Raw genomic sequence first — 115,343 nt, forward strand, 5'->3', positions numbered from 1 at the left:
GCATTTGCCGGTGCTGAATATATAGACCGGGCCAGAGTGCTGTCAGTCGCGCCACAAGTGCAGCAGGTCAACCAGCCACGTCAGGAATGCCAGACTGCCTATGTACAGGAGCGAGTGTATGAGTCCAACCGTTCCAATACGGGGGCGATTGTCGGTGGCGTTGCCGGTGGTTTGCTAGGGAGTACCATCGGTCGTGGCAGTGGCAAAGTTGTCGCTGCAGCGGTCGGGGCGGGTTTAGGAGCGATCGTCGGCGACCGCGTGGGTAACCAGAATACTTATGGCAACGAACGCATCGTCAATCGTCCAGTTCAACAATGTGCCATGGTAGACCAATGGCAAACGGTGATCACCGGTTATATGGTGAATTATGAGTATCAGGGCCGCCAATATTCGACGCTGATGGACAGAAATCCTGGCCCGGTGATAGATGTGGCAGTGCAGGTCAGACCAAATATGATGCAGGTTCAGCCGATGCCCGCACCAGCTGTGTATCGCCCGGTAGTGATGAGAGGCAAAGGTCCGCGCCACCATCGCGATTACTGGTAATGAATCTCTGTGAGTAGCGCGAAGCCAGTCTCGGCGTCGCGCTTTTCTTTACAGGTTTAAGTAATCAGGCTTTTAACAAGACGATGACGGCACCGCTGCCACCGTCGTTGGCGCGGGCCTGGGCATAGGCAATGACTTCATCTTTTTGCATGAGCCAGTTACGCAGTTTGTGCTTGAGCACAGGTTCTTTGTTACGTGAGCCCAGGCCTTTGCCGTGCACAATGCGCACACAACGCAAGCCACGTTTTTTGCAATCCGCAATAAACTCAGAAACATACAAGCGCGCTTCATCGCTAATCAGGCCGTGGAGGTCTATATGTGCCTGTACGACCCAATGACCCCGACGCAACTTGCTCAAGACCATGGGAGATTGGCCTTCACGCAAATATAGCAATTCCTCGCCACTTTCGAGTTCGTGGGCAGGTATGTAGTGATCACTGAGTGAGTCGACCAGCGCCTGCTGTTCGTCACGGATGAGTTGGCGTGGAATTGGTTTCGGCTTTTTGGGCGTATGCAAAATGCGGTTTGTTTTCACCGGGCGCGCGCCTTTCACTGCTTCATAAAACAGTGAAAGATCATTTTCGTCTTTGTCCGGCAGCTCTTGTGACATAACACAATTCTAAAATAAAAAAGCGCACCGGGGTGCGCTTCTTCGTTGCAAACCTGAGAGTTTACTCGAGGCTGGTCAAATAGCGCTCGGCATCCAGCGCCGCCATACAACCGGTGCCCGCACTGGTCACCGCCTGGCGGTAAATATGATCCTGCACATCGCCTGCGGCAAATACGCCAGGGATATTGGTCGCCGTGAAATTGCCCTGACGGCCTGCCTGCGTGACAATGTAGCCGCCCTCCATTTCCAGCTGGCCTTCAAAGATTTGTGTATTGGGCTGGTGACCAATCGCAATAAATACACCTTTGAGCGGAATTTCTTTGGTATTGCCGGAGTTAACGTCTTTGAGACGCATGCCGGTCACACCAGTGTTATCGCCCAATACTTCATCCAGCGTATGGAAAGTTTCCAGTACGATCTTGCCTTCTTTAACGCGGTCCATCAGCTTGTCGACCAGGATGGCCTCAGCCTTGAATTTGTCGCGGCGGTGCACCAGGGTAACCTTGCTGGCGATATTGGCCAGATACAGTGCCTCTTCCACCGCCGTATTACCGCCGCCGATCACCGCAACTTCCTGGTTACGGTAGAAAAAACCATCACAAGTGGCACACGCAGACACACCTTTACCTGCAAAGGCTTCTTCACTAGGTAATCCTAAATATTTGGCAGAAGCGCCTGTGGCGATAATCAGGGCGTCACAAGTATATTCACCGTTATCACCCACCAGGCGAATCGGTTTTTCTTTGAGATGGGTAGTGTGGATATGGTCAAAAATCATCTCGGTGTTGAAACGCTCGGCATGCTGCTGGAAGCGCGCCATGAGCTCTGGTCCCATCACGCCATTGGCATCCGCTGGCCAGTTATCGACCTCCGTGGTGGTCATGAGTTGGCCGCCCTGGGCAAGGCCAGTAATCAAGACCGGGTTGAGGTTTGCTCGGGCCGCATAGACCGCTGCGGTATAGCCAGCCGGGCCTGAGCCAAGAATCATTAAACGGGCATGTTTTGTTGCCATGATGAGATTTCCAGTAGGGTGAATTATTTTTATATAGATGGGGATGGGCGTGTTTTTTTAAATGCCCATCCTGAAGATAAAGTGTTACAACATTATTCCAGCAGGCTACGCAACATCCAGGCTGTTTTCTCGTGCAACTGCAGGCGTTGTGTCAACAAGTCAGATGTAGCTTCATCTGATGCTTTTTCTGCTGCTGGGAATACACTGCGTGCCGTGCGGCAAACCGCTTCATGACCAGCCACTAGCTCGCGAATCATGTCATTTGCCTTGGGCACATCTACCGTTTCATCAATCGAAGTCAGTTTGGAGAACTGGGCATAAGTACCAGGCGCATAGACGCCCAGCGAACGGATACGCTCTGCGACCAGGTCTACGGCCAACGCAAGTTCGGTGTACTGGGTTTCAAACATCAGGTGCAGGGTATTGAACATTGGCCCGGTAACGTTCCAGTGAAAGTAGTGCGTTTTGAGATACAAAGTATAAGTATCTGCCAGCAATTTTGATAAGCCGTCTGCAATCTGGTGGCGGTCTTCGTTATTGATACCAATGTCCATGGATGTCTCCTTATTGTCGTTGAATGTATTTTAAAAGCTAGAATGCCTGCCTGCAATTTGATTTTGTTATAATCATTTAAGTTCACTCTTGCAAAGAAAGAGACAACATATTGTTTTTTAATAAGAAAAAAGTTGCTAACGTCCGTCTTGAAAAAGTTTCGACGGAAAAGCAATTGCGTGATGCCAGGCTCGTGCGGGAAGTCGCATGGATAGCCCTGGCTGCGCTCGGCGTATTTCTAGCCGTCATTTTAGCGACTTATTCGCATGAGGACCCAGGCTGGACCCATGCTGTGGGCGAGAATGACACCATACACAATGCCGGCGGGGCCGTCGGTGCGTGGGTCACGGATATTTTGCTCTCCCTGTTTGGTTTTTCATCCTGGTGGTTTGTGGTGCTGGCTTTTTTCTTTGTCTGGTTGATGTACCAGCGCCTGCATCTGGAGGCTACCGAGAAAACCGAGTGGTGGTTAAACGGTGTTGGGTTTGCGCTCATGTTGCTCGCTTCTGCTGCCTTGGAGTCCGGTCATTTAGTCAGCCTGCCAGCTGATTTCCCGCTCAAGCAGGGCGGGGTGATTGGCAGTGGCATTGATCACCTGTTACGTAATATGTTTGGCTTCGCCGGGTCCACTATGCTGCTGCTGGTATTGTTTGCCACGTCCTTTAGCCTCTTTACCGGTTTGTCATTGATCACCATGAGTGAAAAACTGGGGGAGTGGGTGATCCAGTTTTACCAGTGGGGCCTGCTCAAATACCAGGACTGGCAAGACCGTAAGATGGGGCGCCAGGCACTGCAGGCGCGTGAAGAGTTTGTGGAAGCTGAACGTAAACGCATCGAAGACCGTAAACCGGTCGAAATCACTGTGCCAGAGGTAACGATTGAGCCCAGTGAGCGTGTGGTCAAGGAAAAACAGGCGGTGCTGTTTGAAGCGATTGAGCAAGAAGGCTTGCCACCGCTGCATTTGCTGGATGCGCCTAACCAGTCAGTAGAGTTGCAATCTGCCGAAACGCTGGATTTCACCTCACGCCTGATTGAGCGCAAGCTCATGGATTTTGGCATTGAGGTGAAAGTCGTCACGGCACAGCCTGGCCCGGTGATTACGCGCTACGAGCTTGACCCCGCACCAGGCGTTAAGGGCAGCCAGATCACCAACCTGTCCAAAGACTTGGCGCGCGCGCTGTCTGTCATAAGCGTGCGTGTGGTAGAGACGATTCCGGGCAAGAGCTATATGGGCCTTGAGATCCCCAATCCCAAGCGACAGATCGTATCCTTGACTGAAATCATGGGCAGCCAGGCCTATGCCGATTTGAACTCTCCCATCGCCATTGCCATGGGTAAAGATATTGCCGGTAAGCCGATTGTGGCTGACCTGGCAAAAATGCCGCACGTACTGGTTGCAGGTACAACGGGTTCTGGTAAATCGGTCGCGATTAACGCCCTGATTCTGAGCCTGCTGTATAAGTCTGAAGCCAGCCGTGTGCGCATGATCCTCATTGACCCAAAAATGCTGGAATTGTCTGTCTATGAAGGCATTCCACATCTGTTAGCACCAGTGGTGACTGACATGCGCCAGGCGGCCAATGCGCTGAACTGGTGTGTGGCTGAGATGGAGCGTCGTTATAAATTAATGTCCACGCTGGGTGTGCGTAACCTGGCCGGCTATAACCAGAAAATCCAGGAAGCGAAAAAACAAGGGCAGTCGATTCCGCATCCATTCAGCCTGACGCCGGATGAGCCGGAGCCGCTGGATGAAATGCCTTTGATCGTCGTCGTCATCGACGAATTGGCCGACCTCATGATGGTCGTAGGCAAAAAGGTCGAAGAACTCATCGCACGTCTGGCACAAAAAGCCCGTGCGTCTGGCATCCACCTAGTGCTAGCGACACAGCGGCCTTCTGTGGATGTGATTACCGGCCTGATCAAAGCCAACGTGCCGACACGTGTGGCCTTCCAGGTATCAAGCAAAATTGACTCACGTACCATCCTCGACCAGATGGGCGCAGAAACATTGCTGGGACAGGGGGATATGCTTTACCTGCCGCCAGGTAGTGGTTACCCGCAGCGTATCCATGGCGCCTTTGTCAGTGATGGTGAAGTGCACAATGTGGTGAATTTCCTCAAGGCGCAAGGCGAACCAAACTATATTGAAGGTATTCTCACCAATGAGACCGAAAGCGCCGACATGGATGGCCTGGGCGGTGGGGATGTCAGCGCAGGCGGTGAAAAAGATCCACTTTATGATGAAGCGGTGGCGATCGTGCTTAAAACACGCCGCGCCTCGATTTCATCAGTACAGCGTCAACTGCGTATTGGTTATAACCGTGCAGCCAGGTTGATAGAGGATATGGAACGTGCCGGATTGGTCTCTGCCATGCAAAGCAATGGCAACCGTGAGGTATTAGTGAAAGCCGGAGGAGACCATGAATAAAGTAATTACCAACGTGCTGCTGGCGATATGCAGCGTCTGTGTCATTTCAACGGCATTGGCCGATGGTGTGGAAGATTTAAAGCAGTTTTACCAAAGCACCCAGGCCATGCGTGCCAATTTCAAGCAAACCGTGTTTGACCAGAAAGGCCGCAAGGTCCAAGAGGTCAATGGCACGATGCTCTTGCAGCGGCCTAACAAGTTTCGCTGGGATTACCAAAAACCCTATGAACAGCAAATCATCAGTGATGGCAAACAGGTGTTCCTGTTTGATGTCGACTTACAGCAAGTCACCGTGCGCACCGTGGATAAAGTGTTGGGTACCAGCCCGGCCGCCTTGCTGGCTGGCGGACCAAACGTGGAAGAAACCTTCCGCCTGAGCCGATTGCTGGATTTTGATGGCATGCAGCGTGTGCAGGCCAAACCCAAGCAAAAGGATAGCGGTTTTCAGGTCGTCATTATCTCGTTTGATCATAGTAAACTGGCTGAAATGCGCCTGGTAGATGCATTTGGGCAAAGCACACACATTGTTTTCTCAAACGTAGAAGTGAATCCCAGCCTCAACACCAACCAGTTCCTGTTTTCGATTCCCAAAGGGGTGGATGTCGTAGGCGAATAAACGCTTGCGCATCAATCATCATGTCCTCCCTGTTTGAACCACAAACACCTTCTTCTGTGCCACTGGCAGAGCAGCTGCGCCCCAAAACACTGGATGAGGTGGTTGGGCAGACTCATTTGCTGGGTGAAGGTAAACCATTACGCCGCGCGTTCGAATCCGGCAAACTGCCTTCCATGATATTGTGGGGGCCACCTGGCGTGGGCAAAACCACCTTAGCACGGCTGATTGCACAAACAGCCGATGCCGAATTTGTACCATTATCCGCGGTATTGTCTGGCATCAAAGATATCCGTGAGGCTGTCGAGCGTGCCGAGCTTACTTTGCAACAAACGGGCCGCAATACCATCCTGTTTGTCGATGAAGTCCACCGTTTTAACAAAGGACAGCAGGATGCCTTTTTGCCGTTTGTTGAAAGCGGACTGATTACTTTTATTGGCGCGACAACGGAGAACCCGTCTTTTGAGGTTAATAGTGCGTTGTTGAGCCGGGCACAAGTCTTTGTGTTAAATGCGCTCACTGAAGATGAGCTGGCAGAATTGCTTGAGCGCGGGCGGCTCAAGGTTGCACCAAATGTGACACTGGCTGACGAAGTCAAGGAACAGGTATTAGCCTACGCCGATGGCGATGCCAGACGCTTGCTCAACTTTGCCGAAGGGCTTTTTAATGGCGCGTTGGCGGCAAATGTTACCACTATCGATGAATCGTTTTTGCAATCAACGATGGCCAGCAAACTGCGCCGCTTTGATAAAGGCGGCGAAGCCTTTTACGACCAGATTTCCGCCTTGCACAAATCAGTACGCGGTTCCAACCCCGATGCCGCGCTGTACTGGTTTATGCGCATGATTGATGGTGGGGCAGACCCGCTATACCTGGCCAGACGCATTATCCGTATGGCCTGGGAAGACATTGGCCTGGCGGACCCACGTGCCATGCAGATTGCCAATGATGCTGCGGTGACATTTGAACGCCTGGGCAGCCCTGAAGGCGAGCTGGCGCTGGCACAAGCCGTGATTTACCTGGCCGTGGCGGCCAAGAGCAATGCCGGTTACATGGCTTACAACCAGGCCAAGGCATTTGTGGCACAAGATAAATCACGCAACGTACCCTTGCATTTAAGAAATGCGCCAACCAAACTCATGAAGGCGCTCGACTATGGCAAAGAATACCGTTATGCGCATAATGAGCCTGGCGCTTACGCCGCAGGCGAGCAATACTTCCCTGATGACATGGATCCGCCACAGTTTTACCAGCCCACACCGCGTGGATTGGAAGGTAAAATAGGGGAGAAACTTAATCAACTTAAAGACCTTGATCAGCAATACTTAAAAAGCAAAGCGAAAAAATAATGTTAGATATTCAACAGCTTAGAAATGATTTGGACAATGTGGTTGCCCGCTTGGCAGCACGTAAATTTGCTTTTCCGGCAGAAGAGTTCAAAGCGCTTGAAGCCCAGCGCAAAACCATCCAGACCAATACCGAGAATCTGCAAGCCAAACGCAATTCGGCTTCCAAGCAAATCGGTATCGCAAAATCCAAAGGGGAGGATGCAAGTGCGATTTTGGCCGAAGTCGCGGGTTTAGGCGATGAGCTGAAAGCCGCAGAAGCGCAGTTAAATGATATTCAGGCCAATATGCAGGCACTGATGCTCAATGTGCCTAACTTGCCACATGAAAGCGTGCCAGTGGGGCAGGATGAAACGCAAAACGTTGAAGTGCGCCGTTGGGGAACGCCGCGTAGCTTTGAGTTTGAGGTTAAAGATCATGCTGATGTAGGTGCGCCGCTGGGCCTGGATTTTGATACCGGTGCTAAATTGTCTGGTGCACGCTTTACCTTAATGAAAGGTCAGATCGCCAAACTGCACCGCGCAATTGCACAGTTTATGCTTGATACGCAAACCGAAAAACACGGCTATACCGAGTGCTACACGCCATATATGGTTAACCGCGAAACCTTGGTGGGTACCGGCCAGTTGCCCAAATTTGAAGAAGACCTGTTTGCGACACCGCATAATGACAGCAAGTTATACCTGATTCCAACTTCTGAAGTGACTTTGACTAACACAGTCCGCGACGAGATTGTGCCGTTGGATATACTGCCCATTAAACTGACTGCCCATACCCCTTGCTTCCGTTCTGAAGCGGGTTCTTATGGTCGCGATACCAAAGGCATGATACGCCAGCATCAGTTTGATAAAGTCGAAATGGTGCAGATCGTCCATCCTGAAACCAGCTATCAGGCATTGGAGGAAATGGTTGGCCATGCCGAAGCCATTCTGCAGGCGCTGGAGTTGCCATATCGCGTGGTTTCGCTATGTACTGGGGATATGGGCTTTGGCGCAGCCAAAACCTATGACTTGGAAGTCTGGCTGCCAGCACAGAATACGTACCGTGAAATCTCTTCAGTCTCTAATTGCGAAGCCTTCCAGGCGCGCCGTTTGCAGGCCCGTTTCCGTAATGCTGCGGGCAAACCTGATTTATTGCATACCTTGAATGGTTCTGGACTGGCTGTGGGCCGTACGCTGGTGGCTGTACTTGAGAATAACCAGAATGCCGATGGATCGGTGACGATTCCTAAAGCTTTGCAACCTTATATGGGCGGCAAGACCGTCATTACCGCCTGATTCATCCCTACGCAGTGTTCAAGATGCCCTGGCCAACAACCAGGGCATTTATTTTTATGTTTCACATGGTATCAATTTCTTCGATAAATATTTATAAGGTAATTTATGTAATTATTTGATTTTTAAAGTTAAAAAATAATGTTTTTATTTAACATTTTTTTCGTTTATGATGCCTGAAACAAACAAAATAAATTCAGGGTGGATAGATGAGGCTAAGCAGCCAGCATTTTGTCTGGGCGATAGGTGGCTTGTGCGCGCTGCACAAGATTCCATTTGATGCTCAATTGCTGATTCGCAGCTTTGTCCCACCTTATGATTTAACTTCTCTGCAAACTGCCTTGCAGTCTTACGGGTTCAAAGTCGGTGTTGAAACACTAGACTTGCATGATATCCATCCAGCCGTATTCCCCGTTCTAACGTTTCTAAAAGAACCTGCCAACACTGAGCCTTCGCTCGAACAAGATATAGAGGATACAGAGAAAGAGGAGTTATTAAGCTTAGCTATCGTTCTTAAATGCGACAAAGAACGAGTGCTGTGGATTAAGACTGGTACTGAACAACCAGAAACCATTGAGTATTCAGCGTTTGCTGCACAAATCACAGGTCAGGTGTTATTGACCTCTAAAAGGCATGATTCCAATCAAACTGCTGCAGAACTTGAAGCGCAAGCTAGTCCGCAATCATCAGCAGCAAAATCAGAAACTTCCCAACGTCCTTTTGGCTTTAAGTGGTTTATTCCAGAGCTACTCAAACACAAGACTGTATGGCGTGAAATCCTCTTAGCGTCCCTTGCCATTCAAATAGTGGCGTTGGCTACTCCACTGGGAACACAAGTCATTATTGATAAAGTGGTGGTTCACCATACGACCAGTACCTTAATCGTCGTTGCCATCGCACTTGGTATCTTCATGGTCTTTAACGCCATCATGAGTTGGGTGAGGCAATACTTGGTATTGCACACTGGCAATCGTATTGATGCAGTTCTAGCTCATAAAGTGTTTGGCCATCTGCTACATCTGCCCATGCGCTATTTTGAGCATAGGCCTACTGGGACATTGGTTGCCAGGTTACATGGGGTAGAAACCATTCGGGAATTTCTGGCTGGCTCGTTGATTACTTTGCTGCTCGACTTCCCATTCTTAATCGTCTTCCTGGCGATTATGTTTTGGTATAGCTGGCAGCTCACTTTAATCAGTCTGGCAAGTTTGACATTGATTACCCTTGTCAGCTTGGCTGTGACACCTTTACTCCGTAAACGACTTAACGAGCAATTCCTGCTCGGCGCAAGAAATCAGGCATTTCTCACTGAATATATCTCAGGGATGGAAACGGTTAAAGCCCTGCAACTAGAACCCCAGCTAGAACAGAAATACGGTGATTATCTTGCCACCTACCTCAACAGCACATTCACTGCCAAACAACTCTCCAACAGCTACAACATCACCGCCAATACTTTAGATCAACTACAAACCCTAGCTATTCTTTGCGTGGGAGCATGGATCGTCATGCATAACCCAGAGTTCACCATCGGGATGCTGGTCGCTTTCCAGATGTTTAGCGGAAGACTTTCGGGTCCGGTATTAAGGCTCGTTGGTATGTATCAGGAATTCCAGCAGGCAGATATTGCAGTGAAGCGTCTAGGTGATTTAATGGATGCCCCAACAGAGCCTTATTCACTCATCCCAGCCAGAGCAAACAGTATTAAGGGGCAACTCGACTTTGAGAGCATCAGCTTTAGATATTCAGAAAATCACCCTTGGTTGTATCAACAACTGAATATCAATATCAAACCACAAAAGTGCACAGTGATCATGGGGCCTAGTGGTTGCGGAAAAAGCACACTGGCTAAGCTGATGCTTGGGTTTCTGCAACCACAAGAAGGCAGTATCAAGCTTGATGGCAAAGACATCCGCTACATGAGTGCTAATGAGTTGCGCAATGTGTTTGGTGTAGTCCCACAAGAGACCACACTGTTCTCGGGCACGCTTTATGAGAACCTAACGCTAGCAAACCCACATGCAAGCTTTGAGCAAATCATCATGGCTTGCCAATTGGCGGGCATACACGAAACGATTGAGCAACTGCCCCAAGGTTACCAAACTCCATTAGGTGAGCATGGCATTGGGTTAAGTGGTGGACAGAAGCAACGAATTGCAATTGCTAGAGCGCTACTCAGACAGCCGAACATCCTGATATTCGATGAAGCAGTCAGCAATCTTGATCCTCAAACTGCTGAACAGTTTGCGCAAACGATTAATAGGCTTAAAGGCAAGATCACCATTATCTTCATTACTCATCAATTGCCCAAAAACTTGCTGGTGGACGATGTGATACGGCTTAATTGTCTTAATCAAAACACAACGCTTTCTTCTACAAGAAGCGAATAAAAAGACTTTCGTGAATATGCTAGATGCAATTAATTTTGATTTCTTAAAAAACTCAAATCATAACTATGAAAAATAACCTAACCCCTTTCTTTCTTATTCTATTTTTTACTAGCATAACTTGCCTTACTTCAAGTGCAGATGTGGCGAATAGAAATAGTCAGTCAGTCCGGTATATAGACAATCAAAGTTTTGATGGGCAGTCTTTTTTTAAAGATAACAATATTTGGGTATATAACGAAAAGTTTGCCGATAGTTTTGGAATGCCTTCTGTAGGGGTCGATCAGAAACTTAAAGGAGTCGAAGCAGCAGCTTTTCGTATCGAAGATGCCAATTACAAGTTATGTGGTATAGCCGGGAAAGCTGAGAATTGTAAGAAAACTTTTCGCTGTATGCTGGATGTTTACATTGATGAGCAGAAATTTCATTTACCTTGGTTAAATGAGCAGCTATCTGATTATGAAGCAAGATATACCTCATTAAGATGGTTGAAAACTCAATCTGAATTTCCTTTAAAAGGAAATCCTCCACAAGGAATGCAGAGGTCAATTGCGAATGTTAGCGCTCTCGGCATATGGGGAGATAGGGATTCGAAGTGGGAGGCTTTTTTTGTTAGTGATGAAGGGCTTCCTTCAAAAGGATCGGTATCTGGAGCGAAGGTTGTCGCTGGTTTTAAGAGGAATGCGATTAATGGGCTGACGTTAATAAGTTTTGACCAAGGCTGCTCACGGAGTAAAGAGAAGAGTACCGTAAATTATTATTTGGATAGTCGTAGAGACTTAACAAATCAAGGCCTGATCAAGCGCTATTTTGAATTTGAATTGCCATGGTCATTTATCACTCAAGTAGATGGCTTGCTAAATTATAAGAGCAGTGAAGAAAGTGCTTTTTACAAAAGGATATTTGAAAGCCAAGTAAAAAACTAAACAAAGAAATATAAAAGGAGAAGCTAAATGGCAACACTGCAAAATAACTCTCAAATAGCTGAGTTAGCTGTTTTTGTTTATGATAAAGACAAACTATCTAATCAAGCTGCACCTGAAGGTTGGGCATTTATACAGGGCATGCAGGATGGGGGATTTGCTGCTGCTGCCTATAAAAATATTATTACCGGCGAAGTAGTTATCTCTTATCGAGGCACAGATGGTGTTACAGATATCATTCCTGATTATGCAGTTAAGCTAGGTCAGTGGAATGACCAATTCACTTTGGCAGCTCAATTCGCTAATCAAATTAGGAATATTCCGGCGCTTGAAGGCTCCCCAATTTATGTAACTGGGCATTCTCTTGGGGGAGCAATGGCTCAAATCATAAGCCAAATGTTTGGTTGGGATGGGCTGGCAATAGATCCTGGTGCAGGTGGTCGTATCGTACAAACTTCACAATTCCATGATTTGTCGCTCCAATTAACAGGAACTTATAACGGTCTTGGAATCCCTAGCACTTTCACCAACTATATTGTTACAGATAGTCTTGTTTCAAATCAAACTGGCTTTCATATCGGGCAAACTCAATATGTTCCTGCTATGTCTTTTGGATGGTCGAATTTGGGTGTAGGATTGGTCGGCGCACTCTTAAATCCCTTATTGGGGGTTTTGGCAGTCGCTGGGTCCGATCAGTTTGGAAATAGACATGCTAGTTCTCAAATCGCTCAAGTATTACGCATGTTAGGAGCGCTTGAGGATAGTCCTGACGGTAGCAGTATCTTCACGCCTGGATATAGCTTAGTACCTCAGCAAGGAAGCTACACTGATAATTTAGGTCAAACGCAGATTCGAAATATTTCCGACCAATTAGTTGTGAAAGATTCGTTAGGATTTACTCGAGCCATTCTAAAGTTTAGTGGTGATATCGATTCGCGTGTTTTAGAAGTTCTGACACCTGATGGACAAACTCGAACTATTCAAGTTATGGATAGAGGTGTGTCATCTGTACTGACACCAGTTAGCTATGTGACTGATGGGTCTACTAACTCAAGCGTGACTATAACCACCTCTACAAGCACAACTAATACAACCCCTTCAGGATCAGATGGAACACCGGTTAGTGCAGATAACAGCACCCTTTATAATAACGGTGTAGGACATGTTACAGGCCTTGGGAATGTAAATACCGCAACAGGTACATATGCATTTATCAATGAGTTTATCTCAGATGGTTTTAGACCCGGTAACTTTAATTTAAGCAACAATGGATATTTGTTCGATTTTAGCTCAATAGATTTTATTGGATACAACACTGGTGGTTTATCTATTGGAGCTAATGCTTTCAATAATGCATCTATTTGGTCTCTAAACTATCAGAGATGCGTTGCAATACCATGCGCTCACATTACGCCGTATTGATGCTGAGTTGAGTGGACTTTCATTCCGTCGCAACCAGGGCGATGATGTACAGCTATTCGATAAGGTGAATGCAGCTTACCTGGCGAATATCCGTGCCTATCAAGATGATCTTTCTGCTGAGGTTGCGAGCAAGCGGAAAGCCCAAAGTGATTTAGCAGGCTCTCAAGAAATTCAACGCAAACTAGAGCAGACCCTCCCATCATATAAAGCGCAAGAAGCTTCCTATGAGGAGTTGGGTAGAGATGGGTTTGCCGGGCAACTCATGGTGGATGAGAAAAAACGTTTCCGCATTGAAACGGAGCAAGACCTGGAAGCGCAAAAGCATAATGCACAATCCATCCGTGCGACGATTGCCCAAGCAGATCAAAGGCTGGCACAAATTCGTTCAGACTATCGTCAAAAGCTCGAAGCCGAAAAAGTCGCTACGTTTACCGAAGAGCAAAAACTCAAACAGGACTGGGCCAAGCAGTCTCATAAAAATGGGTTGTTACGGCTCAAAGCACCGCAAGCGGGTATTATCAAGGACTTGGCTACACACACGCCAGGCACTGTCGTATCGCCTGGTACTGTGCTCATGACGCTTGTCCCAGTGCACGAGACGCTCAATGCCGAGGTCTGGATCAAGAACGAAGATGCAGGCTTTGTGCATGAAGGCCAATCCGTCAAGTTAAAACTGACCGCTTACCCATTCCAAAAGTACGGCATGATTGATGGTGTTGTGCAACAGGTTGGCGCGGATGCGACCGAGCAGAATCAGCAACGTAACAATGCTTCTGAGGAAACAAGAACACTCCTGCCTGCCAGTTACAAAACTTTGACCAAACTCTCAATGCAGGAATTGAAAGTGGACGATAAGGTGCTTGAACTCAACCCGGGTATGCAGGTATCTGCTGAAATCAAACTCGCGGACCAGACCGTGATGGAGTATTTGCTCTCCCCAGTGAGAAAAGCCTTTCACGAAGCAGCAAGAGAGCGCTGATGTAGTTTGCACCTCACATTCAACTGCCACAATTATTACAAGAAGCTCCAAAATGCTGAATCGTACCCAAACATTCTGTTGCCTGTTAATATCAGCCATCTCTGTTGTATATGCTGATACATACACATACTCACCTGAGCAAGCCCAATCAGACCAACAAGCGGTCAACAGATCGCAATCATCACTGAGCCTCAAAGACATCTATCTGTTGGCGTTAGCGAATGATCCGACATGGGCAGCTGCCAGATATGAAAATGTGGGAGCGCAAGAAAAGCTAGTGCAAGGCAAAGCTTTGTTGTTACCTACGATTAACCTGAATGGCAATCTCAACCGTTCTAATACCAATATTCAATATACCGGGCAAACGGTCTTTAATAACAATAACCGCTCAGAGCGCTTTAATACCTTAAGCTACGGTATCAATATCAACCAACCGCTGTACCGTAAACAGAACTACGTCCAGTACGAAGCCTCCCAGCTAGAGGTGAATGAAGCAGACCTGCAATTACAGCAAGATCGGCAAGATGTGCTGATGAAAGCGGCACAAGCCTATTTTGACGTGCTTTTAGCACAAGATAAGCTGGTCTTGAATCATGCGCAAAAAGATGCGATTGCCATTCAACTGGCACAAGCCAAAGCTAATTTCAAAAATGGGGTGTCGACCATCACTGATGTGGATGAAGCGCAAGCCAAATATGATGTGGTGCAATCGCAAGAAATTGCTGTGACCATTGAGATCGAAAACAAGAAACAAGCTGTAAAGCTACTGACCTCTCGCTACCCCAGTAGCCTATATGGTATCCAAGCGAATATCCCACTTCAAAACCCGGAGGCCATCAAAGGTGCACAGAGTACATCTACGCAGTCTGCTTTGAATCAATGGCTGGATTTGGCTTTGCAAAACAATCTTACGGTACAGCTTAAAAAAATTAGCTATGATCTGGCGAACAAAGCGGTCGAGCTCAATACCGCCGGTCACTTGCCTACCTTGGATGCGGTAGCTAATTACACCAGGACAGATGCAAATGGCGGTATCAATGGCTTTGGTAGTGATTTAAATAACACTACAGTCGGTTTGCAATTACAAATTCCGCTCTACCAAGGTGGCGCTGTGAGTTCTAAAGTTAGAGAAGCCGTTGCCAAACAACAAAAGGCACAAGAGGAAATTGAAGCTGCACGGCGTAAAGTCGAGCTCGATACCAAACAGGCCTATCTGGAAATCACCAGCAGCATCGCCCAAGCGCATGCCAACGAACAAACCTTACGTTCGGCACAAAGCCAGCTGACCTCGACGACCAAGAGTTTCAAGCTCGGCATCCGCACCAACGTTGATGTGCTGAATGCACAGCAGCAGGTATTTAATGCCAGACGCGAATTGCTGCAAACGCACTATACCTATCTGCTAGGCTTACTCAAACTCAAATATAGCAGCGGTTTACTGAGTGAAGATGATCTGGATGAGGTGAATCAGTGGCTGGAATCTTAACTCAATCACTTTGAAATATTTTTTAAGATGCCTTGGCTAACAACCAGGGCATTTTTATATCTGCGATCTTGTATGGGTCTACACCGGGGTCGTAAGGCGGGAAGTATTTTTGCATGATCTGGTAGTAGCTCCTGACCAGCTCGGTATAAATCACGGGCGCGCCACAGCTGCAATAACCGTGTCTGGCATTCACATAATAAGCCGGGTCGTTAAGTAACTGGTAACCACGTTTTACATCGGCCCAGCTGTCAGGGTTGAGCCCCAGTCGTTGCGCGATGATGCGTGCATCTTCAAGATGGCCGACACCATTGTTGTAGGCAGCAAGGGTCATAAACGTGCGGTCCGGCTCGGGAATGCGCGTTGGGATACGGTCTTTCATCCATAGGAAAAATTTGGCCCCGGCAACGACACTTTGTTTGGGATCCAGGCGGTCAGAGACATTCATCATGTTGGCGGTTTGCTCTGTCAGCATCATGAGACCGCGTACATTGGTCGGGGAGGTGCTGTAGTTGTCCCAGTGTGATTCCTGGTAACTGAGGGCGGCCAATAAGCGCCAGTCGATGTCAGTGATTTCCTGTGCGTTCTTGAAAAGGCGTATATATTTGGGCAGCAGTGTTTGCGATTTGCTCAAAAATGCGGTGATATCTACTGGTTTCAGTCGCTTGGTATAACCGTGGTAGCGGTCAAGTAAGTTACGCAAAGTACCGTCTTTTTCAATTTTCTTGAAAAAGGCTTCCACCTGTTTGAGCCGCTCCTCATCGTTTAATTTATTGAGCGCCCACGCGATTTTGTCCGCTTGTCCCAGCATCATGCCGGCATCCAGTTGAGGATAGTTGTATTGCATGATGGCAAGCAGGTGATTATCTGCCACAGTAAAATCGATTTCGTTACGCGCTACGGCTTCAATCAGTTGTTCTGAACTGAGCTTGCCAGATTCTCTCCAGGTCAGTGCAGGAAATTTGGACTGTAATTCACGCATACGCTCTACAAAGCTGGTGCCTTTGGGTAGCACGATGCGTTTTTGTAATAGTGACTCAGCCTTACCGGGCTCTCTGTTGTTCTCCCGGTTAAACACGACCATGGATTGCACTTGGTTGAATGCCGGGCCGAACAACACCTGGCGTTTACGCGCAGCGGTAATGCTGATATCAGCTGCAGCAATATCGGCGTCTCCTCTGAGCAAGGTAGGAAATACCTTGTCAAAACTATCGACGACGATAAACTTGAGGGAATAGGGGGGACCTAAAAACTCGACAAAACGTTTGGCAAGGTCGTATTCCAGCCCGGCGTAATTGTTTTGACTATCAATAAAGTAAGTGCTGGGGCTGTTAATGGTCACAAACCGGATGGTATATGGATCTGGTTTGGGTTTTGTAGGCGCGAGCTGCTTAGGCGTATTGCTGTCACTACAGCCGAGAAGCCCAGCAAACAATACAGCCAGCATGGTTTTAAGCCATCTCACGTGCCCTGACTTGCCTGGAGAATACTGCATCAATACGAACGCTTAAACGCGCGTTTCAATCTTGCCTTGATCAGCAATCAGGATAGTGTCTGCAAGGTGAGTGAAAATGCCATGTTCCACCACGCCGGGGACATTATTGAGCAATGCATTCAATGCATGAGCATCCAGGCTGGCATCAAAACGCATGTCCAGTACCAGGCTGCCATGGCTGGTTATGCACAAGCCATCTTTAGCGGCATTCGGCCGTAAATCACCCACACCACCAATCGCCTCAATGCTGCGCTTGGCCGCCTGCCAGGCAAAGGGCATGACTTCAATTGGAATCGGATAGTGGGTGCCTATGCGATCCACGAGCTTGCTTTTGTCGGCCACCACAATAAACTGTTTGGCTGCCTTGGCTAGCAGTTTTTCCATGACCAGATCATAGCCACGGCCTTTGAGCAGGGTATTGTCGGGCGTGATTTCGTCAGCGCCATCCACATAAAGGTCTATTTGACTCAGTTGGGCAAGGCTGAGCACGGTCAGGCCAACGCTTTGTGCTTTGATCATGCTGATATTTGAGCTAGCAACGGTGGTCACCCGCAGATTTTCTGTTTTCTGGCGCTCAGCCAGTGCTTCAATGAAGTAGTTGGCTGTAGATCCTGTTCCCAGGCCTACAATCATCTCGTTTTTGACGTAGCTGGCAGCTTCCAGCGCGACGGCTTGTTTGTCGTTCATGTTTATTCTCCGTGCTGCATTTTATTCGCTCGGGCGTCCATGGTGTCATTGCATGACAGCCAATCGACGCTTGCAGTTATAATAACAAACTCGGCAGATTCGCCAACAAATACTCATCTAACCTGAGCAATAAGAGTCTAATTTTTTATGGCAGTTTCATTCCCCGTCATCGGGCATCCGCAGCGCTTTTCTTTTCAAAGTCAGGGCCTGGATAGTCAGGCATTAGCCGAGCTGGCTTGTGGTTTAAAAGCAACAAACACGCCCTTGGTGGTCTTAACAGCGAGTGCGTTTGAAGCACAGCGGCTCATGGATGAAATCCCGTTTTTTGGCAAAGAGATTGCTGTACATCTGTTGCCAGACTGGGAAACGCTGCCGTATGACGTGTTTTCCCCGCATCCTGACTTGACCTCCGAGCGCCTGGCAACCTTGTATCAACTGAGCCAGAACCAGAGCAATGTCGTGATTGTGCCGATGGCAACTGCGCTCCTACGGTTACCGCCAGTGGCATATCTGGCAGCGCATTCGTTTATGCTCAAAAAAGGCCAAAAGCTGGATGTGGAGGCCTTGCGTAATCAGTGTGCGCAGGCCGGTTACCACCATGTGAGCCAGGTGATGGCGCCGGGTGAGTTCAGCGTGCGCGGCGGGCTGGTGGATTTGTTTCCCATGGGCAGCGCCTTTCCCTACCGCATTGACCTGTTCGATGACGAAATCGAAACCATACGCACGTTTGATATCGACACCCAGCGTAGCGTGTATCCAGTGCCCGAAATCCGCATGTTACCTGCGCGCGAATTCCCCATGGATGAAGCGGCGATTACGCGCTTCCGCAGTCAGTTTCGTGAATATTTTGAGGGCGATCCGCAACGCGCCAAAATTTACAAGGATGTGAGTAAAGGCACGCCTAGCGGCGGGGTCGAATGGTATTTACCGCTGTTTTTTGAACAGACGGCTACGTTATTTGATTATTTACCTGCACGAACAGTCCTTTGCCTGCATGGGGACCTGGACAAGGCCGCGCAAACATTTTGGGCCGATGCCAGTACACGTTACCGCCTGATGGCACATGATGCGGAAAAACCCATCTTGCGCCCGGAAACACTGCTGCAAAAAGCCGATGAATTTTTTAAGCGCACGCATGACTTCGCCTTGGTCATTCAGCAGATTGCCCAACAAACCGTGCTGCCAGCCGTGGATGTAGACCGCCGCGCTGAGCAGCCCTTGCACAAGCTGCAAGCCTTTATTCAGCAATTTGACGGACGGGTGCTGATTGCTGCCGAAAGCCTGGGCCGCCGCGAAACGATTGCCCAATTGTTCACTGAGCATGGCGTCACGTTCTCCCTGGCCGAAGACTGGGCGGGTTTTGCAAACTCAAGCTTCAACGTCATGCTGGGCGTGGCACCGTTGCATCAAGGCCTGGTCGATGGTGATAAAGCTGTCATTACTGAAGCCGAACTGTATGCCAGCACCGTGCGCCAGCAGCGCCGCCGCAACCAGGAAAAAGCGCGCAATGCCGAAGGCATGCTCAAAGACTTGTCCGAGTTACGTATTGACGACCCCGTGGTACACGAGCAGCATGGGGTAGGGCGCTACAAGGGCCTGGTCAATATCGACTTTGGCGAAGGCGAAACCGAGCTATTACTGATTGAATATTTTGGTGATGACAAGCTGTACGTGCCTGTCTCGCAATTATTCCTGATTTCACGCTACTCCGGCGGGCCGCCTGAAAGTGCGCCTTTGCATCGGCTAGGCAGTGGGCAATGGGATAAAGCCAAGAAAAAAGCCCTCAAGCAAATCCGTGATACTGCCGCCGAGTTGCTTAATTTATATGCACAACGCGCTGCGCGCAAAGGCCACGCGTTTACCTTGGGGCTGCATGATTACGAAGCGTTTTGTGAGGGCTTCCCGTTTGAAGAGACGCCAGACCAACTGGATGCCATCGAAGCGGTCATCAAAGACATGCAATCTGGCCGCCCTATGGACAGGCTGGTGTGCGGCGATGTTGGCTTTGGCAAAACCGAAGTGGCGTTGCGCGCTGCATTTGTTGCGGTAATGGGCGGCCGCCAGGTAGCGGTGCTGGTGCCAACCACCTTGCTGGCCGAGCAGCATTACCAGAACTTTGTGGACCGCTTTGCCGAGTGGCCGATCAAGATTGCTGAAATCTCGCGCTTCCGTACTGCCAAAGAGCAAACTGAAGCGCTCAAGGGGCTGGCCGATGGCAGCATAGATATCATCATTGGTACCCACCGGCTAATTCAGAAAGATGTCAAATTCAAGAATCTGGGCCTGGCGATTCTCGATGAAGAACACCGTTTTGGCGTGCGGCAAAAAGAACAGATGAAAGCCCTACGTGCCGAGGTGGATGTGCTGACGCTGACCGCCACACCGATTCCACGTACGCTCAGCATGGCCATGGAAGGCCTGCGCGAGTTCTCAGTGATTTCCACGCCGCCACAAAAACGGCTGGCCATTAAAACCTTCCATACGCCGTATTCGGACGGCATTATCCGCGAGGCGGTGATGCGTGAATTCAAGCGCGGCGGCCAAGTGTATTTCCTGCATAACGAGGTGGATACCATCTATGTGATGAAGGAAAAACTGGAAAAAATCGTCCCCGAAGCCCGCATTGCCATCGGCCACGGCCAGTTGCGCGAGCGCGAGCTGGAGCATGTGATGCGCGATTTTTACCAGCAACGCGCCAACCTTTTACTGTGTACCACCATTGTCGAAACCGGCATCGACGTGCCGACAGCCAACACCATGATCATCAACAAGGCTGATATGTTTGGCCTGGCCCAATTGCATCAGTTGCGTGGCCGCGTCGGTCGTAGTCACCACCAGGCTTACACGTATTTATTGACCGATCCGCACCGTAATATCACGCCACAAGCGCAAAAACGGCTGGACGCGATTCAACTACTCGAAGACTTGGGCGCAGGCTTTCACCTGGCCATGCATGACCTTGAAATCCGTGGGGCCGGTGAGTTGCTGGGCGACAGCCAGAGTGGCGAAATGCAGGAAATCGGCTTTAACCTGTATTCAGAGATGCTCAATCACGCCGTCAAACAGCTCAAGGCCGGTAAAGAACCCGATCTCGATGCGCCACTGGGGGTCACCACCGAAATCAACCTGCATACGCCTGCTTTGCTGCCCAACAATTACTGCCCGGATGTGCATGAACGGCTGGTGATTTATAAGCGCCTGGCAAACTGCGAAGACGACGACGCACTGGACGCCATGCAAGAAGAGCTGATAGACCGTTTTGGCCTGCTGCCCGAGCCTGGCGAGGCACTGATTGCTTGCCACCGTTTACGTATCGCAGCTAAACCATTGGGGATTGTCAAAATTGATGCTTCGGATGCGGCCATCCAATTGCAGTTCAACGTCAAGGCAGATCTTGATCCGCTGAAACTGATCAACCTGTTGCAACGCGATAAACGCTGCCGCATGAATGGACCGGATAAATTACGTGTCACTGTGCAACTTGGTAATCTCAATCACCGTGTAGAATTAGTGAAAACCCTTTTGAAGGAATTTATGTAATGTTAGAAAAGTTTGTTGCGGCTGTGGCGGGCTGGATTATTGCCGTGATTGCCAGCATGGGTTATGGCGGTATTGTCTTGCTGATGGCGATTGAATCCGCCTGCATTCCCTTACCTTCAGAAATCATCATGCCGTTTGCCGGATTCCTGGTCAGCAAAGGCGATTTAACCTTATGGGGCATTGCCTTGGCAGGGGCTGTTGGCTGTGTGGTGGGGTCCATCCCCGCTTATTACTTGGGGATGTATGGTGGCCGCCCACTGGTGGAAAAATATGGTAAGTATGTGCTCATCAGCAAAAAGGATCTCGACATGGCGGACCGCTGGTTTGCCAATCATGGAGAGATCATTATTTTTATTGCCCGCCTGTTACCAGCCGTGCGCACGTTTATTGCCTTCCCGGCAGGGGTGGCGCGCATGAATATGACACGCTTTATCGCTTACACTTTTGTTGGCTCACTCATCTGGTGCTGGGTGCTGGGTTATGTCGGTATGAAAGCTGGCGAGCACTGGGAAGATTTAAAGGTTTACTTCCACGAGTCACATTATGTGATTGCTGCATTGGGATTGATTTTTGTTGCATGGTATGTGCGCAGACATTTCAAAAATGAGGCGGCGTAATCAGTCAGCTGGAGTAAATGCCACAGCAGTTTTGCGGGAGAGTAAACATAAAAGGGCCTTTACCGGCCTTTTTATTTTTACTGCATCACTGATCAGGCAAGCATGGTGTCTGCATCCGAACTGTCAGCCTGATCATCCTCCGCAGAAGCCATCCCGTCTAGTGTAACAGTCAGGTCTGCATGTGCAACCACACGCTCAAAAGCCAAATGAACTGTCGTCGCATAGGTAGTCACACTTGCCAGCATGAGGACACTGCAAGCGAACACATTTTTTAATAGAGATTTCATCCATCACCCCTTTGAATTTATTTTGAAATCAGACTGTATCAAAGGGTGCCAAGACATTTAAATAGCTCTTTAAGGCCAATGCCTGAACCGTGATATGCGCCGAAGGATTCCTGCAGGCCTTATCCGAATGGTGCAGGGTGCATTTACTTCCAGCTGACCACTTGATCTATCGCACGGCGTGTTTTTGTTTTTGGCTCAAGCTTACGGTAACCAAAGGCCACCATATACGCCAGACCGTATTCTTGCAGATTGACCCCAAACTGTTCGGCCAGCAAGGCATCGGTTTCTTTCTGTTTAAAACCTTCAATCGGGCAGGAGTCTATGCCACGCATGGCGGCAACGGTCATCATGTTTGCAAGAGGGATATAACATTGCTTGCTGGCCCAATCGAACAGTTTGCGCTCATCGGTCAGGTCGAAGTCTGATTGCTGAAACTGGGTATAAAAGCCCAGGCGCATATCTGCCACTTCTTGCGGGTGATGTTGTACTTCACGCATAAACTTCGGCAGGTAAGGCCCTTTGGGGTCTAAAAACGGTGACTTCATGGCCAGGCACAAAACAAAATGGCTGGCGGTATCCAGCTTGAGCGGCGCGCCCCAGGCATGCTGCTTCAGGCTTTCGCGCAGGGTTTTATCTTGCACCACAATAAAATGCCAGGGCTCAAAACCAAACGAGCTGGGTGAGAGGCGGGCGGCTTCGAGGATAAGTTCAAACTCTTCGTCGGGAATCTGTTTGCTGGCATCAAATTCCTTACAGGAGTGGCGGAAGTTGAATGCTTCTAAAATGGCTTGTTTGTCTATTACTGTGTTTTTTTCTGGCATCATGTGTCCTTAAAGTATCTCTACAGGTGCTATCTGGCCTGTGCTTAAAAACAGAATAGCGGTTTTGATCGGTAAGCCTTCATCTTGGAATAATTGTGCATAGGCTGCAAGTTGCGGCTTGAATGCAGCTGCCAATGTGGGCAGGTCATCCTTGGCAGAAACTGGCATGGATTTATAGTCGACTATCCAGCGTACGCCGTCTGCGATAAAGGTTCGGTCTATGACCTTTTTGCGCTCGCTGAGTTGCTCAATCGCCAACTCCGAGGCGGCTTGTTTATGCGGCTGCAATACCCAGCGGCCATCTGTAGATTGCAGGGTGGTCGTCAATAAGTTGGCGACCTGGCTAGCACCCTGATTAGCCTCGCTGTCTATATACCCTTGCTGTTTAAACCATCGTTGCATTGCTGGGAATAGCGATAAAAATGCGTTTTGTTCATGCGCCTGCCAGGCTGCCAGACCTTGTTCGGCAATCAGTTGCAAGTACAGATGGGTGAGGGTGCCGATATCGGCTTCCAGCCGGTGGATGCTCTCGTCTTCTGCTGCGACTGGGTAAGTTATCTGTATTTCTTGTTGGGTTACCTGCAACATGGCTGGTGTGCGGGCTTCTCGTAAACGAATCAGTTTGGGCACAAACTGGCGGATATCGACTTCTTGTCGTGGGCTCGGGTAGCGGCTGACGATATCGTGTTCGCTGGTAAACCATGGCTGGATGGCGGGCCATAGCAGGTGCAGGAAACTGCTCTTACGCGCTTGCGGTTCACCGTTTCTGTCTGATTTGGCGGCACCGAGTAAATGCAGTTGCCGTTCGGCGCGGGTGGCCGCCACATACAACACGCGGGCATCTTCATACGCCGCTCGTGTTTTATCGAGGTCATTTAAATAATCGTAGGCGGTGATAGTGGCTTGCTGACGTTTGAGTGGTGTGGGTACAAAAGGGGCCGCGACAAGCTCGGTATTGCCGTCTTCCATAGAGACTTCCTCCCAAATGACCAGCTTGGCGTCATCAGGCGGGTTGCTGCTATCCAGGCCGGGCAGGATGACGGTATCAAATTCCAGACCTTTGGATTTGTGTATGGTCATAAACTGCAAGCTCGCATCGGCTTTCGCATCAGGGGCGGCATACAACTTTTGCACATCCTCAGCCAGTGCCTGCGGGCTGAACTGGCCGTGCTGTTCCAGCGCGGCGATGCGGCCAAAAAAGGCCTGTACATCTTGCACATCATTTTCATTCCACAGGCAAGCCGCGCCACCCAGGCGTAGCCAGGTGTTATGCACCCAGCGGCTGATGGATGTGCGGCCCCGCCAGTGCAGAGCACTCTGCATGACATCATAGACATGACGCGCTCGGGCCTGGCCGTCTTGGCTCAAACGCGCAAGGACGGCTTCGTCAGCCAGCAGGCTGAGGACACTACGCTGGCTGTCCTGGCCGATGAGCGCATGCATGTCGGCCAGTGTCAGTCCACACCATGGGGCTCGCAGCAGTGCCAGCCAGTGCACACGGTCGGCGCGTTGATGCAGCGCATGCGTGAGCGTCAGCAGGTCCTGCACAATCTGGCGGTTGGCCAGTTCTTCAATTTCAACGGCCTGGAAGCTCAGCTCGCGATGATTCCTGCGCATTTCTGTCACCAGTGCATGCAAATGCTTGCGCGCACGTACCAGCACGGCAATGCTGGCGTCCGGTTTTTCAGCACGCGTCTGCTGGATGATGCGGATAATCTGCTCGGCTTCGAGGTGGCGGAGATCGGCCGGTTCTTCATCCTCGTTATTCAGAGGCGCGATCAGCGGATGCACAAAAACACCTGCACCGTCAGACTCGGCACGCGTGGCCACAAAGGGCCTGTAGGCAATGGCACCTTGCTGCGGCGCATCGTATGCAGGCAACATGCCAGCAAACGTCTGGTTGATCCAGTCGACTACAGCCGGGCAGGAGCGGTTATTACGCCATAGTTTCAGTGGTGCCAGTGCAATATCACCAATGCCATGCGATGCCGCATTGAGGAACAGGCCAACATTGGCCTTGCGGAAACGGTAGATGGACTGCATGGGGTCGCCGACCGCAAACAATGTGCGGCCATCGCCCGGTTGCCAGCCACGTGTCAATGCTTTAAGCAACTCAATCTGCATCGGGCTGGTATCCTGGAATTCGTCGACCAGCAAATGCTGGATGCGATAATCCAGCCGCATGGCCAGCTCGGTCGCTTCATCGCCTTCTTGCAGTGCTTTCAGGGCGCGTTGGGCGATTTCAACAAAATCGACTTCGTTTTGCGCCTGGAAGCACAGCCACAATTGGGCCGCAGCAATGTTCAATAACTGACTTAAGGCATCGATGATGCCATCGTCTTCGCTGTCAGCATTAGGTAACAAGCGGATGCGTGCGAGAACGCGTTCGCTGTCACTCTGTTGCGCCAAGTCGTTGAGGATATCGGTTAATGCTTCTTTGTAGGGCTTGGCGTCATCGGTGGCTGGTAAGCCCATGTTTTTATCCAGGCGCTTGCGCAAGCCCCCGCTACTCGTAAGTAGCAATTCGGTCAGTGCACGCCAATTCGGCAAATCTCCTATGCTGGCGGTAAGCGGTGTTTCCCAGGCTATCAAGGCTGATAGCGCATGCTCAGGTAGCAACTGGCTGGCGGCATAGCGTGCAATTGGCATCAGCGATTGTTGAGTGCGAGATGGCAGCGCTATCAATGCCGCCTGCAATTCGCTTTCTATGAGGTAAACCAGCGCAGCTTGTGCCTGTTCCTGCCCCTTAGCCTGGCTTAAATGCAGCCACTGTTCACGCTTGGCGAGCATGGACATCAGCAGGCCTTCCAGCCTGGCCTGGTCATTATCCATATAGCGCAATACGCGCCTGACAGGCTCACCCAGCGTGTCTTCATCCATGGCCTGTATGGCCAGACTGGCGGCCTCGCGGTAATACGACCAGGCATCTTCGGTCACTGCTGGTTGCGTACCAAAACGGCTGAGCAATGGCATCTGCCTGGCCAGGTTGGCGCACAACGAGTCTATGGTGTAAATACGCAGGCGCGCCGGGCTTTCCAGTAAATGCCACTGCAATTCAGCTGAGCGTTGCAAGGCCTGCTGACCCAAGTCAAAAGTAATTTTTTTGTGTGGCGCTTCTGGCGGTATGCCTTCAGCTGCAAGCTTCAGGCTATCCAGAATGCGTGCCCGCATTTCCGAGGCGGCCTTGTTGGTAAAGGTGATGGCAATGATTTCTTCCGGTGCCTGCACCGTTTGCAGCAGCTTAAGAAAACGCTGCGTCAGTAGTTCTGTTTTACCGGCACCGGCCGGGGCTTCGACAATGAACGATGCGACGTCCAGGGCGCGTTGACGGTTGGCTGCATCCAGGGCTAATGCCTGCTGGAAATCGGTGTCTGGCATATTCATGCCTCTCCTCCAGCCTGCTGGTGCTCAAACTGTAACTGCCGTTCGGGTAGCCTTAGTAAAGGAAGCACATCGCAATAGCCCAGATCTTGTTCGGACTCAAAAATGACCGCGGCATCGCCAGCTTTGAGAGACTGTGCCGTACGTGTGATCTGGGTACGCCAATGTGACAGTACGGAAGGCCAGTCGGGAAATTGCTCGGGGTCAAACAATTTGTTTTTTTCGTGATTGAAGGCTTTGATACCCGGCACAATGTCGTCCTCAGCAGCGACCCCGGTAAAGCCGCCATCGGTCAGGCGCAGCTTGCCAAAGCAAACGGCGGCAATTTCGGCATCCTGTAACAGGAAGGCGGCATAAATCGGTAATTGTGGCTCGCTGATTTTGTCCGAAGCCCAGTTTTTAAAGTCTGGCATGCTGCCCGTCTTGTAATCCACCACAACGAGGCGGCCATCAGCCAGCGTGTCCACGCGGTCTATCACCAGTTTGACCTGTATGCCTTCTATGAGCGGTTTGAAGGTTTGTTCAACCAGGGTGACGGTAAATGCCTGTGGTCGCTCACGTTCGACTTCCCATAGCCAGGTCAGTGCCAGTTTACTCAGGCGCTCGGCCTCCAGTTGGCAAAACACGGCTGAGAAGGGTTGCGCGAATGCCTGGTTAAATTCGGCAATCACCTCTGCAGCAATGTGGTCGAGTTTGGATTTCAAGTTTTCTGCATCAACAGTTTGCCAGTCCAACGTGGCCTGTTGCGTCCAGAAGGCCGCCAGCACGCGATGGATAAGATCACCGCGTTGCATGGCGTCCAGGCCATTGTGCGGCGTTTCCAGTTTACGTGCCTTAAGACGGTACTGGTAAAACGCCCAGGCCGGGCAGAGTGCCTGGGCACGCAGCAAACCTGTCCCGCCGCTGATATGTTCGCCTTCCTGTACTGGTGGCGCCAGGTGGTCTTCCAGCCATTGCCAGTCTGGTGTCTGATTACCCGCCAATGTTTCAGCAAGCGTGGCGGAGAGCGGCGTGGCGGATGTTTCTGGAATAGCCTGTAGCAACGGGCTCATGCGTAACAGCCTGTCGCCTTCCTGGCGGGCATAAGAAAAAATCACTTGTTTGGCGGATTGCAACAGTCTCTGGTGGATCTGGCTGGCAAAAGCCATTTGCACTTCGCTACTGGCATTAGGCGTGCCTGCCTGGCGCTGCAGTTCGGCGGGTATCAGGGCGTTGGTGCGAGATAGTGGCGGCCATAGGTGGTCGTTCATGCCCATGATCCATGCGCCATCCAGCGGTTGCGCGCTGGCTTCCAGCATACCCATGACGGTGATATTGGGCTGCCTGACGGTTTGGGGCTGGAAAATATGCGCCTGGCACAATTGCGTCAACCTATGCAGGGCGCTCATGGCATCGACTGCCCCCAGCCAGGTATCCAGGGCGGAGAATTGCGTCAGTACATCTTTAAACTTGGTGTGGCATTGATGCTCATGGCTGGACAAGCTGCGTTCGCCCGGCCAATGTGTGGCTTGCAGCAGTGCGTTGAAACTGGTGGCCCAGGCAGAAGGTAATTGCTTGCGTGGTGCCTGTTTTGCGTGATTCAGCAACGCTGTTAAATCGGCATGCAGGGCAGGGCACAAAATCGGGTATTCATCCTGCTGCTTACGTGCGACAAAGCGGGCGAAGGTATAGGCATGCACCTGTAATGGCAACTGGCGACGCATCTCGGCATCCAGCGCAGCACGAGCGTCGGCTTCGTGAAGTGCTTGCGACCAGTAAATATCTGCCAGCAGCGATGAAAGCGCCGATTGTGGCATGGGAGCTGATTGAAACGCTAACCGCAATAAACTCAATGCGCTATTCACCAGCGGCCAGCGGCTAAGCGGTAAGCCTAGTGAGAATTCATAGCAGCGCGGCGTTTCCGTGTGTGCAGGATGTAGTGCTTCTGGATGAAAAGTATCGTCCAGCAAGTTGGCCATGGTGTCGCGCAATGCATCGAGCTCCGGCACAATGATGGCCAGCTTGGCTTGCGGATTGGCGACTAATTGTTGCTGCGCCCAGTGGACCGCGGCCCGTATTTCGTCCATGGGTTCTGCAAATGCCATACGCTGGATGCTGAGTGCCGGCGAGCCATTATTGAATGCGGTTACCTCTACACCGTTGGTTTGCAGCAGATTGATAAAAGCCTGTACATGTGGGTTAATGCGATCAAAACCGGCCAGTTGTATGCGAGCAGGCATGGGTAGCTTGTGTTGCCGCAATTGCGCCAGCTGCCAGCTCTGGTAACGCACACTTTCCAGGTAACCGCTTTGTTTGCATAGGGCCTGGAACTGCTGGCGCCACTGCATAAACAGGCGCGTTTCTTCACTCGCTGCTGCCATGTCCAGGCTGATATTCCATTCAATCACGTAACGGTTAGCTTCCATGGCGGCACTGGCCAGGCCATTGGTATTGAACAGGTCCAGGGCTTCATGCTGGCGTAAGGTATGCTGGATGGCTTGTTCCCACAACAAGGCCTCCTGTGTTCCGGAAAGCATGCCCTGTGGTGCCTCGGCGACGTCAATCTGGCCACCCAATATCGCTTGCTCTATACGCTGGTTAAGCCAGTCCTGTAATGGAAATACCTGTGGCGCTTGCCATTGTGAAAGGCCTTGCTGCTGATAGCTTGAGGATAACCATTGCCGGATGCCTTGAGCCAGGCGCGCCGATGCGCATAAAATCACCGTGCTAGGCTCAGGGTAATCAACAGGTATGGTCATGAGGTAAAGTAGTCAGAAGCAATTATTATCTTGAGCACAACATTTTATAAGATAATGCGACCAACAAACGATAAAAACTTACGGAGTAGTGACATGTCGGCTTTTGCCAAATTTTTAAAATGGACCTTCTTGATCCTCGTGCTGCCCGTTGCTCTGCTCAGCCTGTATACCTGGGGCAGCCTGACCTGGATCTATTCTGACGGCGAGCGTGTGGGTTATGTGCAAAAACTATCGCATAAGGGCTGGCTATGTAAAACTTGGGAGGGGGAGCTTGTTCTTGTGACCGTGCCAGGCACGCAGGCTGAAAAATTTTATTTCACGGTACGCGATCCCGCTGTCATCCCCAAGATCAACGCCTTATCCGGAGAGCGTGTTCGCCTGCAGTATGAAGAACATAAAGGCGTGCCCTCCAGCTGTTTTGGTGAGACCAGTCATTTTGTGAATGATGTCGAAGAAGTCAAGGAAGACTAATGTTGCGCCCAAAATAAAAAATGCTCCTTAAAGGAGCATTTTTTATTGGTAGAAGTGTTATGCAATCAGGCGCAAATGATCACGCGCATGCGTCTCATGTGCCTCAGTCTTGAACTGGTTCACTGACTCAACCAAGGTGTGCACTTGTTCCAGCATGCTCTCGGCCGCTGCAGCTGCTTCTTCCACCAATGCAGCATTTTGCTGTGTGGTTTCATCAATCGAGGTCATGGATTCATAGATTTGCTCCAGGCCGCTACTTTGCTGGCTTGAGGCCTCGGAAATAGCCTGTATGCTATGGGAAACCTGCTGGACGGCATGCACGATTTCATGCATGGTGTGGCCAGCCTGGCTGACTTGCTTGGCGCTGGCATTCGTCTGGCTCACGGATGCCGCGATGAGCTCCTTGATTTCTTTGGCCGAAGCGGCAGAGCGTTGTGCCAGGTTGCGTACTTCACCAGCCACCACGGCAAAGCCACGGCCTTCTTCGCCGGCACGGGCCGCTTCTACCGCAGCATTGAGCGCCAGGATATTGGTCTGGAAAGCAATGCTGTCAATCACGCTGGTGATCTGGGCAATTTGGGCCGAGGTTTCATTAATGCCTTGCATGGTGGTAGTTAAGGCATTGAATGCTTCGCCACCTTGTAGCGCCATCTGGTTCGCCTGGTTGGCTTGCAGGCTGGCCTGCTGGGCATGCTCAGCCGTTTGGCGGATATTGTTGGTCAAAGTCTCCAGGTTGGCTGAGGTTTCTTGCAGCGCGTTGGCCTGGGTCTCGGTGCGACGTGAAAGATCATTGTTGCCCTTTTCAATTTCCGCCGCTGCCACATGAATTGTTTCTGCAGCCTGCTTGACGGTTTGGATCGGTGCGACCATGCGCTGCAAAATATCTTGTGAGCCTTGCAAGGCTTGCCTGAAGTCGCCGTCGTGAGCCGTCACATCGACGCAGCTATACAATTGCCCTTGTTGTGCTTCATCTGCGATCTGGCGCGTGTCTTCTACCAGGCGGTTCACGGCCAGGATGCAGGTGTTCAGGTTGCTGATCAACACCTTGAAATCGCCGTGGTACTGGTTATGGATAGGGGCAGGGATATCGCCTACCGCAATCCGTTTGACGCAGTCTGCGGCCACATGCAACGGGGAGACAACCGCATCCAGCGTCTGGTTGATGCCATGAATAATCTTGCGGAAGTCACCTGCGTGGGCTTCAATATTCACACGCGTATTCAATTGACCTTGCTGGGCGGCTGAGGCCAGGTGATGCACATCGGCAATCAGTTGATGGATAGCACCAGTGCAATGTTGCAGGCTGGTTTGCACCAGGTTGAAGTCACCAACAAAATATTCTTCGATATGGGTAGGAATATTGCCTGCGGCCATCTGGTCCAGATAACGGGCCGTAGTTTGCAGGGGGGAAACGACGGCATCCAGCGTCTGGTTAAAGCCAGCCACAATCTGTTTGAATTCACCCTGATGGCGCGAGACATCCACGCGGATATTGAGTTGACCCTGTTCCGCAGCTTGCGACAAGGTATGCACATCTTCCATGAGTAGCTGGAAGTTCTGGCGTACTTGCTCAATGCTCTGGTTAATATAGCTACGCTGGCCAGGGAAAGTCTCCAGTGGCTGGTTAAAGTTCCCCTGGCCAAAGGCCGTGACGACTTGCAGCGACTTGGTTTGTGCCAGGATATGCTCTTCTACCATCTGGTTAATACCCGTAGTGAGCTGCTGGTAGGCACCATGAAACGGCTGGCTGTCGATGCGGTAATCGATCATCCCGGTGCGATGCTGGGCCGACATTTCGTTGAGTGATTCCACAATACGCTGGATGGTGGATTGCATGCGGTGCATTTCGCGCAGCAGTTTGCCGGTTTCATCGTTGCCAATCGGCAACTCCTGCGTCAAGAATTCCCCATTGGCGATATGTTGTGACAATTTCAGCGCCTGGTTGAGCGGGGTGGTAATCGAACGTGTCATTTTCCAGGCAATGCCAATGGCCATGATGACCGCGACCAGTAAAGCCGTTTCAATTTGCTTGTTGGCGCTGGCAATGGTTGAAGCGAACTGGCCGGAGGCCTCGGTCACCCCTGCAATATTCATGTCCATCAGTAAGCGCAGCGAATGGTTCAACGGCTTGTCTGCGCCTTTCACCGTGGCGTCAATCTCGGTCACGCTCATGCCATCATTTTTCAGCACTTCACAACGCTTCATGGCATCGCGATAGGTGCCCAAGGCCAAAGCAATATTGCCTAAAATTTCCTGCTCTTGGTTGTTTAGCTCTCCCGTGGCTTTGTAGGCTGACATCGCTTGCTCAATATCATCCATACTGCGTTCAAATTTACTGGCTTCACGGCCACCACGTAGCACATAGTTTTTAAAATGATGAATGGCATCGCCCAAGCCTTTGCTGGCATTTTCGATTTGTGTTCTTTTAACCAGTTGTACGTTTTCAAAATGCTGCCAGGTCTGGTGAATGTGGTTGAAGCCGCGCCAGGCGATGACAAAAATAAAGGCAGTAAACAGGATAAGCAGCGCGTAACCCAAAAATAAACGGGTGCCTACATTCAAACGAGCGATGGATTTCTTCATGCAATTCCTCAGGATCATACTTGATTAACCAGCAACATTGCGTTGCCCGCACGCCGCGCTTTGCGACGTACAAATCCATTTACGTAAAGGAAATTCATAAATGAAGCGTTTTAATAAAAGCTTCACAAAAGATTCATATAGCGGCAGAAGCGTTCAAAAAAGCGGCCGCTGCCGAGGGGAAATACATTGTATGATATGCACAAAATACATGATGGATGCCCAAAGGCGTACGTACAAAATGGATGTTGTATTCAATGGCTGAGCAAAAAAACTATATTACGCCCGAGGGCTACGCGGCGCTGGAAAAAGAGTTTCAATACCTGATCAAGGTGGACCGGCCAGAGGTGGTGCGTGTGGTGAGTTGGGCCGCAGGCAATGGTGACCGCAGTGAAAATGGCGATTACATTTATGGAAAAAAACGCCTGCGGCAGATTGATTCGCGCATCCGGTTTCTCACCAAGCGCATGGATGCTGCCGAGATTGTCTACAGCAACACACAGACCAATACCGAAAAAGTCTATTTTGGCGCTTGGGTGACGCTATTTAATTTAGAGGATGAGAGTGAGATGACCATCCGTATTGTGGGGCAAGATGAGCTGGATCCGGCGCAAGGCCATATTTCGTGGGTTTCGCCAATGGCAAAAGCGCTATTAGGTAAAAATCTTGGCGATACCATCCGTGTCGTCACACCCGCCGCAGAAACAGACTATGAAATTATCGATATCCGTTACTAGGGCCTGTTAACGCTATTTCAGTTGCCGCTGCTGGAGAGCATTTATTCGTTCCGCAAGGCGGAAAGAGTCGCAGGAATAGATTTGGCGTAGCTGGCTACATAAGCGATAGACAACGTAGCGAAGCGTCAATGACTCCAGCCCGCAGGGTTAGCTCTGTCATCAGCGCTCTCCGCGTTGTTCGGCGCTTGTTGGGAATCACCAAACTGCGCTTCTCACGCCTTGATAGCACAGATGACAGAGGCAACATCGACAATTGTAATAGCGTTAACAGGCCCTAATAAAACCCTGTAAAGATTCAGCCAGCGACTTGAACTAATTTAGTTTGGCCCTTATCCTAACCTTATATGCGTAAACGTCTCTGTTTGTTCCTGATATGCTGGTTCCCATGCTTTGTCATGGCAGCCAATGTCATGTCCATGCAAATGGCACTCGCAGAGCAGCTATTGCCTAATGTTGTCCAAACGCAATCGACTGAGATGCCTTGCCATCATATGGCAGATGAGCCGCACGAAATGCAACATTCTACAGAGCAACACGCGCCCGGCAATCATCACTGCACGGTGTGTGGCTTTTGCATGGTCAGTACCGGCGTTGCCCATTTAGACCTGTTTCCAAGCGTTTCAATCATTGTACAGACTGCGGCTGCGCCATTATATCTCGCTGATCCTGTACATACACAAACATACCCTCCTGCCATCAAACCACCCATATTTAGCTAACACCCAGGATAACTCCGTCTACGGATTTTAGAGACGGGGTTGTGACACCGTTTGTTAGATTGAATATGGAGGTCTTATGTTTAAGCAACATCATGTTGCACCCTTTGCCATTTCAATGGGCACCTTACTTTTAAGCCAAATTGCATTGACTGCGCATGCAGCAGCGCTGATGGGTTTTGAAGATAGCGCCATGCTCATGACCGAAATTGGTCGCTATAACCAGGAATGGATGTTGAATTACTCGCCTACGTTTGGGCATGCGATTGGCGTCGAGCAGATGCGTATGTCAGGCAAGGGCGAGCGCGCAACCACTATTTCCGGCATCAATTACACCGGCATTATCAAACGCTGGAACCTGCCTGCCGCTCAAGCCAATATCTGGTTCAATGGCAGCATAGGCGAAGCGCGCGGCCAGTATGACGGCTTCGCCTACACACCCAGCTTGCAGTTTGATATCGAATCCACCCGGCTGTATTTCCTGGCCAAAGCCCGCATGATCCGGGCACCTCACATGAACTATGACACTGCAGCCGTTCAGGCCGGGTTTTCGTTTTATGAAACCGGCTTTAACGAAACGCAGCCATGGTTTGTGATTGAGGCCAAAACCATGCGCAACAATGACCCTGGCTTGCAGGTGACACCGGCATTGCGGTTGATTAACAAAAACTATTTTCTTGAATTTGGTGTGACCAATCCATGGCAGGGCGAGGGCTTTGCGCCGCGCTTGAATGCCATGTTTGTGTTTTAACCCGTTTATTTTTAAAGGATATTGAAATGAAAAAATTATTAGTGACTTTAATGTTATCTGTCATCACGCCTGCGGCGTTTGCCGTAACCACGATCAAAGCCGAAGTAAATGGCATGGTCTGTGCCTTTTGTGCCAAAGGCATAGAGAAAAAACTCAATGCCTTGCCACAAAAACAGTCTGCGTTTGTGGACCTCAAGAGCCGCGTGGTTGCGCTGCAATTGAAAGAGGGACAAGATGTGTCGAATGATGCATTTAGCAAGGTGATTGAGGATGCAGGTTATTCGATCAGCAAACTGGAACGTGTGAACCAGACGGTCGATGCAATACAGGCGGAAATTGCCAAAGCCGAGAAGGCAGGCAAGTAATGGCAACAGAAATCAACCAGCTGCAAGCCACTAAGCGGCTGAACCTGTTGTCGCTGTTTACCAGTGGCTCTACGCTGATTTGCTGCGCCTTGCCAGCGACGCTAGTCGCGATTGGCTCTGTGGCGACCTTGACCAGCCTGATCAGTCATTTTCCACAGCTGATCTGGATCAGCGAACATAAACCAGAGGTGTTCGGCCTGGCGGGCGCCATGTTGCTGCTGGCGGGTTGGATGCAATGGCGTGCTCGCTTGTTGCCTTGCCCGGCAGATGCCCAATTGGCTGCATTATGCATGCAAACTCGCCGACAAAGCCTCTCGATTTACTGGGTTTCTGTAGTGATCTTTTTGATTGGCAGTTTCTTTGCGTTTTTAGCGCCGTTGTTTATTACGTAATTTCCTGCAACCTCCCGATTTTTGGAGGATTGGGAGATACAAATAAAAAAGCCGACTGCAGAGTCGGCTTTTTTGTCTTTAGCTGAAGATTATTTGGGTGCCGCCTGAGGGGCTTGTGCCTGAGCCTCTGGTTCTGCCACAAAAATCTCTACGCGGCGGTTTTTCGCCCGGTTCGCTTCAGTATCATTGGCGGCGATAGGCTCATGTGAGCCACGGCCATCAATGGTGATGCGACTGATTGCAATACCGCGTTCGACCAGGTAACTACGGGCGCTGGCAGCACGATTCACGGACAATGGATCATTGATCGCATCTGAACCACTGCTGTCGGTATGGCCGATAATCGTGACGCGGGCTGCTGCATTATTTTGCAAACCGGTTGCAAACTTGTCCAGGATAGGGCGGAAATTCGACTTGATATTGGCTTTGCCTTTGTCAAACGAGATATCACTCGGAATTTCTAGTTTCAGCTGGTTGTTTTCAGTTTTGGTGACCGCAACCCCTGTGCCAGCAGTCGCTTGTTCCATTTCCTGTTTTTGCGCCTCCATCTTTTTGGACCAGATGTTGCCGGCAATTGCACCAGCGCCAGCGCCTACCGCTGCGCCGATGGCGGCACCTTTGCCACCACCTGCAACGGCGCCAATGACACCGCCTGCTGCCGCGCCGATACCAGCCCCTTTGGCTGTCCCTTTTTGGGTTTCAGTCATGCTTGCACAACCGGATGTGCCCAGTGCAGCGATTAACAGAGAGATCGTCATTATTTTATGCATTGTTTTCCCTTACGTAGTGTTGAATGGCTTTAGGGCACTTCTATAAATTCAACTTCCGTTGCCATGCTGTGTTGCTCATAAAAAACTCTACTTACATATTACCGATATGCTGCGTCAGTTTTTTAATCGCGCCTTGTCTGGCTTAGCAATTTGAATTTATAGAAGCACCCTCAATTTGTCCAATTAGGTCTGGGGAAGTTCAGTCCCCAGGTTCTATTAAGTGCGTATAATTCTACTTTAACCCAGATTTTCCATTAGGACTTGAAATGACAACGCTGGACAGTGTGATGGGTTTTTTTGAGAAATTTGAGGGCAATAGTCATTCTATTGACCGATAATTTGCGCAGAAAAGACACAAAATGGACAAGTTGACGTTCAAGTAGATGGAAAATCGCCTAATGGAAAATCTGGGTTTAATTAGGGCCTGTTAACGCTATTTCAATTGTCGATGTTGCCTCTGTCATCAGTGCTATCAAGGCGAGAGAAGCGCAGTTTGGTATTCCCAACAAGCGCCGAAAAACGCGGAGAGCGCTGATGACAGAGGTAACCCTGCGGGCTGGAGTCATTTATTCGCTTCGCTATGTTGTCTATCGCTTATGTAGCCAGCTACACTGCACTCTTTCCGCCTTGCGTAACGAATAAATGCTATCCAGCAGCGGCAACTGAAATAGCGTTAACAGGCCCTAAAGCACGCTGCTTTTCTGCCGTTGAATAGCCAGATACTAAATACTAGCAGCAAGTGCAGACAAAATTATAGAGAAGATACACTCAGGTAAGTTGATGGTTCCTCCAGTCATATTAGATATTGAAGCCTCCGGTTTTGGCGCGGGTAGCTACCCGGTCGAAATCGGCTATGTCGATACGGCAGGCCATGTCTGGAGTGCGCAAGTCCGGCCACATGCGGACTGGTTGCATTGGGATAAAGAGGCAGAAAAGCTACACCATCAATCCCGCCAGTCTCTGGAGGATGATGGCGCGACACCACGCGAGATTGCCTTGCATTTGAATCATATGCTGAATGGCAAAACGGTATATACCGATGGCTGGTATCAGGATTTTGTCTGGTTACACCGATTGTATGAGGCCGCCGGTCTGAGTCCTCACTTCAAGCTGGAAGATTTAAGCCTGACGCTGACGCCGGAGCAGAAAGCTGCCTGGCACGATACCAAACAACATATCCTTGAGAGCCTGGCATTACAACAACACCGGGCTTCTACCGATGCCAAGGTATTACAACTGACTTGGCTGAAAACGGCTCAAGCTGACACCGCGCTTGCCGATTAAGCGGCTGGCATCGAAGTTTTGCTGCTGTTCGGTTAGACTATCCGCACATGATTGCCTGCCTGATTTAACTATCATCCCCATGTCTACTGATTTGCCACGCTCCCATTGGGATATTTTTTGCAAGGTCGTTGATAACTTTGGCGATATTGGCGTGTGCTGGCGCCTGGCGCAGCAACTGGCAGAAGAGCACGGGCGACATATCCGTTTATGGGTGGATGACCTGGCGCTGGCAAAGCGTTTTATCGGGGCGGGGCATGCGCGCATTACCCTAAAGCACTGGACAGATCACGCTGACTTTAGTCGGGTGGCGGAGGTTGTGGTAGAAACCTTTGGCTGTGGACTACCTGAGACCTATCAACAGCAGATGCGGCCACAGCAGTCTCTCTGGGTCAATGTCGATTATTTGTCGGCTGAAAGCTGGGTAGAGGGCTTCCATGCGCAACCATCACCGCAAGCTAATGGCCTGATACGCTATTTCTTTTACCCGGGTTTCACGGCGTCCACTGGTGGGTTGTTACGTGAGTCTGACTTGCCTGAGCGGCAGGCGCAATATCGCTGGCAAGACTTGTGGCTGGAACCCGCGCCAGATAAGCTGACACTTTCTTTATTCTGTTACACACATGCGCCCTTGGCCGGGCTGGTCGACAGCCTGCAACACTCCACCCAGGCAGTGCGCGTCATGGTGCCGGAACCTGTGGCCCCCATGCTGGCAAACGTACTTGATGAGGCTGGGCTAGAAGTGGGAGAACATATTCAGCGCCAGCAAGCCGAGTTTGTCATCATCCCGTTTTTGTCTCAGGCTGATTACGACTGTTTGCTTTACTTGTGCGATTTCAACTTCGTGCGGGGGGAAGATAGCTGGATCCGTGCGATATGGGCGGGCAAACCCATGATCTGGTTGCCTTACCAGCAAAGCGAAGAGACCCACCTGGTGAAATTAAAAGCGTTTATGCAACATTACCTGGCACAGGCAGAAGCACCGCTTTCTGCATTCATCCAGCATGCCATGCAGGCTTGGGCGCAAGGTAGCTGGCAAGCGATTGATTGGGAGTCTCTACTATCCGTATTGCCGCAATTCAGGCAGCATGCGCAGGCGTTCAAGCTGCACCAATCACAACAAGTCGATTTGGCCACTAACTTGGTGATTTTTATTGAGAAATACTGTACACATCGGGTATAATTCCGCGCTTTCAAATCCCGCATACAAATTAAGGCTTATTATGAAAATTGCTCAAGAGCTCCGCGTTGGCAACGTCGTGATGATTGGCAACGACCCAATGGTGGTTGTAAAAACTGAATACAACAAATCCGGCCGTAACGCGGCTGTGGTGAAAATGAAAATGAAAAACTTGTTGACTGAAGCGCCTAGCGAAAACGTCTACAATGCACAGGACAAGTTTGATGTGATCGTGCTGGAAAAGAAAGAAGTGACTTATTCCTACTTCGCTGATCCAACCTACGTATTTATGGACGCTGAATACAACCAGTACGATGTCGACGCAGAGTTTATGGAAGATGCACTGCCATACCTGGAAGATGGTATGCCATGTGAAGTGCGTTTCTACGAAGGCAAAGCGATTTCTATCGAACTGCCAACCACTGTGGTGCGTGAAATCACTTACACCGAGCCAGCTGTCAAAGGCGATACCTCTGGTAAAGTCATGAAACCAGCCAAGATTGCTTCCGGCTTTGAAATTCCAGTGCCTTTGTTTGTCAACCAGGGCGACAAAATCGAGATCGATACACGTACCGGTGAATACCGTAACCGTGTGATGAAATAATTATCGACTGGTTGATATAGAGGCCTCGATATAAGAACCCCGGTCTGATCCGGGGTTTTTTATTGCCTGTATGTGGTGGTGATGGTTTGAATAGAAGAACCGAGGAAATATTTCTGTAAATATAGGGAATTATTCACTATTTGCCTTGAAAATTTTTACATGACAATCGCTGACAGCTTTACATCATTTCAACCTTGGGAGGTGCAATGCGTCGTCGGCCATTCAATCAAACAATCGTACTTCTCAAGTCATTGCTTGCTGTGAGCACTTTGCTCCTTAGTGCGCATGTGAGTGCAGAAGCAGACCCGAGATCGCTCAAACATCCCCTGATTGGTTATTGGGAATCCCATTTACCTGAAAATGGTTGTCTGGAAAGTTATTGGTTTAAGGAAGACGGCACCGCTGTCTTTACCAGTGGCGATGAGCAACTGGAAGCCCGCTATGAAGTCACGCCGCAACCTGATGCACAAGGCTTCTTTAAATTGAGCCACCGGGTGACACAGAGTAACAAGGCACAGGACTGTACCCGGCAAACCTCTGAGCTCAATACCGAGCAAACCAGCTTTATTTTGTTTAAACCTGATGGCAGCAGTTTTATCTCCTGCGACAATGATGATCCTTCCCTTGAAAACTGTTTTGGCCCGATTGAGCTAAAAAATAACGCCAGCAGAAGTTTGCGCTAGCAGGTTAGCAGCAAGATGTGGCAGAGGAGCATCGTTTTGCTCAGGTGGCTGATGCCTGTGCTGGTGGTTTGCGTGGGGCTCACGGTAGGACATTCCAGTCAGGCCGTGATTCACGGCCTGACCTTTCCGGGAGCGGCCATTTCCACCGTCAAGTTAAGTATCCAGCATGCACATTTCTTGCAGTCGACAGAAAAGTGGGAGTATTACGATTCGATTTGCAGTGCGGCCATTGTCGGCCTGAAGCCGCTGACACTGCTCACGGCGGCGCACTGCCTGAAAGAAGTCCGCTTGACTGGCCCCAAGGACTTACCCATCCTCTCCATCGCCCAGCCGGAGCTGCTGGGCATTGAAGAAATCAAGCTCAGCCAGGCTTTTTACCGGTCTTTTGAAGCGGTTTCCGAAGACCTGACGCAAGATGTTGCGGTGCTGGTGTTTGATGCGAAAGTACAGAGCGCGATACAGCCCTTGCCTATCAGGCTGGATGACCAATTGCCGGAAGTGCTCATGATTTGTGGTTACGGGCGAGGATATGGAGAGGCTGATACTCGCCACCCTCGCTGTGGGGAACGGAAACCGGTGCGGGATTTGTCTGATTTTTATCAGGTATTACCCAAAACTTACCGCGATATGGACGAGATGCTGCACCTGCAGGCGCAAACCCAGTTCTTATATACACAAGAGCTGGTGCATGCCGAAAAGGCACTCCTGGCAGTCAATCGTTTAAACGAAGCAGATCAATATGACCACACTGTCCCCATGCCGACGGTGGGGGATTCCGGTGGGCCGTGGCTGGTGATCAATGCCAAGGGCCAATACGAATTACTGGCGATTACCAGCCTGGTGGAACGTTTTTACAACCCAAGTGCCCACTGGCCGTTTTTCCAGAAACAAGTGCCGCTCTCCGAGTATCCTTATGTCGCTTATGGATTGCGGCTGAGTCATCCGGAAGTATTGGGGTTTTTGCAATATGCACAACACAGCGGTGCCGATATACGCTTTACCTCGGCACCTTTATTTCCATATGCTGGCCGACCTTAAAGGCAGGCCGGGATGGTCAGGCATTTAATTTGGCATCAATTTCTTGTTCAGCCTGCAGCCAGTAATTGAGATGGTCATAACCGAAACCATTTTTCTCGGCAATATAATAGGCCGCAACCTCAATCATCTTGTAGCGATCTTCGCTGGTGATGATGGCTGGCTTGAGGGTCTTTTTGCGTGTCGCTGCCGGTTTTGCAGCTTTGCTGGTAGTGGTTTTAGGCGCTGCCTTTTTTGTAGCAGTGGATTTTTTTGCGGATGTATCAGAGGTCTTGCTAGTTGCCATACAGTTCTCCTTGGTCTAGAGGTGGGTAAAGTAGCGTAGGCTTGTGGCCTTTGAGTGATTATATTAGGCAGTCAGGCAATGAGCGTCAATAGTGCAAGACCATGATAAGCGCTTGTTTTATCAGTTAATTTAATCTAAATCAAAGAGAAGGTGGTTCAGGGATGTGTTTTTGGAGGTTGGTGTCTGTATTCGTGGTTTTTTTGGGGATATGCAGTACCGTATTTGCAGCGGGCGTGACTCAAAAACCTGATCAAGCATCAGCCAGCCATACTGCCAAAAGAAATCATTTCAAAAAAACGGATAGGCTGGCTGCCCGAGCCATCAAAGTCAACTCTCCCAAGCAAATCATGTCGGCACATAGCGAAGATTTGCGTGCATTGATGCTGGCTTTGTATGAATCTCACCCAGAGGAGCTAAGCAAGAGTGCACAGGTCGGCCCACGAGAAATGACAGAGTGGGTGTTTGATGGCAAATTTGGCTGGCGTTTTGATGGTTTGCAAAGGTTGCAAGACCAGCAGGCACTGGCGTTGTTGTTTGATGAGCAGTTTCAGGGCGACCACGTGCTGGCGCTGGTGGTTGGCCTGGAGACCAGTCTGTTTCATGGTTATGGCGCAGAAAACGAGTTTGCCATTCCAGCCGAACAGGATACATCACGGTTGCAGACATTAGTCTGTACCTTACGCGACTTTCAAAAACGGTATCATGAGTTGAGTGGTTCTAAGGTCTTGCCGATGCTGCAGGAAGCGGCATCACAAAAGCTGGTTTCTTCTGCGCTGGATTCGATACTGCAACGCATACCCGTTGTCACCGCGCAGACTTGCCCGTGATGTTTTTAGCAGCAACAGGGCTGCAGCTCACTATGCAAGTTTGCCGTTCAGGCTTCCCAATTGAATCGTTTTATGTTGTAGTGCATGCGTTTTGTATTGCATTGAGAGCCCCATGTATAAAAAAGCCCTGACTTCGCTCACCATCCTGTTTTTTATGATGGGGTTTATCACCTGTTTAAACGACATTCTGGTTCCCTACTTAAAGTCCATTTTCTCACTCACGTATGCGCAGGCCGCCCTGATTCAGTTCTGTTTTTTTGCCGCCTATGGTTTGACCTCGATCCCCTTTAGCAAGTTAATTGAAAAAATGGGCTATCAAAAAGGCATGGTGATTGGCTTTGCCCTAGCTGCATTAGGTTGCCTGCTGTTTTACCCCGCCGTGTTGCTACATACTTATGCCCTGTTTTTAGCGGCCTTGTTTGTACTGGCTTCCGGCATTGTCCTACTGCAAGTCGCGGCAAACCCATGTGTTGCGATTATTGGCCCTAAAGAAACGGCTTCTTCGCGATTAACCATGGCGCAAGCATTCAACTCCCTGGGAACCTTTGTGGCGCCATTTTTCGGCGCCTATTTCATCCTGTCTGGACTCACTAATTCCATCTATGCCGAAGGTGTGGTGTATCCGTATTTCTTGATTGCTGGCGTCCTGATCGTCATTGCGCTGGTGCTTTCCAAAATCAATTTATCCGGAATGGAAAGTGCGCAGGCAGACGAAAGCCGTTGGCAAGACGTTTTGAAAGAAAAAGGCTTGCTGCTGGGCGTGATTGGTATTTTTGCCTATGTAGGTGCTGAAGTAGCGATTGGCAGCTTCCTGGTCAATTACGTCATGGAAATCAGCCATGTAAGTGAAACCCAAGCCGCACCATTGGTTGCCTTATATTGGGGTGGTGCCATGGTGGGGCGCTTTATTGGCATTTTCACACTAAAAGCATTTGCCCCAGCTAAAGTTTTGATGACGCATGCATTGCTTGCCGTGTTGCTGATTCTGGTTTCCATGCAAACCACCGGCACCTTGGCAATTGCCACCATGGCATTAGTCGGCCTGTGTAATTCCATCATGTTCCCCACCATTTTCACGCTGGGGATTAAAGACCTCAAAGATGGGCAGGAGAAAAAAGGGTCAGGCTTGTTGGCTACTGCGATTTTGGGAGGGGCGATTGTGCCGTTATTGACTGGCTTGCTGGCCGATCGTTTGGGCTTGCATCACGCGTTTATATTGCCGGTGATTTGTTATGTTTATATTGCTTGGTTAGGACTCAGAAATTTTACAAAAGCTTAGCCTGTAGGGTGGGCAACTTGTTGCCCACGCGCGGTAAAGCCAAAAACTAATGGAATTGTCGCGCTATGTAAATTGCACCTTAAAACATGGATAGCTAGAAAAACATAAAGATAATGGACGCGTGGGCAAGTAATTGCCCACCATACAAAGGCTTAGAAGTTTTACAAATGCGTAGAAAAAGGATTTGGCGTCCCCACGGGGATGCGAACCCCGCAGGAACTGATACACAGCGGTCAAGCCGACGTACCACCAACAGTGAGCCCATCAATCTTCAACGTAGGCTGCCCAACCCCCACCGGCACACTTTGTCCTTCCTTGCCGCAGGTGCCTACGCCGCTATCTAATGCCATATCGTTACCAACCATGCTGACTTTGGTCAGTACGTCCGGACCGTTACCAATCAGGGTGGCACCTTTCACTGGATAGGTGATTTTGCCGTCCTCAATCATGTAGGCTTCCGCTGCACTGAAGACGAACTTCCCGCTGGTAATATCGACCTGACCTCCGCCAAAGTTAGCGGCATACAAACCTTTTTTCACGGACTTGATGATCTCTTGCGGGTCTTTGTCGCCGTTGAGCATGTAAGTGTTGGTCATGCGAGGCATGGGAATATGCGCGTAGCTTTCCCGGCGCGCATTACCAGTAAGGCCCATGCCCATGAGGCGGGCATTGAGTGTGTCTTGAATATAGCCGCGCAGAATGCCGTCTTCGATGAGCACGGTGTTTTGTGGCGCGTTGCCTTCATCATCCATGCTCAATGAACCACGACGGTCGGCGATGGTGCCGTCATCGACGATAGTAATGCCTTTGGCTGCGACTTGCTTGCCTATCATGTTGCTGAAAGCGCTGCTGCCTTTACGGTTAAAGTCGCCTTCCAGGCCATGGCCTATTGCTTCATGTAGCAAAATGCCTGGCCAGCCGTTGCCAAGCACTACAGTCATGCTGCCAGCGGGGGCAGGGCGCGCATCGAGATTAACCAGTGCCTGGTGTGCAGCTTTTTGCGCGTAGTCTTGCAGTACTTCGTCGGTGAAGTAGCTGTAATCAAAACGGCCACCGCCACCGCTGGAGCCTTGCTCGCGGCGTCCATTATGTTCAGCGATCACTTGCAGGGATAAGCGCACTAAGGGACGTACATCACCGGCCATCACACCATCACTGCGCGCGACCAGTACCACTTCGTATTCCGCCGCAATCGAGGCCATCACCTGCGTGATGCGAGGGTCCTGAGCCTTGGCGTAGCTTTCCAGTTTTTCCAGTAGCTTGACCTTGGCATCCGCACTCAGGCTGGCAATCGGGTCTTGCGGCAAGTAGAGTGGGGTATGACTGCGCGTGATGATGCTATGACCAGTTTTTTCCTGACCGAGATTAGCAATCGCACGTGTGGCTTGTGCCGCCTGTTGTAAGGCGTCCAGATGAATATCGTCAGAATAGGCGAAGGCGGTTTTCTCGCCGCTCACCGCACGTACGCCCACGCCCTGGTCAATATTAAAGCTGCCAGATTTGACCTGGCCTTCTTCCAGGCCCCATGACTCGCTACGGCTGTATTGAAAATACAGGTCCGCATAGTCGATGTTGTGCGTCATCATGCCAGACAGAACGTTGGTTAACGCGGTCTGGTCTAGCCCGGCCGGGCGGAGCAACAGGTCATTGGCGGTGGTCAGTAGGGTTTGCATAGTCAATTTAAAGTCGTTTCAATTGTTAAGGTTGGAGCCAATTCCTGCTTAAGAGTGCCAATAGGGCGCTCAGTGTTTTCATGAAATTGCCTTAATGGTTTTGTGTTTCAATGCTGGCAGGCTCTGGCGCAGGTTTTTAATATAATTGCGGTTAACATTGGCAATCACAATCCCTGAGCCACGCGGCAGCCGGTCCAGTACTACGCCCCAAGGGTCAACAATCATGCTGTTGCCATGTGTTTCTCGGCCGGATAAGTGGTAACCACCTTGTGCCGAAGCGATGACATAGGTCAGGTTTTCTATCGCACGGGCGCGTATCAGCGTTTCCCAGTGAGCCTTACCCGTGGTTTCAGTAAAGGCGGATGGCACGACGATCATGTCGACGTCGCCCATGGCGCGATACAGTTCAGGGAAACGTAAGTCATAGCAAATAGACAAGCCAATACGACCAAAAGGCGTATCCAGGGTCACTACGGTGTCCCCAGGCTCGATGGTGTTTTCTTCATGATAGTGTTCCGTGCCCATGTCCAAACCGAACAGGTGGATTTTGTCATAACGCGCCACTTGCTCGCCCTTGTCGTTGTAAACCAGGCAGCTATTACGGACCTTGTTTGCGTGCTGGCTTTCCAGTGGGACAGAGCCAGCCACGATCCAGATTTTGTAGGCCTTGGCTGTCTTGCTCAAAAACTGTTGGATTGGGCCATCGTTCTGCTTTTCACGGATAGCCACCTTGTCCACATCCTTCAGCCCCATAATGCAGAAGTATTCCGGGAGCACCACCAGCTTTGCACCAGCCTTGGCAGCCATTTCGATCAACCGCTTGGCTTCTACCAGGTTGGCTGATACGTTGGGGCTGGAGGCCATTTGAACGGCGGCGACTTTAACGATGTCATCACTGGCTGTAGATTTCAGTTTTTTGGTTTTCTTTTCTGCCATGGCTATTTTCCGGTGAAATAATAGAGATGTTGACATTAACGCTGATTGTTTAAAGGTTGAACAGAAGGGGCAGTAGGTGCCTTTTTATCTATATCAGCCTCCTGAGGGTTATCCCAGGTCCCTGTAATCATATACTCACTCGCACTGATTTTGTTAAGTGGGTCTTTTAACAGCTTTTGAGCGACAAATGCGGCCACGCCGACAATGGGTCCACCTGCCAGTGCTGCCAGGGAGACTGAGTCAGTGATATGAGGCACGACTTTAACACGCAGGCGTTGTGTTTCTGCTTTTAAATTGGTTTCACCTTTGATGGTGGCTTCTGCGGCAGGCCCGGTCATAAACAGGTCGTCACTGCGTAAAATGCCATCCCTGATATTTGCGGTTGAAGTGATTTTATCGAAAGCAAAACCTTCACTAAACAGGTCGCGGAAATCTAGCGTCAATCGGCGAGGCAGGCTTTGCAAACTCAATAGTCCAAGCAGGCGGCCAACGCCCGGTTGCACTTTCAGGATCTGGCCTTTTTCCAGCTGCATGGTAAAGTTGCCATCCAGCCTTTCTACGGCAAATTCATGTGGGCTACCTGGCCAGCCCAGCTGTCCACTCATATTGCCTGTCCCGCCCTTGACCATTTCACCGCTGGACTGGAATCGTTGCAGGGTTTTGCCAAGGTTGCTTGAGGCCAGCTTGAATTTGAGCTGCGTTTGCGGGTTGCGGATTGAGTTGCGCCAGATCCCATCGGCCGTGAGTTGGCTATCAGGGTTGGTGAGGTTCATGCGCTGGATCACCCAGCTTTCGCCACTGTTGTATGCTTTGAGGTCCAGGCTGCCTAGCTGTTTGTCGCCAAACTGGAAGTCTTGAGCAGTAATTTCCAGCTCAGGGTAACCTGTGTCCTGATGACGAATTTCTGCCGTGTTAGGCGTATTGTCGGTGTCCATGCTGCGTGGAATGCGCAGGTAATTCAGTTTTGCGACCAATTTGCTGGGTTTGCCAGGCAGCCAATCTGCATCGCCTGCCAACTCCTGACTTTGGATGGAAAGCTTCAAACGTTCATTGTCAGGTGACATATTGAGCTTGATTTGATGCAGGTTACGGTCGAACACATGCAAAGTACCAGCAGTCAGTTCGATTTGGTTTAAGGACAATGACGAAGCGCCACTTGCCTGGTTGTTGCTACCTTGATTGAGGTATGCCAGCCATTCATCCACATTCAGTTTCTGGAAATCCGCACGCAAATTGATGCCGTTCCCAGAAGGTTGGCGGGGAGGGGTGTTGATGGCAATTTCGCCTGCAGTGACCGGTGTCGCCTGGTTATTGGGGTTGCGCAGAAAGTTGGCATGTATCCAGTCGTTGTAGAGAATGGCAATCTTGTCCGGCTGACCGGTTTCCTGGCGTAACCGGACGGTTAAGTTTGCAGGGGTATCGACACTTTTTTTAGCAGGCTCAGGCAAATCAATCGCCATGCCAATCAGCTGTGAGCGAATATCCAGGCGGATGTTAGGCGCCTGGATCAGCAAGTTGCTTTTCCAGTCTGTGCTGCCATGCAAGGCCCTGGTAATCGCATTGTTATCCAGTTTTCTGAGTGCAGCATCAGTGATGCGGCCATTACCCTGGATCATGACAGATTTATCAGGACGGGTATTCAGGCTGACACTGGCAGGATTGTCAAAGATTGATAACTGTATGCCTTGTGCTTGTAGCCCTTTTTCATTGAACTTCAAATGACCGTTGATGTTGCTCATTTCCGGCATGGCAATTTGCGGGTTGGCGGCAATGTGCCCGTTTTTGATGTTGTAATCGCCCTGGAACAGACTGGCATCGACATCGTTGAGGGGCACCTGTAATGCCAGCTTTAACTCGCCGTTGCCGTTTGCTTTCAGGTAGTCAGTAAACCCCATGGTGACCTGGCGCACGGGACTGGTGTTCACGAACCTGATGCCTTGCTCAAGAGTGCCGGTCGCCGCTGCTTTGATGTTGAGCATAGGCCAGTCGGCATCCAGCCTGGGGATTTCCACCTGTGCTTGTGTAATATGCTGCCCAACCGTCGAACCGTTTTTCACACTAATATCCATGCGCTTGCCTTCAAATTTAAGCAGCGCTTCAATATTTTGGATCACTGGCCAATCGGTGCCATATTCCAGGCTGGCATTATCGACTTGTGCCGTGACACGGAATAAACCGATGGATGGATCGGAGTGATGTGCTTCATTCACATAGGGGAAGTCCTGCAACCGCCCCTTGACGATCACTTCACCGTGCTTGATCTGCCCGCTGAGAATAGAAGTGTCCAGCCAGTGTAAGGTCGTTTCCCCTAGTATGAGCGGGTAATAAAACGGTGCAAACTTGGCGTCGCCCCGTTCAATCTGGCTTTGCAGTTGTATGGTGTCGCCACCTGTTGCGCCGAGCTGATACTCCAGGTTGGTACGCAAGGCCAAGTGCGGGTTGCTAAAGTGCAGGTTACGTGTGCTAATCAGTGTTTTCTGGCCGTTATTGCGCCATTCGACTTCACCTTGCAGGCGGTCTATCGGTAATGGCCAGCGTAACAGCCCAGCCAATTCAATACTCGCTTTGCTTGTATCAAACTCAACGCTGCCTGCATTCGGACGTAAGGACAGTTGCCCGGACAAGTTATCCAACCCTGGGATGTTTTCGTAGGCTTTGCTGTGTAGGCCGTTGAAATCGGCTGCGACTGAATAGTCACGCCATTGATTCTGCTGGTACAACCAGCGTGCCTTGATTTGCGAAGCATTCCCAGCGGGTGCCATATTTTCAAGATACCTGGCAACGGCAGAGTCGGCCGGTAGCCATTCCGCAAACAGATCGCCTTGGGCCAGTGCAAATTTTTTTGCGGTCAGCACCCCTTCATGGCCCTGGCTATCCCATTGCAGTTCACCATTGGTATCTTCCAGCACCACTCCTGGCTGGATATCCGCAGAGAAATGTTTGAGTGCCAGCATAAAACGTTGGTCAACGCGCTGCCAGCGTAGCTCGCCAGACATGCTTTTAGCCACGAATGTCCGGGATTTATTGGCCGGTGTGACGGCGACATTCTTGAGTTGCACTTGCGCCGCTAATCGCTGCAGTTGCAAGGCATCAAATGCCAGTGTGGTGGTCAGGTTGCCTTTGCCCGCATTCACGTTGACTGGCAGGTCCAGCCATGGGCCCCAGGCTGCCATATTTGTGTCTGGCAGGCGTAGGGATATCTCGCCGTGCCATGCCTCAGGTTTGGCGACATCGCTCCCTACTAAAACGGCCTCGACGGTGATCCTCTGCCGCGTCCCGGTTGAAACCAGACTATCAATATGAATGCTATGGCGGTTCAGCAGGCGTTGCCAGACCGGGGTCAAGATCTGAATATTCAGATCTTTGAGTAATAGAGGCGGCGCTTGCCTTTTTTCATCCACCCAGGTCACCGTGGCTTTTGAGATTTTGATACGCCTTTGTGCCAGCAACCAGTTGGCAAAGGCTGGGTTGCCTTGGCCAGACATGGAAATGCCAGCCAGAAACAATTCACCATCAGCGGTGCGTCTCACCACTAAATTGGGTGAGTCTATGCTGAGGCTAATCAGTGCCGGGGAGAGTGTGGCCAGGCTGCTCCAGGATAGGCGCGTGGTGACCTTGGACAGCTCAAGGGCTGGCCGATGCTCGGCATCAAACACAACCACCTTCCCCAGCGTCACTTGGGGTGCCAAGCCGCGCCAGCGGATGGCAATATGAGCAATGGTCACCTGCTGCTTGAGTGACTCGCTGAGCGCTTGTTCAATTTTTCCGCGGTAATCGTCTATGTGCGGAAATACGTAGAATTGAATAGTGCCAATAATGCCCGCCAATATGACAAAGATGACAATCAGGAAAGACACCAGCCAGCGTTTGATTTTTTGCAAGGGCATAAGGGCGTTAAGCAAGGGTGAGGGGTTGATGGTTTAACAGACTATTTTACTCGAAAACAGTTGCGTAGCCGCAGTGTAAGCACGCGGTTGCGGTTGAATTATTCAGCCTGAGCATGAATGATTCGTTTAAAATGCCACTCTTTTGCGATTCTGTTTCAGATGAAAGTGACTGTCAGTGATTCAGTTTAAACAACTGACTTTTTCCCGAGCAGGTAAAACCCTGGTTGAAAATGCCAGCTTCCAATTGCATCCGGGTCACCGTGTGGGCCTGACCGGGGCAAATGGTGCGGGTAAATCTACTCTGTTTGCCTTGCTGCGTAGTGAGCTGGTTGCCGATGTAGGGGAATTGCTGATGCCACCATCCTGGGTGATTGCGCATGTCGCTCAGGAAACCCCTGCACTGGCGCAATCTGCGTTAGATTACACCCTGGATGGCGATGAAGAGTTGCGCACCTTGCAGGCACATCTGGCAAGTGATCAACAGGATCCCTTGCAGGTGGCTGAGTGGCATCAACGCCTGGCAGATATTGACGGCTATAGTGCAGAAGCCAGGGCCAGCGCCTTACTCGCGGGCTTGGGTTTCTCACAGCCACAATTAAGCCAGCCGGTCAGCGACTTTTCCGGTGGCTGGCGGATGCGCTTGAACCTGGCGCGCGCGTTGATGTGCCGGTCTGATTTGCTATTGCTCGATGAGCCAACCAACCATCTGGATATTGAAGCGGTGATCTGGTTAGAAGGCTGGCTCAATGCCTACCGTGGCACGCTGTTGCTCATTTCGCATGACCGCGAGTTTCTGGATAATACGGTTAACCATATTCTGCATATCGAACAGCGACAACTGACCTTGTATCGTGGCGGCTATAGTGATTTCGAGCGCCAGCGTGCTGAGAAACTGACCTTACAGCAAGCCAGTTACCAGAAGCAACAGCAGCAAATGGCACATCTGCAGAAATACATTGACCGTTTCCGTGCTCAGGCAACCAAGGCGCGCCAGGCGCAAAGCCGCATTAAGGCGCTGGAACGGATGGAGCTGATCAGTGCCGCGCATGTGGACTCACCCTTCAGTTTTGGTTTCCGCGAGGCTGGCCCCGCACCGGATCCGTTACTGGTCATGAACCAGGTTGTACTTGGTTATGCGGACAAGCCTCTGGTCAAGTTGGCGCACCTGGCGATCCGTCCTGGTGAACGTATCGGCCTGCTAGGCAAGAATGGGGCGGGTAAATCCACCCTGATTAAAGCGCTGGCACAATCGGAAACCTTGCTGGCAGGTGAGCGCGTGGAAGGCAAGGACCTGCGCATCGGTTATTTTGCCCAGCATCAACTAGAACAGCTGGTTGCCAGCGACTCGCCATTGCAGCACTTGCAGCGGCTGGACCCATTAGCCAGGGAGCAGGAGCTGCTGGATTTCCTTGGGAGTTTTGATTTCAGGGGTGACATGGCCAGAATGCCTTGCGGACCATTCTCTGGGGGTGAAAAATCCCGCTTGGCATTGGCAATGTTGATTTGGCAGCGGCCTAACCTGATTTTACTAGATGAGCCGACCAACCATCTGGATATTGAGATGCGTCATGCTTTGTCGATGGCGTTGCAGGCATATGAGGGAGGCATGGTGATGGTGTCGCATGACCGTACCCTGTTAGCCACCTGTTGCGAGAAATTTGTGCTGGTGGCCGCAGGTCAAGCCGCAGTGTTTGATGGTGATCTTGAGGATTACAAGCAGTTCTTGCTTAACGCAACACAGACAGCGACGGTGTCCAGCCAGACGGCACCTGTCAAACAAAACAGTTATCATCAGCAAAAAGCCGACAGGCAGGCACGCCTGGCTGAGCGCAGGCCTTTGCTCAAATCATTGGCTTCACTGGAAAGTCAGTTGGCGCAGTTGGAGCAAGAAAAGCAGTCGTTGCAAAGCAAATTGGCGGATGGTGATATTTACAATGTTGAACACCGCGAAACGCTGCAGGCATTACTGATTGCGCAAGCGCAAAATCAAAAACAACTGGATTCAATCGAGGCACAATGGCTGGATGTACAGGAAAAGCTGGAAGCCCTGCCCGAGATTGACTAGGGCCTGTTAACGCTATTTCAATTGTCGATGTTGCCTCTGTCATCAGTGCTATCAAGGCGTGAGAAGCGCAGTTTTGTTATTCCAACAAGCGCCGAACAACGCGGAGAGCGCTGATGACAGAGGTAACCCTGCGGGCTGAAGTCATTGATTCGTTTCGCTACGTTGTCTATCGCTTATGTAACCAGCTAAACTGCACTCTTTGCGCCTTGCGTAACGAATAAATGCTCTCCGGCAGCGGCAACTTAAATAGCGTTAACAGGCCCTAACACTACAATAGGATGAGGATTCAATATGGAAATGACTTATGAACAGCGTTTAAGGTTGATGCATCAATTATGTCAGGCGCAGACGCGTGCAGATCACTTGTCTGAAGCGGAGGCTGTCTCCGCATTGGCCAATACCGATATTGAAGATTCGGCACACTACCTGGCAAGTTTCCTGACATTCAGGTCTATCCAGGCGGCTGGGCGCCATCCAGCAGATGAACTTGAAAGTGATTTTGAAATGCTGGGCGTGTATCAATGCTTTGGGTTGATGATTTATGCCTTCCTGTTCATGCCATTGACACAGGATGGATTGCAGCCAGACTATGGCAGGGCGCAAATAACCATTGCCAAAACCTTGTTTGACGGGCTGGCGCCAGAGCTGCTCGCCGAAATCATTGAGTCCGGTTTTCACAAGTTTAAATTGATTGCAGAAGCAAACTCTGAACACTGGCTGGAGTACCGGGAGAATCTGGATAAAGTCACCATCAGTTTTTTAGTCGCGACCACGGATGATGATAGCCCGCATAGTGCTGAAGATGTGTTGCCGCTATTTGGCCAGTTACTGAGCCAGTTGTGTGAGGCATTCACGGCAGATTAAGAATGTTATAGTCCGAACTTTTTCTGTATACTTTAATCAAGATTTACATTTAAACAACGCTTTGAAAACTTGGGTAAAGTTGTTCTGTTTACGCTTGTTAATCAATTTGATTGTTCGATAAGATTCCAAGGCTTAACATGTGAAAAGCATTCTGCCGATCTGCAAGAGGACCTAAATGAGCAAGCTGCTGTTGATTGATGATGATGTTGAATTAGCTAACATGCTGAAGGAGTTCCTGACGCAAGAAGGCTTCACCGTGACCACCGCGCACGACGGACTGACCGGTGAGCAATATGTGTTGGCTGGTAAATTTGACCTGGTCATTCTGGATGTCATGATGCCTGGCCAGGATGGCATGCAGACCTTGCGCAATATCAGGCAGCACTCTGATATCCCTGTGTTGATGTTAACGGCAAAAGATGACAACGAAGGCCGTATTGAAGGTCTCGAAGATGGTGCCGATGATTATGTGCAAAAACCCTGTTTACCCAGAGAATTGGTGGCAAGGATTCGTGCCATTTTGCGTCGTCAGACCGCAGATATGCCCAAAGGCAATGATATTGTCGTGGGACAACTGGTTGTTTCCAGCGAGCGCAGGAAAGTATTTTGGGCTGACAAGCCGATTGTATTCACCAGTACTGAATTCAGCCTGATTGAAATTCTCGCCAAGCATGCTGGTACGATTGTCAGCAAAGAGGACTTGTCTATCAAGGCCTTAGGCCGCCCTTTAGTCAAGTACGACCGTAGCATTGATGTACACCTGAGCAGTATTCGCCAAAAAATTTCTGATGCCTCTGGCGGTGTGAATGTGATACAGACCATTTACCGAGTCGGTTACCAACTTGTCCGAGAGTAATAATTAGTTGCATGGCCTATGGGGCGCCTGTTCTGGAAGTTATTTGCAGCATTATTCTTGGCGCTTATTTCCACGGTCATTACCGTTGGTAATATTGTCCAGTGGGAATTAAACCAGAAGGCCCTGCATTATCGCGAGGTTCAACAACCTTGTCTCCCACCCGCAACCTGTCCACCTGCTGGCATTGAACAGGATGAAACCAGGCTAGGGACTTGGCGGGTTTTAAATTATGCGCAGTTATCTTTAAATTTTCCGATTTCAGCACTTTTGTTTTGTTTGATAGCGAGTGCTGTTTTTGCAGGTATTCTGGCCTGGTCCATTTCTCACCCAGTTAAATTGTTGCTTGAACACCTCAAGAGTGCAGCAAACGGAGAATTGCCGGGAGTGGTCAGCCCGAAAATTACTGCCAGTCATGACGAGTTTTCAGAATTGGCTGAAGCGTTTGATTTGATGACATCCCGCATTGATAACATGATCAAAAGCCAGTCAAAAATGCTGCATCATGTTTCGCATGAATTACGCTCACCGCTTGCCAGAATTCAAATGGCCGTTGGCCTGGTCATGCAAAATCCCAAAAAAATGCAAAGCTCATTGCAACGTGTAGAGCTGGAAGCGGTTCGCATGGAAAGAATGATTGCCGAGCTGCTGGAAATTTTCCGCTTTGAATCCGGCATGCATAAGTTGCAAAAAACAGAGGTGGATTTAAAAGGTTTATTGACAGGCATTGTCGGTGACGTCTTGTTCGAAAAACATGAAGCCAAAGTTCGTCTGGACATGCCTGAAGATGATGTGGTGGTAGAAGGTCAGCTCGAATTACTGCAAAGGGCGATCGATAATGTCATTCGCAACGCCGTGAAATATGGACCTGAAGATGGCATTGTCTCCATTGAGTTGCAGCACAGCGCACGCACGGGGGAGGTGACGCTGGAAGTGCGAGACCAGGGCGAGGGGGTTGACCCACAGGAGCTGGAACAGATTTTTAGGCCGTTTGTAAGAGGCCGTCGTGCCTCACAGGTGGATGGTCATGGTATCGGCCTGGCAATGACTAAGCACATTGTAGAAGCCCATGCCGGCTTCGTTAGAGCGGCCAATCTGACTCCCTATGGTTTTATGATCCGTATTCATTTGCCGACACGCCAAGCGCGCCTGACGCAAGAGTCAAAAAAATAGGTGGGCGCCTCTAAAAAATCAAATTGCTAAGCCAGACAAGGCGCGAATAATAAATTTTGACGCCGCATATGATTGATATGTAACGAGAAATTTTTTATGAGTAACGCAGTATCGCAACGGAATTTGATTTTTTAGAGGTGCCAAGATGTAACAATGCTAAAATAGCGAGTTTAAAATTACGCAGGCGATTGCCAGATATTTTATGACAGCACAACACTCCAACCCAGACAGCACGACAGAGTCAGTCATCGATGAAAATCATGTGATCGCGGAGCGCCGAGAAAAGTTACGCTTGATGCGGGAACAGGCGCGGGCTCAACAAGCCGCTGTTTTCCCAAATGATTTCAAGCCTGAGCATAAAGCTGCCGTATTACAAAGTGCTTATGCGGAAACCGATAAAGAAACGCTGGATCCGCAAGAGATTCCAGTCGTTGTTGCCGGCCGTATGATGCTCAAACGCGTCATGGGAAAAGCCAGTTTTGCAACTATCCAGGATAGCACCGCGCGTATCCAGCTGTATATTGCGCGTGACGAAATTGGTGAAGAGCTGTACGAAAGCTTCAAGCACTGGGACATGGGTGATATTTTGGGCGCACGCGGCCGTTTGTTTAAAACCCGTACCGGTGAGCTTTCTGTGCATGTCACCGAGTTGCGACTGCTGACCAAATCGCTCCGTCCATTGCCGGAAAAATTCCATGGCTTGCAAGACCAGGAAATCAAGTACCGCCAGCGCTATGTCGATTTGATTACTTCTGAAGAAACGCGCGCAACCTTCAAAGCGCGTTCTAAAGTTGTCGCGGCCATTCGCCAGTTCATGAACGATAACGAGTTTCTTGAAGTTGAAACGCCGATGCTGCACCCGATTCCAGGCGGTGCTTCGGCCAAACCGTTTATCACGCATCATAATGCCCTGGATATGCAAATGTTTATGCGTATCGCCCCAGAACTTTACTTAAAACGCCTGATCGTGGGCGGCTTTGAGCGGGTGTTCGAGATCAACCGTAACTTCCGTAACGAAGGCCTGAGCGTCCGTCATAACCCCGAGTTCACCATGATGGAGTTTTATGCGGCCTACACTGACTACCAGTGGTTGATGGACTTTACAGAACAATGTATTCGTGCAGCGGCGATTGCTGCGAATGGGACAGCAGTATTGAGCTATGCCGGTAAAGAGGTGGATTTGAGTAAGCCTTTTGAACGCTTGACAATCATTGGCGCGATTCAGAAATATGCACCTCAATATTCGTTAGACCAGCTGAATGATGCCAATTTCTTGCGCCAGGAGTTACTGAAGTTTGGTGTGAAACCATTTGATCACGCTGGCCTGGGTTCACTGCAGTTATCCCTGTTTGAAGAAACGGCTGAAAGTCAGCTCTGGCAACCGACTTACATTATTGATTATCCGGTGGAAGTCTCGCCGCTGGCCCGTGCATCAGATAAGCACCCGGAAATCACTGAGCGTTTTGAGTTGTTTATCACTGGCCGTGAGATGGCCAACGGTTTTAGCGAACTAAATGATGCGGAAGACCAGGCAGCCCGCTTCCATGCACAAATGAAAGCCAAGGAAGCTGGTGACCAGGAGGCCATGTACTACGATGCCGACTTCATCCGTGCCCTTGAGTACGGCATGCCGCCCACAGGTGGTTGCGGCATTGGGATTGACCGCCTAGTGATGCTGATTACCGATAGTCCCAGCATCCGTGATGTGATCTTGTTCCCGCACATGCGTGCGGAAAGCTAACCACTAAATTTTGGCTTACAGCCACCCCCAAGGGTGGCTTTTTTATGACTAGTAGTCTGTGTGTAAGAAAAATGTAAGGTTGTCATCAAAATGTCATATTGAAAATTCAAAATACGCCCCGGATACAAACATGTAATCTATAACAGGGGATAAAAATGAATTTGAAGTTTCGTCGTTTGTTGATGGCAACCTTGGCGGGTGGCCTGTTAACAGGTTTGACGTCGGTCTCATACGCTGATTCAACGACTGATCTGGTTCAGGCGCTGGTGAGCAAAGGTGTTTTAACTGAGGAAGAGGGCTCCTTGCTCATGAAGGGGCGCACTAACGAAGTTGAAGTGCAGAAAAAGAAAGAAAGTAAGAGCTGGACAAGCCGTGTGAATATTCGTGGCTATGTTCAAAACCGTGTCACCAAAATGATTGGTGGTGATGGCGATAATTTCGCCAATCCTGTTGACCTGTGGTCTGATCGTTCTGTTGGTACAGAAGACTCCATCAACTCAGATAAAAACTTTTTAATCCGCCGGGCACGTGTGATCATCTTTGGTGACTTTGGTGACCATTTAAGTTACTACATTCAGCCGGACTTTGCGTCCTCGGCAGGTACAACTGGTAACATAGCCCAGTTACGCGATGCTTACGGTGATATTAATATTGATAAAGCCAGGGTACACCGTGTGCGTGTAGGTCAATCAAAAGTACCTTACGGTTTTGAAAACCTGCAATCCTCTTCAAACCGGTTGGCAATGGATCGTGTGGATGCGTTGAACAGTGCGGTTCGTGATGAGCGAGATACCGGTGCGTTTTACTACTACACACCAGAAAACGTTCAAGCCTTATTTAAAGAAATCAATGATAAAGGCCTTAAACACTCTGGCAACTACGGTATGTTGGCAGCAGGCTTTTATAACGGTCAAGGTGCCAACCGTAGTGATGTGAATGATAATTATCATTTTGTTGCTCGTGCAACTTACCCGTGGAAAACTGAATCTGGTCAGATTTATGAAGCAGGGATACAAGGCTACACTGGTGATTATCAACCTACCACAGGCGCCTACAGAAGAACTTCCACTCTGAGTGGGACGCCAACTGTGATTTCAAGTAATGGTAATACCGTTACTAGAGGGATCAAAGACGAACGTCTAGGTATTAGCTTCATGATGTATCCACAACCATTCGGTCTGCAAGCAGAATGGAACTGGGGAACTACACCAGGTCTTGATGTCGCGCAGAATCGTATTGAGGAAAAACATCTTCAAGGCGGCTACGTACAAGCAATGTACAAGATTGATAATTTCCAGTTCTTGGATACCAACGGTACATTAATTCCGTTTATCCGTTGGCAGTATTTTGATGGCTACAACAAAGCCGAAACCAATGCACCTAAAAACGAAGTCAATGACTGGGAGCTGGGTATTGAGTGGCAATTGGCGCCAGAAGTCGAGATCATGGCAGAATATCACCGCATGAAGCGTAATAATCTGGTAACTGGCAACCGTGCAGGTACACAAGACTACCAGAGTTTCACCGCAGATGCGTTACGTGTACAAGTGCAATACAACTTCTAAAGTGAGTTGATTTTAAAACGTTGCGAATCTCACTGAAGTCCCGCTTTATGCGGGACTTTTTTTATTTTATATATAACTATTAAGAATAATAAAATAATAAATAATTATTTTTTAAAATAAGTGTTGTCTGAAATAATGCCGTCTATCCAAAGCAGAGACATCGCATGAATAAGTCAAGCAAATCACCTGAGTTAGAAACTGATGAAGCGATACTGGCAGTGATCACAGCTGCCATCCAGGCCGTAAAACAGGATACAGGTTACGGCTCTATCGAAATTACAGTCCATGACGGTCGTGTGACGCAAATTGAGCGTCGCGAGAAAGTCCGCTTTGATCAACCATCTAAATTCAGAAAGTAATGGATTCATTTATTTAATCACTGACCAGGCCACTGGAAGTTAAGTATCTACGGGAGATTTACATGCAGGTTAAAAAATTAAGTCTTGCCCTGGCCACCGCTGGCCTCTGGTGGTTAGGAAGCAGCGTCGCCTTTGCACAAGAGCTGCAAGTGACTGAAAGCTCGGTTGACAGTGCTCAGCAACAGGAAAAAATTAACGCGCGACTAGCAGAAATTGCAGCAGAGGAAAAAGCTGCAAAACTGGCAGCTAATGGCCATTTTGTTGATCGCCGCAGTTATGGTACGCAAAAAGAAACTGATCCGCCGCGTTATGTCCGTCAGGCTAACAAAACCTGGCTCAAAGACTTTGACAGTTTTGCCGATGTTGACTGGCTCGACCTGGGGTTGGAGTATCGCGCACGTTACGAGTACCGTGACAACGATTTTAGACGCAGGGATGAAAATCTTGATCAGCCGATATTACTGCGTACGCGTGCATTTGTAGGGGTCAAGAATATCCTCGACCCTTTGCGATTTGCGATCGAGTTACAAGACTCACGCCGTAACAACGGAGACTATACCCGCGAATTCGATACTCGCGACATTAATTACCTGCATGTATTGCAGGGCTATTTCGAGTTGAATTTCAAAGATTCTTTTTTGGACAAAGATGATCTGGGTAATGCCCGTCCTGCGTGGGTTCGTTATGGTCGCCATGCCTGGGAAGCGATTGACCGCCGTTTGATCGCCCGCAATGAGTGGCGCAACACCACAAATAATTTCCAGGGCTGGCGTGGCAATATCGGTGATAAGAAAAACGATTGGCAGCTCGAATGGTTTGCTGTGCAGCCGATTCAACGATTTACGAGAGAAAACGATGAGGTCAATAAATCTCAAGATTTCTATGGTGTGATTGGTGACTATCGCGGCTGGTCCGATTATGTGACTTTTGAGCCATATTATCTGTTGCTGAAACAAGATGGCGATAAGGTGAAATATGATACGGATGGCCGTCCGGCGGTTGCATCAGCAAAAGTTGACCGCGAAATACACACCGGTGGTTTACGCGTTTACGGTAATATCCCCGGCACCCAGTTTGATTATGACGCGAGCTATATCAAGCAATGGGGTGATGTGCAGCGTTTGGTTGGCGCAAGTTTGATCAAGGTTGACCATGATGCCTACGCTTACAACGCTGAAATCGGTTATTCATTTAAACACCCCTGGAAGCCACGTTTTAGTGTGTTTTATGGAGTGGCTTCAGGGGATAGAACAACCCCATCCGGTGCTGATCGCACTGATAGTGGGCGCTTTGACCGTTTATTTGGTTTTGCAAGACCTTGGTCAAACGACGATTACATTCAAATGGAAAACATCCGCACACCTAAAATACGCCTTGAGTTTGAACCAAAAATTGCATTTTTAGACCGTGTCCAAGTGGATACCGGCTTTAGCTGGTACCAGCTTGATCAAGCATCCGACCGCTGGAATGCGGGTGCCAATCTTCAGGATAGAACCGGTAGGTCAGGTAAGGATCTGGGTAAGGAGTACGACTTGCGTATTCGCTTCCCGATTAATCAATATGCGTCACTCAATCTAGGCTATGCGCACTTTTGGGCTGGAGATTTTGTCAAGACCACCTCACGTCGTGTGGCTGGGCAATCTGACCGCGCAGCAGATTCTGACTTCTTTTACACTGAACTGACATTGTTAGGTTTTTAATAAAGGGAATAGCATGAATTTCAACAAAACTTTAATTCAGGTAATTGCAACGGTTAGTTTTGTATTACCCTTAGTCACATCAGCAGCAGATATCAACCTGCTCAACGTGTCTTATGACCCCACCCGCGAGTTGTATCAAGACTACAATGCCGCGTTTGCCAAGTACTGGAAAGATAAAACCGGCGACAATGTGATTATCAAACAGTCGCACGGTGGTTCTGGCAAGCAGGCACGTTCGGTGATTGATGGCTTGCAGGCAGATGTGGTGACCCTGGCGTTGTCTTACGACATAGACGAAGTGGGCAGCAAAGGCCGTTTGTTTGGGCCTGACTGGCAGAAAAGGTTGCCACATAACAGCTCACCGTATACGTCTACCATTGTATTTTTGGTGCGCAAAGGCAACCCAAAAAACATCAAAGATTGGAACGACCTGGTCAAACCGGGTACTTCAGTGATTACGCCAAACCCGAAAACCTCGGGTGGGGCACGCTGGAACTACCTGGCCGCTTATGCCTATGCGCTCAAGCAAAACAATAACGATGATGCAAAAGCCAAGGATTTCCTGAAGAAGCTGTTCAAAAACGTCCCCGTACTGGATAGCGGTGCGCGTGGCTCAACCACGACTTTTGTCGAGCGCGGTATTGGTGATGTGTTGCTGGCTTGGGAAAACGAGGCTTTTCTGGCATTGAAAGAGCTAGGTCCGGACAAGTTTGATATCGTGGTGCCTTCTTTGTCTATCTTGGCTGAGCCGCCAGTCACTGTGGTGGATAAGAATGCCAAACGGCACGGTACCGAAACAGTCGCGAAAGCTTATCTGGAATATTTATACAGTGAAGAAGGCCAGGAAATTGCAGCGAAGAATTACTATCGCCCCACACTGGAATCAGTCGCCAAAAAATATGAAAAACAGTTTCCAAAAGTCAATTTGATCAAGATTGACGAGGTGTTTGGTGGTTGGCAAAAGGCACAAAAAACACATTTTGCCGATGGTGGTGTGTTTGACGAGATTTACCAGAAATAAGATTTGATCAACAGAAAAAGGCATTTACCCAATGCCTTTTTCTTTCTCTACATAAGGAGAGTGTTTCATGTCAAAAGCATTAGTGATTGGTGGTGACCGTATTGAAGGCATCAAACAAGTGTTGCAAGCACAGGGTATCAATAAAATTGATCATTGGACCGGCAGGAAACCAGGGGACGTGAAGCGCGAGCTACCAGCAAACCTCAATGTGATTGTGCTGGTCACCGGCTGGCTCAATCATTCCATGATGTATCGTATTAAGCATGTGGCTCACAAACGTGGACTGAAGGTTGTTTATACGCGCAATATTGCCGATGGCATGCAGCGTGTATTAGAAGCAGCCTGATGATGCTCTGTTTGATCAGCCTGGATATTAAATTTTTTTAAATTTGGTCTCAATTTACCCGCTTATTTAACCGATAACCTTGTTGAGTTTTAAGGTTTAATGACATAGCTCAGGGAATCTTTTGTGCCTATGGCGCAGAATGATTCGATCACAGGGATTAAAGGGTAAATAATGAGTGACACCGGGATTGGCGAACTGACAACGCCACTCACTGATAATGCAGCGCAAAGACAATTCATGCGCCATCGTCTTGTACGTAAAGTGCAGGACAATACTCATTTTTTGGCCATGGCCAGCATGGTATGTGGCTTGCTGGGTTTCCCGCATTACCTGCTTGATGTAGAGAATAATGTCTGGCTGGCGCAGTTACTCACGTACCTGACTTTTATCCTGGTCAGTTACAATTTGCTACTGGAAAATGGCCGAACCAACCTGGCCATGCTCACCATGTCACTGGTAACCATCAGTTTGTTCGTGGTTCAGTTATCCCCTTATGCGGCAGATTTTAATGATACTGCACACCTGCTGAGGATTAGCAATGATTTGCAGGTGCATCAGGGATCCCCTGTTGTGGAGTATGCGGCTGGCGCCTTGCTGGCCTGTTTGATTGCCACTTCTTATCTTTTTCAGCGTTCCGGCTGGCTGGCCACAAGCCAGGCTATTTTATATGTGGCAGTCATGATTCCGCTGATCCCCTTACTTGGCTTTTTGTGTGGTATTGCGCGGCCTTACGGCATCATGTCACCTTTAACCACATTGAGTGGTTTATTGTGTGCATTTAGTTTGCTGGCCAAGCATGCTTCTCATCCTCCCATGAGTTACTTGCTGTTGATGGATGATAACGGCAAGCAGATACGCTTCAGCATTGTGTTCCTGAGTTTCTTTGCCATTATGCTGGCCAGGGCCGGTGTTGAGTTTGGTCAAGATATGTTGCGCGCACTGCCCGTGGTCGTGGTGGTATCCATTCTGGCCATCATCTATACCATGACCGCTACCTATTACCGTAAAGGGCAGACTAGTGAACAAATTGTTTTGCCAGCAGCAGATATGGACTTTGCCAGCCAGGTAGAGACCGCCCTCGACAACCACCAGTTTTATGTGGTCTACCAACCTCAAGTTGATTTCAATACAGGAAAATTAAAAGGGGTAGAGGCATTGGTGCGCTGGCGGCATCCTGAAAAAGGCATCATTTCCCCGGATAAATTCATCCGTATGGCTGAGTTGACCGGCCTCATTGTGCCCTTGGGCAAGTGGGTGATGCGCACGGCTTGTACACAGGCGGCACAGTGGAATCATCATCCAGTGCTGGGCAAGGCAGAGATTGCAGTGAATGTTTCTGCGCTGCAATTACAGTCAGGGACACTGGTGGAAGATATTTTGCAGATACTCAAAGAAACCGGACTGCCGCCGCACAGACTGGTGGTTGAGCTGACCGAAAGTTCTTTTGTGCAGGATGATGGTGCAAACCTGCGCATGATGCATCGCTTGAAAGAGGCCGGCATCAAACTCGCCATTGATGATTTTGGCACGGGCTATTCCTGCTTGTCTTACCTGCGTGACATTCCGGGTGATTATCTGAAAGTGGATCGTTCATTTGTGATGGAGCTCCCTGGACACAATAAGGCTGAAGCTGTCATCCAGGCGATCGTCAGCCTGGGCAAGAGCCTGGATTACCGCATTATTGCCGAAGGCATAGAGAATGAGGCGCAGGCCAGTTTTCTCAAAGGGATAGGCTGCGACATCGCGCAGGGCTTTTTATTTTCCAAAGCGCTGGAAGCACAAGCGCTGCAGCAATGGGTTTCTATTCACTTCAGTGCAGAAGTTTAAGGTCGGACAGGCTGCAGTGTACTTGCAATGTGACCTCAGTGCGTTGATATTCACTCTGATATATCAACGCATGATTCTGTAGCAAATTATGCCTGAATCGCTTTAATTCGATTTAAAGGATAACAAACTCCTTTTTTCTTTCGCTTTTATATCAATATAGGTGCCCTGTAGTATAAACAAAACGACCTGCTGTGGCAGGTGACAATAACAGACCGAAATAGGGGACAGCATGTCAGCACCCAGCATTGACTGGTTCACTGAAAGTGTTCAAGAGTGTACGACGCAACGTCAGTACATGCGGCATCGATTTCTCCGTACAGTCCAGAAGCAGTCGCCATGGCTAGCACTTGCCAGTATTTTCAGCATACTTTTTGGCTTGCCTCTTATTCCGTTGCAAGCCACGTTTGCATTAAACGTATTGCAGAGCCTGAGTTCCCTTCTATTTATTGTCGCCAGCTTGTGCGTAGTCTATGACACCTGGCGCTGGTCACGAATGACAAGGTTGCTGGTCAGTGCTGTTTTACTATGGTTTTTTGTACAGGTTTACACGCTACTCAGTAGCCATGCGTCTTACAGTCATCTGTTTTCTACAGATGATTTGTTTTCGGATGCTAGCCATCGGCAGGTGACAACAGACTTCATTATGTCCTTACTTGTCATGTTCGGCTACCTGCTTTGCCACTTCCGTTTTAACCGCGCCAGCCAAACCATTCTGTCTATTGCGATACTCATGCCAGTGACGGGGCTATTGGCACAGGCTTACCACATCCCGGATGCGTACGGGCAGCTCTCGTTATTAACTTCTGTTGCGGGTGTATTGTGCGCCATGTCGCTGATTGCCAAACAAGTCTCGCAAACGTCCCTGAGTTATTTATTGCTATTGGACGATACCGGGCAGCATTTACGCTGGATTGTCGCAGTCCTTTTCCTGTGTGCGATTGCACTTGGCGGGATGGGTGTGCTGTTCGGACATGATCCCCATCTCACCCCTTTGATTATCACGCTGGCATTGAACGCTATCGTGCTTGTAATGACCCTGAATTATTACCGCAAAGGAGTCATGCATGACCAGGTATTGCCCCCAGAAGAACTGGCCTTTGCCAGTGAGCTGGAAGCGGCGATTGCCCATCAGGAGTTCTACCTCGTTTACCAGCCGCAAATGGACTTTCTGACGGGCAAACTCGTGGGTGTGGAGGCGCTGATCCGCTGGCAACATCCACAACATGGCGTTGTTCCGCCTAACAAATTTATTGGCGTGGCTGAATTGACCGGCTTGATTGTGCCTATGGGTGCCTGGGTGTTAAAAGTGGCCTGTCAGCAGGTTGCTGCGTGGAAAACTGGCGATTTGAGTCAAGTAAAGGTCTCAGTCAATGTATCCCCAATGCAATTGAGGTCGCCAGGCTTTACTGACTATGTGTTGCAGGTATTACGTGAAACAGGGCTCTCCGCGGACCGGTTGGTGATCGAGTTGACTGAAAGTGCTTTGGTGCATTCCGATTGTAAAGGCACTGAAAGTTTGCAGGCACTCAAACAGCTTGGCGTCAAACTGGCGATTGATGATTTTGGCACCGGTTATTCATGCCTGGCTTATTTGCGAGATATACCCGGAGATTATTTAAAAGTAGACCGTTCATTTGTGAATGATGTGCCGGGCAAGGAGCGTTCTGAAGCGGTGACCAGTGCAATAGTGGTGTTGGGTAAAAACCTGCATTACCAGATTGTGGCTGAGGGCGTGGAAACGCAAGCGCAGGCTGATTACCTGAAAAGCCTCGGCTGTGACCTGGTACAAGGATTTTTATATGCTCGGCCCATGGAGGAGCAGGCGCTACAAGAGTGGGTCAACAACGGGATCTAAACCATTCCTCAGGCATGGTCAGCTGTCTATAGGCCGTAATTTGTGGTGATGCAGTTTGGACCTGACCAACTCGATATGTGCACGCAGTTCGTAAGCATATTGTGAGAAAGGCACCGGTAATTTTACATTCACCACTTTGGTTTCAATCTCATTGAGTTTTTCCAGGCATTGCTGTACATCGTCAGCGCTTTGAATGTCTTGTAACTGCGTATCCAGAAAGCGCAACTCGCCGTAATAACGAAACAACTTGCGTTTGACCAACCATACATACACCATGGGGATAATCTTTGTTAGCGGTATCAGCAACGCCAGCAAAGGCAAAATCACGATGAGCGTGCGGTTGACAAAGGTCGCTGCCCAGAATGGCAGGTATTTATCAATAATTGGCAGGCCGGATTTGTAAAAGTTGAGTGCCTGGGTGCTGAGCGGGAAATCAGTATCCTTGGCCGAGGGAAACTCACCTTTGCTGTTAAACATACTCGGACCGCCATGCACCTGTGAGATCACCTTCATCATCAGGTAGACCAGTGCCGGATGCATGCTCTCCTTGACTACCAGCGTGGCAGTAGGCGCCACCAGGTGCACATCATGGGGTGGCAGGTTACGCGCCAGGTCCATCGCCCCTTCGGGTAGTACCAGATGATGCATGAACGCAAACTTGCGTGAAAAAGCCTCGGCAGTATCCAGGCTTAATAGTTTCAGTTGCGGGTTCCCCAGGAGTTCGCGAACCAGGCTTGCATTGGCCACATCCACAAACAAAGCGGCATCCACTTTCCCCTGACGCAATGCCTCCGCGGCCTCATCACCACCAATCGCCTTGAGGGTTGCGTTTTCAGCATCAATGCCGCTTTCCGATAACAAGGTACTGACAAGGGCATGGGTACCGTCACCCACATAGCCAATCGCAATCCGTTTACCTTTCAGTGCAGACAAATGCGTGACCTCTTTTTTGCAACGGCAGAATATCCAGACTGGCTGGTAATACAAACTCCCCAGCGATAACAGCATGCCCGCACCTTCAGTATGAGCAACGCCATCCTGGATAAAGGCGATGTCCACGTCCGAATCCGGATTTTTCAGCAGGCGCAAGTTTTCAATGTCGCCGGAAGTTTTTCGCGTCTCCAGGGTAATGCCTTCTTTTTTCAGGTAAACCCCGTAGATGGCAGCAAAAGCGTTGTAGTTGAGGTCTGCATTGCCGGTGGCAATCACAATTTTACGGGGTGGGGCAGGGTCTATGAATTTATATGCAAAAAACAGGGCCAGGCAGATTAGCAGGACTGACGGAAGCGTCGCCTCCAGCATTTCCCTGGTGAATATAGCGGTGAACTTGTTATTGCGCGGATCAAATTTCATCGGTCTGCTTTATCGCTTGTCTGTGCCTGAGTCAGGGATTTTACAGGGGTTAGACCGGATGCCACAACAGCTGGTTTTAACCGCAGGAAAAGACAGTGTATTCTGGGTTTAGCGCTGCATTGAGAGAAGCCGCCGAATTCTAAAGGCATGATGCACAGCGAATCATTGATGAGCATGCCCAAAGAAAATAACCCTTATTATGCTCTTTAATTATAAATATATTATATTTTATTCTTTTTAAAAATATAAAATTCCCCCTATAGTTTCTCCCTATTGAGTTAAGGGAGTTTGCTATGTCTTATTTTTTTCGTCACTTATTGGTCTGGGCTGCGCTGGCACCAATACCACTGCAAGCCGCCGAATTATTGAATGCTTCATATGATGTGACGCGAGAGTTCTATAAAGATTTTAACCCGGCTTTTGTGCAGTACTGGAAAGAGAAAACTGGGGAAACGGTGACCATTAACCAGTCGCATGGTGGCTCGACCAAGCAGGCGCGTTCGGTGGTGGATGGCCTGCCTGCGGATGTTATTACCATGAACCGCAGTGCAGACATTGATATCCTGGCGCAAAAAGGCAAATTGATTCCGGCTAACTGGCAAACCCGCTTGCCGAATAACAGTGTGCCAAGTGCATCACCAACCGTATTTCTGGTGCGTAAAGGTAACCCTAAACAAGTCAAAGACTGGGATGACCTGATCCGTCCAGGCGTGACTTCTGTCATTCCTAATCCCAAGACTTCTGGTAACGGTAAATACAGTTACCTGGCGGCATGGGGCTACATCACGCACAAAGGCGGCGACGACACCAAAGCGCGCCAGTTTGTGACTGAGTTGTTCAAGCATGTGCCTGTACTGGATACTGGTGGACGTGGTGCAACGACCACCTTTGCTCAACGGGAGATTGGCGATGTGCTGGTCACCTTTGAGAATGAAGTCTACTTGCTGCAAAAGGAACTGGGTGAAGATAAATATGAGGTGGTGTATCCCTCAGTCACCGTGTTGGCTGAGAACCCGATCGCGCTGGTGGACAAAGTCGTTGATAAAAAAGGCACACGCAAAGTGGCACAAGCTTACCTGGAGTTCCATTTTTCACCACAAGGCCAGGCAATTGCCGCCAAACATTATTTACGCCCGCAAGTGACTGAAGTCGCGCAACCCACTTTCAAAAAACTCAATACATTTACAGTCAAACAAGCATTTGGCAGCTGGAATGAAGCTGAAAATACGCATTTTAGCGATGGCGGCATTTTCGACCAGATTTATCAGAAATAGCAGTTGTATCGCAGGAAGGAATCACCATGACACAACGTCAACCTAATCAGGAGCCTGAACACGTCATACAGCTACGTGCAGAATTAAAGCAGGCATTGTCGCTGGACCTGGAAGAACTGGGGTTGCTGGAAGCCAGTTCGGGCGAGTATGAGAGCACCTTTATCGGTGTACATCTTAAAACTGCTTTTCAGCCGATTTATGATGCCAAGCAAGGGGATATTTACGGTTACGAAGCCCTGATACGTCCGTCTTTGTTTGGCACGCTGGGCAGCACGCCAGAGTTTGCATTCACCTATGCCGAGCAATCCGGCAAGCTGGTGCAGTTTGACCGCGTATGCCGCTCGCAGCATGTGCTTAACTTCAGGGCTATTCATCAGGAAAACGGCTTGCTGTTTTTAAACGTGCATCCCAAGTTGTTGCTGGAAGTCAGTGCACACGGCAAGGTGTTTGAGCAAATTTTGCATAAATATTCTGTGCCTACGCATCGTGTCGTGCTTGAGATCAATGAGTCCTTGATCGAGCAGGACAAACATCTGATTTCAGCCATCGAGAACTACCGTGCGCTGGGCTACCGGATTGCGTTTGACCATGTGGGTGGGCACCAGAGCAAGCTGTACCGATTGTGGAGTGCACATCATGACTACATCAAGTTTGACGTCTCCGTGATTCATCAGGCGGCACAACAGCCTGCCCTAGCCAAAGCCTTGAAAGGATTGGTCGCGGCAGTGCAGGATTTGGGTAGTACCCCAGTGATATTGGGAATTGAAACACAGCAGCAACTGGATATTGCGATTGCAGCTGGCGCGACCGTGTTGCAGGGTAACCTGCTGGCAGCGCCGGTGGTGGCCAAAGTGATTAATGACCAGTATCAGCACCGTTCACCCAAGGTTGCGTGCGTTATCCATTCTTTATAACTTTATATTATAAATTAATGATTATTTATTCTTTAATTCTTTTAAAGAGTCCAGCTATATTAGCGCCTGTCTAACTGGTCACCATACATCATGGCATCACATAAAAAGAAACATTTACTCCCCGGCTTTGGCTTGTCGCTCGGCTACACGCTGGTCTATCTAAGCCTCATCGTCCTTATCCCTTTAGCGGCTGTTTTTATACGCACCACCGAGCTCAGTCTGCATGAGTTTTGGGCAGTTGTGACTACGCCGCGTGTGGTCGCCACGTATAAATTGACCTTTGGCGCTTCACTACTCGCGGCGTTGATTAACCTGATATTTGGCCTGCTCACGGCCTGGGTGTTGGTGCGCTACCAGTTTTTTGGCAAAAAAGTGCTGGATGCCCTAGTTGATTTGCCGTTTGCCTTGCCGACCGCGGTGGCCGGTATTGCGCTGACGGCGATCTATGCACCCAATGGTTGGTTAGGACAGTGGTTGGAGCCACATGGTATTAAAGTCGCTTTTACACCGCTCGGTGTGGTGGTGGCGTTAACTTTTATTAGCCTGCCATTTGTAGTGCGTACGGTACAACCGGTGCTCGAAGACTTCAGTGCAGAGGCCGAAGAAGCCGCCGCTAGCCTGGGTGCCAATCGCTGGCAAACTTTTTACAAGATTATCCTGCCAGCCATCTGGCCAGCATTACTCACCGGTTTTTCTCTGGCGTTTGCACGCGCGGTGGGTGAGTATGGCTCGGTGATTTTTATTGCGGGCAATATGCCTATGATCTCCGAGATCACTCCGCTGATGATTATTACCAAGCTCGAGCAATACGATTACGCCGGGGCAACAGCGATTGCGGTGGTGATGCTGGTGATTTCTTTTGTCTTGCTCTTGCTGATTAACTTATTGCAGTGGTGGAGTAATCACCGCCATGGTAATAAATAATTAATTGCGCGGGTGAATCCCTATCCCGCGCGCTCGATATTTAATTGAATAGAACATTTATGCATACCACACAATTCCAACAATACCAGGGCAAGGTTGCTTCCAAGCGTGCCACCTCTGAGCCGACATGGGTGCGCTGGAGCCTGATTGGACTGACCCTTGCATTCCTCGGGCTGTTTTTGCTGGTGCCACTGGCCGCCGTATTTGCTGAAGCCTTGCGCAAAGGGTGGGGCGTTTACCTGGCTGCGATTACTGAAGCAGATGCTTTATCCGCCATGAAGCTGACCTTGATTGCCTCACTGATTTCGGTGCCACTGAACTTGGTGTTTGGTGTGGCCGCAGCCTGGGCAATTACCAAGTTTGACTTTAAAGGTAAAAGTTTCCTGATCACCTTGATTGACCTGCCGTTTGCCGTCTCGCCTGTGATTGCCGGTTTGATCTTTGTGCTTATTTTTGGCCTGCAAGGCTGGTTTGGTGAGTGGCTCATCGACCATGACCTGAAAGTGATATTTGCAATACCTGGCATTGTGTTGGCGACCATTTTTGTGACATTCCCGTTTGTCGCGCGCGAGCTGATTCCACTTATGCAGGCACAAGGCAAGGAAGAGGAAGAGGCAGCACTGGTGTTAGGTGCATCGGGTTGGAAAATGTTGTGGCATGTGACTTTGCCGAATGTGAAATGGGGCCTGATTTACGGCGTGATCCTTACCAATGCGCGCGCCATGGGCGAGTTTGGTGCGGTGTCTGTGGTGTCTGGCCATATCCGCGGCCTCACCAACACCATGCCTTTGCATGTTGAGATTTTGTATAACGAATATAACTACGCGGCGGCGTTTGCTGTGGCTTCATTGCTCACGCTGCTGGCCCTGGTAACCCTGGTTTTGAAAACCTATGTCGAATGGCAGGCATCCCGCGATGCAGCCGCTATTGAAAAGGAAGTGACGGCTTAAGATGAGCATTACCATACAACAGATCAATAAAGGCTTTGGCCAGTTTAGCGCCTTGCGTGATATCAATTTGCAAGTGCCATCTGGTGAGCTAGTCGCGTTATTGGGCCCGTCCGGTTGCGGTAAAACCACCTTGTTGCGCATTATCGCCGGTCTTGAGACCCCGGACAGTGGACAGATACTGTTTGATGGCGTAGACACTACCCATGCTGATGTGCGCGAGCGCCAGGTCGGCTTTGTGTTCCAGCATTATGCGCTGTTCCGCCATATGACCGTGTTCGAAAACGTCGCATTCGGCCTGCGCGTGCGCCCCAAAGAAACGCGCCCGTCAAATGCCGAGATCAAGAAACGCGTGCACGACTTACTTAAACTGGTACAGCTCGACTGGTTGGCAGACCGTTACCCACCACAACTATCAGGTGGCCAGCGTCAACGGATTGCCTTGGCGCGTGCCTTGGCCGTAGAACCAAAAGTGCTGTTGCTGGACGAGCCATTTGGCGCGCTCGATGCGAAAGTCCGCAAAGACCTGCGCCGCTGGCTGCGCCGCCTGCACGACGAACTGCACGTGACCAGTGTATTTGTGACGCATGACCAGGAAGAAGCGCTCGAAGTCGCTGATACTATTGTCGTCATGAACCATGGCCAGGTAGAGCAGGTGGGCTCACCACAAGCTGTTTACGATAACCCAGCCACACCGTTTGTATATGAGTTTTTGGGTAATGTGAACGCCTTTGAAACGCCGCAAGGCAAAGGCTTTGTGCGTCCCTATGAAATTTCAGTTAGCCGAGAGGCGGACGCGCAAAGTATTGCCGGATCGCTCACCTATGTGCATTCCGTGGGCTCACTGGTGCGTTTGGAAATCAAGCGTGCAGACAACGAGCAATATGTGGATGTGGAACTGGGGAGAGAGCAGTTTAACCAGTTGAGTTTTAAGCAGGGGGAGACGGTTTACCTGAAGCCGACACAGCTGCGAGTGTTCTAGCCTAGAGCGTATGGGTTTATGAGTAGGGTGGGCAACTCGTTGCCCACGCGTCGCAATATAAAACAATATTAAGCTGTCATTAAATTCACCATCCACGAAATCAAAATGACGCCCCAGTTTTCATCAAAAATCCCTGCTTTCAAGTCGCGATTAAAAGTGGGGGAAGGTTCGTATGGGGCAATTGTTGAATCACAGGCAGTAGAAGGAATAAAAAAACCCGCCCAAAAAAACAGGCGGGTAACACAGAGAGATTTAAAATCGTTTGGTAAATCAGGCGTTAGTCAGGGTTATGCGGTGCAAGATATGGCCGTTTACCCATAAAATTCATTTGATGTTGGTTATGCTTAATCAATTTCTTTTCAGCTTGTTCTGGGTCTTCAGCTACTAAACCAGTGCCTTCCCAAGCTTCATCCGCACCTTTAGTCTTCACATCAGGGGCTTTGTTGTAAGGTCGCTGACCGAAATGATGATTGTTATTCACCCGACGCACACGTTGTTCGTTATCCGCTAGGTCCGCTGCATTTCCTTGTGCCACAAAGCCAAAGGCCAATATGGCTAATAATAGTTTTTTCATTTGTAATCTCCTAAATTTGTCCTAAAGCAATTGGGGCGCTTCACTTGTTCGAGTGGACCCTATGTCCCATATTAAAAAGCGCGTTTACCAAGCATGTGCAGTTTTTGCACTTCATGAACATTCGCACGTCCGGTGTTACCATCTACCACCAGTGTTGCGCCTACCCAGGGTTGCTCACCGTCAGCTTTGGCAACCACTGGTTGAGCATATGGACGCTTGCTCAAAAAGTGTTGAACAGTTTGTACTTTTTCAATCCCACCATTTTGTTCAACCGCCACTACTGGGGCAGCAACAATAAAACCACCTACTAAAGCAATTGCAGAAATAACGTTACGCATGTTTGTTCTCCTATCTGTTAGTCAATGTGATGGCAATCTGTTAAAACTTTGCTCAATCACGATGGTTTGTATTATGCGCGGACTTTTTCCATAAATCGTCTATAGATATAGGTAGGTTGGTATATACCAAACGGCATACTTGGATTGCTTTAAGGATAAGAAAAATCAGGGCTGAGATGAGCTATTTTTAAGTCTCAACGAGGATTCGATGATCACAATAACGGTGTAGCAATAGGGTAGGTACCCGCAGCGCAAAACGCACAACGTCATCACATAAAAACCGTTGCTTACGGTAAGTGACTACCGTAAAAGGTAACTTGCTTTAGGAGGGTTGGCGCGGCGGTGATGCAATATTGAATCAAATTGCGAGGGATTTAACGCGTGGGCAATAAGTTGTCCACGCTACTTGGCTATGAATCCCTTAAATTACTTCTCCATACACTTTTCGGCTATTAATTTCTCCAGTCTTTCCTTTTCGCGGGTGTACCCATCGAAATTGATCATCATATTTGTCATAAAAAATGGTTTTGTCTTACCCAGTAAAGCTCCACTTTCGGAATCCCAAACTTCAAATGATCCATTACATAATGTTAGAAAATACATTTCGTGTAACTGTAGAGCACACTTGATATCGTCAATAGATTCAGTTTTGAGAGCATTACCCATATCTGTTAATGGGTTGAAATGCATTAGTTTTGCTTCTAATTCCAAATGAATTATGAATTGTATGGGGAATAATTTGTTTTTTATAGAGAAATGAAACCAGCCTTTAGTAATCTCAAAGCCTTCAATATAGCAATCATCCAGCGATAAAAACCTGTTCTCTTTTCTGACTAGAACACATACAGAATCAGGTACATCCACAGAAATGGTCTTGTCTGGTAAGTTTCCAGAAATTACCATTTGAAGTAAATCGCCACCTATAAATTTCTCAAAACCCTCTATTAAATTACGGGCTGGTCGACGCATTGAGCGATTCGGATAGTAAGAAAAACTCTCTTCAATTGCTAACTCCGCTAAGGCATGCATTATCGGGATGTCGGCATATATACGCTGTATATCGTTTAGACTATCAGGGTTTGCAAAAACCTCTTTCTCTGCGTGCGCGATAGCATGTCGTCCTTGATTTAGCAAATAGGTACCAATATCCGAAATATCAGATTCGAGCTCTTGAATTCTCTTTAACGCTTGGTGGTCCGTTATCCGTGATATTGCTGATGAAAACCATTTTCCTCTATCTAAACCTTTAGTATGTATCGAGGATATAACTTTGTAGAAGCTTAAGAAACTATAGAATTTATTGTTACTTGAAATGGCCTCACGGAATAATGCCAAGGCCACCATTAAACCATTTGATAGATCAGGTAAATTATCAGTCGCTAGATGATTGCCTACACTATCCATCCGCCCGCGGCCTATGTTAATCGGGAAGCTTCCTCCCGCCCAAGTGCTAATCTCTAACCTTTCCCCTTCACGCCAACTTAGGATGCTGGCAAACTTCATTATTTCATTGCGAGCTTGATTACTATCTAATCTGTACTGACCGTAGTTCAGACATATCGTAGGGAGATGCTTCTCATCAGTAGGACGTAAAATAAAATCAAATCCATTACAGGGAAAAATCTGTGGCGTCTTAGGCCAGAAAATACCCGTTTCAATCCCAGCAACCATCCATTTGCCACTATGCTTAAGATTAGTTTCGGCCTCTTGATGCAAATCTCTCAAAAATTCTTTTGTCATAAACTTACTTAACTATTTGAAATGAGTCGCCTTGTCTTCAAAATCTGCAGAAGCGAGCTGATTAGCGTAGCCATGTTGTAGGGTGCGCAACTCTTTTCCCATGGGATACATTATCAAAATTACCAGTGAAACTACATTTCTACAATAAGAACGACTTTAAAGTGATGGCAAGATATTGCCTAAACCTATTAGATAGGCAGATATTTAAAATTTTTGCCGATATGAAATCGTTTATAAACGAAAAAAGCGCAGCATCGCTGCTGCGCTTTCATTATTTTTCGCAATATCAAAAACCGACATGGCCAGTTTTTGATCAGCTTTAAACCTTCGCCAGTGCTTGCTCCAAATCTGCAATCAAATCATCGATATGCTCAATGCCTACCGATAACCTGACCATATCTTCGCTCACACCTGCACGTGCCAGTTCTTCTGCATTGAGTTGACGGTGGGTGGTGGTAGCGGGGTGGCAAGCGAGGCTTTTTGCATCGCCAATATTGACCAAGCGTGTGAACAGTTGCAGCGCGTCAATAAAGCGGGTGCCGCCTTCGCGGCCGTCTTGTACGCCAAAAGACAAAATGCCTGAGGCGTGGCCGTTGAGGTATTTTTTCACCAGTGCATGGTCGGGATGGTCTTCAAGCCCGGCGTATCTGACCCATTTCACTTTGGGATGGTTTTTCAGATAATTTGCGATTGCCAGAGCGTTGGTGCTGTGTCTTTCAATTCTAAGTGCAAGCGTTTCCAGGCCTTGCAGAATCAAAAAACTGTTAAATGGGCTGATGGCGGCGCCGGTGTTGCGCAAGGGCACGACGCGGGCGCGGGCGATGTAGGCGGCGGGGCCTAATGCCTCGACGTAGTTGACGCCATGATAGCTGGGGTCCGGGGTGTTGAGGCTGGTGAAGCGTTTAGCGTGCTCGCCCCATGGGAATTTGCCGCTATCGACGATGATACCGCCAATCGAGTTGCCGTGACCGCCGATGTATTTGGTTAGCGAGTGCACCACAATATCCACGCCATGCTCAAATGGACGCGATAGAATGGGCGTGGCGACGGTGTTATCGACAATCACCGGTACGCCATGTTTATGCGCGGCGGCGCTGATGGCGGCGAGATCGACCACATTGCCGAGCGGGTTGCCTATGGTTTCAGCAAACACTAGTTTGGTGCGGCTGTCGATGAGTTTTTCCAGTGAAGCCGGGTCGCGGTAATCAAAAAATCTGACTTCTATACCTTGCTTGGGCAAGGTGTGCGCAAAAAAGTTATAGGTGCCGCCATAGAGTGTGGAGACAGAAACAATATTATCGCCTGCCTCGGCAATGGTTTGAATCGCGTAGGTAATGGCGGCCATGCCAGAAGCCAATGCCAATGCGCCAATGCCGCCTTCCAGTTGTGCAAGCCTCTCTTCTAGTACCGCAGTGGTGGGATTCATAATGCGGGTGTATATATTGCCCTGTACCTTGAGGTCAAACAGGTCTGCGCCATGCTGAGTATTATCAAACGCATAAGAGGTCGTTTGGTAAATGGGCACCGCAACCGCCTTGGTAGTGGGGTCTGGTTGATAGCCGCCATGGATATATATGGTCTCTTGCTTCATCTCGTCGCTCTCCTGCTTATGATTATTGGAAAAAGCAGTATAACCCCGACGCAAGCAGAGGGTTATAACATTTGGTGAATGACTTATAACCTTTATTTATGAGGCGATGGGAGGCTAGTCACAAGTCCGGAATCAAATGCCCAAGCTTCATTGACTTGGTCTGCAGGTACTTGAGATTTTCTGTGGTAGGCGTCGTCAACAAAGGGACTTGCTGATTAATCGTAATACCGAAAGACTGCAAAGCAGTGCGTTTTTCCTGGTTGTTGGAAAGCAGGCGGATGCTATTAATCTCGAAGTAGCGCAGCATCTCTGCTGCGCTTTCGTAAGTGCGGGCATCTATCGGCAAGCCCAGGGCGACATTGGCTTCTACGGTATCCATGCCTTGGTCTTGCAGGGCGTAAGCAAGCATTTTATTGGTAAGGCCTATGCCGCGCCCTTCATGATTTTTCAAGTAGAGGATCAAGCCCTGGCCAGTTTCCTGGATCAGGCGCTGGGCATGATGCAATTGTTCACCACAGTCGCAACGCGTAGAGCCGAATACATCTCCAGTCAGGCACTCTGAGTGCACCCTGACCAGCGGGTCGGTGGCACCTTGCAATTCCCCATAAGCCAGGGCGACATGCTCCAAACCATTGCGGCTGTCAGTGAATACATGGATATCAAACTCGCCAAACTGGGTGGGTAATCTGGCAGTGGAGGTGTGGGATAAAAATTGCATGTCAGCGGGTGATTAAAGGCTCAATGTCATATTGTAGCGTTTGCCAGGTTTTTAAAGTATCCCTGCGCAATTAATCTGAACTTTTGCCGGTGATAGCGGCCTGCATTTAAGCTTGGTTTAAGATGGATACTGTTAAACTTTGCCATGTGTGCCGTTTTCAGGAGCTTGTTATACATGTTTTGGACGCAACGTCGTGCATGGATGGGCTGGTTTGCCTTGTTGGTTTTGCTTGTCACGCTGTTTTTTTTACCGCGTGCTGATTCGGGGGAAAGCCCAGCCAACGCTGGCCGCTTATCTGCCAAGGGGGAAATCATGAGCCTGGAAAAAATCTCGCAAAAAGCCAAGTCCTATAAAGCCGGTGAAATTCTTGAGGTAGAACTGGAGAAGAAGCATGGGCGCTATGTGTATGAGATTGACATACTGGATGCCGGCAGCCAGGTGTGGGAGTTGAAACTGGATGCCAAGACCGGGCAATTGCTGAAAATGGAGCAGGACGACTGATGCGCTTGCTGTTGGTAGAAGATGATGGCGTACTTGGTGCGCAAACCCAACAAGCGCTTAAGGCCGCTGGTTATGCGTGTGATTGGTTACAAGAGGGTGTGGAAGCTGGTATTCAAGGTGAGCTGGAGCCGTATGACCTGGTGATTCTCGATTTGGGCTTGCCGGGTCGGCCCGGACTGGAAGTCTTGGCCGAATGGCGGAGTAAAGCCCTTTGCATGCCGGTGATTGTGTTGACGGCCCGCAGTAGCTGGCAGGAGAAGGTAGAGGCCTTTAACCTGGGGGCAGATGATTATGTAACCAAGCCTTTTCATATGGAAGAGTTGCTGGCACGCATTAGTGCGGTGCACAAGCGCACGGTTGGGGTCGTTAGCGGTGGCCTGGTGGTTGAGGATTTAAAACTGGATGAGCACACACAAACCGTCTGGCAGGGCGAAACGGCGCATGTGTTGACGGGCACCGAGTTCAGGCTGTTACGTTACCTCATGCTGCATCCTGGCCGCATTTTTTCTAAAACCGAACTGACTGAACACGTGTATGCCTATGACGCTGATAAAGACAGCAATGTGATTGAGGTGTATGTGAACCGTCTGCGACAAAAAATAGGCGTGGATAAAATCCAGACCAAACGTGGTCAGGGTTATGTATTTGGGAGTACGGTGGTATGAAGTCCCTGCGCAGGCAGCTGTCGTGGGGGCTGACCTTAAGCCTGGTTGGGCTGCTGACGCTGCAATGGGCTGTGGTCACCTTTACCATAGATCATTTGATCCAGTCGCAGATGAGGGCGCGCATGCAACAGGAAGCAGAAGGCGTGCTTGCTGGCGTGACGGTCAATACAAAAGGTCAGCTGGTATTAGCGCCGCATGTGATGACGGCTTCCTATCAGCGTCCTTTTTCCGGGCGCTATTTTATTGTGATGCTAGATGAGTCACACAAAGCCAAATCCCGCTCATGGTGGGATGTCGAACTACCTGTTCAAGCGCTCAAAGTGGGTGAAGAGCAGGTGACGCACGTGACCGGCCCCGAATCGCAGCCATTATTGTTATTGGGGCATGGCTACCGCAAGCAGCAAAAAACCATCACGATTTATGTGGCTGAAAGCCTGGTGGAGTTACAACAAAGTTTGCGCATGTTTCATTGGTTGTATGGCGTGTTTTCCTTGCTGGGCTTGCTGGCGCTGCTTGCTTTACAGCGCTGGATCGTCGTGAATACGCTGAATCCCTTACAACAGATCAAGGAAAGTCTGGCCAAAGTGGCCAGCGGTGAATTGCAGCAGATTCATGCCAGCGGCCCGGCGGAAGTGATGCCGCTTATCAACGAATTTAACCGTATTCTCAAAAGCGCCAGCCAGAAAACCCGGCGCTCACGGCTGGCCATTGGCAATCTGGCGCACGGGCTCAAAACCCGTCTCGCCCAGCTGCAATTATTATCTGGGGATGCCACGGCAGAAAGTGATGCCCAGTTACGGCAAATGATACAAAGCTGCACTGACGATATTCATCAGGATGTGGAGCGTGAATTAAAACGCGCCCGCTTGATGGGCGACGTGTATACCAGTCAATACACTGACCTGGAAGTGGAGCTGCCTAAGCTGGTGGCAACACTGCAAAAGATCTACAGCGAAAAGACCGTGGCTTTTGCCTGGCAGCATGATGGTCAGGCGCGCGTGATGATAGACCGTGAAGATATGCTGGAGTTACTCGGCAACGTACTGGATAACGCGTTTAAATGGTGCAATAGCCAGGTGCAATTAACCATCTCAGTGGAGCATGCTATCCGGGTGGTTGTCGAGGATGACGGCCCAGGAAGCAATGCGCCAGCGCTTGAAACCCTGTTACAGCGTGGCATGCGGATGGATGAATCCAAACCGGGCAGCGGCCTGGGCCTGGCGATTGTGCAGGATATTGTGCAACATTATCATGGTCACATTGCACTCGTGCACTCCGAACGCTTGGGAGGGTTGTGTGTGCATATCGCATTAATGCCTGCCTGAGGCAGGCATATTAGATCAACGCTTATTAGAACCAGTCACGATTGACGCTATTGACCTTCCCCGTTTTGGCATCAATAGTCACTTCCCATTCGGCGCCATTGCTATCAACAATTTCCACCTCATAGTCCCAGCCGGAACGGAATTTACGGCGTTCCAGCTCTACCTCTTTCACGACACCCGGTTTGGCGGCCAAGGCTTTTGTCTGCGCCTCTTCCAATGAAATCAGGCCAAAGGCTTTTGCCATTTCGGCGATTTTGGCAGGATCATCGTCATCATCGGCCCAGGCTGGTTGACTCATCATCACACCACATAGCAGGGTGATGATGAAAAGGTTTGCAGGTTTGTGAATCAATGTGCTCATCATGTTCTCCATTTTGTTTATTGAGGCTTCACCATACAGAGCGTGCCTTAATTCAAGCTGAATAATGATGTGCTTTTATTGGGCTGGCGTTCAGCTTGATGAAAGCTTTGTGAAAGTCTCATGTAAGACAAGTGCGCTACAGTGAACACCATGAAATCCGTCTCAACAGGGCGGCAACAACGAAGTGTCAATTAAAGGAGATTACGATGAAAACAGCGAAATTAGTTGGTGTAGTTGGTTTGGTTACATTGTCATTTGCTGGATCTGCCATGGCAAGTCAGGCTGTTGTTACTCAAAATATTGCGAAAAGACCGCTGCTTGAGCAGTCTGTTGCAAATGCAGATCAGGCTTGGGAGGGCGCCAGCTTGAAAAAAGACACTCATTTGCAGGCACTACGTGCGCAAACGAGCTTGCAGTTTGCGAGCAAACGCGCTTACCTTGCCCCTTTGGCAACCGAGTAAAATATCAGCTTGAATAGCCTGGTAATTGCAAGTTGGGTTGATGCTGTTTGAGCTGGGTAAACAACCAGCGGGTCTCAAGCAATATCCAGACACGCAACATGGCTTCCATTGGATCAAAAGGCTTGGTTAAAAAGTCTTTTGCACCCAAGGCCAACGCCTTGCGGCGAGTCGCGATGGTGGCATCTGCTGTGAGTACCAGCACAGGCAGGTATTCATTCTGACCCAGATGATGCGAGAGCTGGTCCAATACTGCAAAGCCATCCAGTACCGGCATCATTAAGTCGAGCAAAATGAGGTCAGGCTGGAACGCATTGACCAGATCCATGGTTTTGGTCGGGTCCGTGGTGCTGATGACTTGTTCAAAGCCTTCCTTGGTCAGCAGCTCTTCCAGCAGCCTCAGGTTTGCTTCGGCATCATCAATGATTAAAATTTTGGAAGCGCGTAGTTGTTCGATATTCATGTGGGTAGCTCTCAGAATTTTATTCTGGCAATAATTTTAATAGTAACTGGTTGAATGCGGCGACATTCAATGGCTTGGTGAAGTAATGGGTAATTCCCAAGGCATTTAGCCGTTGTATCGTTTCTGGCAGGGCATCTGCACTCAATATCAGCACCGGAATGTTTTGTAAATCTTTTCGGCTTGCCTGGATATGGTTGATCAGTGTCTCACCGGAGCCATCGGGCAGGTTAAGGTCCAGCAACAATAAATCCGGTTGCATATCGCGTAACCAGATCATGCTTTCCTGCAAGCTGGCAGCCAGGTGTAACTTGAGATGCCTGTGTTTTCCTATGATCGCTTCAATCAGTGCCTGGTTGCTCTGATTGTCTTCCACATACAGCACATGGCGTTTTGCTACTGGCGAAGTCGGAGAGGTGCTGTGTGGTAAAGCATCAATGGCCGCCGCTTGTTTGATGGCAGGCGCCGCGGCCTTTTGCTTTGCCTCAGGCAAGCTGATCCAGAACAGGCTTTTATCCTCTGCCACTCCAATCTGGCCACCCATGGCGTCCATTAACTGTTTACTGAGCACCAGGCCCAAGCCGGTGCCTTCAGTCACTGTGCGCTCAGCGCCCAGCCGGTCAAAAGGCGTGAACAAGCGGGAACGTAAGTCTGCCGGGATGCCTGGTCCCTGGTCTTGCACATCAACACGGATGTTGCCCTGCTGGCGGTAAGCACTGAAGGCCACACTGGAATTTTCCGGACCATATTTCAAGGCGTTAGCCAGCAGGTTCAGGATGACTTGTAACAGCCGTTGCCTGTCGGCGCGAACGGTCAATGCAGGTTCAAAGTGTGTTTCTATGGTGATGTCCCGCACCTTTTCCAAAGGTTTTAAATAGTGGTAAGCCTCTTCTAGCAAGTTATTCAGGGCGATGACTTCCATCGACATGCTGATATCCCCACTTTCAATATGCGAAATATCCAGCACTTCATTAATCAGCTTCAGTAAGTGCTGCCCCGCGTTATGTATCAGTGTGGCACTGTCTTTTTGCCGCCCTTCCGGCAAGTCATTTTCGAGAATTTGCGCAAATCCGAGGATGGCATTGAGGGGGGTACGCAATTCGTGGCTGGTGCGAGATAAAAAATTACTTTTTGCGGCGCTGGCTTCTTCGGCTTCTACGCGCGCCTGGTGGGCTTCCTGCGCACTCTGGGTCAGCAGTTGCGAGGCATGTTCCAGTTCGCTGGTGAGTTCGCCCAGTTCATCACGGCTGATGCTGGGTAACGCCAATGGTTCCCCTTTGACCAGGTGGATGGCACTGTCACGTATGGTCCGCACCCGGGCGACAATGGTCTGGCTGAATATCCAGACGCCAATCAGTGAACCCAGCACACCGGCAATCACAGCCATCAGCGTGATGCGTAAATTACGCTTTCGTTCGTAAACCACCTCTTTTTTATCCTGCTCGACAATCGCCGATTCACGCTGGCTCATGCGTTCCAGATGAGCCCTCAGTTGATTTAAGGCATTGCCCTGCGAACTGAACTTTTCGATCAGGGCTTCGTCAGCTTTTTCTTTTCTGTGGCTGGCGAGGGCAGCCAGGTCATCCAGGTTTTTGGCGACCAGGGGGTGAATTACCTGTAACAGTTGCTGTTGCGATTGATCATCCAGGTTATGTTCCAGAGAATCAAGCAGCTGAGGCATGCTCTGCTTCGCACTTTCATAGCCCGTCAGGAACTGGCGGTTACCCGTCAGCAGAAAGTCACGCACCCCGGTCGATGCTTCCAGTAACAGGGTTTGCAGGGTCTGGATGTCCTGCTGGATTTGTAGCGCATTTTGCACGCGCCTTTCCAGCAAGGCCGCCTGTTGTTCACTCTCAAAAATAAGGGCCAGCGAAGCCAGCAGAACAGTCAAGGGCAGTGCATTGAGCACAATGCCTTTGATGGTTAATGATAAGTCCTGCCACAGGTGGTCCATGCGGCTGGAGAGATTGTGGATGGCATGCAATAAGGCTTTCATGATTATAAGCCGTCACTTTTGAATCCAGCTTCCACAGCCTTGACTGCGGCCTGGGTGCGGTCATTCAGGTCCAGTTTGCTTAGAATTCGTTCGATATGAATCTTGACTGTGCCTGGTGAAATGCCCAGTTTCTCCGCTAATAATGCATTGCTGGCGCCAGAAGGCAGCAGGGCAAACACTTCGCGCTCGCGAGGCGTGAGTTTCTGCAAGTAGCTGTCATCAATTGCTGCTGCGGTTTGGGTCTGACCGCGCAAGGCAAAGCCCAGCAAACCGCAGATACTGTGCAACACTTGCAGGCTATTCGTGTTTAAGGGGTTGCTGGTCATGAGCCCAAGCAATCCTACCGCGTGTTGCTGGCAGGCAATCGGCAAGTGATAGCAGTGCAGTGCTGGCTCTGTATTGCCTTGTATCGTCCACAGGCTTGGGACGAATTGGTTATGCACTTCGAAATGGATGGGTTCTTTGAGCCAGACTGCCAGCGCTCCCAGCATGGGCACGCGCGCGCCTATGGGAAAGGTTTTGCCACGCTGCGCCAGTATCTTGAGTGCACCTGCATGTTGCTGGCTGATTAAACCATGTGGCGCACCAAATTGCATGCACATCTCGTCTAACAGCCATTGCAGCAGCTCTTCAGACCATCCACTCGTAAACAGCCTTTGCCCAAATCCCTCAAACAACCTTTCATGAGCGATTTGCACTTGTGTTTGTTTCAACGCGTTGCGTAAAGCAAACGCGCTTTCTGTGGGTGGGGATGGAGTGTCATTTGGCATATGCCGTTTAGTATATATCGAACTACCTATATCGGGAGATTTTTTGTTGTCAGAACCCGGGCAAAATGCAAACCATCGTGAATGCATCAAGATTCACTGAAGCGAGTAAATAGATTGATTAACCATGAAGGAGAAAGAATATGCGTAAAGTATCTGTAGTTATCACAATGATCTTGGGGTTTGCATGGGTATTGCCAGCACAAGCGGCTGAAACCAATACCGGTGACAGTGTTCACAACATACATCATGTACATTTTCTGGGCAAACGCCCGTATCAACAGCCTGTGGTAGCTAAAACCGATGCTGAGCAGGCTTGGGTGGGTGCCACGCTGAGAGTGGACAATAATAACCACCAGCAAACCTTGAAAATGCACTCCCTTGGCAAGCGGGCTTACTAGTCAGTGTTGCGTAAGGTTCATGCGACATAATCAGTTTACATCTGGAAAGATGTATACACATAAATGATGAAGGAGCGAAAAATGAGTAAATTATTATTGGTACTCTTGATGACATTTGGTTTAATGGCTTCAGCCCAAGCAGAAGAATCGCTAGACCAAGAGCCATCAATTAACCAGATGCAACACAACCATTCGTTAGGCAAGCGTCCTTATTCCAAAATCCCGACTGCCAAGCAAAGTCAGGATGAAAAATGGGTGGGGGCGGGGATTGTCACCGATAGCCCGGACAAAGGCTACGACAAGCACCAGCAAATGCGCTTAAACTTTATTGGTAAGCGTCCTTACATTGCCCCTACGAATAACGATTAGAATATGTATGATAGACCTCAGCCCCGCACGATTGCGGGGTTTTGTGTATTATTAAAATAAAAATTAACTTAAGTTTGTGAAGGATACACATCATGTCAACCTCCGTCCCAGCGTCCGGACCGCTAGACTTGTTCAAGCACATTAATAGAGACTTGCCAGCCTCTATTGTTGTATTTTTTGTGGCACTGCCACTTTGTTTGGGAATTGCGCTGGCTTCGGGCGCACCGCTGTTTTCCGGCGTGATTTCCGGCATTATCGGTGGTGTTGTCGTTGGGCTGGCCAGTGGCTCGCAGTTGGGTGTAAGTGGCCCAGCGGCTGGTCTGGCTGTCATTGTGCTAGCAGCAATCAGCAACCTGGGTTCTTACGAAACTTTTCTGGCAGCCGTTGTCCTGGCAGGCGTTTTCCAGTTTCTGCTGGGGCAGTTCAAGGCTGGTTTTATTGCCTATTTTGTGCCTTCTTCCGTGATTAAAGGCATGCTGACGGGTATCGGTCTGCTGATTATACTGAAACAGATTCCCCACGCTTTTGGCTACGATGCCGACTTTGAAGGGGATGAGGCATTTGAGCAGGCGGGCGGCCACAATACCTTTAGCGATATTCTGCAAGCGTGGGACTTGTTAACCCCTGGTGCTATCTTGATTGCTGCGGTGTCTTTTGCGATCCTGATTTTATGGGACACGGTATTAACCAAAAAACATCGCGTATTCCAGCTGTTGCAAGGCCCGATTGTCGTTGTATTGGTCGGCATTGCCTTGAACTGGGCGTTTATGAATCAATGGCTGGGTTACACATTGAGTCCAGACCAGATTGTGAGTTTGCCGGTGGCGAAAAGCCTGGGTGATTTTGCCAGCTTCTTTACCCATCCGGATTTCAGCCAGGTGGCGCAGCCACTCGTGATCAAGACGGCACTGGTCATGGCCATTGTTGCCAGTCTGGAAACCCTGTTATGTGTGGAAGCGACCGATAAACTGGATCCTTTAAAGCGCGTCACGCCCACCAACCGCGAACTCAAGGCGCAAGGCCTGGGTAATATGGTTTCCGGCCTGATCGGAGGCTTACCGATCACACAGGTAATTGTGCGTAGCAGCGCCAACATCACTTTTGGTGCGCAAAGCAAACTCTCAGCGGTGTTGCACGGTTTCTGGCTCTTGCTCAGTGCTGTCACCATTGCCAGCTTCCTTAATATGATCCCATTAGCCAGCCTGGCCACTATTTTGATTATGGTGGGTTACAAATTGGCAAAACCCAGCCTGTTTAAGCAAATGTATGCATTGGGCTGGGAGCAGTTCATACCATTTATCGTGACGATAGTCGCTATTGTGTTTACTGACTTGCTCACCGGTATTGGCCTGGGCCTGGTGGTGGCTGTTTTCTTCACCTTGCACCACAGCTACCGTAACTCGCATTACATCAAGCAGACACGTTCAAGCGTTGAGGGCAGGGAAGTGTTCCACCTGGTGCTTGCGGAAGAAGTTTCCTTCTTTAACAAGGCCAGCATCCTGGAGGTGCTGGAAAGCATTCCGGCCAACAGCAAGGTCGTGATTGATTGTACTAACAGCAAATCAATTGCCTATGATGTCGTCGAGTTTATCCATGATTATCAGCAACATGCCATATTGAAAAATATTGAGGTGGAAACCATACAATACAATCCGCCCAAACATCTACTGGGGCATTAGCCTCATAACAAGCGTCACCATAATTATTTGATAGAGGATACGTAATATGTACAAACACCCGTTACTGGACCGCGACAAAATGACCGCGCGTGAAGCACTGGATATTTTGATCGAAGGCAACCGCCGTTTTACGAGTGACCGTGAGGAGGATAAAGACTTTCAGACGCTGATCCAGATTACCAAGGACAAACAACACCCATTTGCCTCTTTCTTGAGTTGCAGTGACTCACGTGCCCCTGTAGAACTATTGTTTGACCAGGCACTTGGCGATATTTTCAGTGTCCGCCTGGCAGGAAATATCGCTTCAGATAAAGCGATGGGCAGCCTGGAGTTTGCCAGCAAATATCTCGGTAGCAAGCTGATTGTGGTCATGGGCCATACATCTTGCGGCGCTGTCAAAGCCGCCTGTGATGATTTCAAGGATGGTCATATTGGTGAGATTATCAACCTGATCAAACCCTCTATCCGTCATGAGAAAACAGTCTCTGACCCGGCGCAGCGCAACTCCAAGAATGGCGATTTCGTGGAAAAGATTTGTGCGCTGAATGTGAAATATCAAATCGATACCATCATCCGTTGCAGTGACATTGTCGACGATATGTTGCAAAGCAAGCAGATCGGTATTGTCGGCGCGATTTACGATATCTCAAATGGTAAAGTGAAATTCCTTGAAGAGACATTTGTCGGCTAATTGCCAGATCGTCGCCGTAAAAAAGCCGATGCTTGCATCGGCTTTTTTTAGACATTAACAGTCCCTAAATGTATTGATTAATGATGGCCTTCTTTGGCCAAATTGATACTGTATTTAGGAATCTCGACGGTGACATCGGCTTCTTGCAAAATGGCCTGGCAAGATAAACGGGACTGCGATTGCAGTCCCCAGGCACGGTCCAGCATGTCTTCTTCGTCTTCTTCTATCTCATTCAGGCTCTTGAAACCTTCGCGCACAATCACATGGCAGGTGGTGCAAGCGCAGACGCCGCCACAGGCATTATCAATATCAATGTCATGCTTGAGCAAGGCATCGCAGATGGATGTGCCTTGATCTGCTTCAATGACAGCGCCTTCCGGGCAGATCTCAGCGTGAGGTAATACGGTTATTTTTGGCATATCATAGTTCCAGTGAATCCAGGTTTTTACCGGCCAGGGCTTTTTGTACCGAGGCATCCATGCGCTTGGCAGCAAATGCCTCGGTGGCATGGTTCAGTGCTTCAGTAGCCTGTTTAACGGCCTGGCTATCGTCGCCCTGGCACAAGGCCAATAAGGTGTCTATATGGGCGTTTATCTGCTGACGTTCGTCAGCAGATAGTAACGTCTCTCCATCTTCTGCCAGTGCTGCTTGAATCGCCTCGACCAGGCGTTGAGCATCCACAACAGCTTCACGCAGCATGCGTGCTTGTTTGTCACTCTCAGCAGCACCAAACGAATCTTTCAGCATACCGCTAATCTGGTCTTCACTGAGGCCATAAGAGGGCTTGACCGTGATGTTGGCCTCTATGCCGCTGGTTTGTTCGCGTGCACTGACTGATAGCAGCCCATCAGCATCTACCTGGAAAGTGACGCGGATACGCGCTGCGCCGGCTGCCATTGGGGGAATGCCACGCAGTTCAAAGCGTGCCAGCGAGCGGCAGTCACTGACCAGTTCACGCTCGCCTTGCACAACATGAATGGCCATGGCGGTCTGGCCATCCTTGTAAGTGGTGAAGTCCTGTGCACGTGCAATCGGCAGTGTAGAGTTGCGCGGAATAACTTTTTCAACCAGTCCGCCCATGGTTTCCAGCCCCAGTGAGAGCGGGGTCACGTCCAGTAACAGTAATTCTTCGTCACTGCGGTTTCCTGCCAGCACATTGGCCTGGATAGCGGCACCGAGTGCCACGACTTTATCCGGGTCAAGGTTGGTCAGCGGTTCCTGCTCGAAAAAAGCCTGTACCGCATGGCGGATATGCGGCATACGGGTGGCGCCACCGACCAGTACCACGCCTTTGATTTCTGCAATGTTCAGGCCTGCATCACGCATGGCTTTGCGGGTAGGGCTGAGCGTCTTGATGACCAGGTGTTCAGTCAGTGCGACAAACTGGCTGTCAGTCAAGGTTTCATCAACCAGTGCACCATTACTCAGTTTGCAGACAATATTGGCTTCGTGGTTATCTGTCAGCCATTCTTTGGCCTGGCGTGACTTAGTCAGCAACAGGCGTGTATCTTCTTCGGTGAGCGGTTTGAAGTCTTTGGTCTTGCTGCGTACCTGGTCCAGTACCCAGCAATAAATGCGATGATCGAAGTCATCTCCCCCCAGGGCTGAGTCGCCATTGGTGGCCAGTACCTCAAATACGCCTTTGCTCAAGCGTAAGATAGAAATATCAAAGGTGCCACCACCCAGGTCATAAATGACATAGACACCTTCGGCGGCATTATCCAGACCATAGGCGACTGCCGCTGCCGTCGGCTCATTGAGCAGGCGCAATACATGCAACCCTGCGAGGCGTGCAGCATCTTTGGTGGCCTGGCGCTGGGCATCGTCAAAATAGGCGGGGACGGTAATGACGGCCCCCGTGAGTTCACCGCCTAAAGCTTTTTCGGCACGGGCTTTGAGTGTTTTGAGGATTTCGGCAGAAATCTCCACCGGGCTTTTCAACCCTGCGCGGGTTTTGAGTTCCAGCATGCCTTGTGAGCTGTCATTTTCAACAAAGTGGTAGGGGATATGCGCTCTATCGGTGATGTCATGCAATGCACGCCCCATAAAGCGTTTGACCGACACGATGGTATTCACCGGGTCCTGGCTTTGTGCAGCCTGCGCCTCGTGACCGACAATTACGGCGTCATTGAGGTAACGCACAACAGAAGGTAGCAATGCATGACCATGTTCGTCATGCAACACTGTACTCATGCCGCTACGCACAGTGGCGACCAGGGAGTTGGTCGTACCCAGGTCTATGCCAATGGCCAGCTTATGCTGATGGGGTGCTGGGGATTGTCCGGGTTCAGAAATCTGTAATAAGGCCATGAAACTAATCTTCCAACTGAGCGATCAGTTGATTCACATCTTCACTCACTTTATCAATAAAACGCAATTTGCGTACGGTGAGTGCAGCTAGGGTGGGCGCTGTCTCGATCTCTGTTGCGACTTGCTGCTGCAAAGTTGTGGCTTGCGCGCGCATATCCTTCAATAAGGTATCCAGTGCAGCGATATCCTTGCTGTACTTGGCATCGTCAATGGCCTCGCGCCACTCCATTTGTGCCATTAAAAAATCAGCGGGCATGGCAGTGTTGTTTTCTTCATCTGTAGTGATACCCTGGAGTTGCAACAGGTAGCGTGCACGGGCGGTGGGGTGTTTAAGCGTTTGGTAAGCTTCATTTGCCAGCGTCGCCATCTGCATTGAGTGCATGCGTTCGGCAGGTGAGGCACTCACAAATTTATCGGGATGCACTTCGGCTTGTAATTTACGGTACTGGCTATCCAGTTGAGTTAGATCTAACTCAAATTGCTGTGGCAGTTGAAACAGTGCGAAGTAGTTTTGCATATACTCAAGAAAACCGGCATGGAGGAGGGGCATTGCAGTGCCCTGGTCAGGCTTAAACGGTAAAGGATTCCCCGCAACCACACTCGTCCTTCACGTTCGGGTTGTTGAACTTGAAGCCTTCGTTCAACCCTTCCTTGGTGAAGTCCAGCTCCGTGCCATCGATATACACTAGGCTTTTTGGGTCCACAATGACTTTGATACCGTGACTTTCAAAGATGACGTCTTCCGGTAGTAACTCATCCACAAATTCCAGCGTATAGGCCATGCCTGAACAGCCAGTGGTTTTGACGCCCAGGCGCAAACCGACACCCTTGCCACGGTTGGCTAGGAATTTCTCGACACGGCTGGCTGCTGTTTCAGTCAGGGTAATCGCCATATTAATGACCTTGTTTGGATTTCAGGTCTGCAATCGCAGATTTGATTGCGTCTTCTGCCAATACGGAGCAGTGGATTTTAACAGGTGGCAGGGCCAGTTCTTCTGCAATGGCAGAGTTCTTGATCTCTTGCGCCTGGTCCAGCGTTTTCCCTTTCAGCCATTCGGTCACGAGCGAGCTGGAAGCAATCGCAGAACCGCAACCATAGGTCTTGAACTTGGCATCTTCGATCACGCCAGCGTCATTGACCTTGATTTGCAGTTTCATCACGTCACCACACGCAGGTGCGCCGACCATGCCGGTGCCCACGTTAGGGTCATTTTTGTCCAGTGAACCCACATTACGTGGATTTTCGTAGTGATCTAATACTTTATCTGAGTAAGCCATTTAACACTCCTTGAAATTAAATGCCTTAGCAACATGGCTTTGGCTTTAATTTTTTAATTAACTTTCAAACACTCGAAAATTGAAGATTTCATTGTCTGGGAAGGCGGAGGCATGTGCCGTTTAGTGCATCTAAACAAGCATTCCGACAACGCCTCCAGGCGATGAAAGATCAATTTTAATGCTCTGCCCATTCAACTTTGGACAAATCAATCCCATCCTTGAACATCTCCCATAATGGGGACAATTCACGCAATTTTCCAATCTTGCTCTTCAATAACTCAATCGTGTAATCCACATCAGCTTCGGTCGTGAAGCGGCCGATACTGAAACGGATCGAGCTGTGTGCGAGTTCATCGGAACGGCCCAGGGCACGTAATACATAGCTAGGCTCCAGGCTGGCCGATGTACAGGCAGAACCTGAAGACACCGCAATGTCTTTAATCGCCATGATCAGAGATTCGCCTTCCACAAAATTGAAGCTCACGTTCAGATTATGCGGAACGCGGTGATCAAGGTCGCCATTGACATAGGTTTCCTCTATTTGCAACAAACCATTCAACAACCGGTCACGCAACATGCGGATACGTTCGTTTTCGCTGGCCATTTCTTCACGCGCAATGCGGAAAGCTTCGCCCATACCCACGATCTGGTGGGTCGCCAGCGTACCTGAACGCATGCCACGTTCATGGCCGCCACCGTGCATTTGTGCTTCGATACGGATACGCGGCTTGCGGCGGACATACAAGGCGCCTATGCCTTTGGGGCCATAGGTTTTGTGAGCAGAAAAACTCATCAAGTCTACAGGCAACTTTTCCAGATCAATGACCACTTTGCCGGTGGCTTGCGCAGCATCCACATGGAAAATAATGTTATTGGCACGGCAGACATTGCCCAGCGCTTCGATATCCTGGATCACGCCAATTTCGTTATTGACCAGCATGATGGAAGCCAGCACGGTGTCCGGGCGAATCGCTGCCTTAAATTTTTCCAGTGAAATCAGGCCATCCGCTTCTGGTTGCAGGTAGGTGGCTTCATAACCTTCTCGCTCCAGTTCACGCACGGTATCGAGTACAGCTTTGTGCTCAGTGGCAGAGGTGATAATGTGTTTACCTTTGCTACCAGCATAAAAGTGTGCTGCACCCTTGATGGCGAGGTTGTTGGACTCGGTGGCACCTGAAGTCCACACAATTTCGCGGGGGTCGGCATTCACCAGCTTGGCCACTTCTTCGCGGGCATTTTCTACCGCTTGTTCGGCAGTCCAACCATACGGATGGCTACGCGAAGCAGGGTTGCCAAAGTCTTCGGTCAGGTATGGAATCATTTTTTGCGCAACACGCGGGTCTACCGGTGTGGTCGCAGAGTAATCCAGGTAAATCGGCTTTCTTTCAGACATGTTCATGCTCTTTCAATTAAAGTCCTATGCCGCAACGGCATTTAATCCTTTCAAACGCTGCACTTCTTGTTGCAACGCTGCTAAAAACTGTGTGATTTCTTCACTGCTATTGCTCTCACTCAAACTGACACGGACTGCACCACGCGCCAGGTCAGGCTCTATACCCATGGCCAGCAATACATGGCTAGGTTCTGTGCTGTCGCTGGAACAGGCGGAACCACTAGCCACGGCAAAGCCGACTTTATCCAATGCAGTGACCAGTGTTTCGCCGTCAATATTGGGGATAGCAAAAAAACTCGTATTGGGTAAACGTGTTGCTTGCTGAGCAAATATGACCGCGCCAAGTTTGCTGAGGCCGGCTTCGAGTTGATCACGCAATCCTTTCGCCGTAGTGCGACGGAAATTCAAGGATTGCATTGCCAATTGGCAGGCCTGTGCAAAGCCAACAATGCCAGCCACGTTTTCCGTGCCACTACGCAAACCACGCTCCTGGCCACCGCCATGCAACAGCGGCGCAATGTCCACGCGTTTATCCAGAATCAATGCACCAACGCCCACCGGACCACCAATTTTGTGGCTGGAGATCGTCATCGCCTGCACACCCAGCGTAGGCATATTCACTTCAATCTTGCCGAATGCCTGTACAGCATCCGTATGCAATATGGCACCATGGGCTTTTGCCAGTGTAGCCAATTCTGCGACGGGCTGTAAGGCCCCCGTTTCATTATTGGCGAGCATGGCCGAGACCAGGCCTGTGCGCGTTTTTAACGCTTGCTCAGCCTTTGCCAGATCAATCACGCCCTCACTATTCACACCAATCTGGGCAACGTTCCATTGATGCCAGGCCAGCGATTGCGCCGGGCGGGTCACACATGGGTGTTCAATGGCACTAATCAATAATTGCGAAGGGGGCAGGTTCGCGGTGATGCCTTTAATCGCAAAATTATTCGCTTCCGTACCGCCTGAAGTAAACACCACTTGCGAGGCTTGAACGCCAACGCAGTCAGCGATTTGCTTTCTGGCCATATCTATGGCTTCACGCGCGTTTCGACCATAGATATGGCGGCTGGTAGGGTTGCCACTGGGCTGTGTGAGCCACGGAAGCATTGCCTCCAGCACCTGGGGTTTTAACGCCGTCGTGCTGTTATGGTCAAAGAAAGCGGTTTTCATGGACATGACTGGGATTAAGCAGCAATCGTTGCTTCAGATCCACATTTTTTGGGTGAAAATACGACGGTGCCCGCGCCTTTATTGCGCTGCATGTCGACCATATCTGCCAGGCTCACGCCTGATAAATATTCAAGAATCTTGCCGTTAAGGGAGGCCCATAGTTCATGTGTCATGCAACGGCCTTCGTCATGACAGTTCTCATTGCCGCCGCATTGGGTGGCATCAATTTGCTCATCCACGGCAGTGATAATGTCGGATACCGAGATATCGTGGTGTGCTTTGGCAATACGGTAACCACCACCTGGGCCACGCACGCTGGAAACCAGGCCTTGCTTGCGTAAACGGCTAAATAACTGTTCAAGATATGACAGGGAGATACTCTGGCGCTCACTGATTCCGGCCAGTGTGACTGGTTTGTCCGCTTCATAGAGTGCAATGTCCAGCATCGCTGTCACGGCAAAACGTCCTTTTGTAGTTAATCGCATCTTGAGAAGACCCTTTAATACAGAAGTTAATTTTATAATAACCTACTGTTTTAGTCAATTATTATGGCTGAAAAGTTCTGAGGGATGTGAAATAGCTGTCAAGTGGCTTAACAGCTGGATTTGACGCGACAAATTCTCTGCCAGGATGTCAGTTTATTCTGGTTTTTTTGCAAAGGCTTCGCCCACATTGCTGTCGGTTTCGGCATCGCTGAGTTTGGCTAACTGGGTTTTGAGCTCAGCAATCTGGGCTTCCTGTTTATGTGCATGGTCAAGCAGGCTGTTGATGGCTTTGATCATGGGGTCGTTCTCGTCATTGCCGACAGCATAGGCATTGAACCCCATTTTTTGCGCAGCATCCTGGCGTTGCTTGGCTTTTTCTTCTTCGAGAATCCGGGCGGGGATACCCACCGCTGTGGCGCCCTCAGGCACATCTTTGACAACCACGGCATTTGAGCCGATTTTGGCATTTTTACCAATGGTAATCGGGCCGAGTACTTTTGCCCCGGCGCCAATGACGACGCCAGATTCCAGTGTTGGGTGACGCTTGCCCTTGTTCCAGCTGGTGCCACCTAAGGTCACCCCGTGATATAGCGTGCAGTCATCACCAATAATGGCGGTTTCACCAATGACAACGCCCATACCGTGATCGATAAAAACACGGCGGCCTATGGTGGCCCCGGGGTGAATCTCGATACCGGTAATCCAGCGCCCGAAGTGGGAAAGGGCGCGCCCCAGCCAGTATAAGCGGTGAGTCCATAGCCAGTGGCTGAAACGGTGCAGAATCAGGGCGTGAACACCAGGATAAGTGGTCAAAATCTCGAAGTGGGTACGTGCTGCCGGGTCGCGGTCAAATACAATCGAAATATCTTCTTTGATTTGATTAAACATGCGCGCATTATGCCATTAACTGACGAGGCCGTCTAAAAATCAGATTGGAAGCACTCAGGCAACTCGTTACAATAAAAGTTTTATCTGAGTGCGAGCTTCATGTCCGACGTCTGCCAATCCTGTGGTGCTTGCTGCGCCAGTTTCCGGGTTTCTTTTTATTGGGCTGAGACTGATACGCACCCCATGGGCAATGTACCGGCGCACCTGACGCGCAAGGTCAATGATACCTATGTCTGCATGCAAGGCACGGAGCAAACCCCCGTCCGCTGTATTGCATTAGAAGGCGAGGTAGGAAAGTCAGTTGGCTGCCAGATTTATGCCTTGCGTTCGAGTACCTGCCGCGAATTTGAGGCGGGCTCTGATATATGTAACCAGGCCAGGCAGAAAATAGGGCTGCCGCCCATCGTTCTTGTTTAATACTTGGTATGCTTTTTGGGGTTGACGGTCAGTGTCAAAATCCCACGCAGCAAGTTGACTTCTTCTTTTTCCAGCCTGGTCCGGCCATAAAGCCGGCGCAGCCGCTCAAACAGTTTTTTGGGCGCGCGTGGATTGATGTAGCCGATATGCTCCAGCACGTCACGCATGTGTTCGTAAAAGCGCTCCAGATCTTCCTGTGTCGCTAGTTCCACCGGTTTTTCCTGGTAGTGTAATTCGCCGGTAGTCAATGCCATGCGGGTTTCATAGCACATGATTTGTACCGCCTGTGCCAAGTTGAGTGAGGTGTATTCAGGGTTGGCGGGGATGGTGGCCAGTATATGGCAACGGTCAGCTTCGGCGTTGCTGAGTCCGCTCATTTCAGTGCCAAATACCAGTGCGACCTGGCTTGTGCCTGCTACTGCTTTCACCTCTTGGGCAGCTTCACGTACGGTCATCACCTGTTGCGACAGCGAGCGTTCTTTACCGCTGACCCCGATCACAAACTGGCAATCGGCCAGCGCTTCCTCCAGGGTTTGCGTGACGACGGCATCATCCAGCACATCTCCTGCATTGACTGCCAGTGACTTGGCTTCACCATCTGGAAAATGTTTGGGGCGTACCAGGTAAAGCCGATGCAGGCCCATGGTTTTCATGGCGCGAGCGGTCGAACCGATATTGCCAGGATGGCTGGTTTGGCAAAGCACGACGCGGATATTGTTAAAAATGCTGGATTCTAGGGTAGAGGACATGCGTAAAGTTGGTCGTTGTGTTTGTGACACAGCGCTTAAAAAGCTAAAATAGCATTTTATCAGTGTAATCAAGAATCCCACAGCATGCATCCAACCCTGAATGTCGCCATCCGCGCCGCGCGTGAAGCTGGCAAAATCATTAACCGTGCCGCCATGGATATTGGCGCCCTCAAAATTGAACAGAAAGATACCAATGACTTTGTCAGTGAAGTAGACCGTGGTGCAGAGCAGGCCATTATTACGGTATTGAAGGATGCTTACCCTAACCATGGCTTTTATGGTGAAGAGAGCGGTAAATCTAACAGCGAGTCCGACAGCATCTGGATTATTGACCCATTAGACGGCACCACCAATTTCCTGCACAACTTTCCGGCCTACTGTATCTCTATCGCCCTACAGGAAAAAGGCGTGCTGACCCAGGCCGTGATTTACGATCCGGTACGCAATGACTTGTTTACTGCGACTAAAGGTAGTGGTGCCTTTTTGAATAACCGACGTATCCGAGTCACCCAGCGTGCCAAACTACAGGAGGCGCTGATTTCTACCGGTTTTCCGTTCAAAGACTTTAGCTACTTTGAAACCTATATCAGTATTTTCCGCGATATGGCGAAGAAAACCTCAGGCCTGCGCCGCCCCGGTTCCGCTGCCCTGGACCTGGCTTATGTTGCTGCCGGGTTTGCGGATGGTTTTTTTGAAATCAACCTCTCTCCGTGGGATATTGCGGCAGGTGCCTTGCTGGTGCAGGAGGCTGGCGGCATTGTGGGTGACTTTGAGGGTAACGAAACCTGGTTGCGTACAGGCAACATTGTCGCTGCTAACCCAAAAATATTTGGCCAGATGTTGCAAGTCTGCGCGCCGCACCTGAGCGAGCGCCTGAAGTCTGCCAGCGCACAGTAAGCTTTAGGGCGCTTCTATAAATTCAAATTGCTAAGCCAGACAAGGCGCGATTAAAAAATTTGGACGCCGCATATAGTTGATATGTAAGGAGAAATTTTTGCGAGCATTCGCTTTGCGAATTGCCTGCTTAACCCACTATACGAGCAACACAGTATCGCGACGGAGTTTGGACTTATAGAAGTGCCCTTTAGTCTAATGTCACGGTCTGCAGGTATTCCGGAACCGTCACCTCCCATTGCAGCGCCTCTTTAATATGCATGCGCATGGCATCTGCCGCCACAGGCTCGCCATGCGTCACGAAAGTGTGGCTGGGGGGGCGATCAAAGCCTTTTAACCAATCTAGAATTTCCATGTAGTCAGCGTGCGCTGATAGATTGGAAATCGACTCTACCCTGGCACGCACAGGGACATACTCGCCGTGGATCTTGATGCTTTTTGCTCCATCCAGCATGGCATAACCGCGGGTGCCAGCCGCCTGAAATCCTACAAACAGGATGGTATTGCGTGGATTGGGCGCGAATTGTTTCAAATGGTGTACCACGCGCCCGCCTGAAGCCATGCCGCTGGCGGACAGGATAATCATGGGACCATCCAGGGTATTCAAGCGTTTGGATTCTTCTATGCTGTTCACCAGATGCGCCGTGCGGAACAACACTTCTGTTTGTGATTGATTCAAGCGATGCTGTGTGGGGTAATGATGGTAAATCTCTGTCGCTTCGACGGCCATGGGACTGTTCAGGTAGACGGGGATATCCTCCGGGATCATGCCTGAGGCTTTGAGCATGTGAATGTAATACAGCAATTCCTGCGCCCGCCCGACGGCAAATACCGGGACGACAATCACCCCTTTGCGCTGATAAGCATGCTGAATAATATTAGCAAGTTTTATTTTTGGGTCCTCAGGACTGTGGAGACGATTACCATAAGTGGATTCCACCACCAGAAAATCAGCGTGCGTGATGGTAGCAGGCGGGTACATCAGTACATCGTTTGGCCGCCCGATATCGCCGGAAAACACAATGGTTTTCTGTGCATGCCTGATTTGCACGAAACTTGCTCCCAGAATGTGGCCGCTTGCATAAAGCGTCAGTGTGACATCTGACCCCAACTGAATTTCCCGTTCCATCTCAATCGGCGTGAGCAATTTAATGGCTTCAGCAGCATCTTCCTGTGTGTAAAGCGGCAGTGCGGGTTTATGTTTCGAAAAGCCACGCCTGTTTGCGAATGCAGCCTCTTCTTCATGCAGGTGGGCTGAATCTGGCAGCAATATCTTGCACAAATCTGCAGTGGCATAGCTGCAGTAGATATTGCCGGAAAATCCATGCTTTACCAGTAAAGGCAGGTAGCCACTATGATCAATATGGGCGTGGGTGAGGATGATGCTATGGATATTGCTTGCATCCACAGGCAAGGGTGCCCAGTTCTTGAGTCTTAACTGTTTGAGACCTTGGAATAAGCCGCAATCAATCAAGATCTGCTGGCCTCCCGCTTCAAGCAAGTATTTGGAACCGGTGACGGTACCAGTGGCCCCCATGAACGTTAATTTCATCGACATCCCCCTGTAGCTATGTTTGTCAGCTTAAGCAATGAATCAAGTATAAATGATTGCTGCAACTACATATTGATGTAACGCATATAAAGCGCAATGGTGATGCGTGTCGCATTTGTTGTAAGATGCTAGGGTTTTGCTAAAGTCACTTTCATTATTATCAACGTTCTGAAATAGCCGCATGTCCTTCGAAAACCACACCCCTATGATGCGTCAATACCTGACGTTGAAAGCACAGTATCCCGATATGCTGCTGTTTTACCGCATGGGTGACTTTTACGAACTGTTTTTTGAGGATGCCGAAAAGGCAGCCCGTTTGTTGGGGATTACCTTAACCCGTCGTGGGGCGAGCAATGGTGAGCCGATCAAAATGGCAGGCTTGCCTTACCATGCGGCCGAAGGATATTTAGCCAAGCTCGCCAAAATGGGCGAAGCGGTTGCCATTTGTGAGCAGGTAGGTGATCCGGCAACATCCAAAGGGCCAGTGGCACGTGAGGTGACACGTATCCTGACGCCGGGCACCCTGACTGACGCTGCCTTGCTGGATGAAACCAGGGACAACACCTTGCTGTGTGTGACCAAAGGCGATGGCGTGGTTGGCCTGGCACGGCTAAACCTAGCTTCAGGCGAGTTTGTGTTAAGTGAAATTGCGCCAGGTCATTTGTCGCAAGAGCTGGAGCGTATCCATCCTGCGGAATTGGTCATCGCTGAAGATCATACTACTGATGTATTTCAACAAGCACGATGTGCCAAAAAACGGCTGGCCCCCTGGCAGTTTGACCTGGAGACAGCGCAGCGCAGCCTGACGCAGCAATTTAATACGCATGACCTGGCGGGCTTTGGCTGCGGTGAAATGCCTGCTGCGGTGACGGCTGCAGGGGCTTTGCTGGAATACGTAAAGCACACCCAGCGTACAGCGTTACCACATATTGCCGGTTTGCGTGTGGAACAAAGTAACCATTATCTGCAAATGGATGCTGCAACGCGGCGTAACCTGGAAATCGATACCACTATCCGTGGTGAAGCCAGTCCGACCTTGTATTCGCTACTGAATTCCACGCAAACCGCCATGGGCGCCCGCTTACTAAGGCATTGGTTGCACCATCCGCTGCGTAGCCAGCAGGCCATCCAGCAACGTCATTTGGCCGTGGCTGAACTGTTCGAACAGTTTCTGGATAGTGCATTACAGCAGGCCTTGCACCCGATTGGCGATATTGAGCGCATGACCGCACGTGTGGCGCTCAGATCTGCCAGGCCGCGTGACTTGTCTGGCTTGCGCGATAGTTTGTTGCAATTGCCCGCCTTGGTGATGACTTTGCCACAAGCGGAATCTGCATTGTTGCAAGGTTTGCTGGGTGAGTTAAACGCACCTTCGGAGGTGCTGCAATTACTGGTGCAGGCAATCCAGGCAGAGCCTTCAGCCATCTTGCGTGAAGGCGGGGTGATCGCGCAAGGTTATGATGCAGAGCTGGATGAGTTGCGTGCCCTGCAGACCGGTCATGGTGATTTCCTGCTGCAGTTTGAAGCCGCAGAAAAAGCCCGCACCGGGATTGCCAACCTCAAGGTGGAATACAACAGCGTGCATGGTTTTTATATTGAAATCAGCCGCCTGCAAGCCGAAAGTGCACCGCCTGAATATCGCCGTCGCCAGACATTGAAAAACGTTGAGCGTTTTATTACGCCGGAACTGAAAGCCTTTGAAGATAAAGTGCTGAGTGCCAACGAGCGTGCACTGGCACGCGAAAAAATGCTTTACGAACAGGTGCTGGATGCCTTGCTGCCGCATATCACTACCTTGCAGCGGATTGCGACCGCAGTCGCTACGCTGGACGTGCTTGCCTGTTTTGCCGAGCGCGCGCGGGCGCTCAATTATGTACAGCCCCGTTTCCGTGCCGACAGCGGACTGGATATCCAGCTTGGCCGCCATCCTGTGGTGGAAAGCATTGCCCAGCCTTATGTCGCTAATGATGTTTGCCTGAATCCCTACCGGCAGTTGCTGCTGATTACAGGCCCCAATATGGGTGGTAAATCGACTTTTATGCGGCAAACGGCCCTGATCGTCTTATTGGCTTATTGCGGTAGTTTTGTGCCCGCACAAAGCGCAGTGATTGGCGAGGTTGACCGTATTTTTACTCGTATCGGTGCCTCGGATGACCTTGCGGGTGGCCGTTCAACTTTCATGGTAGAAATGACCGAGACCGCCAATATCCTCAATAATGCGACTGCCAGCAGCCTGGTATTGCTCGATGAAATCGGCCGTGGGACCAGTACGTTTGACGGCCTTAGCCTAGCGTGGGCTGTGGCTAAGCAATTGCTAGAAAAGAATAAATCACTGACCCTGTTTGCCACCCATTATTTTGAACTGACGCGGATTGTCGACGAAGCCAAACATGCAGCCAATGTGCATTTGGATGCCGTTGAACATGGACAAGGCATCGTCTTTTTGCATAAGGTGGAAGAAGGCGCTGCGACCATGAGTTACGGGATACAGGTGGCACAGCTGGCAGGTATCCCAAAGTCAGTCGTGCAATTGGCCAAACGCAAGCTCCAGCAGTTGGAGAACCAGACCATTGCAGCGACCCCGCAAAATGATTTATTTGCGGGTAACCCTGAACCAGAGGAACCGCCATTACATCCACTGGTCGCAGAATTAGAACGTATACAACCGGACGACCTGACACCCAAGCAGGCGCTGGAATTACTCTATTCACTGAAAAAACTAATATGAGGATTTGAGCATGCAAAAACCTGCTATCACACAGCAACCCATTCATGAACTGATTGCCAATCGCTGGAGCGGCCGTGCCTATGATGCAAGCAAACCAGTCACTAAAGACCAGGTAGTCAGCCTTCTTGAAGCTGCACGCTGGGCACCCTCATGTTTTGGTGATCAGCCATGGCGGTATGTGGTCTGTCACAAGAGCGAGAATCCACAAGCCTGGCAGGCCGCCTATGATTGCCTGGTACAGGGAAACCAAAGCTGGGCGGTCAATGCGCCAGTGTTGTTGTTAATTTGTGCGGATACCCTCTTTAGCCATAATGACAAACCCAATAAATGGGCCGCTTATGATACCGGTGCCGCCACCGAGAATGTTTGTTTGCAAGCCACGGCATTGGGCCTGATGGCGCACCAGATGGGTGGTTTTGATGCAGATAAAGCCAGGGCAACTTTTAAAGTACCAGAGCGTTACCAAATTCTGGCGATGGTCACCGTCGGTTATCAGGCAGCGGTTGAAAGCCTCACGGGTGAAATCAAAGAACGTGAGACTGCTGCGCGTAGCCGTAAGCCACTCAATGAGCTGTTCTTCAATGGTAAATGGGACCAAAGCATTGTTTAAACTTTGCGCGTTTGCAGCAAAAGCGGTTAGCGTGCCTGCCATCCTCTGCTAAAATGCTGGCGATAAAAATATAATTGAACGGATTGGAGATCATATGGCAGTCGTTACGCTGACCAAAGCAAATTTTAAAGAGACCATCGAGAATAACGCATTCGTGATTGTCGATTTCTGGGCGCCATGGTGTGACCCCTGTGTTGCCTTCACACCCACCTTCGAGGCCGCAGCAGCAAAAAATCCTGACATTGTGTTTGGCATGGTCAATACCGAAACCGATCCTGAAATCTCAGATTATTTTGAGGTCAAGCAGATTCCAGGCTTGCTCGTAGTGCGTGAGCGCGCAGGCATACACGCACAAGTCGGCGAGATTGGCGCGCCAGCATTGGATGAAATTATCAAATGGGCACGTGAGTTTGATATGACGGCAGTACGCGAGTATTACAAAGCGGAAGATGCTAAAAAATAGTTTCTAAACTGTTTGATATTAACAAAAGGCCGTGCATGCATGGCCTTTTGTTTTTTTAAGCATTAATGATTAAGTCAAGGTAATTAATTGTTTGTTTTCGCCTGCAGGCGAGTTACTTGTTCTTTGCTTGCACAAAGAACAAGTAACCAGAAGAAATGCACCCTAGCTTGCGCTCGTTTCCTGCGTTGCTCAACCTAGGACTTTCGCCCGTTAACGGACTTCATGAAGGCGGCCAACGAAACTCGTCCTAACGGCTTGCATACTTCGCAAGCCACCGCGGAACTCGAACAGACGCTGGCCGACATCTCCCATGCTGATTGTGCTACTCGGCGCGTCAGATAGGTGCCCGAAAGCCATGAGCGCCACCGTTTGTGGATTAAAGAAAAGAATTTTAGTTTTTAAACGCCCCAATTTCTACGCTGTGAGTTTGGCGAGATGAGTCCCATCCCATCACGCTGAGTAGCGGAGACAAAATAAGAGGAGAGGGAGCGACTGTTCGAATCCCGCAGCAGCTCACGTTTTATGTGAGCTGCCAGGTTGAGTTTCGTGACCGAATTATTTTGTTGAGCAATGCAAGGGAGCCGAAGGCCGTGATGGCTGGGGGCCCTCTTCTTTGACTACGGCCGCCACTATGTGGCTTAACCTGAAGGTTAGCCTTCGCCGCAACACTTCGTTAGTTGTGGTTACTTTCTGTGGGGCAAGCAACAGAAAGTAACTCGCCTAAGGGCGAAAAGATAAGATAATAAAAGCAGTGCTATCTCTATCGGGGAGGCAAGTAATAGTAATAGCACTACCCACGGCTCAGTCAATCGACTGGCACTTTCGGCCTCCCAACCACATTTCTCAACACAAAACTTGTATGCACCCCGGTGACGCCTGCAATCTTGGTGATTTTATGCAGTAGCAGGTGTTGGTAGTCATCCATGTCTTTCACCACCACTTTCAATAGGTAGTCAGATTGCTGGCCAGTAATGAGCAGGCATTCCAGCACTTCGGGGATTTGCGTAATGCTGCTTTCAAAATTGGCAAAGCGCTCTGGTGTGTGTTGATCCATAGAAATGCCGATTAGGGCCATGAGGCTGAGCCCCAATTTCTTGGCATCGACCAAGGCTTGGTATCCCAGAATCAGGCCAGCTTGTTCCAATGCTTTTACCCGGCGCAAGCAAGGGGCAGGAGAGAGGCCGATACGATCGGCTAGGTCCTGGTTGCTGATATGACCTTCGGTTTGCAGGATGTTTAAAATGGCTTTGTCAAAACGGTCTAATTTCATGATTATTTCAATATAAAATTAATGTTGAAATAATATTACAAAAAATATATATAAATTAAAATAATATTCTTAATATATAGGGATTTTTAGAAAATAAGAAATTTAATTTTTCTAAAAGTCTCTATCATGTCTTCTGTCAAAAACAAATTCAGGAGCGCAGCATGCAGACACAAACCGCAGCCAAATATCAGGCTTTCCCCGCAATCAATCTTAAAGACCGCCAATGGCCGAATGCCGTGATTAGCCAACCACCGATCTGGATGAGTACCGATCTGCGCGATGGTAACCAGTCATTGTTTGAGCCTATGGATGCGGAGAAAAAACTGCGCATGTTTAATATGCTGTGCCAGATGGGCTTTAAGGAAATTGAGGTGGCTTTTCCTTCAGCCTCACAAACCGATTTTAATTTTGTACGCAGCCTGATTGAAGAAGAGCGTATTCCTGAGGATGTGACAATAGAAGTATTAACCCAGGCACGTGCGCACCTGATCCGCCGCACCATGGAATCGGTACGCGGTGCGAAGCGTGTCATCGTGCATATTTATAACGCCATTTCCCCTACATTTAGAGATGTCGTGTTCAATATGAGCAAGGCGGAAGTCAAAGCCATGGCGGTGGATGCGGTGAAGCTGGTCAAGGTGTTGGCTGCCGATATGCCTGAGACCGAGGTCATCATGCAATATAGCCCCGAAACCTTTACTGCGACCGAACTCGAGTTTTCCAAAGAGGTCTGTGATGCGGTGACAGAGGCCTGGGAAGCCACGCCTGAGCGTAAAATCATTATCAACCTGCCGGCAACGGTAGAGGTGGCAACGCCTAATGTATATGCCGACCAGATTGAATGGATGCACCGCAACCTGGCACACCGCGACAGCACTATTCTGAGTCTGCATCCCCACAATGATCGTGGTACCGCAGTCGCCGCCACCGAGCTCGGTATCATGGCGGGAGCAGACCGCGTGGAAGGCTGCCTGTTCGGACATGGGGAGCGCACTGGCAATGTAGACCTGGTCACAGTTGCACTTAATATGTATACGCAGGGCGTACATCCTGGTCTGGATTTTTACGATATCGATGCGATAGGCCGCACGGTGGAGGAGTGTACGCAGATTGAGATTCACCCGCGCCATCCGTATGCGGGTGACCTGGTATTTACGGCGTTTTCTGGCTCGCATCAGGATGCCATCAAAAAAGGATTTGCTACCCAGCAGCCAGGAGACCGTTGGAATGTGCCTTACCTGCCGATAGATCCTAAAGACCTTGGCCGAAGCTATGATTCGATTATTCGCGTCAACAGTCAATCCGGCAAGGGTGGCGTTGCCTACCTGATGGAGCACCATTATGGCGTCGTAATGCCACGGCGTATGCAAGTGGAGTTTTCTGGCGTGGTGCAGCAATACACTGACCAGCACGGCAGTGAGGTCGGGCATGCGGAGCTGTGGCAACTGTTTAACCAGCATTATGTATCTGCCGTGATGCCTATCCACTTCCAGGATTACCAGCTCGAGTCACATGCGCAAGGTCAGGCCATCCGCATGCATATTGCGGTGGACGGCGTGCCGACCATTGTCAGCGGGCACGGGAATGGGCCGGTGGATGCGGCGATTCATGCACTGCACAATATCGGCATACAAGTGCAGGTACGCAGCTTTGAAGAGCGTTCACTGGGCGCGAGTGCTTCAGCGGGAGAGGCCACGGCATGTGCTTTTGTTGAGGTCGTTTGCCGGGGCAAGGTGTGTTATGGCGTGGGCATGGATACCAATATTGTCACCGCGTCTATCAAGGCGATTGTCAGCGGGATCAACCGGTGTAATGTACAACCGCAGATGATGGCCAAGACTGCTTAGTATGGGCCAGCCCTGTCACATGAAATTGGCAGGGCGTTGGTTACCAGTGCCCAGTAGTGATGAGTTGGTAAATAAAATAAGCACCAAGCAACATCATGGCATAGACAGGCAGGTCACTGGCTGAACGCCGTTGCTGGGTGCTGATATGGGTGATGTAACGGTGAAACGCGAAAGCGACGAGTAATCCAATCGCAAGCCAGGCAGCATTTAATGGTGAGGCTGTGATCCATTGCAGCCAGTCTGTCGGGCCGTGGTCGCTGCCGAAGATGTGTATGGCGATGCCTATAAAACCACAAACCATCAACCCCAAGGTCAGCAATGCCTTCACAATCTGCCAAGGCCCGTCTGGGCGAATAGTGCGGTTCTTGCTGTAACGATTCGGATCCATACAGCGCTCCTTTCAAGCAATGGCGCCTTCCACTCGACTTGCTTAGATGAGCCCGCCAGACAACTGCGGACGTTAGGTGTTACTGTTTGCCGCCGCAGCCGGATTGGCAGGTAAATAGCTGGCCGGATCAACCGGTTTGCCTTTTTGCCGGATCTCAAAATGCAGGATAGGTGGCTTGTTATTGGTGGTCGCGGGCAGGTTGGCCAGCTTTTCCCCCTGTGTGACAAACACGCCTTCTTTCACCAGTGAATTACCTTGGTGTGCGTAAACTGAAAGCAAGTTGCTATTGTGCTTGATGATGACCAGTTTGCCATAACCACGCACATCCATGCCGCTATAAATCACTTTGCCAGCGCCTGCTGCGGTGATTGCCTGCCCAGCAGTACCGGTAATATTCAGCCCTTTATTGTTTTGCGCATCAAAGCCGGTGCTGACTTTTCCCGGCAATGGCCATTGCCATTGAATGTCGGTGTCAGCAATGGCTTCCAGGTCGATGGCAGCCGTATTCTTTCCAGCATCTGCAGTTGCAGGTGCTGTGTTATTTGGAGCCGTTGCAGGCGTAGTGGCTGTCTCCGCGGACGTGCTGAGCTCAGGGCGCGCGATGGCTGAAGTCACGACTTCTGCATCATCTGTTGCGCTGGCAGTATCGATGGGTTTGTTATTGGCAGTATTTGTACTACTTGCCTTCAGGTTCAGTACCTGGCCGACATGAATTTCATACGGTGACTGCAACTGGTTAAATTCAGCCAGTTTTGTAAATGGGATGCCAAATTTTCGGCCTATGCTGTACAGTGTATCGCCTTTTTGTACCAGGTACTGGTTCGCTCCCAGGGTCATTGGCGTGGCAGATTTTTTTTCTTGCGAGACTGTGCTGCTGGTGACCGGCGCACGTGGCATGGGTGAGTTGAGTGCGCAAGCTGCGAGCGTAAAGGCGCTGCCCCATACCGTGAGCAAAGTGCGTAATCTCATGATAATGCTGTGCCTCCCAATAGTGGAACAAACTTGACTGCTTCCAGTGCGGTGTTTTGCACACCTTGCGCAGTGCGCTCAATCAAATGCAACACTTGTTCTGTCGTGCCTACCGGAATCACCATACGGCCACCAACAGCGAGTTGTTCAACGAGTTCCTGCGGGACATGGCTGGCGGCTGCCGTGACCATGATGGCATCAAATGGGCCGTAATCCTTCAAACCCAGGCTACCATCGGCGTGATCCAGTTTCACATTGGTGCACTTGAGCGTGCGCAGGTGATTCCTGGCTTTCATGACCAGTGGCCGGATACGTTCCAGTGAATAGACTTCTGCACTGACGCGAGACAAGACTGCAGTCTGGTAACCGCAGCCAGTGCCTATTTCCAGTACTTTGTTCAGTGGCTTGCCATTGCGCAGGATTTGCGTCATTTTGGCCACAATATAAGGCTGCGAAATCGTCTGACCATAGCCTATCGGCAATGACACATCCTCATAGGCGCGAATGGATAATGCTTCGTCGACAAAAATATGACGCGGGATATCTGCCATCGCTGCAATGACGACTTCATCCTGTATGCCTTGTTCGCGCAGGCGGGCAAGCATGCGCTCCCGTGTGCGTGATGAGGTCATGCCTATGCCGGTTTTACTGGAGGTTCTTGGAATCGCCATAATACTTAACTTTTGGATTGCAGCCATTGTTGCATGGCTGCGATCTGGGAGTGCTTGGTCAGGTCTACCTGTATCGGTGAAATGGAAACGTATCCTTGCGCCACCGCATGGAAGTCAGTGCCTTCACCGCCGTCATTCGGTTGTCCGGCAGCGCCTACCCAGTAAACCGTTTCTCCACGCGGCGTTTGCAGCTGTATGACGGGCTCTGCTTTGTGCCGCTTGCCCAAACGCGTGATTTGACGGCCCTTAATCTCCTCAAACGGAACATCAGGCACATTAATATTGAGCAAGGTAGGCTCAGTGAACTCACTGTGGTTATATTGTTTGACCAGGTCAACAATAATACGGGCAGCGGTTTCGAAATGGGTGGGTTGATGTTGCGACATGGAGACCGCAAAAGACGGGATACCCAACAAGTAACCTTCGGTGGCAGCGGCCACGGTGCCTGAGTAAATGGTGTCATCCCCCATATTCGCGCCATCATTAATGCCGCTGATGACCATGTCTGGCATCTCCTGCATCAAACCAGTCAGGGCAATATGGACGCAGTCGGTGGGCGTACCGTTGACATAAAAAAAGCCATTGGCGGCCTGTTTGACGCTTAATGGCCTATCTAGGGTGAGTGAATTACTGGCGCCGCTGCGGTTACGTTCAGGGGCCACTACCGTAATATCAGCAATTTTACTTAGGTGTGAGGCTAGTAAGTTCAGTCCTGGTGCCAGGTAGCCATCATCGTTGGATAACAGAATTCTCATGCGCAATATTATATAAGGTTTACCCGGCTTGTCAGCGCCCGTGCATGAAAGAATTTATTGTAAAGGCACTCTCATCTGTCAGTTCTCAGGCAGCTCGATAACGCTGCCCGGTATATTTGGCATACACAATTACGCTGGCAAAAAATACCAGGCTGAGTAAGACTTCTGTCATCGCCAGGCCACGTGAAAGGCCGGTCTCTGACCAGCTTCTGACAGCGCCTTCCGTAAAGTAAAACAGAATCAACATGCCCGACCATTGATAGGTGTATCGCTTACCACGCAGTATGCCAAATACGGGCAGCAAAAGCGGCAGCGTTTTGAGGAACAGCAGGCTACCACCAGGCCTGAGCGGCGCCCAGAATATTTCCCACCCCAGGCATAACATAATCAAGCCGAGCAGGCTGATACTCGCCGCAATGCGGCTGCTGGATAAAAGACGCGGGATCATGATTTACAGGCTTGCGATAACGCTACCAAGGCTTTGCGGGCATCCATGGCGTTTAATACCGGGTGTTCAAACGAAAATCGCAACAGGCCCTGTGTTTCTTCTCCCTGGTGATATTGCACATCAAAGCCATCTGCATCAAGGCCGATCATTTCGGCATGGTCAGCTGTGACGCCATGCACATGCTGGCAATATTGCAGCAGGCTGTCTTTATGGTCTTCATTCATGTGGGTCACAATGCCACCCTCTTGTGCGGCCAGCATGCTATCAGTCAGTTCTTCGTTAAGCGCATTGCCTTCAAACCAGCCCATGCGGCCAAACCCGGCAATATAGCGTACATGCTCAACCTGGATACGGTAGAAATGGAAATCGTGCATATCAAAATAGCCAGCGGCTTGCGGTAGGTAGCGTAAATAGCGCGCCCGCAAGTCCTCATCCTCTTTGTCGCAATGCATGGCTTCACCCATGAGCGTCAACCGGGCATTGGCTTGCAAATCATCCGCCCCGGAAAATACCAGTAACGAAACTTTCGGGTTTTCAAGGATATTTTTGGTATGTTCGGCAATGGCACTGATGAGGATCACAGGCTCAGCTTGCTGGTTACACACAAAAGGGGCAACAGATCCAAACGGAAAGCCGGGATATTTCATCGAGTGCGTCGATAAAATGGCATGCCGGGTGGAGAACAAAAACTGGCGGGCTTCGTGGGCAAGGGCAGCAGACATACTTAAGCTTCCTAAAAACGTTATTGCAATTTGAGTGCGGTTTCGGCCAGGCGTTTCCCCAGGGCCAGGCATAATTTTTTCTCATCCTCCGAGATCGGCTGGTCATCCATGGCGCCGCCAATATGACTGGCGCCATAAGGGGTCCCACCAGTTTTGGTGGTGCCGAGCTGTGGCTCGGAATAAGGCAAGCCTACCATCAGCATGCCATGATGCATCAGTGGAATCATCATGGTCATCAAAGTCATTTCATTACCGCCGTGCAGCGAGCCACTGGAGGTGAAGACGGCGGCTGGTTTGCCAATGAGCGCACCTTTGAGCCACAAGCCGGAGGTGCCGTCGAGAAAATATTTCATGGGGGCGGCCATATTGCCAAAACGGGTAGGGCTGCCCAGCGCCAGCCCGGCGCATTCCTCAAGGTCCCGCAATGAGGCATAAGGGGCGCCAGAGGAGGGAATCTCAGCCTCAGTGGCCTCGCAATTGGCCGATACTTTAGGTACCGTGCGCAAACGGGCGTTTGTGCCTGCGATGCTTTCGACGCCACGGGCAATGAGCTGGGCCATTTCCTTGACGGCGCCACCTTGTGAATAATAGAGAATCAGGATTTCTGTCATTTTTTTCGTTTGTCTTTGATGCGTTGTTTTTGCGTATCGACCTCAAACAGTCCAATGGCTTTAATTAATTCACTGAATTTTGCATAGCCATAATTACGTGAGTCAAAAGCGGGAAAGTTCTTGGTGATTTGTTTTTTGACTTCTCCCATATGGGCAAAGCCGTCATCATCCGAAATGGCCTCCAGTGCCGAGCGCACATGACTCACCAGTCTAGTGTCAGAAGCAAGTTCCTTGTCTGTTTTTTTGATACCTGGGGTGGAAACTTGTTGGGGTGATACTGTTGAGGGAAGTGCGAGATCTCTTTCCTGATCTGCCACTGACGGGTTATCGACAAATTCTTCTTTCTGTTGCGCCAGAATCTCAACATAAATAAATTTGTTACAGGCCTTGATGAGGGAGTTAGGTGTTTTCTCCTCACCAAAACCATAGACCAGTTTACCAGCCTCGCGCAGACGGATGGCCAACCGTGTAAAGTCGCTGTCGCTTGAGATAATGCAGAAGCCGTCTAGCGGTGCTGTATAAAGCAAATCCATAGCATCAATAATCAAGGCGCTATCCGTGGCGTTTTTGCCGCGCGTATTGGCATATTGTTGTATAGGCTGGATGGCATGTTGTGGCAAGTGCTCTTTCCAGCGATTTAACCGCTGGTCAGTCCAGTCACCATAAATACGCCTGACACTGGCATCGCCATATTTAGAAATTTCCTCAAACAGTGCATCCATTTTTTCGATAATGCTGAACGTGTTGTCCGCATCAATCAGCACGGCTAGCCGAGGATTTTGAGTGTCATGATTCATGATTATCCTGAATTAGTCGAAACTAAATCCATAAAACACATCCAGCGCGTTATCAGAACCCGTTCTGGTCTCGATGGAAATGCGTTTGGTCAGTTGGTAGGTGAGTTTACCAACATTTAGCAGGCCGACAATGCTTTTTTCATAGCCAATGACGAGATTGCGGTTAATGCGTTTGCCGACACTGACTGCATAGTTGGTCGGTCCCGTGCCGCGTACGTCTATGCTATCGAGGCCAACCGCCTGTGCAATTTTGGTTTGTAGGGAGACTGAATCGCCTTGGGATAATAATGCACCTGCCGCCACCGATAGCAAGGCCATATCGCTGCTGCCAACCTGTGACATGGGTTGCCCTAGGACCAACAGCGACACCTTGTTTTCGTTACTGGTCTCAGGGGTGGAAACCAGTTTGAGTTGTGGCGTTTGCAAACTGCCATTGATTTGTATGCCGACTTTTGTAGACTCTACCTGCCTTGTCGCCAGGATATTCAGCCCAATGTTAGGTAACTTGCCACTAAAGATCAGGCGGCCGGTTTCAATGTTCAGCGATTGACCGTAAGCCAGATAAGTCCCGGTGATTTCCAGCGTACCGGCGGCGGCCAGCTCGTTGAGCAAACCATTCAATTGTAATTTCCCGCTGAGCGCGCCATTCAGTCCCTGTCCGCGCAGCATGAATTGTTCTGATTCCTTAAAGGGTAATACCAGAGGCTTGTCTCCAAAGTCCACCATAAAATCTTTGAAAAGCAGGGTGGATGGTGCTTGTGCCTGGCTGGCTTGTGGTGACTCAATCACTACGTCTTCATCTAGTGTAGGTTTATCTGCTTTGGGCAGTTCAAATAGCCCTTTGTGTATTTTGAGGCTGCCGCTAAGTGCGGTTTGTTTGCTGTTCATGCTCAGGTGGGTATTGCCACTGAGTTGGACCCAGCGGTCCACCCTGGATAGCGCTTGCAATTTATTCAGCTGAACAGAGGCATCCAGTTGCCATTGATCTGGTTGTAGGCTCAGTGTGCCGTTGCCATTTAATTCCCCACTTTTGCCTGCAAAATGGATGTGGTCGAACCGGACCTGGTCGTTTGCCATCGATGCATGGACTTGCCCCTGTTCTAGCCACACACCTTGTGATGGAATCTGGAAGGACAGGGATTTACCTTGGAGTTCGCCTTGCAATTGTGGTCGGGAAAGCGTGCCATTCGCTTGGGCTGTGACTGAAACTTGGCCTGAGGGCTGAATGTCAGGCAGCAGCTTAGTCAGCCAGCCTAATTGCGGCAGGTTGGCCTTTAGTTGCGCTGTCACAGGGGCTGCTTTTTCAATCACTAGCCCATTAAAGGTGGGTGTGACGACGGTGTTCGCTGAAAACTGCAAATCTAAAGCGCCGCTCGATTGAATGGTGCTTTGCATACTAAGACGGTTATTGTGTGAGCTGATATCAGCCACCAAGGTTTGTATCCCCAGGCCTTGCCAGGCGTTGTTTGTTTGGTCGTAAACCTGCCAGTCACCCGAATTGCGCTGTAAGTGCAGATTGCCATTGAGTTGGCTATCCAATGTCCAGTCCCACTGTGCAGAGAGTCGCAGGTGTTCGGTTGGCAATGGTTCTGTCTGCGCGGGGATGAGCCAGTGGATAAACGCTTGTACAGGAAAATTGTTCAACTGGCCACGCGTGTGTAGCTTTACTTTTTCCGCAGGCTGATGGGTCTCAACGTTGACTGGTTGTGTCGGACGATATATCCATTGGGTCAGTTGCAATTGACCACCATCGGCGTGGATGTCCAGGTCCTGCAACTGAAAGCCTGAGTCACTTTGCCAAGTCATGGAGGCTGGCTTGGTCAGCTGGAAAACTTTGGCGTCGGCATCCTGCAGTTGCGTCAGCTGGCCTTGCCAAAGCGTCTTCTGCCAAGTGCCAGTCAATGCGAGCAGCAGGTTTCTATGTAATGTGGGCTCGGAATCTCGAATGTTTAACCTCAGCTGGTGTTTCGCCAGAGTGCCAGTCAGATTTAATTCGGCATCAATCGGCGGGCTATCGATACCTTGTGCATTTTGTTGTGACAGCCCGCGTAGCTGGATGTGGTTTTCAACAGAGGAGTGTGCCTGGCTGGAAGCCTGCCCTTGCGCTTCAAAACTGGCCAGGCTAAGTGCAGTGGGCAATTGCAGCTGTTGGCCAGACACTTTATATGTTGCTGTAAAACCATCATCCGCTTGTACAATGCTGCCACTGCCTTTGACCTGTCCGGCAAAGCCAGGCATCAGCTGCGCCAACGCCTGAAGATCAGCCTGCCAGGCCAGGCTGGTATGTTGGGCAGAACTGGCAGGCGTGGTGCGCACGCTCAATGTGTTTTTATCCAGTTGTGCCAGCAGGTCGAGTTGCATTAACTGCCCACCCAGCAATGCGGCCTGGCCGCGAATCATCAGTGGCTGTGCTTGCAGGCGGCTATTGCCTGCATCTACCTTGACCATGATCTGGCCTTGCTCGGTCAGGTTGCCCTCTGCCACGATGTTTAAATCCATTTGGCCAGCTAATTGCGGATGGATATGTTTGGCTTGCAATTGCTTGAGATGAAACTGGAAATGACTGGTGCGGTGTTCATCCAGGCCGATGGATGCGCTGAGTTCAACCATATCGGTATTTTGTTGATTGGCGGGGACGATCGCAAACGGTCGAGTTTGCGGCTGGTAGTGATGATTGGCCGTCAGGTTGACCCGCGTGAAATCACCACTGAGGTTTGCGCGTAAGTGATAAGGCAATGATCCCGCTGCCTGCTGGATATCCATCCAGCCATTCAAAGCGAAGGGTGCCTTGTTCTGCATCTGGAAATGCGTACTGATCTTGCCCCACGGGCTGTCTGCGTTGCCTATACGGAATTGCATGGCGTCTGGTTCGGCATCCAGATCGAATTGTATCTGGGTAATATGTGTCGTTTCTTCGCCCTGGATAATCGTCAGCCGTTGAATGTGCCCCGACAATAAATGAAAGGGTAATGGTATGTGGATGTGCGCAGGTAATACTGGTTGCCCTGTGTTAGATTTTGGGGGGGGCACTTCTGCCGCAGGTTTAAAGCGCAGTGTGACCTGCTTGGCTGAAAACTGGGTGACATTCAGCTCGCCCTTGGGCGTCACGCCCAGCTTCATATGCGAGTCTATGCCATCCACTTTGAGGATGGCGTTGCCAAGGTCGGTTTCAAATTCCTTGAGGCTGGTAACCAGGAGTACATTGGCTGCCCAAATGATCTGCGGTGTGATGACCAGCGACAGGCAAAGCAGCATGGTCATGGCAAGCCGGCATAGATATTTGAGACGTGGCATGCGCAACATCAGAAATTCACCCCCAGGTTAAAATGCAAACGGTATTCGCCTGTTTCCTGTCCGTGGGCAATATCTACACCCACCGGCCCAATCGGGCTGCGCCAGCGCGCGCCCAACCCATATCCCAGTACCGGATCGTAATCCTTCCAGCTGTTGGCGGCGTTACCAAAGTCAACAAACATAGCCGCACCCCAGGAGGATGTCAGCCATTGCACGATCTCTGTGCTGCCCGTCAGCAACACGCGCCCGCCCACAATTGCGTCAGCCTCTTTGACCCCTAGCGATTGGAATGCATAACCACGCACTGACTGGTCGCCCCCCGCGCGAAACAGATAAGTGGCCGGGACACTACGTGCACCGGTCACGGCACCCACTTCAATGCGGCCCAGCCACTGGGTAGATTGTGTTAACGGGTAAAACGCCTGCAACCTGGCCTGAGATTGCAGGAAGCGGCCATCAGATAACTTGTCCAGCGGTGCTAACTGAAACTGGGTATTTAATATCCAGCCTTTGGTGGGGGCAAGTGGATGATCTAGTCTGCGCATATTTAACCCATAGGCCAGTGTCGCTGCTTTGTTGAATTGTGATTCTTCGCCGTCTACCGTCAGGAATTCATACAGCAGGTTCGCCCCGACATACTGTTCAAAAAGATTGGGCTGGCCCCAATAACGGCGTACGCCATTTTGTAAGGCGGTTGTGGTTTGCCCTTCAAGGTCTGTGCGGATGACGCTGTTCTGGATGCTGTCACGGAAGCCTTTTTCGTCGGTTAAAAAAGTAATGTTTGAGGTGGCGGCTTGCAGGCGTTGTTCCAGCCTGAGGCTGCTGTCCCATAGCAGGCCACGGTCAAACAGGTTGCGGTCTGTATAGTTAAATACAATGCGCGCGCCGGTGTTGGTGCTGGCACCCACACCAATACGCACCGTGTTTTGTTCCAGTTCATTCACTGTCACATCGATATCGGCTGTCTGGTCGGCATTCAAAGACTCTGTCCTGGCTGTGACGTCTACAGAGCGGAATTTGCCGCTACTCATAAAGCTGTTTTGCAAGGTGAGCAAGTCTGCCTGGCGGTAGGGAGCGCCTGTTTTCAGGGTATTCAATGGTCGAACCATAGATTCTTTGTAATGTTGCAGACCATGAATTCTGACTTGTCCAAAGCGTACTGCGGGGCCAGAATCTACGGCCAGCTGGATAAAGACTGCTTGCGTTTGCGGATTGACCAGCGCTTGCGAGCGCGTGATTTTTGCATTGGGGAATTCGGCCCGTAGCAAGGTGGCCAGTAACTCCCGCTTTGCCGAACTCCAGGCTTGTTGCGTAAACCTGCTGTTAACAGGCAACGGCCAGCTTTTTTGAGCGGCTTCCAGTGTGCTTTGATGCTCAGCTAGCTGTATCTCACCCGTGATAGCCACGTTTACCTTGTTCACTTTTGCTTGCTGGGGCAGGGTAAGGTGAAACTCTGCGAGCTGGGTAGCGGGTTGATAAACGGTGGTTTTGGTTTTGAAGTAGCCTTCTGTCGCCAGTAAATCGGCAATTTCCTGTGGTGTCTTTTGTACCAGTCGCCGCCATTCACTCTCGTTCATGCGTGGATTTTGCATTGCTTCATGAATGCTCAGGTGTTTTTGTAACAATTCCCGCAACGTCGATTGCTGGTCGGACGGAATGTCGTTGGTGAGCAAAAAACGGGTTTGATAATGGCTGCCTGGTTTGACATCAAACCAGGCACTATCTTGCGCCTGGCTATTGATTGAAAAAAATAAAAGGATGAGGAATAACAGCCAATATGTGCACGTGGCTAAGAACAAGCAGCAGGTGTTTAACGCGACTTGTTCTAAACCCGGATGTTGGTGAGAGCGTGCAAAAGAATCACTGGTCAACTGGACTTCAGTTTAAATATGTTTAACCAGTTGACTGGCCTTGCCAGTATAAGTTGCAGGTGTCAGTGCCAATAATGCCTGCTTGGCCTCAGCCGGTATCTGCAGGGTTTCAATAAAGGTATGCAGTGATTGCTTGTTGATGCCGCCTTTGCCACGCGTCAATTCTTTCAATTGCTCGTATGGGTTTTCAATGCCATAACGGCGCATCACAGTCTGGATAGGTTCTGCGAGGACTTCCCAGCTGTTGTCCAGGTCTTCGAGCAGGCGTTGTGGATTGACTTCTAGCTTGTTCAAGCCGCGCAGACATGAGTCATAACCCAGCAAGGTATAACCAAAGGCGACACCCATATTGCGCAATACCGTTGAGTCGGTGAGGTCGCGTTGCCAGCGTGAAATCGGCAATTTTTCAGCCAGGTGGCGCAACACAGCATTCGCCAGACCCAGGTTGCCCTCTGAGTTTTCAAAGTCTATCGGGTTGACCTTATGCGGCATGGTCGAGGAGCCGATTTCACCCGCTTTGACTTTCTGCTTGAAGTAGCCGACAGAAATATAACCCCAGATATCACGGTTGAGGTCGATCAAAATGGTGTTGATGCGGGCCAGTGTGTCATACAGTTCAGCCATGTAATCGTGTGGCTCAATCTGGATGGTCATGGGGTTGTAGGTCAATCCCAGTGATTCGACAAAACGTTTGGCAAAGCTTTCCCAGTCGAACTCAGGGTAGGCAGACAAGTGTGCGTTAAAGTTGCCTACTGCGCCATTGATTTTGCCT

104 protein-coding genes (2 of these 104 only partly in view) are annotated in these 115,343 nt (G+C 49.9%); 56 read left to right on the forward strand and 48 right to left on the reverse strand.

What is annotated here, in order from left to right; genetic code table 11:
- Positions 1-546 carry the 3' portion of a glycine zipper 2TM domain-containing protein gene (locus F463_RS0107905; protein WP_018986532.1) on the forward strand. The gene continues 51 nt to the left of window position 1, outside the view, so only the last 546 of its 597 coding nucleotides appear in the window; its start codon lies beyond the left edge, outside the window; it ends in the stop codon at positions 544-546.
- Positions 547-610: 64 nt separating this feature from the next.
- Here F463_RS0107905 and F463_RS0107910 read toward each other — a convergent pair whose 3' ends face one another.
- The 3 genes from F463_RS0107910 to F463_RS0107920 form a co-directional block, all read right to left on the reverse strand.
- Complete coding sequence (locus tag F463_RS0107910) at positions 611-1,156, reverse strand: Smr/MutS family protein (protein WP_018986533.1); 546 nt, start codon at positions 1,154-1,156, stop codon at positions 611-613.
- 61 nt (positions 1,157-1,217) lie between these two features.
- Positions 1,218-2,168, reverse strand: coding sequence for a thioredoxin-disulfide reductase (gene trxB, locus F463_RS0107915; protein ID WP_018986534.1), 951 nt, complete (start codon positions 2,166-2,168; stop codon positions 1,218-1,220).
- 92 nt (positions 2,169-2,260) lie between these two features.
- The gene (locus tag F463_RS0107920; RefSeq protein WP_018986535.1) at positions 2,261-2,722 is read right to left on the reverse strand and encodes a Dps family protein; all 462 of its coding nucleotides are present in this window, start codon (positions 2,720-2,722) and stop codon (positions 2,261-2,263) included.
- Positions 2,723-2,832: 110 nt separating this feature from the next.
- Here F463_RS0107920 and F463_RS0107925 point away from each other — a divergent pair, with 110 nt between their 5' ends.
- The 9 genes from F463_RS0107925 (at position 2,833) to F463_RS0107965 (ending at position 15,578) form a co-directional block, all read left to right on the forward strand.
- On the forward strand, positions 2,833-5,148 hold the full coding sequence (locus tag F463_RS0107925) for a DNA translocase FtsK (RefSeq protein WP_018986536.1): 2,316 nt from the start codon (positions 2,833-2,835) through the stop codon (positions 5,146-5,148).
- Positions 5,141-5,764: an outer membrane lipoprotein periplasmic chaperone LolA gene (gene lolA / locus F463_RS0107930; RefSeq protein ID WP_018986537.1), complete on the forward strand. Its 624-nt coding sequence runs from the start codon at positions 5,141-5,143 to the stop codon at positions 5,762-5,764. The genes F463_RS0107925 and lolA overlap by 8 nt, the downstream gene beginning before the upstream one ends.
- A gap of 20 nt (positions 5,765-5,784) precedes the next feature.
- A complete protein-coding gene (locus F463_RS0107935) occupies positions 5,785-7,110 on the forward strand; it encodes a replication-associated recombination protein A (RefSeq protein ID WP_018986538.1) in 1,326 nt (441 codons plus the stop codon).
- Positions 7,110-8,384 carry a serine--tRNA ligase gene (gene serS / locus F463_RS0107940; RefSeq protein ID WP_018986539.1) on the forward strand — a complete coding sequence of 425 codons (1,275 nt, stop codon included), beginning with the start codon at positions 7,110-7,112 and terminating at the stop codon, positions 8,382-8,384. Before F463_RS0107935 ends, serS begins: the two co-directional genes overlap by 1 nt.
- A gap of 206 nt (positions 8,385-8,590) precedes the next feature.
- The gene (locus F463_RS0107945; protein WP_018986540.1) at positions 8,591-10,771 is read left to right on the forward strand and encodes a peptidase domain-containing ABC transporter; all 2,181 of its coding nucleotides are present in this window, start codon (positions 8,591-8,593) and stop codon (positions 10,769-10,771) included.
- Positions 10,772-10,836: 65 nt separating this feature from the next.
- Positions 10,837-11,694: a hypothetical protein gene (locus F463_RS0107950; protein ID WP_018986541.1), complete on the forward strand. Its 858-nt coding sequence runs from the start codon at positions 10,837-10,839 to the stop codon at positions 11,692-11,694.
- A gap of 27 nt (positions 11,695-11,721) precedes the next feature.
- Positions 11,722-13,113, forward strand: coding sequence for an alpha/beta hydrolase family protein (locus F463_RS0107955; RefSeq protein WP_018986542.1), 1,392 nt, complete (start codon positions 11,722-11,724; stop codon positions 13,111-13,113).
- The gene (locus F463_RS14205; protein WP_018986543.1) at positions 13,079-14,092 is read left to right on the forward strand and encodes a beta-barrel domain-containing protein; all 1,014 of its coding nucleotides are present in this window, start codon (positions 13,079-13,081) and stop codon (positions 14,090-14,092) included. The genes F463_RS0107955 and F463_RS14205 overlap by 35 nt, the downstream gene beginning before the upstream one ends.
- A gap of 52 nt (positions 14,093-14,144) precedes the next feature.
- A complete protein-coding gene (locus F463_RS0107965) occupies positions 14,145-15,578 on the forward strand; it encodes a TolC family outer membrane protein (protein ID WP_018986544.1) in 1,434 nt (477 codons plus the stop codon).
- A 22-nt stretch (positions 15,579-15,600) separates the two neighbouring features.
- On the opposite strand, the gene mltF is transcribed toward F463_RS0107965, so the two are convergent.
- Entirely contained in the window at positions 15,601-17,070 is a 1,470-nt protein-coding gene (gene mltF / locus F463_RS0107970; protein ID WP_026295434.1) for a membrane-bound lytic murein transglycosylase MltF, read from the reverse strand.
- 12 nt (positions 17,071-17,082) lie between these two features.
- On the reverse strand, positions 17,083-17,757 hold the full coding sequence (gene rpiA, locus F463_RS0107975; RefSeq protein WP_018986546.1) for a ribose-5-phosphate isomerase RpiA: 675 nt from the start codon (positions 17,755-17,757) through the stop codon (positions 17,083-17,085).
- Between the two features lie 147 nt (positions 17,758-17,904).
- On the opposite strand from rpiA, the gene mfd reads away from it, so the two are divergent.
- Together mfd and F463_RS0107985 are read left to right on the forward strand one after the other, a co-directional pair.
- Entirely contained in the window at positions 17,905-21,297 is a 3,393-nt protein-coding gene (gene mfd / locus F463_RS0107980) for a transcription-repair coupling factor (protein ID WP_018986547.1), read from the forward strand.
- A complete protein-coding gene (locus F463_RS0107985; RefSeq protein WP_018986548.1) occupies positions 21,297-21,914 on the forward strand; it encodes a DedA family protein in 618 nt (205 codons plus the stop codon). The genes mfd and F463_RS0107985 overlap by 1 nt, the downstream gene beginning before the upstream one ends.
- Before the next feature lie 92 nt (positions 21,915-22,006).
- Here F463_RS0107985 and F463_RS0107990 read toward each other — a convergent pair whose 3' ends face one another.
- The 4 genes from F463_RS0107990 to F463_RS0108005 form a co-directional block, all read right to left on the reverse strand.
- The gene (locus F463_RS0107990) at positions 22,007-22,201 is read right to left on the reverse strand and encodes a hypothetical protein (protein ID WP_018986549.1); all 195 of its coding nucleotides are present in this window, start codon (positions 22,199-22,201) and stop codon (positions 22,007-22,009) included.
- 143 nt (positions 22,202-22,344) lie between these two features.
- On the reverse strand, positions 22,345-23,025 hold the full coding sequence (locus F463_RS0107995) for an NAD(P)H-dependent oxidoreductase (protein ID WP_018986550.1): 681 nt from the start codon (positions 23,023-23,025) through the stop codon (positions 22,345-22,347).
- A 6-nt stretch (positions 23,026-23,031) separates the two neighbouring features.
- Positions 23,032-26,406 (reverse strand): UvrD-helicase domain-containing protein, encoded by a 3,375-nt coding sequence (locus F463_RS0108000; RefSeq protein ID WP_018986551.1) that lies wholly within the window; start codon positions 26,404-26,406, stop codon positions 23,032-23,034.
- Positions 26,403-29,141, reverse strand: a complete 2,739-nt coding sequence (locus F463_RS0108005; protein WP_018986552.1) for a PD-(D/E)XK nuclease family protein — start codon at positions 29,139-29,141, stop codon at positions 26,403-26,405. Before F463_RS0108005 ends, F463_RS0108000 begins: the two co-directional genes overlap by 4 nt.
- Positions 29,142-29,234: 93 nt before the next feature.
- Between F463_RS0108005 and F463_RS0108010 the strand changes: the two genes are divergently transcribed.
- Positions 29,235-29,612: a hypothetical protein gene (locus F463_RS0108010; RefSeq protein WP_018986553.1), complete on the forward strand. Its 378-nt coding sequence runs from the start codon at positions 29,235-29,237 to the stop codon at positions 29,610-29,612.
- Positions 29,613-29,669: 57 nt separating this feature from the next.
- Here F463_RS0108010 and F463_RS0108015 read toward each other — a convergent pair whose 3' ends face one another.
- On the reverse strand, positions 29,670-32,195 hold the full coding sequence (locus F463_RS0108015; RefSeq protein ID WP_018986554.1) for a methyl-accepting chemotaxis protein: 2,526 nt from the start codon (positions 32,193-32,195) through the stop codon (positions 29,670-29,672).
- A gap of 254 nt (positions 32,196-32,449) precedes the next feature.
- Between F463_RS0108015 and greB the strand changes: the two genes are divergently transcribed.
- The 5 genes from greB (at position 32,450) to F463_RS0108040 (ending at position 35,153) form a co-directional block, all read left to right on the forward strand.
- Positions 32,450-32,929, forward strand: a complete 480-nt coding sequence (gene greB, locus F463_RS0108020; protein WP_018986555.1) for a transcription elongation factor GreB — start codon at positions 32,450-32,452, stop codon at positions 32,927-32,929.
- 395 nt (positions 32,930-33,324) lie between these two features.
- Entirely contained in the window at positions 33,325-33,648 is a 324-nt protein-coding gene (locus F463_RS14965) for a hypothetical protein (RefSeq protein WP_018986556.1), read from the forward strand.
- 76 nt (positions 33,649-33,724) lie between these two features.
- Entirely contained in the window at positions 33,725-34,396 is a 672-nt protein-coding gene (locus F463_RS0108030) for a hypothetical protein (RefSeq protein ID WP_018986557.1), read from the forward strand.
- A 26-nt stretch (positions 34,397-34,422) separates the two neighbouring features.
- Positions 34,423-34,761 (forward strand): heavy-metal-associated domain-containing protein, encoded by a 339-nt coding sequence (locus F463_RS0108035; protein WP_018986558.1) that lies wholly within the window; start codon positions 34,423-34,425, stop codon positions 34,759-34,761.
- A complete protein-coding gene (locus tag F463_RS0108040; RefSeq protein WP_018986559.1) occupies positions 34,761-35,153 on the forward strand; it encodes a hypothetical protein in 393 nt (130 codons plus the stop codon). Before F463_RS0108035 ends, F463_RS0108040 begins: the two co-directional genes overlap by 1 nt.
- A gap of 89 nt (positions 35,154-35,242) precedes the next feature.
- Here the strand turns inward: F463_RS0108040 and F463_RS0108045 are convergent, their stop codons facing one another.
- Entirely contained in the window at positions 35,243-35,923 is a 681-nt protein-coding gene (locus F463_RS0108045) for a YiaD family glycine zipper/OmpA-like lipoprotein (protein WP_026295436.1), read from the reverse strand.
- Positions 35,924-36,703: 780 nt separating this feature from the next.
- Between F463_RS0108045 and F463_RS0108050 the strand changes: the two genes are divergently transcribed.
- The 5 genes from F463_RS0108050 to F463_RS0108070 all read left to right on the forward strand — a co-directional run bounded on the left by F463_RS0108050 (position 36,704) and on the right by F463_RS0108070 (position 40,709).
- Positions 36,704-37,207 (forward strand): hypothetical protein, encoded by a 504-nt coding sequence (locus F463_RS0108050; protein WP_018986561.1) that lies wholly within the window; start codon positions 36,704-36,706, stop codon positions 37,205-37,207.
- A gap of 79 nt (positions 37,208-37,286) precedes the next feature.
- Positions 37,287-38,387 (forward strand): elongation factor P maturation arginine rhamnosyltransferase EarP, encoded by a 1,101-nt coding sequence (gene earP / locus F463_RS0108055; protein WP_018986562.1) that lies wholly within the window; start codon positions 37,287-37,289, stop codon positions 38,385-38,387.
- A gap of 40 nt (positions 38,388-38,427) precedes the next feature.
- Positions 38,428-38,988, forward strand: a complete 561-nt coding sequence (efp, locus tag F463_RS0108060; RefSeq protein WP_018986563.1) for an elongation factor P — start codon at positions 38,428-38,430, stop codon at positions 38,986-38,988.
- A gap of 206 nt (positions 38,989-39,194) precedes the next feature.
- Positions 39,195-39,671 carry a hypothetical protein gene (locus F463_RS0108065; protein ID WP_018986564.1) on the forward strand — a complete coding sequence of 159 codons (477 nt, stop codon included), beginning with the start codon at positions 39,195-39,197 and terminating at the stop codon, positions 39,669-39,671.
- A gap of 36 nt (positions 39,672-39,707) precedes the next feature.
- Positions 39,708-40,709, forward strand: a complete 1,002-nt coding sequence (locus F463_RS0108070) for a trypsin-like serine protease (RefSeq protein WP_245545175.1) — start codon at positions 39,708-39,710, stop codon at positions 40,707-40,709.
- Between the two features lie 16 nt (positions 40,710-40,725).
- Here the strand turns inward: F463_RS0108070 and F463_RS0108075 are convergent, their stop codons facing one another.
- The gene (locus tag F463_RS0108075; RefSeq protein WP_018986566.1) at positions 40,726-40,992 is read right to left on the reverse strand and encodes a DUF2934 domain-containing protein; all 267 of its coding nucleotides are present in this window, start codon (positions 40,990-40,992) and stop codon (positions 40,726-40,728) included.
- A gap of 233 nt (positions 40,993-41,225) precedes the next feature.
- Between F463_RS0108075 and F463_RS14210 the strand changes: the two genes are divergently transcribed.
- Positions 41,226-41,819 carry a hypothetical protein gene (locus F463_RS14210; protein ID WP_154650033.1) on the forward strand — a complete coding sequence of 198 codons (594 nt, stop codon included), beginning with the start codon at positions 41,226-41,228 and terminating at the stop codon, positions 41,817-41,819.
- 112 nt (positions 41,820-41,931) lie between these two features.
- Entirely contained in the window at positions 41,932-43,098 is a 1,167-nt protein-coding gene (locus F463_RS0108085; RefSeq protein WP_018986568.1) for a sugar MFS transporter, read from the forward strand.
- 233 nt (positions 43,099-43,331) lie between these two features.
- On the opposite strand, the gene tldD is transcribed toward F463_RS0108085, so the two are convergent.
- The 3 genes from tldD to F463_RS0108100 all read right to left on the reverse strand — a co-directional run bounded on the left by tldD (position 43,332) and on the right by F463_RS0108100 (position 49,594).
- Positions 43,332-44,771, reverse strand: a complete 1,440-nt coding sequence (gene tldD / locus F463_RS0108090) for a metalloprotease TldD (RefSeq protein WP_018986569.1) — start codon at positions 44,769-44,771, stop codon at positions 43,332-43,334.
- A 78-nt stretch (positions 44,772-44,849) separates the two neighbouring features.
- On the reverse strand, positions 44,850-45,707 hold the full coding sequence (locus F463_RS0108095; RefSeq protein ID WP_018986570.1) for a carbon-nitrogen hydrolase family protein: 858 nt from the start codon (positions 45,705-45,707) through the stop codon (positions 44,850-44,852).
- Positions 45,708-45,742: 35 nt separating this feature from the next.
- Positions 45,743-49,594: a YhdP family protein gene (locus F463_RS0108100; RefSeq protein WP_018986571.1), complete on the reverse strand. Its 3,852-nt coding sequence runs from the start codon at positions 49,592-49,594 to the stop codon at positions 45,743-45,745.
- A 175-nt stretch (positions 49,595-49,769) separates the two neighbouring features.
- Here F463_RS0108100 and F463_RS0108105 point away from each other — a divergent pair, with 175 nt between their 5' ends.
- The 12 genes from F463_RS0108105 to F463_RS0108160 all read left to right on the forward strand — a co-directional run bounded on the left by F463_RS0108105 (position 49,770) and on the right by F463_RS0108160 (position 64,963).
- Positions 49,770-51,659 carry an ATP-binding cassette domain-containing protein gene (locus F463_RS0108105; protein ID WP_018986572.1) on the forward strand — a complete coding sequence of 630 codons (1,890 nt, stop codon included), beginning with the start codon at positions 49,770-49,772 and terminating at the stop codon, positions 51,657-51,659.
- Positions 51,660-51,950: 291 nt separating this feature from the next.
- Positions 51,951-52,523: a hypothetical protein gene (locus F463_RS0108110; protein ID WP_018986573.1), complete on the forward strand. Its 573-nt coding sequence runs from the start codon at positions 51,951-51,953 to the stop codon at positions 52,521-52,523.
- 175 nt (positions 52,524-52,698) lie between these two features.
- Positions 52,699-53,379 carry a response regulator transcription factor gene (locus tag F463_RS0108115; RefSeq protein WP_018986574.1) on the forward strand — a complete coding sequence of 227 codons (681 nt, stop codon included), beginning with the start codon at positions 52,699-52,701 and terminating at the stop codon, positions 53,377-53,379.
- A 57-nt stretch (positions 53,380-53,436) separates the two neighbouring features.
- On the forward strand, positions 53,437-54,549 hold the full coding sequence (locus F463_RS0108120; RefSeq protein WP_245545177.1) for a sensor histidine kinase: 1,113 nt from the start codon (positions 53,437-53,439) through the stop codon (positions 54,547-54,549).
- Positions 54,550-54,751: 202 nt separating this feature from the next.
- On the forward strand, positions 54,752-56,290 hold the full coding sequence (lysS, locus tag F463_RS0108125; protein ID WP_018986576.1) for a lysine--tRNA ligase: 1,539 nt from the start codon (positions 54,752-54,754) through the stop codon (positions 56,288-56,290).
- 155 nt (positions 56,291-56,445) lie between these two features.
- Entirely contained in the window at positions 56,446-57,855 is a 1,410-nt protein-coding gene (locus tag F463_RS0108130) for a porin (RefSeq protein ID WP_018986577.1), read from the forward strand.
- A gap of 164 nt (positions 57,856-58,019) precedes the next feature.
- The gene (locus F463_RS0108135) at positions 58,020-58,214 is read left to right on the forward strand and encodes a YezD family protein (RefSeq protein ID WP_018986578.1); all 195 of its coding nucleotides are present in this window, start codon (positions 58,020-58,022) and stop codon (positions 58,212-58,214) included.
- A gap of 62 nt (positions 58,215-58,276) precedes the next feature.
- Positions 58,277-59,914, forward strand: a complete 1,638-nt coding sequence (locus tag F463_RS0108140; RefSeq protein ID WP_018986579.1) for an alginate export family protein — start codon at positions 58,277-58,279, stop codon at positions 59,912-59,914.
- Between the two features lie 13 nt (positions 59,915-59,927).
- Positions 59,928-60,935, forward strand: a complete 1,008-nt coding sequence (locus F463_RS0108145) for a sulfate ABC transporter substrate-binding protein (RefSeq protein ID WP_018986580.1) — start codon at positions 59,928-59,930, stop codon at positions 60,933-60,935.
- Between the two features lie 67 nt (positions 60,936-61,002).
- Entirely contained in the window at positions 61,003-61,281 is a 279-nt protein-coding gene (locus tag F463_RS0108150) for a DUF2325 domain-containing protein (protein WP_018986581.1), read from the forward strand.
- Positions 61,282-61,452: 171 nt separating this feature from the next.
- Positions 61,453-63,108: a putative bifunctional diguanylate cyclase/phosphodiesterase gene (locus F463_RS0108155; RefSeq protein ID WP_018986582.1), complete on the forward strand. Its 1,656-nt coding sequence runs from the start codon at positions 61,453-61,455 to the stop codon at positions 63,106-63,108.
- A gap of 229 nt (positions 63,109-63,337) precedes the next feature.
- Positions 63,338-64,963: a putative bifunctional diguanylate cyclase/phosphodiesterase gene (locus F463_RS0108160; RefSeq protein ID WP_245545179.1), complete on the forward strand. Its 1,626-nt coding sequence runs from the start codon at positions 63,338-63,340 to the stop codon at positions 64,961-64,963.
- 18 nt (positions 64,964-64,981) lie between these two features.
- Here the strand turns inward: F463_RS0108160 and F463_RS0108165 are convergent, their stop codons facing one another.
- A complete protein-coding gene (locus F463_RS0108165) occupies positions 64,982-66,316 on the reverse strand; it encodes a TAXI family TRAP transporter solute-binding subunit (RefSeq protein WP_018986584.1) in 1,335 nt (444 codons plus the stop codon).
- 293 nt (positions 66,317-66,609) lie between these two features.
- On the opposite strand from F463_RS0108165, the gene F463_RS0108170 reads away from it, so the two are divergent.
- The 5 genes from F463_RS0108170 (at position 66,610) to F463_RS0108190 (ending at position 71,357) form a co-directional block, all read left to right on the forward strand.
- A complete protein-coding gene (locus F463_RS0108170; protein WP_018986585.1) occupies positions 66,610-67,590 on the forward strand; it encodes a sulfate ABC transporter substrate-binding protein in 981 nt (326 codons plus the stop codon).
- A gap of 26 nt (positions 67,591-67,616) precedes the next feature.
- Positions 67,617-68,504, forward strand: coding sequence for an EAL domain-containing protein (locus F463_RS0108175; protein ID WP_018986586.1), 888 nt, complete (start codon positions 67,617-67,619; stop codon positions 68,502-68,504).
- Between the two features lie 90 nt (positions 68,505-68,594).
- Entirely contained in the window at positions 68,595-69,428 is an 834-nt protein-coding gene (cysT, locus tag F463_RS0108180; RefSeq protein WP_018986587.1) for a sulfate ABC transporter permease subunit CysT, read from the forward strand.
- A gap of 59 nt (positions 69,429-69,487) precedes the next feature.
- Entirely contained in the window at positions 69,488-70,378 is an 891-nt protein-coding gene (gene cysW, locus F463_RS0108185) for a sulfate ABC transporter permease subunit CysW (protein ID WP_018986588.1), read from the forward strand.
- 1 nt (position 70,379) lies between these two features.
- Positions 70,380-71,357 (forward strand): sulfate/molybdate ABC transporter ATP-binding protein, encoded by a 978-nt coding sequence (locus tag F463_RS0108190; protein WP_018986589.1) that lies wholly within the window; start codon positions 70,380-70,382, stop codon positions 71,355-71,357.
- Positions 71,358-71,634: 277 nt separating this feature from the next.
- Here F463_RS0108190 and F463_RS0108195 read toward each other — a convergent pair whose 3' ends face one another.
- The 5 genes from F463_RS0108195 to ribA form a co-directional block, all read right to left on the reverse strand.
- Complete coding sequence (locus F463_RS0108195; RefSeq protein ID WP_018986590.1) at positions 71,635-71,931, reverse strand: hypothetical protein; 297 nt, start codon at positions 71,929-71,931, stop codon at positions 71,635-71,637.
- A 71-nt stretch (positions 71,932-72,002) separates the two neighbouring features.
- Positions 72,003-72,269: a hypothetical protein gene (locus tag F463_RS0108200; RefSeq protein ID WP_018986591.1), complete on the reverse strand. Its 267-nt coding sequence runs from the start codon at positions 72,267-72,269 to the stop codon at positions 72,003-72,005.
- Between the two features lie 426 nt (positions 72,270-72,695).
- The gene (gene mauJ / locus F463_RS0108205) at positions 72,696-74,009 is read right to left on the reverse strand and encodes a methylamine utilization protein MauJ (RefSeq protein WP_018986592.1); all 1,314 of its coding nucleotides are present in this window, start codon (positions 74,007-74,009) and stop codon (positions 72,696-72,698) included.
- A gap of 319 nt (positions 74,010-74,328) precedes the next feature.
- Complete coding sequence (locus tag F463_RS0108210) at positions 74,329-75,600, reverse strand: O-acetylhomoserine aminocarboxypropyltransferase/cysteine synthase family protein (protein WP_018986593.1); 1,272 nt, start codon at positions 75,598-75,600, stop codon at positions 74,329-74,331.
- 118 nt (positions 75,601-75,718) lie between these two features.
- On the reverse strand, positions 75,719-76,318 hold the full coding sequence (gene ribA, locus F463_RS0108215; RefSeq protein ID WP_018986594.1) for a GTP cyclohydrolase II: 600 nt from the start codon (positions 76,316-76,318) through the stop codon (positions 75,719-75,721).
- Between the two features lie 174 nt (positions 76,319-76,492).
- On the opposite strand from ribA, the gene F463_RS0108225 reads away from it, so the two are divergent.
- The 3 genes from F463_RS0108225 to F463_RS0108235 are packed head-to-tail and all read left to right on the forward strand — an operon-like array spanning position 76,493 to position 78,809.
- Positions 76,493-76,819: a PepSY domain-containing protein gene (locus F463_RS0108225; RefSeq protein WP_018986596.1), complete on the forward strand. Its 327-nt coding sequence runs from the start codon at positions 76,493-76,495 to the stop codon at positions 76,817-76,819.
- Positions 76,819-77,484, forward strand: coding sequence for a response regulator transcription factor (locus F463_RS0108230; protein ID WP_018986597.1), 666 nt, complete (start codon positions 76,819-76,821; stop codon positions 77,482-77,484). The genes F463_RS0108225 and F463_RS0108230 overlap by 1 nt, the downstream gene beginning before the upstream one ends.
- Positions 77,481-78,809 (forward strand): ATP-binding protein, encoded by a 1,329-nt coding sequence (locus F463_RS0108235; RefSeq protein ID WP_018986598.1) that lies wholly within the window; start codon positions 77,481-77,483, stop codon positions 78,807-78,809. Before F463_RS0108230 ends, F463_RS0108235 begins: the two co-directional genes overlap by 4 nt.
- A gap of 25 nt (positions 78,810-78,834) precedes the next feature.
- Here the strand turns inward: F463_RS0108235 and F463_RS0108240 are convergent, their stop codons facing one another.
- Entirely contained in the window at positions 78,835-79,170 is a 336-nt protein-coding gene (locus tag F463_RS0108240; RefSeq protein ID WP_018986599.1) for a PepSY domain-containing protein, read from the reverse strand.
- A 206-nt stretch (positions 79,171-79,376) separates the two neighbouring features.
- Here F463_RS0108240 and F463_RS0108245 point away from each other — a divergent pair, with 206 nt between their 5' ends.
- Positions 79,377-79,631, forward strand: a complete 255-nt coding sequence (locus F463_RS0108245; RefSeq protein ID WP_018986600.1) for a hypothetical protein — start codon at positions 79,377-79,379, stop codon at positions 79,629-79,631.
- 4 nt (positions 79,632-79,635) lie between these two features.
- Here the strand turns inward: F463_RS0108245 and F463_RS0108250 are convergent, their stop codons facing one another.
- The 3 genes from F463_RS0108250 to F463_RS0108260 are packed head-to-tail and all read right to left on the reverse strand — an operon-like array spanning position 79,636 to position 82,854.
- Complete coding sequence (locus F463_RS0108250; protein WP_018986601.1) at positions 79,636-80,091, reverse strand: response regulator; 456 nt, start codon at positions 80,089-80,091, stop codon at positions 79,636-79,638.
- A gap of 19 nt (positions 80,092-80,110) precedes the next feature.
- Positions 80,111-82,084, reverse strand: a complete 1,974-nt coding sequence (locus tag F463_RS0108255; protein ID WP_018986602.1) for a hybrid sensor histidine kinase/response regulator — start codon at positions 82,082-82,084, stop codon at positions 80,111-80,113.
- 2 nt (positions 82,085-82,086) lie between these two features.
- The gene (locus F463_RS0108260; protein WP_018986603.1) at positions 82,087-82,854 is read right to left on the reverse strand and encodes a response regulator transcription factor; all 768 of its coding nucleotides are present in this window, start codon (positions 82,852-82,854) and stop codon (positions 82,087-82,089) included.
- Between the two features lie 140 nt (positions 82,855-82,994).
- Here F463_RS0108260 and F463_RS0108265 point away from each other — a divergent pair, with 140 nt between their 5' ends.
- The 4 genes from F463_RS0108265 (at position 82,995) to F463_RS0108280 (ending at position 85,991) form a co-directional block, all read left to right on the forward strand.
- Positions 82,995-83,252, forward strand: coding sequence for a hypothetical protein (locus F463_RS0108265; protein ID WP_018986604.1), 258 nt, complete (start codon positions 82,995-82,997; stop codon positions 83,250-83,252).
- A gap of 81 nt (positions 83,253-83,333) precedes the next feature.
- Positions 83,334-83,621, forward strand: coding sequence for a hypothetical protein (locus F463_RS0108270; RefSeq protein ID WP_018986605.1), 288 nt, complete (start codon positions 83,334-83,336; stop codon positions 83,619-83,621).
- A 92-nt stretch (positions 83,622-83,713) separates the two neighbouring features.
- On the forward strand, positions 83,714-85,300 hold the full coding sequence (locus tag F463_RS0108275) for a SulP family inorganic anion transporter (protein WP_018986606.1): 1,587 nt from the start codon (positions 83,714-83,716) through the stop codon (positions 85,298-85,300).
- A gap of 46 nt (positions 85,301-85,346) precedes the next feature.
- Complete coding sequence (locus F463_RS0108280) at positions 85,347-85,991, forward strand: carbonic anhydrase (RefSeq protein ID WP_018986607.1); 645 nt, start codon at positions 85,347-85,349, stop codon at positions 85,989-85,991.
- Between the two features lie 77 nt (positions 85,992-86,068).
- Here the strand turns inward: F463_RS0108280 and fdx are convergent, their stop codons facing one another.
- The 9 genes from fdx to cysE all read right to left on the reverse strand — a co-directional run bounded on the left by fdx (position 86,069) and on the right by cysE (position 93,515).
- Positions 86,069-86,410 carry an ISC system 2Fe-2S type ferredoxin gene (fdx, locus tag F463_RS0108285; RefSeq protein ID WP_018986608.1) on the reverse strand — a complete coding sequence of 114 codons (342 nt, stop codon included), beginning with the start codon at positions 86,408-86,410 and terminating at the stop codon, positions 86,069-86,071.
- 1 nt (position 86,411) lies between these two features.
- A complete protein-coding gene (gene hscA, locus F463_RS0108290) occupies positions 86,412-88,301 on the reverse strand; it encodes a Fe-S protein assembly chaperone HscA (RefSeq protein ID WP_018986609.1) in 1,890 nt (629 codons plus the stop codon).
- Between the two features lie 4 nt (positions 88,302-88,305).
- Positions 88,306-88,818 carry a Fe-S protein assembly co-chaperone HscB gene (hscB, locus tag F463_RS0108295; RefSeq protein WP_018986610.1) on the reverse strand — a complete coding sequence of 171 codons (513 nt, stop codon included), beginning with the start codon at positions 88,816-88,818 and terminating at the stop codon, positions 88,306-88,308.
- A gap of 52 nt (positions 88,819-88,870) precedes the next feature.
- Positions 88,871-89,194, reverse strand: a complete 324-nt coding sequence (gene iscA / locus F463_RS0108300; protein WP_018986611.1) for an iron-sulfur cluster assembly protein IscA — start codon at positions 89,192-89,194, stop codon at positions 88,871-88,873.
- Position 89,195: 1 nt separating this feature from the next.
- Positions 89,196-89,579: a Fe-S cluster assembly scaffold IscU gene (gene iscU / locus F463_RS0108305; RefSeq protein WP_018986612.1), complete on the reverse strand. Its 384-nt coding sequence runs from the start codon at positions 89,577-89,579 to the stop codon at positions 89,196-89,198.
- Positions 89,580-89,754: 175 nt separating this feature from the next.
- The gene (locus F463_RS0108310) at positions 89,755-90,972 is read right to left on the reverse strand and encodes an IscS subfamily cysteine desulfurase (protein ID WP_018986613.1); all 1,218 of its coding nucleotides are present in this window, start codon (positions 90,970-90,972) and stop codon (positions 89,755-89,757) included.
- A gap of 24 nt (positions 90,973-90,996) precedes the next feature.
- Positions 90,997-92,142 carry a cysteine desulfurase family protein gene (locus tag F463_RS0108315; protein ID WP_018986614.1) on the reverse strand — a complete coding sequence of 382 codons (1,146 nt, stop codon included), beginning with the start codon at positions 92,140-92,142 and terminating at the stop codon, positions 90,997-90,999.
- A gap of 14 nt (positions 92,143-92,156) precedes the next feature.
- A complete protein-coding gene (gene iscR, locus F463_RS0108320) occupies positions 92,157-92,627 on the reverse strand; it encodes a Fe-S cluster assembly transcriptional regulator IscR (RefSeq protein WP_018986615.1) in 471 nt (156 codons plus the stop codon).
- 153 nt (positions 92,628-92,780) lie between these two features.
- A complete protein-coding gene (gene cysE / locus F463_RS0108325; RefSeq protein WP_018986616.1) occupies positions 92,781-93,515 on the reverse strand; it encodes a serine O-acetyltransferase in 735 nt (244 codons plus the stop codon).
- A gap of 99 nt (positions 93,516-93,614) precedes the next feature.
- Here cysE and F463_RS0108330 point away from each other — a divergent pair, with 99 nt between their 5' ends.
- Positions 93,615-93,932, forward strand: a complete 318-nt coding sequence (locus tag F463_RS0108330; protein WP_026295441.1) for a YkgJ family cysteine cluster protein — start codon at positions 93,615-93,617, stop codon at positions 93,930-93,932.
- Here F463_RS0108330 and F463_RS0108335 read toward each other — a convergent pair.
- Entirely contained in the window at positions 93,929-94,681 is a 753-nt protein-coding gene (locus F463_RS0108335; RefSeq protein WP_026295442.1) for an RNA methyltransferase, read from the reverse strand. The two genes, F463_RS0108330 and F463_RS0108335, sit on opposite strands and share 4 nt — an antisense overlap.
- 84 nt (positions 94,682-94,765) lie before the next feature.
- Here F463_RS0108335 and F463_RS0108340 point away from each other — a divergent pair, with 84 nt between their 5' ends.
- Positions 94,766-95,578: an inositol monophosphatase family protein gene (locus F463_RS0108340; protein ID WP_018986619.1), complete on the forward strand. Its 813-nt coding sequence runs from the start codon at positions 94,766-94,768 to the stop codon at positions 95,576-95,578.
- Between the two features lie 187 nt (positions 95,579-95,765).
- Here F463_RS0108340 and F463_RS0108345 read toward each other — a convergent pair whose 3' ends face one another.
- Positions 95,766-97,127: an MBL fold metallo-hydrolase RNA specificity domain-containing protein gene (locus F463_RS0108345; protein ID WP_018986620.1), complete on the reverse strand. Its 1,362-nt coding sequence runs from the start codon at positions 97,125-97,127 to the stop codon at positions 95,766-95,768.
- Positions 97,128-97,308: 181 nt separating this feature from the next.
- Here F463_RS0108345 and mutS point away from each other — a divergent pair, with 181 nt between their 5' ends.
- The 3 genes from mutS to F463_RS0108360 all read left to right on the forward strand — a co-directional run bounded on the left by mutS (position 97,309) and on the right by F463_RS0108360 (position 100,928).
- Positions 97,309-99,855 carry a DNA mismatch repair protein MutS gene (mutS, locus tag F463_RS0108350; RefSeq protein ID WP_026295443.1) on the forward strand — a complete coding sequence of 849 codons (2,547 nt, stop codon included), beginning with the start codon at positions 97,309-97,311 and terminating at the stop codon, positions 99,853-99,855.
- A gap of 10 nt (positions 99,856-99,865) precedes the next feature.
- Positions 99,866-100,465, forward strand: a complete 600-nt coding sequence (locus F463_RS0108355) for a nitroreductase family protein (RefSeq protein ID WP_018986622.1) — start codon at positions 99,866-99,868, stop codon at positions 100,463-100,465.
- Between the two features lie 94 nt (positions 100,466-100,559).
- Positions 100,560-100,928 (forward strand): thioredoxin family protein, encoded by a 369-nt coding sequence (locus tag F463_RS0108360; protein WP_018986623.1) that lies wholly within the window; start codon positions 100,560-100,562, stop codon positions 100,926-100,928.
- A gap of 805 nt (positions 100,929-101,733) precedes the next feature.
- Here F463_RS0108360 and F463_RS0108365 read toward each other — a convergent pair.
- Positions 101,734-102,198 (reverse strand): Lrp/AsnC family transcriptional regulator, encoded by a 465-nt coding sequence (locus F463_RS0108365; RefSeq protein ID WP_018986624.1) that lies wholly within the window; start codon positions 102,196-102,198, stop codon positions 101,734-101,736.
- 161 nt (positions 102,199-102,359) lie between these two features.
- Here F463_RS0108365 and leuA point away from each other — a divergent pair, with 161 nt between their 5' ends.
- The gene (gene leuA, locus F463_RS0108370) at positions 102,360-104,045 is read left to right on the forward strand and encodes a 2-isopropylmalate synthase (protein ID WP_018986625.1); all 1,686 of its coding nucleotides are present in this window, start codon (positions 102,360-102,362) and stop codon (positions 104,043-104,045) included.
- Positions 104,046-104,085: 40 nt separating this feature from the next.
- On the opposite strand, the gene F463_RS0108375 is transcribed toward leuA, so the two are convergent.
- From F463_RS0108375 to purB, 11 genes are all read right to left on the reverse strand, one after another.
- Entirely contained in the window at positions 104,086-104,433 is a 348-nt protein-coding gene (locus tag F463_RS0108375) for a hypothetical protein (RefSeq protein ID WP_018986626.1), read from the reverse strand.
- A 72-nt stretch (positions 104,434-104,505) separates the two neighbouring features.
- Entirely contained in the window at positions 104,506-105,402 is an 897-nt protein-coding gene (locus F463_RS0108380) for a peptidoglycan DD-metalloendopeptidase family protein (protein ID WP_018986627.1), read from the reverse strand.
- Complete coding sequence (locus tag F463_RS0108385; protein WP_033413288.1) at positions 105,399-106,034, reverse strand: protein-L-isoaspartate(D-aspartate) O-methyltransferase; 636 nt, start codon at positions 106,032-106,034, stop codon at positions 105,399-105,401. The genes F463_RS0108380 and F463_RS0108385 overlap by 4 nt, the downstream gene beginning before the upstream one ends.
- A 44-nt stretch (positions 106,035-106,078) precedes the next feature.
- Positions 106,079-106,828, reverse strand: a complete 750-nt coding sequence (surE, locus tag F463_RS0108390) for a 5'/3'-nucleotidase SurE (RefSeq protein WP_018986629.1) — start codon at positions 106,826-106,828, stop codon at positions 106,079-106,081.
- Positions 106,829-106,913: 85 nt separating this feature from the next.
- Entirely contained in the window at positions 106,914-107,276 is a 363-nt protein-coding gene (locus F463_RS0108395) for a DUF2069 domain-containing protein (RefSeq protein ID WP_018986630.1), read from the reverse strand.
- Complete coding sequence (locus F463_RS0108400; RefSeq protein ID WP_018986631.1) at positions 107,273-107,998, reverse strand: HugZ family pyridoxamine 5'-phosphate oxidase; 726 nt, start codon at positions 107,996-107,998, stop codon at positions 107,273-107,275. The genes F463_RS0108395 and F463_RS0108400 overlap by 4 nt, the downstream gene beginning before the upstream one ends.
- 20 nt (positions 107,999-108,018) lie before the next feature.
- Positions 108,019-108,609, reverse strand: a complete 591-nt coding sequence (wrbA, locus tag F463_RS0108405) for an NAD(P)H:quinone oxidoreductase (RefSeq protein WP_018986632.1) — start codon at positions 108,607-108,609, stop codon at positions 108,019-108,021.
- A complete protein-coding gene (locus F463_RS0108410) occupies positions 108,606-109,406 on the reverse strand; it encodes an NYN domain-containing protein (RefSeq protein ID WP_018986633.1) in 801 nt (266 codons plus the stop codon). The genes wrbA and F463_RS0108410 overlap by 4 nt, the downstream gene beginning before the upstream one ends.
- Before the next feature lie 12 nt (positions 109,407-109,418).
- Entirely contained in the window at positions 109,419-112,700 is a 3,282-nt protein-coding gene (locus F463_RS0108415; protein ID WP_033413290.1) for a translocation/assembly module TamB domain-containing protein, read from the reverse strand.
- Positions 112,701-112,708: 8 nt separating this feature from the next.
- Positions 112,709-114,571: an autotransporter assembly complex protein TamA gene (locus F463_RS0108420; protein WP_018986635.1), complete on the reverse strand. Its 1,863-nt coding sequence runs from the start codon at positions 114,569-114,571 to the stop codon at positions 112,709-112,711.
- 12 nt (positions 114,572-114,583) lie between these two features.
- Positions 114,584-115,343 carry the 3' portion of an adenylosuccinate lyase gene (gene purB / locus F463_RS0108425; protein ID WP_018986636.1) on the reverse strand. Its footprint extends 614 nt past the window's final position, so 760 of the gene's 1,374 nt are visible here — the last part of the coding sequence; the start codon falls outside the window, past its right edge — the gene reads right to left on this strand; it ends in the stop codon at positions 114,584-114,586.

This window comes from Methylophilus methylotrophus DSM 46235 = ATCC 53528, assembly GCF_000378225.1.
In the GTDB taxonomy this organism is placed as follows: domain Bacteria; phylum Pseudomonadota; class Gammaproteobacteria; order Burkholderiales; family Methylophilaceae; genus Methylophilus; species Methylophilus methylotrophus.

What these genes read in the sequence shown, in the direction of transcription:
- F463_RS0107910 (WP_018986533.1), bottom strand. Translation starts at nt 1,156, where the DNA reads ATGTCACAAGAGCTGCCGGACAAAGACGAAAATGATCTTTCACTGTTT.
- trxB (WP_018986534.1), bottom strand. Translation starts at nt 2,168, where the DNA reads ATGGCAACAAAACATGCCCGTTTAATGATTCTTGGCTCAGGCCCGGCT.
- F463_RS0107920 (WP_018986535.1), bottom strand. Translation starts at nt 2,722, where the DNA reads ATGGACATTGGTATCAATAACGAAGACCGCCACCAGATTGCAGACGGC.
- lolA (WP_018986537.1), top strand. Translation starts at nt 5,141, where the DNA reads ATGAATAAAGTAATTACCAACGTGCTGCTGGCGATATGCAGCGTCTGT.
- F463_RS0107935 (WP_018986538.1), top strand. Translation starts at nt 5,785, where the DNA reads ATGTCCTCCCTGTTTGAACCACAAACACCTTCTTCTGTGCCACTGGCA.
- serS (WP_018986539.1), top strand. Translation starts at nt 7,110, where the DNA reads ATGTTAGATATTCAACAGCTTAGAAATGATTTGGACAATGTGGTTGCC.
- F463_RS0107945 (WP_018986540.1), top strand. Translation starts at nt 8,591, where the DNA reads ATGAGGCTAAGCAGCCAGCATTTTGTCTGGGCGATAGGTGGCTTGTGC.
- F463_RS0107950 (WP_018986541.1), top strand. Translation starts at nt 10,837, where the DNA reads ATGAAAAATAACCTAACCCCTTTCTTTCTTATTCTATTTTTTACTAGC.
- F463_RS0107955 (WP_018986542.1), top strand. Translation starts at nt 11,722, where the DNA reads ATGGCAACACTGCAAAATAACTCTCAAATAGCTGAGTTAGCTGTTTTT.
- F463_RS0107965 (WP_018986544.1), top strand. Translation starts at nt 14,145, where the DNA reads ATGCTGAATCGTACCCAAACATTCTGTTGCCTGTTAATATCAGCCATC.
- mltF (WP_026295434.1), bottom strand. Translation starts at nt 17,070, where the DNA reads ATGCAGTATTCTCCAGGCAAGTCAGGGCACGTGAGATGGCTTAAAACC.
- rpiA (WP_018986546.1), bottom strand. Translation starts at nt 17,757, where the DNA reads ATGAACGACAAACAAGCCGTCGCGCTGGAAGCTGCCAGCTACGTCAAA.
- mfd (WP_018986547.1), top strand. Translation starts at nt 17,905, where the DNA reads ATGGCAGTTTCATTCCCCGTCATCGGGCATCCGCAGCGCTTTTCTTTT.
- F463_RS0107985 (WP_018986548.1), top strand. Translation starts at nt 21,297, where the DNA reads ATGTTAGAAAAGTTTGTTGCGGCTGTGGCGGGCTGGATTATTGCCGTG.
- F463_RS0107990 (WP_018986549.1), bottom strand. Translation starts at nt 22,201, where the DNA reads ATGAAATCTCTATTAAAAAATGTGTTCGCTTGCAGTGTCCTCATGCTG.
- F463_RS0107995 (WP_018986550.1), bottom strand. Translation starts at nt 23,025, where the DNA reads ATGATGCCAGAAAAAAACACAGTAATAGACAAACAAGCCATTTTAGAA.
- F463_RS0108000 (WP_018986551.1), bottom strand. Translation starts at nt 26,406, where the DNA reads ATGAATATGCCAGACACCGATTTCCAGCAGGCATTAGCCCTGGATGCA.
- F463_RS0108005 (WP_018986552.1), bottom strand. Translation starts at nt 29,141, where the DNA reads ATGACCATACCTGTTGATTACCCTGAGCCTAGCACGGTGATTTTATGC.
- F463_RS0108010 (WP_018986553.1), top strand. Translation starts at nt 29,235, where the DNA reads ATGTCGGCTTTTGCCAAATTTTTAAAATGGACCTTCTTGATCCTCGTG.
- F463_RS0108015 (WP_018986554.1), bottom strand. Translation starts at nt 32,195, where the DNA reads ATGAAGAAATCCATCGCTCGTTTGAATGTAGGCACCCGTTTATTTTTG.
- greB (WP_018986555.1), top strand. Translation starts at nt 32,450, where the DNA reads ATGGCTGAGCAAAAAAACTATATTACGCCCGAGGGCTACGCGGCGCTG.
- F463_RS14965 (WP_018986556.1), top strand. Translation starts at nt 33,325, where the DNA reads ATGGCAGCCAATGTCATGTCCATGCAAATGGCACTCGCAGAGCAGCTA.
- F463_RS0108030 (WP_018986557.1), top strand. Translation starts at nt 33,725, where the DNA reads ATGTTTAAGCAACATCATGTTGCACCCTTTGCCATTTCAATGGGCACC.
- F463_RS0108035 (WP_018986558.1), top strand. Translation starts at nt 34,423, where the DNA reads ATGAAAAAATTATTAGTGACTTTAATGTTATCTGTCATCACGCCTGCG.
- F463_RS0108040 (WP_018986559.1), top strand. Translation starts at nt 34,761, where the DNA reads ATGGCAACAGAAATCAACCAGCTGCAAGCCACTAAGCGGCTGAACCTG.
- F463_RS0108045 (WP_026295436.1), bottom strand. Translation starts at nt 35,923, where the DNA reads ATGCATAAAATAATGACGATCTCTCTGTTAATCGCTGCACTGGGCACA.
- F463_RS0108050 (WP_018986561.1), top strand. Translation starts at nt 36,704, where the DNA reads ATGGTTCCTCCAGTCATATTAGATATTGAAGCCTCCGGTTTTGGCGCG.
- earP (WP_018986562.1), top strand. Translation starts at nt 37,287, where the DNA reads ATGTCTACTGATTTGCCACGCTCCCATTGGGATATTTTTTGCAAGGTC.
- efp (WP_018986563.1), top strand. Translation starts at nt 38,428, where the DNA reads ATGAAAATTGCTCAAGAGCTCCGCGTTGGCAACGTCGTGATGATTGGC.
- F463_RS0108065 (WP_018986564.1), top strand. Translation starts at nt 39,195, where the DNA reads ATGCGTCGTCGGCCATTCAATCAAACAATCGTACTTCTCAAGTCATTG.
- F463_RS0108075 (WP_018986566.1), bottom strand. Translation starts at nt 40,992, where the DNA reads ATGGCAACTAGCAAGACCTCTGATACATCCGCAAAAAAATCCACTGCT.
- F463_RS0108085 (WP_018986568.1), top strand. Translation starts at nt 41,932, where the DNA reads ATGTATAAAAAAGCCCTGACTTCGCTCACCATCCTGTTTTTTATGATG.
- tldD (WP_018986569.1), bottom strand. Translation starts at nt 44,771, where the DNA reads ATGCAAACCCTACTGACCACCGCCAATGACCTGTTGCTCCGCCCGGCC.
- F463_RS0108095 (WP_018986570.1), bottom strand. Translation starts at nt 45,707, where the DNA reads ATGGCAGAAAAGAAAACCAAAAAACTGAAATCTACAGCCAGTGATGAC.
- F463_RS0108100 (WP_018986571.1), bottom strand. Translation starts at nt 49,594, where the DNA reads ATGCCCTTGCAAAAAATCAAACGCTGGCTGGTGTCTTTCCTGATTGTC.
- F463_RS0108110 (WP_018986573.1), top strand. Translation starts at nt 51,951, where the DNA reads ATGGAAATGACTTATGAACAGCGTTTAAGGTTGATGCATCAATTATGT.
- F463_RS0108115 (WP_018986574.1), top strand. Translation starts at nt 52,699, where the DNA reads ATGAGCAAGCTGCTGTTGATTGATGATGATGTTGAATTAGCTAACATG.
- lysS (WP_018986576.1), top strand. Translation starts at nt 54,752, where the DNA reads ATGACAGCACAACACTCCAACCCAGACAGCACGACAGAGTCAGTCATC.
- F463_RS0108130 (WP_018986577.1), top strand. Translation starts at nt 56,446, where the DNA reads ATGAATTTGAAGTTTCGTCGTTTGTTGATGGCAACCTTGGCGGGTGGC.
- F463_RS0108135 (WP_018986578.1), top strand. Translation starts at nt 58,020, where the DNA reads ATGAATAAGTCAAGCAAATCACCTGAGTTAGAAACTGATGAAGCGATA.
- F463_RS0108140 (WP_018986579.1), top strand. Translation starts at nt 58,277, where the DNA reads ATGCAGGTTAAAAAATTAAGTCTTGCCCTGGCCACCGCTGGCCTCTGG.
- F463_RS0108145 (WP_018986580.1), top strand. Translation starts at nt 59,928, where the DNA reads ATGAATTTCAACAAAACTTTAATTCAGGTAATTGCAACGGTTAGTTTT.
- F463_RS0108150 (WP_018986581.1), top strand. Translation starts at nt 61,003, where the DNA reads ATGTCAAAAGCATTAGTGATTGGTGGTGACCGTATTGAAGGCATCAAA.
- F463_RS0108155 (WP_018986582.1), top strand. Translation starts at nt 61,453, where the DNA reads ATGAGTGACACCGGGATTGGCGAACTGACAACGCCACTCACTGATAAT.
- F463_RS0108160 (WP_245545179.1), top strand. Translation starts at nt 63,338, where the DNA reads ATGTCAGCACCCAGCATTGACTGGTTCACTGAAAGTGTTCAAGAGTGT.
- F463_RS0108165 (WP_018986584.1), bottom strand. Translation starts at nt 66,316, where the DNA reads ATGAAATTTGATCCGCGCAATAACAAGTTCACCGCTATATTCACCAGG.
- F463_RS0108170 (WP_018986585.1), top strand. Translation starts at nt 66,610, where the DNA reads ATGTCTTATTTTTTTCGTCACTTATTGGTCTGGGCTGCGCTGGCACCA.
- F463_RS0108175 (WP_018986586.1), top strand. Translation starts at nt 67,617, where the DNA reads ATGACACAACGTCAACCTAATCAGGAGCCTGAACACGTCATACAGCTA.
- cysT (WP_018986587.1), top strand. Translation starts at nt 68,595, where the DNA reads ATGGCATCACATAAAAAGAAACATTTACTCCCCGGCTTTGGCTTGTCG.
- cysW (WP_018986588.1), top strand. Translation starts at nt 69,488, where the DNA reads ATGCATACCACACAATTCCAACAATACCAGGGCAAGGTTGCTTCCAAG.
- F463_RS0108190 (WP_018986589.1), top strand. Translation starts at nt 70,380, where the DNA reads ATGAGCATTACCATACAACAGATCAATAAAGGCTTTGGCCAGTTTAGC.
- F463_RS0108195 (WP_018986590.1), bottom strand. Translation starts at nt 71,931, where the DNA reads ATGAAAAAACTATTATTAGCCATATTGGCCTTTGGCTTTGTGGCACAA.
- F463_RS0108200 (WP_018986591.1), bottom strand. Translation starts at nt 72,269, where the DNA reads ATGCGTAACGTTATTTCTGCAATTGCTTTAGTAGGTGGTTTTATTGTT.
- mauJ (WP_018986592.1), bottom strand. Translation starts at nt 74,009, where the DNA reads ATGACAAAAGAATTTTTGAGAGATTTGCATCAAGAGGCCGAAACTAAT.
- F463_RS0108210 (WP_018986593.1), bottom strand. Translation starts at nt 75,600, where the DNA reads ATGAAGCAAGAGACCATATATATCCATGGCGGCTATCAACCAGACCCC.
- ribA (WP_018986594.1), bottom strand. Translation starts at nt 76,318, where the DNA reads ATGCAATTTTTATCCCACACCTCCACTGCCAGATTACCCACCCAGTTT.
- F463_RS0108225 (WP_018986596.1), top strand. Translation starts at nt 76,493, where the DNA reads ATGTTTTGGACGCAACGTCGTGCATGGATGGGCTGGTTTGCCTTGTTG.
- F463_RS0108230 (WP_018986597.1), top strand. Translation starts at nt 76,819, where the DNA reads ATGCGCTTGCTGTTGGTAGAAGATGATGGCGTACTTGGTGCGCAAACC.
- F463_RS0108235 (WP_018986598.1), top strand. Translation starts at nt 77,481, where the DNA reads ATGAAGTCCCTGCGCAGGCAGCTGTCGTGGGGGCTGACCTTAAGCCTG.
- F463_RS0108240 (WP_018986599.1), bottom strand. Translation starts at nt 79,170, where the DNA reads ATGAGCACATTGATTCACAAACCTGCAAACCTTTTCATCATCACCCTG.
- F463_RS0108245 (WP_018986600.1), top strand. Translation starts at nt 79,377, where the DNA reads ATGAAAACAGCGAAATTAGTTGGTGTAGTTGGTTTGGTTACATTGTCA.
- F463_RS0108250 (WP_018986601.1), bottom strand. Translation starts at nt 80,091, where the DNA reads ATGAATATCGAACAACTACGCGCTTCCAAAATTTTAATCATTGATGAT.
- F463_RS0108255 (WP_018986602.1), bottom strand. Translation starts at nt 82,084, where the DNA reads ATGAAAGCCTTATTGCATGCCATCCACAATCTCTCCAGCCGCATGGAC.
- F463_RS0108260 (WP_018986603.1), bottom strand. Translation starts at nt 82,854, where the DNA reads ATGCCAAATGACACTCCATCCCCACCCACAGAAAGCGCGTTTGCTTTA.
- F463_RS0108265 (WP_018986604.1), top strand. Translation starts at nt 82,995, where the DNA reads ATGCGTAAAGTATCTGTAGTTATCACAATGATCTTGGGGTTTGCATGG.
- F463_RS0108270 (WP_018986605.1), top strand. Translation starts at nt 83,334, where the DNA reads ATGAGTAAATTATTATTGGTACTCTTGATGACATTTGGTTTAATGGCT.
- F463_RS0108275 (WP_018986606.1), top strand. Translation starts at nt 83,714, where the DNA reads ATGTCAACCTCCGTCCCAGCGTCCGGACCGCTAGACTTGTTCAAGCAC.
- F463_RS0108280 (WP_018986607.1), top strand. Translation starts at nt 85,347, where the DNA reads ATGTACAAACACCCGTTACTGGACCGCGACAAAATGACCGCGCGTGAA.
- fdx (WP_018986608.1), bottom strand. Translation starts at nt 86,410, where the DNA reads ATGCCAAAAATAACCGTATTACCTCACGCTGAGATCTGCCCGGAAGGC.
- hscA (WP_018986609.1), bottom strand. Translation starts at nt 88,301, where the DNA reads ATGGCCTTATTACAGATTTCTGAACCCGGACAATCCCCAGCACCCCAT.
- hscB (WP_018986610.1), bottom strand. Translation starts at nt 88,818, where the DNA reads ATGCAAAACTACTTCGCACTGTTTCAACTGCCACAGCAATTTGAGTTA.
- iscA (WP_018986611.1), bottom strand. Translation starts at nt 89,194, where the DNA reads ATGGCGATTACCCTGACTGAAACAGCAGCCAGCCGTGTCGAGAAATTC.
- iscU (WP_018986612.1), bottom strand. Translation starts at nt 89,579, where the DNA reads ATGGCTTACTCAGATAAAGTATTAGATCACTACGAAAATCCACGTAAT.
- F463_RS0108310 (WP_018986613.1), bottom strand. Translation starts at nt 90,972, where the DNA reads ATGTCTGAAAGAAAGCCGATTTACCTGGATTACTCTGCGACCACACCG.
- F463_RS0108315 (WP_018986614.1), bottom strand. Translation starts at nt 92,142, where the DNA reads ATGAAAACCGCTTTCTTTGACCATAACAGCACGACGGCGTTAAAACCC.
- iscR (WP_018986615.1), bottom strand. Translation starts at nt 92,627, where the DNA reads ATGCGATTAACTACAAAAGGACGTTTTGCCGTGACAGCGATGCTGGAC.
- cysE (WP_018986616.1), bottom strand. Translation starts at nt 93,515, where the DNA reads ATGTTTAATCAAATCAAAGAAGATATTTCGATTGTATTTGACCGCGAC.
- F463_RS0108330 (WP_026295441.1), top strand. Translation starts at nt 93,615, where the DNA reads ATGTCCGACGTCTGCCAATCCTGTGGTGCTTGCTGCGCCAGTTTCCGG.
- F463_RS0108335 (WP_026295442.1), bottom strand. Translation starts at nt 94,681, where the DNA reads ATGTCCTCTACCCTAGAATCCAGCATTTTTAACAATATCCGCGTCGTG.
- F463_RS0108340 (WP_018986619.1), top strand. Translation starts at nt 94,766, where the DNA reads ATGCATCCAACCCTGAATGTCGCCATCCGCGCCGCGCGTGAAGCTGGC.
- F463_RS0108345 (WP_018986620.1), bottom strand. Translation starts at nt 97,127, where the DNA reads ATGAAATTAACGTTCATGGGGGCCACTGGTACCGTCACCGGTTCCAAA.
- mutS (WP_026295443.1), top strand. Translation starts at nt 97,309, where the DNA reads ATGTCCTTCGAAAACCACACCCCTATGATGCGTCAATACCTGACGTTG.
- F463_RS0108355 (WP_018986622.1), top strand. Translation starts at nt 99,866, where the DNA reads ATGCAAAAACCTGCTATCACACAGCAACCCATTCATGAACTGATTGCC.
- F463_RS0108360 (WP_018986623.1), top strand. Translation starts at nt 100,560, where the DNA reads ATGGCAGTCGTTACGCTGACCAAAGCAAATTTTAAAGAGACCATCGAG.
- F463_RS0108365 (WP_018986624.1), bottom strand. Translation starts at nt 102,198, where the DNA reads ATGAAATTAGACCGTTTTGACAAAGCCATTTTAAACATCCTGCAAACC.
- leuA (WP_018986625.1), top strand. Translation starts at nt 102,360, where the DNA reads ATGCAGACACAAACCGCAGCCAAATATCAGGCTTTCCCCGCAATCAAT.
- F463_RS0108375 (WP_018986626.1), bottom strand. Translation starts at nt 104,433, where the DNA reads ATGGATCCGAATCGTTACAGCAAGAACCGCACTATTCGCCCAGACGGG.
- F463_RS0108380 (WP_018986627.1), bottom strand. Translation starts at nt 105,402, where the DNA reads ATGAGATTACGCACTTTGCTCACGGTATGGGGCAGCGCCTTTACGCTC.
- F463_RS0108385 (WP_033413288.1), bottom strand. Translation starts at nt 106,034, where the DNA reads ATGACCTCATCACGCACACGGGAGCGCATGCTTGCCCGCCTGCGCGAA.
- surE (WP_018986629.1), bottom strand. Translation starts at nt 106,828, where the DNA reads ATGAGAATTCTGTTATCCAACGATGATGGCTACCTGGCACCAGGACTG.
- F463_RS0108395 (WP_018986630.1), bottom strand. Translation starts at nt 107,276, where the DNA reads ATGATCCCGCGTCTTTTATCCAGCAGCCGCATTGCGGCGAGTATCAGC.
- F463_RS0108400 (WP_018986631.1), bottom strand. Translation starts at nt 107,998, where the DNA reads ATGTCTGCTGCCCTTGCCCACGAAGCCCGCCAGTTTTTGTTCTCCACC.
- wrbA (WP_018986632.1), bottom strand. Translation starts at nt 108,609, where the DNA reads ATGACAGAAATCCTGATTCTCTATTATTCACAAGGTGGCGCCGTCAAG.
- F463_RS0108410 (WP_018986633.1), bottom strand. Translation starts at nt 109,406, where the DNA reads ATGAATCATGACACTCAAAATCCTCGGCTAGCCGTGCTGATTGATGCG.
- F463_RS0108415 (WP_033413290.1), bottom strand. Translation starts at nt 112,700, where the DNA reads ATGCCACGTCTCAAATATCTATGCCGGCTTGCCATGACCATGCTGCTT.